Annotated in this window: 97 protein-coding genes and 2 pseudogenes (1 of these 99 running past the window's edge); 45 read left to right on the forward strand and 54 right to left on the reverse strand. The window is 66.5% G+C overall.

Translation table 11 applies throughout. From position 1 onward, the window contains the following. Nucleotides 1–40: 40 nt before the first annotated feature. From E2493_RS02435 to E2493_RS02545, 24 genes are all read right to left on the reverse strand, one after another. Nucleotides 41–1225 carry an MFS transporter gene (locus tag E2493_RS02435; protein WP_135083382.1) on the reverse strand — a complete coding sequence of 395 codons (1185 nt, stop codon included), beginning with the start codon at nt 1223–1225 and terminating at the stop codon, nt 41–43. After that, on the reverse strand, nt 1222–2292 hold the full coding sequence (locus E2493_RS02440; protein WP_135083384.1) for a LacI family DNA-binding transcriptional regulator: 1071 nt from the start codon (nt 2290–2292) through the stop codon (nt 1222–1224). The genes E2493_RS02435 and E2493_RS02440 overlap by 4 nt, the downstream gene beginning before the upstream one ends. Nucleotides 2293–2343: 51 nt before the next feature. Beyond that, nucleotides 2344–3849: a tryptophan halogenase family protein gene (locus E2493_RS02445; RefSeq protein WP_191992952.1), complete on the reverse strand. Its 1506-nt coding sequence runs from the start codon at nt 3847–3849 to the stop codon at nt 2344–2346. After that, nucleotides 3846–4877: a cupin-like domain-containing protein gene (locus tag E2493_RS02450; RefSeq protein ID WP_135083386.1), complete on the reverse strand. Its 1032-nt coding sequence runs from the start codon at nt 4875–4877 to the stop codon at nt 3846–3848. Before E2493_RS02450 ends, E2493_RS02445 begins: the two co-directional genes overlap by 4 nt. After that, nucleotides 4870–5586, reverse strand: coding sequence for a SapC family protein (locus E2493_RS02455; protein WP_135083388.1), 717 nt, complete (start codon nt 5584–5586; stop codon nt 4870–4872). The genes E2493_RS02450 and E2493_RS02455 overlap by 8 nt, the downstream gene beginning before the upstream one ends. Next, nucleotides 5587–7140 (reverse strand): tryptophan halogenase family protein, encoded by a 1554-nt coding sequence (locus E2493_RS02460; RefSeq protein ID WP_225421097.1) that lies wholly within the window; start codon nt 7138–7140, stop codon nt 5587–5589. 152 nt (nt 7141–7292) lie between these two features. Next, nucleotides 7293–10313: a TonB-dependent receptor gene (locus E2493_RS02465; RefSeq protein ID WP_135083390.1), complete on the reverse strand. Its 3021-nt coding sequence runs from the start codon at nt 10311–10313 to the stop codon at nt 7293–7295. Nucleotides 10314–10787: 474 nt separating this feature from the next. After that, nucleotides 10788–10943, reverse strand: coding sequence for a hypothetical protein (locus E2493_RS21000; RefSeq protein ID WP_167737347.1), 156 nt, complete (start codon nt 10941–10943; stop codon nt 10788–10790). Between the two features lie 137 nt (nt 10944–11080). Further along, a complete protein-coding gene (locus E2493_RS02470) occupies nt 11081–12175 on the reverse strand; it encodes an MBL fold metallo-hydrolase (protein ID WP_135083392.1) in 1095 nt (364 codons plus the stop codon). Between the two features lie 11 nt (nt 12176–12186). Next, nucleotides 12187–14493 (reverse strand): S8 family serine peptidase, encoded by a 2307-nt coding sequence (locus E2493_RS02475; protein WP_135083394.1) that lies wholly within the window; start codon nt 14491–14493, stop codon nt 12187–12189. A 289-nt stretch (nt 14494–14782) separates the two neighbouring features. After that, on the reverse strand, nt 14783–15118 hold the full coding sequence (locus E2493_RS02480; protein ID WP_135083396.1) for a hypothetical protein: 336 nt from the start codon (nt 15116–15118) through the stop codon (nt 14783–14785). 66 nt (nt 15119–15184) lie between these two features. Continuing rightward, on the reverse strand, nt 15185–16714 hold the full coding sequence (locus tag E2493_RS02485; protein ID WP_167737348.1) for a S8 family peptidase: 1530 nt from the start codon (nt 16712–16714) through the stop codon (nt 15185–15187). Between the two features lie 523 nt (nt 16715–17237). Further along, on the reverse strand, nt 17238–17777 hold the full coding sequence (locus E2493_RS02490; RefSeq protein ID WP_225421098.1) for a DsrE family protein: 540 nt from the start codon (nt 17775–17777) through the stop codon (nt 17238–17240). Between the two features lie 229 nt (nt 17778–18006). Further along, on the reverse strand, nt 18007–18672 hold the full coding sequence (locus E2493_RS02495; RefSeq protein WP_135083400.1) for an SAM-dependent methyltransferase: 666 nt from the start codon (nt 18670–18672) through the stop codon (nt 18007–18009). A 60-nt stretch (nt 18673–18732) separates the two neighbouring features. Continuing rightward, entirely contained in the window at nt 18733–19986 is a 1254-nt protein-coding gene (locus E2493_RS02500) for an MFS transporter (protein WP_225421099.1), read from the reverse strand. Between the two features lie 119 nt (nt 19987–20105). Next, entirely contained in the window at nt 20106–20444 is a 339-nt protein-coding gene (locus E2493_RS02505; protein WP_167737349.1) for a beta-lactamase hydrolase domain-containing protein, read from the reverse strand. A 56-nt stretch (nt 20445–20500) separates the two neighbouring features. Next, nucleotides 20501–20620: a DUF2474 family protein gene (locus E2493_RS02510; RefSeq protein ID WP_135083404.1), complete on the reverse strand. Its 120-nt coding sequence runs from the start codon at nt 20618–20620 to the stop codon at nt 20501–20503. Then, nucleotides 20620–21627 (reverse strand): cytochrome d ubiquinol oxidase subunit II, encoded by a 1008-nt coding sequence (gene cydB / locus E2493_RS02515; RefSeq protein ID WP_135083665.1) that lies wholly within the window; start codon nt 21625–21627, stop codon nt 20620–20622. Before cydB ends, E2493_RS02510 begins: the two co-directional genes overlap by 1 nt. After that, nucleotides 21627–23060 carry a cytochrome ubiquinol oxidase subunit I gene (locus E2493_RS02520; RefSeq protein WP_135083406.1) on the reverse strand — a complete coding sequence of 478 codons (1434 nt, stop codon included), beginning with the start codon at nt 23058–23060 and terminating at the stop codon, nt 21627–21629. The genes cydB and E2493_RS02520 overlap by 1 nt, the downstream gene beginning before the upstream one ends. 29 nt (nt 23061–23089) lie before the next feature. Continuing rightward, the gene (locus tag E2493_RS02525) at nt 23090–23869 is read right to left on the reverse strand and encodes a sulfite exporter TauE/SafE family protein (protein WP_135083408.1); all 780 of its coding nucleotides are present in this window, start codon (nt 23867–23869) and stop codon (nt 23090–23092) included. A gap of 37 nt (nt 23870–23906) precedes the next feature. Beyond that, nucleotides 23907–24341, reverse strand: coding sequence for a DUF6691 family protein (locus tag E2493_RS02530; protein WP_135083666.1), 435 nt, complete (start codon nt 24339–24341; stop codon nt 23907–23909). A gap of 18 nt (nt 24342–24359) precedes the next feature. Beyond that, on the reverse strand, nt 24360–24788 hold the full coding sequence (locus E2493_RS02535; protein WP_225421101.1) for a YeeE/YedE family protein: 429 nt from the start codon (nt 24786–24788) through the stop codon (nt 24360–24362). A 21-nt stretch (nt 24789–24809) separates the two neighbouring features. Continuing rightward, the gene (locus E2493_RS02540; protein ID WP_135083410.1) at nt 24810–25673 is read right to left on the reverse strand and encodes an MBL fold metallo-hydrolase; all 864 of its coding nucleotides are present in this window, start codon (nt 25671–25673) and stop codon (nt 24810–24812) included. Between the two features lie 108 nt (nt 25674–25781). Continuing rightward, nucleotides 25782–27482, reverse strand: a complete 1701-nt coding sequence (locus tag E2493_RS02545; RefSeq protein ID WP_135083412.1) for a bifunctional protein tyrosine phosphatase family protein/NAD(P)/FAD-dependent oxidoreductase — start codon at nt 27480–27482, stop codon at nt 25782–25784. 562 nt (nt 27483–28044) lie between these two features. Here E2493_RS02545 and E2493_RS02550 point away from each other — a divergent pair. Genes E2493_RS02550 through E2493_RS02560 form a run of 3 tightly spaced genes read left to right on the forward strand, consistent with a single transcriptional unit; the run spans nt 28045 to nt 29703 of the window. Continuing rightward, entirely contained in the window at nt 28045–28542 is a 498-nt protein-coding gene (locus tag E2493_RS02550) for an ArsR/SmtB family transcription factor (protein WP_225421102.1), read from the forward strand. Then, nucleotides 28539–28928, forward strand: a complete 390-nt coding sequence (locus E2493_RS02555; protein WP_135083414.1) for a DUF302 domain-containing protein — start codon at nt 28539–28541, stop codon at nt 28926–28928. The genes E2493_RS02550 and E2493_RS02555 overlap by 4 nt, the downstream gene beginning before the upstream one ends. Before the next feature lie 22 nt (nt 28929–28950). Beyond that, entirely contained in the window at nt 28951–29703 is a 753-nt protein-coding gene (locus E2493_RS02560) for an MBL fold metallo-hydrolase (RefSeq protein WP_135083416.1), read from the forward strand. A 609-nt stretch (nt 29704–30312) separates the two neighbouring features. Here E2493_RS02560 and E2493_RS02565 read toward each other — a convergent pair. Further along, on the reverse strand, nt 30313–31701 hold the full coding sequence (locus E2493_RS02565) for an ATP-binding protein (RefSeq protein WP_135083418.1): 1389 nt from the start codon (nt 31699–31701) through the stop codon (nt 30313–30315). Beyond that, the gene (locus tag E2493_RS02570) at nt 31701–32357 is read right to left on the reverse strand and encodes a response regulator (protein ID WP_135083420.1); all 657 of its coding nucleotides are present in this window, start codon (nt 32355–32357) and stop codon (nt 31701–31703) included. The genes E2493_RS02565 and E2493_RS02570 overlap by 1 nt, the downstream gene beginning before the upstream one ends. Before the next feature lie 202 nt (nt 32358–32559). On the opposite strand from E2493_RS02570, the gene E2493_RS02575 reads away from it, so the two are divergent. Genes E2493_RS02575 through E2493_RS02585 form a run of 3 tightly spaced genes read left to right on the forward strand, consistent with a single transcriptional unit; the run spans nt 32560 to nt 36282 of the window. Next, complete coding sequence (locus E2493_RS02575; RefSeq protein ID WP_135083422.1) at nt 32560–33369, forward strand: TlpA family protein disulfide reductase; 810 nt, start codon at nt 32560–32562, stop codon at nt 33367–33369. A gap of 44 nt (nt 33370–33413) precedes the next feature. After that, nucleotides 33414–34046 (forward strand): DsbA family protein, encoded by a 633-nt coding sequence (locus E2493_RS02580; RefSeq protein WP_225421116.1) that lies wholly within the window; start codon nt 33414–33416, stop codon nt 34044–34046. 16 nt (nt 34047–34062) lie between these two features. Next, nucleotides 34063–36282: a protein-disulfide reductase DsbD family protein gene (locus E2493_RS02585; protein WP_225421103.1), complete on the forward strand. Its 2220-nt coding sequence runs from the start codon at nt 34063–34065 to the stop codon at nt 36280–36282. A gap of 99 nt (nt 36283–36381) precedes the next feature. On the opposite strand, the gene E2493_RS02590 is transcribed toward E2493_RS02585, so the two are convergent. Both E2493_RS02590 and E2493_RS02595 read right to left on the reverse strand, forming a co-directional pair. Next, nucleotides 36382–37770, reverse strand: coding sequence for an MFS transporter (locus E2493_RS02590; protein ID WP_135083426.1), 1389 nt, complete (start codon nt 37768–37770; stop codon nt 36382–36384). Beyond that, nucleotides 37767–38312 carry a cupin domain-containing protein gene (locus E2493_RS02595; protein WP_135083428.1) on the reverse strand — a complete coding sequence of 182 codons (546 nt, stop codon included), beginning with the start codon at nt 38310–38312 and terminating at the stop codon, nt 37767–37769. The genes E2493_RS02590 and E2493_RS02595 overlap by 4 nt, the downstream gene beginning before the upstream one ends. Before the next feature lie 127 nt (nt 38313–38439). On the opposite strand from E2493_RS02595, the gene E2493_RS02600 reads away from it, so the two are divergent. After that, nucleotides 38440–39327, forward strand: coding sequence for a LysR family transcriptional regulator (locus tag E2493_RS02600; protein WP_135083430.1), 888 nt, complete (start codon nt 38440–38442; stop codon nt 39325–39327). Nucleotides 39328–39531: 204 nt separating this feature from the next. On the opposite strand, the gene E2493_RS02605 is transcribed toward E2493_RS02600, so the two are convergent. From E2493_RS02605 to E2493_RS02615, 3 genes are all read right to left on the reverse strand, one after another. Continuing rightward, nucleotides 39532–40938 carry an alkaline phosphatase family protein gene (locus E2493_RS02605; protein WP_225421104.1) on the reverse strand — a complete coding sequence of 469 codons (1407 nt, stop codon included), beginning with the start codon at nt 40936–40938 and terminating at the stop codon, nt 39532–39534. Between the two features lie 146 nt (nt 40939–41084). Beyond that, on the reverse strand, nt 41085–41774 hold the full coding sequence (locus E2493_RS02610; RefSeq protein WP_135083432.1) for a hypothetical protein: 690 nt from the start codon (nt 41772–41774) through the stop codon (nt 41085–41087). Nucleotides 41775–41776: 2 nt separating this feature from the next. Beyond that, nucleotides 41777–42406, reverse strand: a complete 630-nt coding sequence (locus tag E2493_RS02615; RefSeq protein ID WP_167737350.1) for a hypothetical protein — start codon at nt 42404–42406, stop codon at nt 41777–41779. Between the two features lie 289 nt (nt 42407–42695). Here E2493_RS02615 and E2493_RS02620 point away from each other — a divergent pair, with 289 nt between their 5' ends. From E2493_RS02620 to E2493_RS02650, 7 genes are all read left to right on the forward strand, one after another. Next, on the forward strand, nt 42696–43376 hold the full coding sequence (locus E2493_RS02620) for a DUF6946 family protein (protein WP_135083436.1): 681 nt from the start codon (nt 42696–42698) through the stop codon (nt 43374–43376). Nucleotides 43377–43520: 144 nt separating this feature from the next. Continuing rightward, nucleotides 43521–44027 carry a MucR family transcriptional regulator gene (locus E2493_RS02625; RefSeq protein WP_404828287.1) on the forward strand — a complete coding sequence of 169 codons (507 nt, stop codon included), beginning with the start codon at nt 43521–43523 and terminating at the stop codon, nt 44025–44027. A gap of 495 nt (nt 44028–44522) precedes the next feature. Beyond that, entirely contained in the window at nt 44523–44864 is a 342-nt protein-coding gene (locus E2493_RS02630; RefSeq protein WP_135083440.1) for an antitoxin Xre/MbcA/ParS toxin-binding domain-containing protein, read from the forward strand. Next, a complete protein-coding gene (locus E2493_RS02635; RefSeq protein WP_135083442.1) occupies nt 44861–45217 on the forward strand; it encodes an antitoxin Xre/MbcA/ParS toxin-binding domain-containing protein in 357 nt (118 codons plus the stop codon). The genes E2493_RS02630 and E2493_RS02635 overlap by 4 nt, the downstream gene beginning before the upstream one ends. A 326-nt stretch (nt 45218–45543) precedes the next feature. Continuing rightward, a complete protein-coding gene (locus E2493_RS02640; RefSeq protein ID WP_135083444.1) occupies nt 45544–45879 on the forward strand; it encodes a hypothetical protein in 336 nt (111 codons plus the stop codon). A 149-nt stretch (nt 45880–46028) separates the two neighbouring features. Further along, the gene (locus E2493_RS02645; RefSeq protein WP_135083446.1) at nt 46029–48023 is read left to right on the forward strand and encodes a DUF3631 domain-containing protein; all 1995 of its coding nucleotides are present in this window, start codon (nt 46029–46031) and stop codon (nt 48021–48023) included. An 838-nt stretch (nt 48024–48861) separates the two neighbouring features. Continuing rightward, complete coding sequence (locus E2493_RS02650) at nt 48862–51933, forward strand: hypothetical protein (RefSeq protein ID WP_135083448.1); 3072 nt, start codon at nt 48862–48864, stop codon at nt 51931–51933. Nucleotides 51934–52136: 203 nt separating this feature from the next. Here E2493_RS02650 and E2493_RS02655 read toward each other — a convergent pair whose 3' ends face one another. Beyond that, a complete protein-coding gene (locus E2493_RS02655; RefSeq protein ID WP_135083450.1) occupies nt 52137–52655 on the reverse strand; it encodes a hypothetical protein in 519 nt (172 codons plus the stop codon). Nucleotides 52656–53296: 641 nt separating this feature from the next. Between E2493_RS02655 and E2493_RS02660 the strand changes: the two genes are divergently transcribed. Next, complete coding sequence (locus tag E2493_RS02660; protein ID WP_191992953.1) at nt 53297–54544, forward strand: cation:proton antiporter; 1248 nt, start codon at nt 53297–53299, stop codon at nt 54542–54544. Between the two features lie 263 nt (nt 54545–54807). On the opposite strand, the gene E2493_RS02665 is transcribed toward E2493_RS02660, so the two are convergent. Further along, the gene (locus E2493_RS02665) at nt 54808–55032 is read right to left on the reverse strand and encodes a helix-turn-helix domain-containing protein (RefSeq protein WP_225421105.1); all 225 of its coding nucleotides are present in this window, start codon (nt 55030–55032) and stop codon (nt 54808–54810) included. A gap of 319 nt (nt 55033–55351) precedes the next feature. Next, nucleotides 55352–56284 (reverse strand): IS481 family transposase, encoded by a 933-nt coding sequence (locus E2493_RS02675; RefSeq protein ID WP_135083458.1) that lies wholly within the window; start codon nt 56282–56284, stop codon nt 55352–55354. 398 nt (nt 56285–56682) lie between these two features. Between E2493_RS02675 and E2493_RS02680 the strand changes: the two genes are divergently transcribed. The 5 genes from E2493_RS02680 (at nt 56683) to E2493_RS02700 (ending at nt 63456) form a co-directional block, all read left to right on the forward strand. Beyond that, nucleotides 56683–56988, forward strand: a complete 306-nt coding sequence (locus tag E2493_RS02680) for a hypothetical protein (protein ID WP_135083460.1) — start codon at nt 56683–56685, stop codon at nt 56986–56988. Nucleotides 56989–57105: 117 nt separating this feature from the next. Then, a complete protein-coding gene (locus tag E2493_RS02685) occupies nt 57106–57447 on the forward strand; it encodes a copper-binding protein (protein WP_225421106.1) in 342 nt (113 codons plus the stop codon). Between the two features lie 50 nt (nt 57448–57497). Continuing rightward, entirely contained in the window at nt 57498–58754 is a 1257-nt protein-coding gene (locus E2493_RS02690; protein ID WP_135083462.1) for a TolC family protein, read from the forward strand. After that, on the forward strand, nt 58751–60259 hold the full coding sequence (locus tag E2493_RS02695; RefSeq protein WP_135083464.1) for an efflux RND transporter periplasmic adaptor subunit: 1509 nt from the start codon (nt 58751–58753) through the stop codon (nt 60257–60259). Before E2493_RS02690 ends, E2493_RS02695 begins: the two co-directional genes overlap by 4 nt. Further along, nucleotides 60256–63456 carry an efflux RND transporter permease subunit gene (locus tag E2493_RS02700; RefSeq protein WP_135083466.1) on the forward strand — a complete coding sequence of 1067 codons (3201 nt, stop codon included), beginning with the start codon at nt 60256–60258 and terminating at the stop codon, nt 63454–63456. The genes E2493_RS02695 and E2493_RS02700 overlap by 4 nt, the downstream gene beginning before the upstream one ends. A gap of 937 nt (nt 63457–64393) precedes the next feature. On the opposite strand, the gene E2493_RS02710 is transcribed toward E2493_RS02700, so the two are convergent. Both E2493_RS02710 and E2493_RS02715 read right to left on the reverse strand, forming a co-directional pair. After that, entirely contained in the window at nt 64394–64813 is a 420-nt protein-coding gene (locus E2493_RS02710) for a hypothetical protein (RefSeq protein ID WP_135083470.1), read from the reverse strand. Nucleotides 64814–65076: 263 nt separating this feature from the next. Further along, on the reverse strand, nt 65077–65535 hold the full coding sequence (locus E2493_RS02715; RefSeq protein ID WP_450097531.1) for a MerR family transcriptional regulator: 459 nt from the start codon (nt 65533–65535) through the stop codon (nt 65077–65079). A 40-nt stretch (nt 65536–65575) separates the two neighbouring features. On the opposite strand from E2493_RS02715, the gene E2493_RS02720 reads away from it, so the two are divergent. The 3 genes from E2493_RS02720 to E2493_RS02730 all read left to right on the forward strand — a co-directional run bounded on the left by E2493_RS02720 (nt 65576) and on the right by E2493_RS02730 (nt 68860). Then, the gene (locus tag E2493_RS02720; protein WP_135083472.1) at nt 65576–66223 is read left to right on the forward strand and encodes a class I SAM-dependent methyltransferase; all 648 of its coding nucleotides are present in this window, start codon (nt 65576–65578) and stop codon (nt 66221–66223) included. 61 nt (nt 66224–66284) lie between these two features. Continuing rightward, the gene (locus tag E2493_RS02725) at nt 66285–66917 is read left to right on the forward strand and encodes a cation transporter (protein ID WP_135083474.1); all 633 of its coding nucleotides are present in this window, start codon (nt 66285–66287) and stop codon (nt 66915–66917) included. Continuing rightward, complete coding sequence (locus E2493_RS02730; protein WP_135083476.1) at nt 66914–68860, forward strand: FTR1 family protein; 1947 nt, start codon at nt 66914–66916, stop codon at nt 68858–68860. The genes E2493_RS02725 and E2493_RS02730 overlap by 4 nt, the downstream gene beginning before the upstream one ends. A 240-nt stretch (nt 68861–69100) precedes the next feature. On the opposite strand, the gene E2493_RS02735 is transcribed toward E2493_RS02730, so the two are convergent. From E2493_RS02735 to E2493_RS02750, 4 genes are all read right to left on the reverse strand, one after another. Beyond that, nucleotides 69101–70369: a sodium:proton exchanger gene (locus tag E2493_RS02735; protein ID WP_225421107.1), complete on the reverse strand. Its 1269-nt coding sequence runs from the start codon at nt 70367–70369 to the stop codon at nt 69101–69103. 253 nt (nt 70370–70622) lie between these two features. Then, nucleotides 70623–71849 (reverse strand): aspartyl protease family protein, encoded by a 1227-nt coding sequence (locus E2493_RS02740; protein WP_135083478.1) that lies wholly within the window; start codon nt 71847–71849, stop codon nt 70623–70625. A gap of 749 nt (nt 71850–72598) precedes the next feature. Then, nucleotides 72599–72973: a hypothetical protein gene (locus tag E2493_RS02745; protein WP_135083480.1), complete on the reverse strand. Its 375-nt coding sequence runs from the start codon at nt 72971–72973 to the stop codon at nt 72599–72601. After that, the gene (locus E2493_RS02750; RefSeq protein WP_135083481.1) at nt 72966–73295 is read right to left on the reverse strand and encodes a hypothetical protein; all 330 of its coding nucleotides are present in this window, start codon (nt 73293–73295) and stop codon (nt 72966–72968) included. The genes E2493_RS02745 and E2493_RS02750 overlap by 8 nt, the downstream gene beginning before the upstream one ends. A 281-nt stretch (nt 73296–73576) precedes the next feature. On the opposite strand from E2493_RS02750, the gene E2493_RS02755 reads away from it, so the two are divergent. Beyond that, a complete protein-coding gene (locus E2493_RS02755; protein ID WP_135083483.1) occupies nt 73577–73912 on the forward strand; it encodes a hypothetical protein in 336 nt (111 codons plus the stop codon). Nucleotides 73913–73952: 40 nt separating this feature from the next. Here E2493_RS02755 and E2493_RS02760 read toward each other — a convergent pair whose 3' ends face one another. Together E2493_RS02760 and E2493_RS02765 are read right to left on the reverse strand one after the other, a co-directional pair. Beyond that, nucleotides 73953–75332: an efflux transporter outer membrane subunit gene (locus E2493_RS02760; RefSeq protein ID WP_167737352.1), complete on the reverse strand. Its 1380-nt coding sequence runs from the start codon at nt 75330–75332 to the stop codon at nt 73953–73955. Nucleotides 75333–75461: 129 nt separating this feature from the next. Beyond that, nucleotides 75462–77015, reverse strand: a complete 1554-nt coding sequence (locus E2493_RS02765; RefSeq protein ID WP_135083487.1) for a L,D-transpeptidase family protein — start codon at nt 77013–77015, stop codon at nt 75462–75464. Nucleotides 77016–77485: 470 nt separating this feature from the next. Between E2493_RS02765 and E2493_RS02770 the strand changes: the two genes are divergently transcribed. Further along, nucleotides 77486–78628: an aspartyl protease family protein gene (locus E2493_RS02770; RefSeq protein WP_225421108.1), complete on the forward strand. Its 1143-nt coding sequence runs from the start codon at nt 77486–77488 to the stop codon at nt 78626–78628. A gap of 314 nt (nt 78629–78942) precedes the next feature. Here the strand turns inward: E2493_RS02770 and E2493_RS02775 are convergent, their stop codons facing one another. The 7 genes from E2493_RS02775 to E2493_RS02805 form a co-directional block, all read right to left on the reverse strand. After that, nucleotides 78943–79434: an SRPBCC family protein gene (locus E2493_RS02775; RefSeq protein WP_167737354.1), complete on the reverse strand. Its 492-nt coding sequence runs from the start codon at nt 79432–79434 to the stop codon at nt 78943–78945. Between the two features lie 124 nt (nt 79435–79558). Beyond that, nucleotides 79559–80497, reverse strand: a complete 939-nt coding sequence (locus tag E2493_RS02780; RefSeq protein WP_135083493.1) for a cation diffusion facilitator family transporter — start codon at nt 80495–80497, stop codon at nt 79559–79561. A 10-nt stretch (nt 80498–80507) separates the two neighbouring features. Next, on the reverse strand, nt 80508–83051 hold the full coding sequence (locus E2493_RS02785) for a heavy metal translocating P-type ATPase (RefSeq protein ID WP_135083495.1): 2544 nt from the start codon (nt 83049–83051) through the stop codon (nt 80508–80510). Between the two features lie 51 nt (nt 83052–83102). Continuing rightward, nucleotides 83103–86354, reverse strand: coding sequence for an efflux RND transporter permease subunit (locus E2493_RS02790; RefSeq protein WP_135083496.1), 3252 nt, complete (start codon nt 86352–86354; stop codon nt 83103–83105). Beyond that, the gene (locus tag E2493_RS02795) at nt 86351–86749 is read right to left on the reverse strand and encodes a hypothetical protein (RefSeq protein ID WP_135083498.1); all 399 of its coding nucleotides are present in this window, start codon (nt 86747–86749) and stop codon (nt 86351–86353) included. The genes E2493_RS02790 and E2493_RS02795 overlap by 4 nt, the downstream gene beginning before the upstream one ends. Nucleotides 86750–86763: 14 nt before the next feature. Next, the gene (locus E2493_RS02800) at nt 86764–87960 is read right to left on the reverse strand and encodes an efflux RND transporter periplasmic adaptor subunit (RefSeq protein ID WP_135083500.1); all 1197 of its coding nucleotides are present in this window, start codon (nt 87958–87960) and stop codon (nt 86764–86766) included. 12 nt (nt 87961–87972) lie between these two features. After that, a complete protein-coding gene (locus E2493_RS02805) occupies nt 87973–89301 on the reverse strand; it encodes a TolC family protein (protein ID WP_135083502.1) in 1329 nt (442 codons plus the stop codon). A 559-nt stretch (nt 89302–89860) separates the two neighbouring features. Between E2493_RS02805 and E2493_RS02810 the strand changes: the two genes are divergently transcribed. After that, nucleotides 89861–90280, forward strand: a complete 420-nt coding sequence (locus E2493_RS02810) for a hypothetical protein (RefSeq protein ID WP_135083504.1) — start codon at nt 89861–89863, stop codon at nt 90278–90280. Nucleotides 90281–90398: 118 nt separating this feature from the next. On the opposite strand, the gene E2493_RS02815 is transcribed toward E2493_RS02810, so the two are convergent. Together E2493_RS02815 and E2493_RS22205 are read right to left on the reverse strand one after the other, a co-directional pair. Next, nucleotides 90399–90656, reverse strand: a complete 258-nt coding sequence (locus E2493_RS02815) for a MerR family transcriptional regulator (RefSeq protein ID WP_135083506.1) — start codon at nt 90654–90656, stop codon at nt 90399–90401. Further along, a pseudogene (locus tag E2493_RS22205) lies at nt 90565–90879 on the reverse strand (hypothetical protein); the annotation flags it as partial. The pseudogene E2493_RS22205 and the gene E2493_RS02815, both read right to left, overlap by 92 nt. A gap of 20 nt (nt 90880–90899) precedes the next feature. On the opposite strand from E2493_RS22205, the pseudogene E2493_RS02825 reads away from it, so the two are divergent. From E2493_RS02825 to E2493_RS02870, 10 genes and pseudogenes are all read left to right on the forward strand, one after another. Continuing rightward, nucleotides 90900–92563: pseudogene (locus E2493_RS02825) on the forward strand (conjugal transfer protein TraG); the annotation flags it as partial. A gap of 443 nt (nt 92564–93006) precedes the next feature. Beyond that, entirely contained in the window at nt 93007–93384 is a 378-nt protein-coding gene (locus E2493_RS02830; protein ID WP_135083508.1) for a hypothetical protein, read from the forward strand. A 75-nt stretch (nt 93385–93459) separates the two neighbouring features. Beyond that, the gene (locus E2493_RS02835) at nt 93460–94839 is read left to right on the forward strand and encodes a TolC family protein (protein ID WP_135083510.1); all 1380 of its coding nucleotides are present in this window, start codon (nt 93460–93462) and stop codon (nt 94837–94839) included. A 14-nt stretch (nt 94840–94853) separates the two neighbouring features. Further along, a complete protein-coding gene (locus tag E2493_RS02840) occupies nt 94854–96050 on the forward strand; it encodes an efflux RND transporter periplasmic adaptor subunit (RefSeq protein WP_135083512.1) in 1197 nt (398 codons plus the stop codon). A gap of 70 nt (nt 96051–96120) precedes the next feature. Beyond that, complete coding sequence (locus tag E2493_RS02845) at nt 96121–99372, forward strand: efflux RND transporter permease subunit (protein WP_135083514.1); 3252 nt, start codon at nt 96121–96123, stop codon at nt 99370–99372. Nucleotides 99373–99428: 56 nt separating this feature from the next. Then, nucleotides 99429–101996: a heavy metal translocating P-type ATPase gene (locus E2493_RS02850; protein WP_135083516.1), complete on the forward strand. Its 2568-nt coding sequence runs from the start codon at nt 99429–99431 to the stop codon at nt 101994–101996. Between the two features lie 136 nt (nt 101997–102132). Further along, on the forward strand, nt 102133–103026 hold the full coding sequence (locus E2493_RS02855) for a cation diffusion facilitator family transporter (RefSeq protein WP_135083518.1): 894 nt from the start codon (nt 102133–102135) through the stop codon (nt 103024–103026). A 33-nt stretch (nt 103027–103059) separates the two neighbouring features. After that, entirely contained in the window at nt 103060–103566 is a 507-nt protein-coding gene (locus E2493_RS02860; protein ID WP_135083520.1) for an SRPBCC family protein, read from the forward strand. Next, the gene (locus tag E2493_RS02865) at nt 103563–104015 is read left to right on the forward strand and encodes an MgtC/SapB family protein (RefSeq protein ID WP_225421109.1); all 453 of its coding nucleotides are present in this window, start codon (nt 103563–103565) and stop codon (nt 104013–104015) included. The genes E2493_RS02860 and E2493_RS02865 overlap by 4 nt, the downstream gene beginning before the upstream one ends. Continuing rightward, a complete protein-coding gene (locus tag E2493_RS02870; protein WP_135083522.1) occupies nt 104005–104226 on the forward strand; it encodes a hypothetical protein in 222 nt (73 codons plus the stop codon). The genes E2493_RS02865 and E2493_RS02870 overlap by 11 nt, the downstream gene beginning before the upstream one ends. A 718-nt stretch (nt 104227–104944) precedes the next feature. Here E2493_RS02870 and E2493_RS02880 read toward each other — a convergent pair. After that, nucleotides 104945–105421, reverse strand: coding sequence for a hypothetical protein (locus tag E2493_RS02880; RefSeq protein ID WP_135083526.1), 477 nt, complete (start codon nt 105419–105421; stop codon nt 104945–104947). A 190-nt stretch (nt 105422–105611) separates the two neighbouring features. Between E2493_RS02880 and E2493_RS02885 the strand changes: the two genes are divergently transcribed. Continuing rightward, nucleotides 105612–105938 carry a hypothetical protein gene (locus tag E2493_RS02885; protein ID WP_191992954.1) on the forward strand — a complete coding sequence of 109 codons (327 nt, stop codon included), beginning with the start codon at nt 105612–105614 and terminating at the stop codon, nt 105936–105938. Nucleotides 105939–106206: 268 nt separating this feature from the next. On the opposite strand, the gene E2493_RS02890 is transcribed toward E2493_RS02885, so the two are convergent. Further along, complete coding sequence (locus tag E2493_RS02890; RefSeq protein ID WP_135083528.1) at nt 106207–106587, reverse strand: hypothetical protein; 381 nt, start codon at nt 106585–106587, stop codon at nt 106207–106209. 657 nt (nt 106588–107244) lie between these two features. Between E2493_RS02890 and E2493_RS02895 the strand changes: the two genes are divergently transcribed. From E2493_RS02895 to arsH, 6 genes are all read left to right on the forward strand, one after another. Then, nucleotides 107245–107559, forward strand: a complete 315-nt coding sequence (locus E2493_RS02895; RefSeq protein WP_404828285.1) for a VOC family protein — start codon at nt 107245–107247, stop codon at nt 107557–107559. A gap of 93 nt (nt 107560–107652) precedes the next feature. Further along, entirely contained in the window at nt 107653–107985 is a 333-nt protein-coding gene (locus tag E2493_RS02900; protein WP_135083530.1) for an ArsR/SmtB family transcription factor, read from the forward strand. 13 nt (nt 107986–107998) lie between these two features. Further along, nucleotides 107999–108535: an arsenate reductase ArsC gene (locus E2493_RS02905; protein ID WP_135083532.1), complete on the forward strand. Its 537-nt coding sequence runs from the start codon at nt 107999–108001 to the stop codon at nt 108533–108535. After that, entirely contained in the window at nt 108532–108963 is a 432-nt protein-coding gene (gene arsC / locus E2493_RS02910; RefSeq protein WP_135083534.1) for an arsenate reductase (glutaredoxin), read from the forward strand. The genes E2493_RS02905 and arsC overlap by 4 nt, the downstream gene beginning before the upstream one ends. Nucleotides 108964–108972: 9 nt before the next feature. Beyond that, entirely contained in the window at nt 108973–110046 is a 1074-nt protein-coding gene (arsB, locus tag E2493_RS02915) for an ACR3 family arsenite efflux transporter (protein WP_135083536.1), read from the forward strand. After that, a complete protein-coding gene (arsH, locus tag E2493_RS02920; RefSeq protein WP_135083538.1) occupies nt 110043–110786 on the forward strand; it encodes an arsenical resistance protein ArsH in 744 nt (247 codons plus the stop codon). Before arsB ends, arsH begins: the two co-directional genes overlap by 4 nt. Nucleotides 110787–110855: 69 nt before the next feature. Here the strand turns inward: arsH and E2493_RS02925 are convergent, their stop codons facing one another. Beyond that, complete coding sequence (locus tag E2493_RS02925) at nt 110856–111848, reverse strand: helix-turn-helix transcriptional regulator (RefSeq protein ID WP_135083541.1); 993 nt, start codon at nt 111846–111848, stop codon at nt 110856–110858. 61 nt (nt 111849–111909) lie between these two features. Between E2493_RS02925 and E2493_RS02930 the strand changes: the two genes are divergently transcribed. Together E2493_RS02930 and E2493_RS02935 are read left to right on the forward strand one after the other, a co-directional pair. Then, entirely contained in the window at nt 111910–115245 is a 3336-nt protein-coding gene (locus E2493_RS02930; protein WP_135083543.1) for a TM0106 family RecB-like putative nuclease, read from the forward strand. 50 nt (nt 115246–115295) lie between these two features. After that, nucleotides 115296–115343: the start of a hypothetical protein gene (locus E2493_RS02935; protein WP_135083545.1), read on the forward strand. Its footprint extends 213 nt past the window's final position; 48 of the gene's 261 nt are visible here — the first part of the coding sequence; the start codon lies at nt 115296–115298; its stop codon lies beyond the right edge, outside the window.

Raw genomic sequence — 115343 nt, forward strand, 5'->3', positions numbered from 1 at the left:
CTCCCCATGAGGCTTCGCCTCACAGGGAGGATAATGATCCCTACCCCGCCTGCCGGTCTCGCCGCACCAGCAGCACCAGCAGAGCGGCGAGCAGGGTGAGGCCGGCCAGGGCCTCGAACAGCAGGTCGAAGCCGTGTCCCGGCACCAGCGAAACGGCGAGCAAGGGCGCGATGATCGCCGGCAGGGTGTTGGTGAGGTTGAGCAGGCCGAGGTCGCGCCCGCGCCGCGCCGGCGAGGGGAGGAGCTGCATCGCGAAGCTCGAATGGAGCGCCAGGAACACGGCGCCGGCGCAGCCGAACAGCAGATAGCCGGCGGTGCCCGCGGCGACATCCGCGTCCACCCCCATCAGGGCGAGGCCGGCGGCGGCCGCCACCGCCGCCGCGATCAGGAACGGCTTGCGCGGCCCGATCCGATCGGAGAGCCGCCCGGCGCCGAGCGCGACCGGAAAGGCGATCAGCACCGCCAGTGCCGCCAGCCTCGCCACCCCGGCCTGGCCCGGCGGCGCGGGCAGGCTCTGGAAATAATAGAAGAGGAAGCCGAACAGCACGCTGCCCGCCACCTGGATCAGCAGCCGCGCGCACCACAACAAGGCGAAATCGGCGCGGGCCTGAGTCCCGTCGACCGCGGCGGCCTGGGCGACCGGCGCGACTGCCGGCAGCCGCACGAGCAGCAGCGGCGCGGTCAGGGCGAGCACCAGCGCACAGGTGACGCCGAGCTGCATCGCCTCCGAAAGGCCGGGCAGCGTCGCGATCACCCCGGCCAGCGCGCCGATCGGCGGCCCCGCGCCGAGCAGTCCGCCGAGCAGCCCCTTGCGCCGGTCCGGCACCCGGTCCGCCGCCCAGGCCGCGATCGGCGCCAGCATCATGTTGAGCACCGCTTGGTAGCCGACCACGGCAAGCACGATGCCGAGCGGCGAGGACGCGGCGTAGAGCCAGGCGTAGCTGGCGAGGGTCAGGCCGAGGCCCGCCGCCGCCCAGGCGCGGCGGGTGCCGATCACGTCGCTCGCCCAGCCGAAGAGGAGGTTCGAGAGACTGGCGCTGACCGCGCCGGCGAGGGTCGCGGCGGCCAGCCATTCGATCCGGGCCGGCCCGGCGAGCGCCGCCATCTTGGCCGGCAGCAGCAGGGTGAGCAGCGGCGCGTAGGCGACCACTCCGCCGGCGTTGGCGAGGGCGATGAGCAGCAGGAAGCGGCCGTCGCGCTCCGCCGCAAGCCGCGGCGGCGTCACCGCGGCGGCGCGGCGGTGGACTCGCGCACGATCAGCTCGAAGGGCAGGACGTGCGGGCCGTCCTCGATCTCGTCGCCGTTCGCCGCGCGGATCAGCAGCTCGGCGGCAGTCGCGGTCATCGGCGCGATCGGCTGGCGGATCGCGGTCAGCGGCGGCGCGCAGAAGCGGACGATCGGCGTGTCGTCGAAGCTCACCACCGAAAGGTCGCGCGGCACCTCCAGCCCCCGGGCGCGGGCGACGTTCAGCGCCGCCAGCGCCATCTGGTCGCTGCTCGCGAGGATCGCGGTCACCGGCTCGCCGAGGCCGAGCAGCGCCTCGCTGCCCTTCACCCCGGATTCGAAGGTGAAATCGCCCTCGGCGACGAGGTCGCGCGTGTTGATCCCGGCGCCGCGCATCGCCGAGCGGTAGCCGACCAGGCGCTTGACGCTCAGCGAATAGTCCCGGCTGCCGGTGATGAAGCCGATCCGGCGGTGGCCGAGCAGCAGGAGATGCTCGGTCGCGGCCGCCGCGGCCTTGGCATCGTCCATCTGGATGGCGAAGCCGGGCGCCTGGCCGTCCGAGCCGATCCGCGCGAACGGGATGTGGCGCGAGGCGAGCAGCCTGGTGATCAGCGGATTGTCGCCGTGCGGCGGGGTGAGGATGACGCCGTCCGGGTGGAGGGCGGCGAGCGCCGCGGTCAGCTCCCGCTCGACGTGCAGGCTGTGCGTGTCGACCAGCTCGAAGATCATCCGATAGCCGTGCTCGGCGCATTTCAGCATGCCGCCGAGCAGCATCTGATCGACCCAGTCGGTGCCGTCGCCGGATTGCCAGCCGGCGATCGTGCGGTCGCGGTCGTTGAGCGCGAGCAGCAGGTAGGAGCGGGTACCGCCCATCCGCCGCGCCGCGAGGCTCGGGACGTAGCCGAGCTTCTCGATCGCGGCGACGACGCGCTGCTTGATCGCGTCGCGCACGTTGGGGCCGTCGTTGATCACCCGCGAGACGGTCTGCAGCGAGACGCCCGCCTCGGCGGCGACGTGCTTGATGGTGACGGCGCGGGGCCGGCGCGAAACGATCTCATCCCCGGCCATTTGAACGCCCCACCAACACCATCCCCCTCGAACCCCCGCGCCTGCCCGACATCAGGCCGCCTGCGCCCGGCCGGCGCCGCAATAATGCTGGATGTAGGCGGCGTGCTCGGGAAGCGAGGCCACGGTACGCTCGACACTCTCGCGGATGCCGGACAGGAATTGGTCGAGCTCCTCGTCGCTCAGCCGTTCGGCGACCGGATGATGGCGCCGCGGCATGATGCCCTGCCCCATCATCACCTGCACCCAGCTGTTCTCGGCGAACAATTCCTCGTTCTTGCGGAACACCCGCCCCGTCTCGCGGAACAGTTCGATGCGGTGGGCGAGGCTGTCGGGCACCGGCATGTCGGCGCACTGGCGCCAGAACGGGCTGTCGCGCCGGTCGGTGGCCTTGTAGTGCAGGATCAGGAAGTCGCGGATCTGCAGCATGTCGGCGTCCTGCTGCTCGTTGAACTCGGCGACGTCGGCCTCGCTGATCCCGCCTTCCGGGAACAGCCGCAGCAGCCGCAGCACGGCGCGCTGGATCAGGTGGATGCTGGTCGATTCCAGCGGCTCCATGAACCCCGCCGAGAGTCCGATCGCGACGCAGTTGCGATGCCATTGCCGCCGCCGCGCGCCGGCCGCGAAGCGCAGGAAATTGGGCTGGGTGAGCGTCTGTCCCTCGATGTTGCCGAGCAGCCGCTCGAGCGCGGCGTCCCTGTCGAGATAGCGGCTGCAATAGACGATGCCGTTGCCGGTGCGATGCTGGAGCGGGATGCGCCATTGCCAGCCGGCGTCGTGCGCCATCGCCCGCGTGTAGGGGACGGCCGGACGAACGCTCTCGGTCTGCACCGCGATCGCGGAATCGCACGGCAGCCAGTGCGTCCAGTCGTCATGGCCGGCGTGGAGCGCCCCCTCGATCAGCAGCGCCCGAAAACCGGTGCAGTCGACGAACAGATCGCCCTCGATCCGCTCGCCGCTCTCCAGCGAAAGCGCGGCGATATGGCCGCTCGCCCCGTCGAGCTCGACCTGCGCGATCTTGCCTTCGATCCGCCTCGTCCCCTCCTTCTCCGCCAGCGTCCGCAGGAAGCGCGCGTAGAGCGTCGAATCCAGCTGGTAGGCATAGTTCATCCGGTTGTCCGGGAGGTGCGCGAACCGGCCCTGCAGCGCCGCAATCAGCTCCAGGCAATAATCGTCATAGGACTGCGCATGGCCCTTCTCGCGCCCGTAGAGCCAGAAATGCTGGAACCCCGCGGCCCAGTGATCCTTGCCGGTCATGCCGAACGAATGGAAATAGCTGTGGCCGACCTGTTTCCAATGGTCGAACAATATGCCGAGCTTGAAGGTCGCCTGCGTCTCCCGCATGAACTCGGCCTCGCCGATGCCGAGCAGCCGGTTGTAGATCTGGAGCGGGGGGATGGTGGATTCGCCGACCCCGATGGTGCCGATCGCATCCGATTCCACCAGCGTCACCGCGACGGTGCGACCCATCGTCTTGGCGATCGCCGCGGCCGTCATCCACCCCGCCGTGCCGCCCCCGGCGATCACCACCCGCCGCATCGTCTTCCCCTCCAGGCTCATCGGCTGAGCGCCCGCAGCAGGAAGGCGCGGATCCGCCCGGCCGTCTCGGCGGTCAGCGGCGCGAGCACGCTGCGCCCGGACTCGGGGATGTGCGCGGTCACCTGCTCGTCATTCTCGAACACGTAATAATCGAACATGTCCCTCCACAGGCGCTTCTCCGCCTCGGGCAGGTCGCGAATCGCCATCATCGCATGGGTGAGCGCTTCCTGCGGCTGCCCCAGCCAGCGCGGCGTCTCCCGCCACCAGTAATTGACCAGCGCGTTGAACGCGTCGAGCCCCTCGACATGGTGCCACCACATGGACGGGATGTAGATCGCGTCGCCCGGCTCCAGCTCCGCCACCAGGCCGTGGGCGAGCGCTTCGCGGAAGCGCGGGTAGCGGGCGAAATCGGGCGCGTGGAAATCGATCATCGAGATCGCCCGGCCGGCGGGGGTGTTGTCGACCGGCCCCAGATAGAGGTTCCGGAACTGCTCCGGCGGAAACAGGGTGAAGCGCCGCCGCCCGACCGCGACGCAGGCGAGATTGTTCGGGAAGTCATTGTGCGCGGCGATCCGGGTCGGCGTTCCCATCCAGATGCTGGCGAGGGCCGAGCGGGCGCCGAGATCGACATGATTGGCCTCGTGGAGGCCGGCGAAGAACTGGTGCATGTCGATCGAGGCGAGATAGAGCGGCGGCAGCTCCGGCGTGCCCTCCCCCCGGTCGATGCGCCCGAAGATGTCCGGCAGCTTCGCGCTCACCGTCCGGAAGTTCATGCCCATCGCATCGTCGTAGAACATCCGGCCCTCGCTCTCCGGCGCGCCGATCGAGACGACGAAGGGGAGGTCGCGGTGATGCGCGAGCAGATAGTCACGGGCAGCCTTGCCGGAGCGGCGGCCCGCCGCGACCAGCGGCCAGTCGGCGACGAGCCCGCGCACCACGAAGGGCTGGCTGGCATCGCGCAGCGCCGCGTCGAGCGCCGCGGCGTTCGCGACCGTCCTTTCGGCCACTCTCGGGAGTGCCGCGAACAGGTCGCGATCCGCCTCAGCCACCGGCGAGCCGCCGGTTCTTGCGCGCGACCAGCGCGCCAAGATTGGCGAGCGACGCCATCGCCATATGGATCGCCAGCAGATGCCCCTCCGCATGGAGCGCATGCAGCGAGGCGGCGTCGATCTCCGCGAGCCGCTCCTCGTTGATCACGTGGAAGCCGACCAGCCGGTTGGTGCTTCCGTCGTCGAGCGTGACCTCGAGCGACATCGGTTCGAGCAGGTCGTGGCGGCGCAGCGCGTCGAAGAACGAAGCCGAGGCCTGGAAGCCCTCGTCCAGCGCGCCGAGCTTTTCGGTGATGCCGTCGAGATAGGGCGTGGGGCGGCCGAGCTCGTCGAACAGGCGCATTCCTTCCGCGCCCGCGATCCTGGGGCTGGCGAGATCGATATGGACCTGCTTCGGGCCATCCTGGGCTTCGGCGCCGCCGATCAGGAACGGCTGGATGTCGACGGCGAGCGGGAGATAGCGCGCGTCCCAGCGGCCGTTCTCGAGGTACAGATTCTCGCCGGCCTCGAAGCCGAACATCGCCAGCGCGGTGAACCCCTCCCGCTCCGCGTCGCGGCGGAAGAGGATCGCATATTCGTTCTGCACCTGGCGGAACTCGGCAGGCATGACGATCGCGCACATCATCGCATCGCCAAGCTCCTCGGCGCGGTCAGTGCGGACCCTCAGGTCGCGGTGGGCGGCGGTGTCGAGAAGGGCGTGTTCGGACATTCAGCAGATCGTCGCAATCGAAGGGCGGGAGGCGCCCTGATCTCTCAGGGCATCGAGATAGGCGCGATGGGCCGGCAGGCTGGCGGCGAGGGCGCGGCCGCGCTGCTCGACCTGGCGCAGCGCCGCGTCCACCGCCGCACAGGAGACCGAGGCGGCGGCCGGTTCGGCGGGAACGGGGAAGCCCATGCCGTAGAGCACATATCGGTAGCTCGCCGCCGGGAAGACCTCGTCCACCATCGGCAGATCGAAGCGCGATGGCGGCTGGTGCCGCCAGACCTGCAGCAGCTCGGCGAGGCGCGGCGGGATCGAGGCGGCATCGCGATGCGCCCGCCAATAAGGCTCGTCGCGCCGGCTCAGTACATAATGCAGCTTCAGGAACTCGACGATCCGATCCCAGCGGTAGCGGAACAAAGCGTCGAACCGTTTCGCCTGGAGCGCCATCGCGGCCCGCGTCCGCGGGAAGTTGGCGAGCAGGGCGTCGAGCGACAGCTCGATCAGCACGATCGCCGAGGCTTCGAGCGGCTCGAGGAAGCCGGCCGAGAGGCCGATCGCCAGGCAGTTGCGCTCCCAGAAGCGCTCGCGGTGTCCCGACGCAAAGGCAAGGCGGCGGAAGGCGGCGCGATCGACACCCACCGCGGGCACGGCCTTGCGCAAATAGGCCTCGAGCGTTGCCGCCGCCGCTTCGTCGTCGGCATGAAGGGAGGAGTAGACGCAGCCGATGCCGCGGCGGGTCGGCAGGCCGATGTCCCAGATCCAGCCGGCGGAATGCGCCGTGGCATTGGTCTGCGAGGCGATCGGGCTGCCATTGTCGACCGGCACCTGCACGGCGAGGGCACGGTCGTTGAACAATTCGCGGCTGCGGTCGACGAACGGGACGCCGTAATGCTCGCCGATCAGCAGGGCGGCATGGCCGCTGCAGTCGAGGAAGAGATCGGCCGCGACGTCGCCGCTCGAGCGCGTCCGCACCGCCGCGATGTCGCCGTTGGGCGCGGCCTCGACCGCGACGACGTGATCCCGGACGTGCCGGACGCCGAGCCTCTGGGTCGCATGGCCGCGCAGCAGCTCGGCGAGCTTGCCGGCGTCGAGATGGTAAGCGTAGTTCAGCGCGCCGGCATAATCGGGCATTGCCCGCTGCCGGGGCGCGAGATCGAGCGCGCAGGCCCGGGGTTGCGGGCTCACCGCCTCGGCGAAGGCACGCCCGCCGCGTCCTGACCAGGCCTGCACAAGGTCGCGCGGTTCCCCGTCGACGGGCGCGGTGAAGGGGTGGAAATAATGATCCCCCGGCTCGCCGGTCACCCATCCGTCAAAGCGAGAGCCCTGCTTGAACGCGGCGTCGCAGGCCAGCAGGAACTCGGCCTCGCCGATGCCAATCCGCTGCAGCGTCCGCCGCATCGTCGGCCAGGTGCCCTCCCCCACGCCGATCGTCGGTACATCGGGGGATTCGATCAGCGTCACCTCGAGCGGTGCGGCCGCGACCTCGTTGCCGCGTGCCGCGATCAGACCGGCGGCGAGCCAGCCGGCCGTGCCGCCGCCGACGATCGCCACGCGGGTCACGGCATCGGCTTGCGGGGGTTGATCTTGGGCGGGTCGCGTGTGCACCGAGAGCGTCCGAGGGTTGCGTTGTGCCGGCAATCTGCGCCCGCAGGGCAGGAAAAGCCACCCTCCAGCCGGGAGCCGCGCCGCGCGCGGTTCCCGTGCGCGCGAGCTCAGAAGGTGAAGCGCAGTCCCGCCGAGTAGCGTGCGTAGCCCGGCTGCGAGAAGGTGACGAAGTTCTCCGAGCGGCGGTGGCCGCGCCGCCTTTCGCCGGTCAGGTTGATCGCCTCGACGAAGGCGGTCAGGCCGGGAATGAACTCGTAGCTCGCGCTCGCATCGACCTGGCCATAGGCCTCGACATAGGTCGGGTCGAACGTGCCGCCGGCGTAGAATTCATCGCGCCAATTGTAGGCGACGCGCGCCTGCAAACCGCTCTTGTCGTAGAACAAGACCGCGTTGGCGCTGTCGCTGAGGCCGGTGAGCGCGAACTGCCCGATGTCCGGATGGATCGTGTTGTCGTACTTCGCGTCGCCGCGGACGATCGTATAATTGAGGATCGCGCCGAAGCCGGTGTCCCAGAACTGGTGCTGGACCGCGAACTCGAAGCCGTGGATCTTGGCGGTCTGATCGCTGTTGAACGGCAGGCCGATCTGGAAGTTGAACGGATTGTCCCCGGTCACGCCGAAGATGTCTCCGGTCAGGAAGGTCTGGCCGTTGATGATCGTGGAGCCGGTCACCGTCGAGGATTGCGGGAAGTTGCGCAGGATGTAGTCGCGCACCCGGACCGCGTCCGTGGTTCCGAGCGCCGCCACCGCCTGCTGGTAGCGCGGCCCGTCGGCCGGGTTGAGCAAGCCGAAGGCCGTCGTGTCGATCTGGGTCTGTCCGATGAAGTTCTGGACGTTCTTGTGGAAGAAGCCGGCGGAGATGTAGCTCTCCCGGCCGTAATACCATTCCGCCGACAGATCGATGTTCTTCGATTTGTACGGTACGAGCCCCGGGTTGCCCTGGCTGCCGGTGCCGCCGCCGATGCGCGGATTGGAATCGATCGTCCGCCCGCCCTGCAGGCTCGCATAATCGGCGCGGGTGATCGTGTGGCTGTAGGAGGCGCGCAGCTTCACATCCTCCACCGGTTCGATGTCGAAGTCGATCGACGGCAGCCAGTTGCGGTAGTGGCCGCGGAACCGGGTGAAGTCGCTCTGGCCGGAGTAGATGATGCTGAACTCGTTGGCCGAGACCCAGCGCGTGCCGACCGGGATCGGCACGAGCGCGCGGGAATCGATCAGCGTCTCGTCGTAGCGCAGGCCCGCGATGATGTGGGCCGGACGGGTGAAGGCGTCGAACTGCGCATTGAACTGGATATAGGGCGAGATCGTCTTCTCGCGGATCCGGCGGTCGACGGTGAAGTCGGCAAGGCAGGTGCCCGCCTGGGCGGAGCCGGTCTGCGGGTTGCTGCAGACGTGGTACTTGCTCTCCAGCAGGTCTGCCATCGTCTCGAAATTGAAGACGTAGAGCGCCGGGATCATCCCGGACGTGCCGGCGCCGGGGACGCCCTCGAACTTGTCTGGAATGGTGACGAGCTCGAAGAAATCGTCCGGGATGTCGGACGCCGGGCCGATGCCGCCCCAGGTGTCGTTCTGGATGAAGCCGTAGGCCGAGCGCACCTTGTTGTCGACGTAGGAGAAGCCGACGTCGATGCTGTCGAGGAAATCGCCCTCGTGATCGTAGCGGCCCTTCAGCTGGACCTGGTTGATCTCGTCGCGGAAATAGGCGTTGCGGAACGAGTTGCCGGTGGGCGTGATCAGCGAGCGGTCGAGCGGATCGATGCCCGGGAACATGGTGACGGAGAGGACCGGCAGGTCGTTCTCGAAATTGATCGTCTGGCTCTGCACGCCGAAGATCGCGTTGCCGACCGAGGTGCTCGAGCCGTATTCGTTGGTCGGCTTCGATTCCGCGGTCGAATGGTGCGCGTCCAGCGTCACGGTGACGCGCCCGGGCGCATCCCAGGTGAGATTGCCGCCGAGCGACTTGTTCTCGGTCTGGTTGGCGGTCAGCGCACCGCTGTACGAGAGGTCCTTACCGGGACCGAATCGCTCGGTGTAGAAGATCGGGCCGGCGCTCGGACCGTCGGTCCAGGCGCTCGATGTGTCGCCGAAGTTGAACCAGATGCCGACGCTGCTGTCGCGCACCTCCACCTTGTTGCGCGAATAGGTGTAGTCGATCGTCGCCGTAAGATCGTCGGTCGGGCGATATTGCAGCGCCACCTGGCCGTTGATCCGCTCGCGCTTGATGTCGATCAGGTCATAGGCCGCACTCTGCGGGATCTCGTAGACGTCGTTGGGGCCCGGACGATTGGTGATGTTCGGGCTGCTCTGCGGCAGCGTACCCCAGTCGTTCTCGCTGCCGACGAAGCCGTCGCGGAAGCCGACGCTCGCCGAGTTCACGCTCGCCTTGCGCTTCTGATAGGCGCCGGAGAGGAGGATGCCGAAGCGGCCGTCGGCGAAGCTCTTGGAGAAGATCCCGGAGACTTCCGGCGTGATCGGATTTCCCTCGTTGCGCGACGTGTCCATCACGCCCTTGACGGCGATGCTGCCGCGCATGCCGAGCCGGTCGAGCGGGCGCGGGGTGCGGATGTTGATGCTGGAGCCGATGCCGCCGGAGGGAACCGAGGCGCGGCCGGTCTTGTAGACCTCGACCGCGGCGATCCCTTCCGAGGCAAGATTGGCGAAGTCAAACGAGCGCGAGGCGGGCGGGCTGGCGCCGTCGCCGAGCGTCGCCGTCGGCATCTGCCGCCCGTTGAGCAGGACGAGGTTGTATTCGGGACCAAAGCCGCGGACCGTCACGGTCGAGCCTTCGCCGTTCGACCGGTCGATCGAGACGCCGGTGATGCGCTGCAGCGATTCGGCGAGGTTGGTGTCGGGAAACTTGCCGATGTCCTCGGCGGAGATCGCGTCGACGATCCCCTGGGCGTTGCGCTTGATGTCCACCGCCTCGCGAAGGCTGGCGCGAATGCCGGTGACGACGATGTCCTCTTCCGGCTCGTTCGTCGCGGGCTGATCCTGCGTCTCGGAATCGCCGGGCGTGCCGACCGTGGCGACAGCGTCCTGCGCCAGCGCGGCGCCCGGGACGGCCGCGATGGCCAGCGTGGAAGCACCCATCACGAAACGCGAAAGCGAGCGTGCGTTGAAGCCGCGCATCAAAGTCTCCCCTGTCCTCGGTGCGGTCGTCCGCACTTCTTGAGAACGTTCACTTTGGTGCAAATCCGGTGTTGCTGTCAAGCGCCGGCGGAAGGGTGAACGGTTACGCCGAGCGTCGCGGGCTATGCTGCTGGAGCCGCGCCACAAAGGTTCCGGTGGAGAAGTGGCGGAGCGGGAGGGATTCAGAAATCAGGCCCAAGGGCAGGTTTTACGGCCATTTTTGCCAGGACAGCGAAGATAGTACCCCGGTTTATACCCCGAAAATCACATTCGACCGCCAGTCAGCGGTGGCTCGGAAAGGTCTCCGACCGTATATGCCTGATCCTGAAAGATCGGGCGTTTATAGGATGACAGCCTCGACAGCGCAGACGTTTGAGGCGCCAGGTGCGGCTGGGGCGCGCACAGCGCGATTCGACGCCTGCACCGGAACCGGCGGGCGCCCCTGGAGGAGCGCGTCGGCACCGTTCGATGGTATCAGCCCAACCCCTGATCACCATTGCAGGCTGGACGCCGCCGCTGGAATTCGTCGAGGCGCCGAAGCAGCGCCCGCACGATCGGCGCCGGCACGGACCTTCCGCGGTCCACCAGCGAGCGCGCCACTTCGAGCGGCTGATCGGCAGTACCCTTCACCACAACCTCCCTGCGCCTCGGAGCCTTCGAGCTCTCAAACGGCGATCTACGGACATATGTCCATTATGGAGGAAAATCCGGCTGGCGCCTCATTCAGATAGCTATTCGGGACTCCGCGCGCCTCCAGCGGGGCGGCGTCAGGTCAGCTCGACGATCACGGCATGATCGTCGTCGCCCGGCAGCCTCAGCCTGTATCCGAAATCCGCTTCCGGGTGTGTCTGACGGATTCGCTGGATTGAGGGCGCATCGTTCGTCGCCACGATTTCGATCGCTCGCTCGGCTGCATGCGCCTCCTCCACGATCCACACCAGGGTCTCGTAGTCCGGGTTGCCGTGCTTGCCATTCGCGGAAGCGACATAGGCGTCTGCCGTGTTCCTGCGGAAGAACGTCCGAGTTGCGTTCCGGTCGCTCCCGTGATGCTGCAGCTTCATCACGTTAACGTGGAATGTCCCGTCGGGCCGGAGCCCGGCCTGGTCGAGCCCCTGCTCGATGTGATCGCCACGCGCATCTCCCGTGAGCAGCAGGGAGCGCCCGTCCTCTTCCACGAGAAGGACGATGCTGCTCAGGTTCGGAATGCTCTTGTCCGCGTTCGCGAGCTGCTCGGGGCGGGCGGCGGTCCGGTTCCTCCGTATCCACTCCAGCCATTCCTCCTGCAGGGCGCGGAGGTTCGCATCGGTGGGGCCGATGACGGTCATGCGCATGCCGCCGATCTCGAGGGCGGGGTTGGGCAGCAGGTCCGGGCAGATGAGTTCGCCGCCGAAGGTCCGGTTGATGGGGATGTGGAGCAGTCTGGCTTCGCGCCTCAGCCGTTCACCTTCGGCAATCCCGAAGAACGCGATCGGCACATCGGTCATGATCGTTGAAGCAACGCCGGCGTTCGCAAGGACCATCCTCACGCCCTTTGCGATCGTGTCCTCGTCATCGTCGATCGCGTCGGAGAAGGAATTGTGCCAGAGTTCCGCCGGCGAGATGAGCGGATCCTCCCCGTCGATCCGCTGGCGGTTCAGCTCGGCGAAGAGATCCAGCACGCCGACGATGTGATCCCTGTCGACGTGGCTTACGATCACCGCCTCGAGCCTCCCCCCGGGGATGGTCGCCTCGAGATAGGGTTTCAGGTGATCCTCGAAGGTGCCGTCCGGCCCTCCATCCACAAGAACGTACTTCGCCTCGCCGCCGCCGCTCTCGAGGAGCAGGCAGTCGCCTTCGAAGGCACGTATCGCGTGCAGTCGCATGCTCCCCCCAGTTACCCCAGTCGTGCCAGATCGCTTACGGGTCCCGCCACCACCAGAGCGAATCCCTGTGGGCCCGCCAGGAGATTGTCCGCCAATATGCTGACGAAGTACTCGCCCGGCTCGGCGTCATCGACTCGTATCACGTGGACGTTGTTGTTCGGGTCGCGCTTCAGGAGGCCCGGTATCGTGGCGAGCGGATCCGGCACCGGCATCTCCACATGCGCGTACAGGTCCCCGTTCGAGTTCCAGGTGTTGGTCGAGGAGTCCTCAAGCTGCATCAGCAGAGCGTTCTGGAGGGCACGTCCGGGAATGTCGGTCCACACGAGGCACAGCCGGATGTCCCCTTTGGCTTCGACCTGGAACGCGAAGCGGACGTAGTCGCCGGTATCGACGAGCGGAGAACCCGAGGCGTCCTGATCTTGAAACGAGAGGGCGAAGGTCGGAGCTGCGGGATCTGGCACGGTCGAGGAGATGTCGACCCGTCCGAAACCCTGATGGTAGCTCGGCCGGCCGCCGGGATCCGCTATGGCGTCGCGGCCCGAGAGAGGTCTCGTACCGTTGATGATCGCAGCCTTGAGCAGGGCGGCTGACGGGTTCCCATGGCCACGCTCCCGTCGGAAGTACTGTCGGACCAGCACGGCGAGGCCGGTCACGACCGGACACGCCATGCTCGTGCCGCCCATGACGGCGTAGTACGGGTTGTGGGGGTACGGACCCCAGAAGTTCCGCAGCGGAGTGCGCGCGCCCCGCGTGGAGGCCACATCGGTCCCGGGTGCCACTACGTCCGGCTTGACCCGCATGTCGTCGCAAGGTCCCCTTCCGCTGAAACCGGCGAGACACTCGGGATCGCCCGAGACCGGCTCCTCTCCGATGCCTGGGACCTTGAAGCTCTTCGGCCAGGCCTGGGCGTAGGTGAGCTTCGCCAGTCCGAGGTCCGTCCGGGACGACCGGCTCGCCCCGACGGTCAGGCCGTTTTTCGCACTCGCAGGGGCGGACATCGACGGCCAATCGACAAAGCCGGGCTGGTTGATGACGTTGGCGCCCGGATTGCAGCTGGCATCGTTCCCCGCAGCGATCACAGGGAGGAAGTCGGGATGCTCGTGCACGAAGCGGTCCACATCGTAGGACATGCTGGTGTAGCGGCCGTGCAGGAATGCTCCCCAGCTGTTGTTGTGGATGCGAACACCCTCGTCATAAGCCTCTTGGAACAGATCTCCGAGGACGAGCGGAAGACCGCCGAGGCCGCCCTGGGCGTCCATCAGCGACTGGAACACGATCTCCGTTGCGGGAGCGATGCCCGCCAACGCACCGTCCGAGGCCGAACCGTCGCCGGCGACGGTGCCCGTCACATGGGTGCCGTGGCCGTGGAGGTCGGACGGATCTCCGGGGCGGCCCCGAGCGACGACCTTCCTGATGCGCCCGCGGAAGTCGGGGTGCTCCTGGTCGAGACCGCTGTCTGCGATCCCCACCACCTCGCCTTCGCCTTTGTAGGGAACCGACCGGTGTCCGCCCGCTTGATCCGCCAGCCCCACCAGGGGGCGCACGACGTCGTGGAGCAATCCTGCCACGCCGGGAGCCTGGATCTCGGCGATCTCCTCCTTGGCGGCGATGTCCTCCAGCCTAGCGCGTCCGAGGGTGAACCGGATCACCCGGCGGGTCGTCGCCATCACCTCGGCGCCGTCCGCCGACAGCGCCTCCGCGAGGGCATCGCTGTCGAAGCCGGGATGAACTACCGCTTCGAGGACGGAAGCCTCTCCAAGTCCGGCGGCGACCGACGCGGTTGCGAAACTAGCGTTCTGCGTCGGCGCGCGTCCCGCCTCCAGCGTCTGCCGCACGCCGTAGTGCTGGATGTCCTCCACGTCGGGATGATCCCGGAGGCGGCCAAGACCCTCGGCGACGCGGGCCACGTATCGGCCTCCTTCATCGCGCTCCAGCAGCGTCACTCCCGCGTCACTCAGGCGCTCGCGCAGATCACGCGTGACCGAGCCGCGGAGGGTCATCAGGTAATGGCCCGGCTGCTCGCGAGCCGATGCCGGAGCAGCCCCCGGACCCGACGCGCCCGAGAGCCCCGGAGCGCCTCCGGACCGGCCGCCGGAGGGCGTGGCGCTCTTGAAGCCGGTGCCCTCCTCCGGGATGGGGGCCAGAGCTCGCACCGTGAGGCCGCTCTCGGAGAGGCGGCGGATGCCAGCCTCCCCGCATGTCCCCTGCACGAATCCGGACGTGATCTCCGGCTCTTCTATGAGGCCCTCGTCGACGGCCTCGCGGGCGAGCTCCCGCGTCTTGGAGTCGAGCGTGTACGCCTTGATCCTGTAGCGCATGCCTGGCCTCTCAGCGAACAGGTCGTTACACTACCGCGACCGACACGGTCCTCCAAGCCGAGTTCGTGTCAAATCCGTGGTAACTCCGTAATTCGCGTGGGCGCCGCTCAGGACTTCGGATGATCCTCGGCACCGTCGCCGCGTCGGCACCGGCGGAGCCGACCTGGCGGCGTGACCACGAGCAGTCAGGATCCATCACGCTGTCGAGATGAGGGCAGTGCGTGCCGGCCTCACCGCCGAACGCGCGAGATCGCACGCCCCCGCGCGAGGCAGCGCCGGGCGGTTCTTGCTATACGCCCGCGAACTCCGGATCGTTGGGCACCATCCTCCAGCGCGGGTTCTCCATGAGATCGGGCTGCTCCTGAATGACCTTCCGCCAGGTCTTCGCTGGCCCGACGACGACCATTCCCGGCGTCCCCTCGAGATCGGTGACGATCCGCAGCCCCGCGCTCAGATAGCCAGAGAGCTTCTCGACCACGGGCCGCTTCGCCTGTCGGTAGATGGTATCGACCCGCTGCGCCCGAACCTTGGCGTCGGAGATCTTCGCGGCTTCGTTGAGCCTGTTGCCAGCATCAACGTAGACGACCAGGGATACCTTGCGCGCAGGTGTCGCGCGGTCAACCATGTCCTTGGCTTCCGGGCTTAGCATGAGCGCACCTTTTCGAGCATACCATGCATTGTGGGCGTTCCCTCAGATGCTGGCAAGGTCAAGTTGGCCGGAACCGCCGCGACGTGCGTCGTATCCGCTGGCCTGAGCGGGTAGAGGTTTCGTGAGGCCGAGAAGCTGTCTGCTCAGCTCGTCTGGATTTCCGCGTAGGCTCGGATTGCTCTGGATGAGGAGAGCCGCCGCTCCTGCGACCACCGGGCAAGCCATCGAAGTGCCGTCCTTTGCCTCGTATTTCCCGCCGGGAACGGCGCTGATGACCGCCACGCCCGGGGCCATGATATCGGGCTTGAATGTCGAAGTGGTTACTGGATGACTGAAGCACTCACCCCAGTCGCTGAAGCCCGCCACCTGGCTTGCGGCGTCGACTGCACCGACGGCGATGACGCAGTCGAACTTGCCCGGCACCTGATGATGCCCCATCCCCTTCGTCCCGTCGTTCCCGATCGCGGCGACCAGCGTCGATCCGCGCAGCCGGTAGCCGCTGATGGTCTGATAGTAGCCGAGATCGGCCAGGGGCCCTCCCAGCGAGACGTTCACGACGTCGACGCCGGAGGCCAGCTCTCCACCGCCGCGAGCGAGCCAGTTCAGGCCCGCCAGGATCTGGGCGAGACTGCCGACGACACGGCCGTCGTCCCTTCTATTGAGCACGGCGGCGACCACCAGGTTGGCGTCCGGGGCGATCCCGACCGTTCGGCCGGCGGCAATCGCCGCCACATGGGTTCCGTGGGTGCTGTAGTCCTTCGGCCGCTTCAGCGGCCGCACCTCGCCGGTGACCTTGAAGGCCTGGAACTGGATCGTCTTGCCCTTGAACTCGGGATGGCTGGGGTCGATGCCGCTGTCGAGGATGCCGATCGTCACTCCCTTTCCCGTCAGGCCCTTCTCGCGCGCCGCCTCGATCGAGACGCTCTTCAGGTGCCACGGCATCTCGTCCGGCGTGACCTCCTCCCCCTTGGGAGTGTCAACGAGCGCGACCGTCTTGTTCTCCAGGACGATGGCACCTGCATCCTCGAGCAGTGAGACCTCGTCCTCCTCGAGCCGCGGAATGATGGCCGCGCCGAGACTCTCCAAGTAGAGGGCCCTCATCCTGCCCACTCCATCGCTCCGATCCTCGCCCAGCGCCGGAACTCCACGTCTCCGCCTGCGCCGACTGGCGAGTAGTTCGATCCTTCTGCCGTCCCGTTCGAGCTCTACCTGATGGATCAGCCTCCGGATCCTCTTGCGCGCCGAGGGACCTCGTCTCCCGGCAAGTTCGGTGCCGACCTCCAATGCCCCTGCGGCGTCCGCCGGGTCGGGCAGCACGACGATCCGCACGTCCTCCTGATCGGGCTCGAGCCAGCCTGCGCCGCTCTCGAGCGCGACATGGCTTCGCGGTATGCTCTCGAGGTGGTTCACGCTGCGGAACCACTTGATCCTGCGGCGAGCGAGTTCGGTGGCGCGCCTGCGCCCTAAGCCCGGGCGAGCGGCTCCCTCCTGACGGCGCCACCGTGCTCGCCAGGCATCGAGCGCCGACGCGAACACCTCCGGCTCCATCTTCCAGCGCAGCAGTTGGATCATCGCTCCCCCAAGAACCGAGCCCCCGCCGCCCCGCAAAGATTTCGGCATGGGGATTGTCGCTCGCGCGTCAGATCTGTCAATGCTTTTAAGAACGGTTCTCGATGTAACGAGAAGTCATCCTCTCGGCGCCTGCGAGAGCGCCAACGAGGAAACCGGTCGCGGAGCCCGTGAGTTCTGTCCGTCCCTCAATCCTGACGAACAGTCCGTGCGCCAGCCGCCGACCGTCTCTTCGCCCGGCGCAATCGAGTTGATAGGCTCCCGCTGACGCCAGGGAGAAGTCCCGGCGGACATCGTGCAGGTCAGCCGCTTGATCCACCCTTCGACGTAAGCGGCGGCCATTCCAAGATCTCATGCCTGCCCTAGCATCGCTGCGCATCTCCCCTGATTATGCTCCGAAGGACGTTGGACTTCGATGCTGCGAACGGGCTGCAGGATCCGAGCCTGTCGTGGCATTGCGCATCCGCCCTGATCGCAGCACTGCGGAATGATCACTTTGGTGAACCTCGGCCATCCCGGAGGCTCTTCAGTCGGGGATGAGCGCATAGCCTCGAAGCTGAAGGTTGGCGATGGTCACCAGGGCGGCAACGTCGATCTCGACGAGTTCCGCGACCGAGCTGCGCTCGATCTTGTTGCCGGAGAGCGCCTGGCTGCAGACATGCACTTCCGCCCCGGCCCCCCTCAGGCGGCGGATCAGCTCCAGATTGGGGTTTGGCGTGCCGAACCTCGCCCGATATGCCTCGTCCGACATCGTGAGCGGTGTCGCCGGACCGTGGACGATCGCAACGAGGTCGCCCCGGCGCGGGCGGACACCGTCCGCCGCCAGCAGGTTCAGAAAGCGGGCGACCCTGTCGAGCGACGGGTTCACCTTCCCGGGCTCCGTCGCCGCCTTCGTGATGCTGAACACCACGCGGTAGCGCAGTTTCCGGTCCGGCCTTTGGCCAGCGCCCTCGGTCGGGTGCACACCGCCAAAGCCCGCGATGGCCGATGGGGTCGGCCCGGCCGCGGCGGCCTGCCCGGCCGTGAGTGCTGTCACCACGATCAATCCCTTCAACATGTGTTTCATCTGGTCCGGCTCACTCTGGCGGATTGAAGTAGTTGAGCGCGATCCGGAGGAACGAGCGCCTGTGCCTCGCGGTCCGGCATGCGCCCAACCCGAAATTCATTTGCAACGCGGCAAAATCCGCTGCGGAAGGGGTAGCGCCACTTCTGGCTGGCTGCGCAACCGGACGCAGACCTCCTCGCCCACTCTATCTGGCACGTGGATGTCGAGGGCGCGTCCCCGCCGACGGTGCTTACCGCCATGGGTTGGAGCTCATCCCGGATCCGTCCGCGGGCGCGCTGCGCTTTCGGGCGACCAGGTCGACGAGTGCCGAGTTGCCGCGATGGCCGATGCCTTCCCTCAAATCGGAATCGTAGGCGACAAGCCTGATGATCTCGAGGTCCGCGAAGGCCTCGCGCAGCATGTCCAGCGTGTACATGTTGTCCGCCGCGGGCGGCCCTCCTGTCCCAAAGGCGACTTGCTCGGGGCGATAGCCCTCGAGCAGGAGCAGGCCGCCTGGCTTCAGGGTCGACCTGATGCCCTCGAAGATGCGCTCCCGAAGGTCCGGACCGGCGAACTGGATGAAGATTGCAACGACCAGATCGAACCTCTCCGGCGGCCATCTCCAACTCGCTAGGTCGACGAGTTCGAACGAAAGATCGGTGTTACGGTCTGCTGCCAGCCGGCGGGCCTTCTCCTGCGCGCGTGGAGAGATGTCGGTGGAGAGGACATCGAGGCCTTGCTCCGCAAGCCAGACGCCGTTCCGCCCCTCGCCGTCGGCCAGCGCCAGTGCGCGCATCCCCGGCCGCAGGTACCCGGCACAGGATTTCAGAAAGGCATTCGGCTCCCTACCGAAGACGAAGTGCTCAACCGAATAGCGGTCGTCCCAAGCCTGGCGATGATCCATTCTCGTCTCCATCGATACGAACTCGCAAATGGGCGGGCCGCCCTGTGGCGTCTGCTTTCCAGCCGACGGCCGTCACTTCCTGCGGAGCGTCTCCTGCATCCGGAGAGCCACAATGGTCCCAGAGATGAAGGTGAGGGCTGCGACGAGCGCGACGGCCCCGCGCAGGCCGAGGTGATCTGCGACAACGCCTCCCAGGATGGCACCGAAGGCGTAGCCGAGGTCCCGCCAGAGACGGTAGACGCCGACCGCCGATGCTCGCCACGAGGGGTGTGCTACGTCGCCGATCGCCGCGAGGAGCGTCGGGTAGACCATCGCCGTGCCCGCTCCCAGCAGGACGGCTCCGGCCGCGAAACCCGCGCCACCGGTCGCCACCGCCGTCAGAGCAATGCCCGCTGCCTGCACCCACATCCCTGAAGCGATGAGCCACTTGCGTCCTATCTTGTCGGACAGGGCCCCGGTGAGCAGCTGGCCGAGCCCCCAGACGCCCGGATAGAGCGCCGCGAGCGCGCCGATGGCCGCGAGCCCGTGACCCGCGGCCGCGAACAGGAGGGGGAAGAGCCCCCAGGCCATTCCATCGTTCAGGTTGTTGACGAGACCCGCCTGGGTCACCGACGCCAGGTTAGGGTCATTCCAGGTGACCCTGCCGAACACCTCTCGAGCGCCGGGCGTGCCGACTGGGGAGCCATTCGCCTGCCGGTCCTCCGCCTCGAGCGACGCATGCCCGCTCGTCTCCCGGACCGCGATGATCGACAGCAGCAAGCCGGTCATGGCGAATGCCACGCCCAGGTAGAATGGCTCGGGGCGCAGGGCGTAGGTCGCTGCGATCCAGCCGGTCGCCAGGGCCGCGAGAGCAACCGCGAAATAGCCCGCGAACTCGTTGATCCCCATGGCGAGGCCGCGGTTCCGAGCTCCTGCGAGGTCGATCTTCATGATCACGGCTGTGGACCAGGTGAGACCTTGGCTGATGCCGAGGAACACGTTCGCGGCGACTACCCATTCCCAACTCGGCGCCGCCATGATCAGGAACGGCGTCGGAAGGGCTACGAGCCATCCGGCGACCAAGACGGGCTTGCGCCCCCAGCGATCCGAGAATCGCCCCGCGAAATAGTTCGCCACCGCCTTGGTGACACCGAACACCGCGATGAAGGAAAGGATCGCGGTGCGCTCGGCAAGATGGAACTCCTCCTGCGCGAGGGCCGGAAGGATGCTTCGCTCGATGCCCACCATTCCGCCCACGAAGGCATTCACGAGCACGAGCAGGGAGAACTGCGCCAGGTTCTGACGCAGTCCCAGATTCAGCCGACCGGCTTGGGCGAGGTCATGCACGTAGGCAGCCCATTCGGCTCACGAGCACCCGGCGACGGGCGCTCGCACTGGATCGCCGCCGGTATGCGCCGGGTGACGCCGCGTCGCAGTCCGCAGGCCTCGCAATGTGGGATCGGCGCCTATTCACGCTCCGCGGCCGATGCCACGGCTTCCGCCCGCCGGCCGGATGCGCAATGCACGAACACCGGGCCCGGCAGCTGGCCGATCTCGTCCTTGAACCGCTGGATCGTGCCTTCGTCGATGTTAGCGAGGTCGACGGGGATGTGCACATAGCGAAGGCCGTAGCGGGCGGCAGCCTCGCCTTCCTCCTCGGGAGTGAGAGTCTGGTTGGGCTCGCCGGCACGCCTCAGGTTCACGACTGCTGCAAAACCTTCCAGGGCAAGGCTCTTGAGATCGCCCTCCGCAGGCGGCACCTTGCCTACGATCACCTTGTCGCTGATCCTGATCCTGTCCGTCATCTGACTTCTCCGTTTCGAGTATGGTTTCGAGTGAGGAGCTGCGGCCCGCGCGCAGCTCAGGGGACGAGCCACCATCTCAGGACGGCTGCGACCGCGCCGACCACGGCGACGCTCGCTGTCCAGATCAGCGCCATCCAGCCGAGGCGCTGCCACAGCGGTGCGTGCGGGGGCGCCATCAGTGGTAGCCCTCCTCGTCGACCTTTCCTCTGAAGACCCAGTACGCCCAGCCCGTGTACGCCAGGATGAGCGGGATAAGGACCGAGGTGCCGACGAGCATGAACGACTGACTCTCCTCGGGAGCGGCGGCTTCCCAGATGCTCACCCGGCCGGGGATGACGTCCGGCCATATCGAGATGGCGAGGCCGAGCATCGAGAGCCCGAACAGCACCAGCGTCAGGGCAAAGGGCGCACGGTGATGCCCCCTCGCGAGGCTGCGCATCAGGAGGGCGGCGGTGATCGCAACGAGCAGGGGCACCTGCGCCGCGGCCAGTACTCCCGGCCATGCGAACCAGCGTTCGTAGTACTTCCCCTCGAGGAACGGTGTGTAGGCACTGACGGCCGCGATCGCGGCGATGAGGAGGATGGCCAGCCGTCGTGCGAGGCGGAACGCGTCGTCCTGAAGCGGACCTGATGTCTTCCAGATGATCCAGCACGCGCCGAGCAGGGCATAGCCGACGAGAAGACTGGCCCCGGTGAGCAGGCTGAACGGCGTCAGCCAGTCCCACCAGCCGCCCGCATAGGCACGCCCGTCCACGGAGATGCCCTGCAGCAGAGCGCCAACCGTAATGCCCTGCGCAAACGTTGCAACGACCGATCCCGCAAAGAAGGCGGCATCCCAGATCCTTCGGTGTGACGGATCCCGCCAGCGGAACTCGAACGCGACACCCCGGAACACGAGGCCCAGGAGCATGGCGGTGAGCGGCGCGTACAAGGCTGGCAGGATGATCGAGTAGGCCAGCGGGAACGCCGCAAGGAGTCCGCCCCCGCCGAGAACGAGCCATGTCTCGTTGCCGTCCCACACGGGCGCGATGGTGTTCATCGCCTTGTCGCGCTCGGGCCCCACCTTGAACTTCGGGAACAGGATGCCGATCCCGAGGTCGAAGCCGTCCATGACCACGTACGCTGCCACGGCGAAGGCGATGATCGCCGCCCAGATGACCGTCAGATCGACACCGACGCCCATCACCGCTCCCCTCCTCTATGGCTCGCGGACGAATGGGCGCGATCTTCCACGGCGGCAGCGGGCGTGATGCCTGCCGTTCTGATCGGCGCCGCCGCCGGCGTCGGTTCATGCGCCGAGGGCGCGTGGCGCATCAGGCGCAGAATGTACCAGGTGCCCGCGCCGAACACGCTGAAGTAGACGATCACGAATGCAAGGAGCGACGCCGCCACCGCCGGAGCATCGAGCGGTGCGGCGGAATCCGCGGTGCGCAGGAGGCCGTAGACGGTCCAGGGCTGACGGCCGACCTCCGTGGTGATCCATCCGGCGATAACGGCAACGAACCCGGCCGGGCCCATCAGCAGCGCGAACCGCTGAAGCAGATTCCACTCGTAGAGTTTGCCGCGCATACGGCCGAGCAGGCTCAGGGCACCAAGACCGAGCATGAGGAAACCGAGCCCCACCATGATCCTGAAGGACCAGAACACGATCCAGACCGGCGGCTCCTCGTCGTCCGGGATGGTGTCGAGCCCTGCCAAGGGTGCGTCGGGATCATGCTTCAGGATGAGCGATGAGGCTTTCGGAATCTCGAGCGCGTAGTCGATCCGGCGTTCGACCGGGTTGGGCAGCCCGAACAGTATGAGCGGAGCTCCGGCCGGTTGGCTTTGATAGTGACCTTCCATCGCCATCACCTTGGCGGGCTGGTGCTCCAGGGTGTTGAGGCCGTGCAGGTCTCCCACGAAGATCTGAACCGGAGCGACGAGCGCCACCATCCACATCGCCATCGAGAACATCTTGCGAGCGCCGAGGTTCGCTCGGTCCCGCAGCAGGTGCCAGGCGCCGACCGCACCCACGACGAGCGCCGTCGTGAGGTACGCCGCGATCACGGTGTGGACCAGCCGATAGGGGAAGCTGGGATTGAAGATGATCTCGAGCCACCCCTCGGCCGGAACGAACTGCCCCACCGCGTTGGTCGTCCACCCTGTCGGGGTCTGCATCCAGCTGTTCACGGACAGGATCCAGAAGGCCGAGATGAATGTGCCCAGCGCCACCATCAGCGTCGCGGCGAAGTGAAGCCCCTTGCCCACCTTGTTGATCCCGAAGAGCATGACTCCGAGGAACCCGGCCTCGAGGAAGAACGCGGTCAGCACTTCATAGGCCATGAGCGGACCGATCACGGGACCGGCGCGGTCCGAGAAGACCGACCAGTTCGTGCCGAACTGGTAGGACATCACGATCCCGGAGACGACGCCCATCGCGAACGCGATCGCGAAGATCTTCAGCCAGTAGCGGTAGAGGTTCGCATAGAGCCCCTTGCCCGTCTTCAGCCACAGGGCTTCCAGGACGGCGAGGTAGGATGCCAGGCCGATCGAGAAAGCCGGAAAAATGAAGTGGAAGCTGATCGTGAAGGCGAACTGCGCTCGCGCCAGGATCAGCGCCGTCTCAGAGGATTCCATCGGTGGGCTCCGGCCTGGAAGTAGGGGCGTCAGAGCGCACCGGCGCTCTTCCACAGCATGTAGGCCGCGACCACGAAGATGAGGCCCGCGAAGATGGTGGTCAGCCGCCCGTTGGTAGCGGAGAGGCGCTTCGCTAACGTCGCGCCGGCGAAGCCGCCCAGCACGCCGCCGCCGATGAATACGAACGCGAGGGGCCAATCCACCAGGCCCGACAGAGCGTAGTTGAAGGCGGTGGTGAGGCCGAAGGCGGTGACCGCCACCAGCGAGGATCCGATCGCATTGATGATCGGCATCCCTGTCGAGGCAACGAGTCCGGGAACGATGAGAAAGCCGCCGCCGATGCCGAAGAATCCCGAGAAGGCGCCGGTCCCGAGGCCGTACCCGAGGACCTTGGGCGCATTCTCGCGGTTGCACTGGGCGCCCGGGTTGCCGGTATTCCGCCGGCCGCGCAGCATCATGATGCCCACGATGACCATGACGATGGCGAACAGAAACAGCAGGCGCTGCCCGTCCACCGATTTTCCGAGTGTGGAGCCGGCCAGGGCCCCCGCCACGCCGGCACCGGCATACATGGCGGCACAGCGCCACTTAACCGTCCCGGCCCTCGCGTGATTGAGCAGGCCGGTGAGGGCATTGGCCGCGACGGCGAATGCGCTCGTTCCGATGGCCACGTGCGGGCTTGGAACGCCCACGAGATAGACCATCAAGGGCACAGCCAGGATCGACCCGCCCCCCCCGACCAGGCCCAGGACGAAGCCGACGAGCGCGCCTGATCCCCCGCCGAGGACATATTGGATGGGCTCAAGCATCTGATTTCCTACTCGCTTGTGGCTGTCCGTGCGGCATTCAGCGGGATGTCGCCTTGGCGCCGGCGCTGCCGACGCCGCGCGTGGCAAGGAGCCGATGGAGGAGCATGCCCGCGATCAGAGCCAAGACGAACACGGCGACGCTGCCGGGAGCGATGGCAAGAGAAGCGATCGCGGGCCCCGGGCAGAGGCCGACGAGGCCCCACCCGATCCCGAACAGGACGGCCCCGCCGACAAGCGGCGTGTCGATGTCCTTGGCGGTGGGGAGCTGGAAGCGATCTGCAAACAGCGGAGCCGCCCGCCGGCCAGCCAGCCTGAAGCCGATCGCCGCGGTGATGGTCGCGCCGCCCAGCACGAACGCGAGGCTCGGATCCCACGTGCCTGCGAAGTCCAGGAAGTTGAGCACCTTCTGCGGATTGACCATCTGAGCGAGGGTCAATCCGAAGCCGAAAAGCAGGCCTGCGACCAGGGACATGATCTTGTTACCCACGGCTCAGACTCCCACCACGTGACGCGAAACGAAGACGGTCACGACCGCCACCGCGAAGAAGATGCCTGTCGCTGCGAGCGACCTCGGCGAAAACCGGGCAAGGCCGCAGACGCCATGGCCGCTGGTGCAGCCGCTCCCCAGGCGGGTCCCGAAGCCGACCACCAGGCCGGCGACGACGAGCAGCGGCAGGGAGTCGTCGATAGTCACATCGGGCAGCCCGCCGACCATCAGGGCGTAGAGCAGCGGCCCGGTGAGCAGTCCTGCGATGAAGAGGATGCGCCAGGAGACGTCACCGTGACGCGGTGCAAGCACCCCGCCGAGAATTCCGCTGATGCCGGCAATGCGGCCGCTGGTGAGCAGCAGCAAGACTGCCGACAGTCCGATCATTATGCCTCCGGCGAGCGCGGAGATCGGTGTGAACTGCGTGATCATGGTCGTCTCCGCTCTCCGTCGTTACAGAGCATCCAGGGGGATCTTGAGGTACCGGACGCCGTTGGCCTCCTCGGGCGGCAGTTCGCCTCCGCGGATGTTCACCTGAACGGAGGGAAGTAGGAGCATCGGCATTGCCAGCTTCGCATCACGCGCGGTGCGCATCGCGACGAACTCCTCCTCCGAGATCCCGTCGCGAACGTGGACATTGCGGGCTCGTTGGTCCGCTACGGTCGTCTCCCAGACGTACTCGTCGCGACCTGGAGCCTTGTAGTCGTGGCAAAGGTAGAGGCGCGTCTCGGGGGGAAGCGCCAACACCTTCTTGGTCGAGCGGTAGAGCTGCGCCGCATCACCACCCGGGAAGTCGGTTCGCGCGGTGCCGAAGTCGGGCATGAAGATCGTATCGCCCACGAAGGCGGCGTCCCCTATCACGTATGTGAGGTCGGCCGGCGTATGGCCCGGCGTATGCAGGACCCGCCCTGGGAGCGCGCCGATGCTGAAGCGCTCGCCATCCTTGAAAAGGTGGTCGAATTGGGCGCCATCGGTGTTGAACGTGCTCTCCAGATTGAAGACGTCCTTGAAGATCCTCTGCACCTGCTTGATGTGCTCGCCGATGCCGATCCGACCGCCGAGCGCCTTCCGCAGGTATGGTGCTCCCGACAGGTGATCGGCATGGGCATGCGTCTCGAGGATCCAGTCGACGATGAGGCCCTTCGTGCGAACATCGGTGATGATCCTGTCGGCCGAGACCGTGGACGTGCGCCCCGACTTCGGATCGAAGTCGAGCACCGGATCCACGATCGCGCAGTGCGTGCCGCCGGGCTCGCACACAAGGTAGGAGACGGTGAAGGTCGCCTCATCGAAATAGGCTTGGACTTCCGGGTTCATGTCGGTGCTCCTGGGTCGACCGGCGAGACGTCGCTCACGGTCACTTCGTTGAGATGCATGTAGGGATTCTTCTTATATGCGCAAGTATGCAGATATGGTGCCGCGGGATCAGGGCTGCGCCTCGGCTTTCATCTTCACCTGCTCGACGGGCTGCGGGTGAGCGAGCCACTCGTGACCTTTGAGCATCCCTTTCCAGTAGATCGGGGGGAGCATCCTCTCCTTGAGGATCCAGGACAGGCGCGACGGCTTGGCGCCATTCACAACCCATTGCGGAAAGGACGGGAGCAGCCTGCCGCCGTAGCCGAATTCGGCCAGGATCACCTTTCCCTTCTCCACTGTCAGCGGGCACGAACCGTATCCATCGTACCCGGCGCTGGGGGCTCTCCCCTCCAGCACGTCCAGCACGTTGACGGCCACCACCGGCGCCTGCTTGCGCACTGCCGCTGCCGTCTTGGCGTTGGGCGCCGAGCAGACGTCGCCCAGGCTGAAGATGTTCGCGAAGCGCGCGTGCTGAAGCGTCCACTGGTCGACATCCACCCAGCCCGACGCTGCCGCGAGCGGGCTCTCGCGCACGAAGTCGGGCGCAGTCTGGGGAGGGCAGACGTGGAGCATGTCGAAGCTCTCGTGAGCGACGCTCGTCTGGCCGTCCGGCCGCTTGCGCTCGAACGTGGCGACACGGCGGGGGCCGTCCACGGCAATCAGCTTCGACTCGAAGCGTAGATCGATGCCGTACCGATCGACGTAGCCCATCAGGGGCGGGACGTAGGTTGGGACTCCGAACAGGACCGCCCCGGCGTTGTGGAACTCGACCTTGACGTCGTCCAGCCTGCCGCTGCGCAGCCATTCGTCGCAGCTGAGGTACATCGCCTTCTGCGGTGCCCCCGCGCACTTGATCGGCATCGGCGGCTGCGTGAACAGGGCGCGCCCCTGCTTCAGGTTCTGCACGAGCTCCCACGTGTAGGGCGCAAGGTCGTAGCGGTAGTTTGAGGTGACGCGGTTCTTGCCGAGAGTCTCGCTCAGGCCCGGGATCGCGCCCCAGTCGAGCTTCAGGCCGGGCGCCACCACAAGCACGTCGTACTGGACCCGCCTGCCGTTCTCGAGAACGATCGAATTATCGTCCGGGAGAAAGCCGATCGATGACATCCGGATCCACGTTGCGCGGCGCGGCAGCACATCCGCCATGCGGCGCTTCGTCTGCTCGGCGGAAAACACGCCCCGGCCGACGAGGGTCCAGCCCGGCTGGTAGTAATGGTATTCCGCCGGCTCGACGATCGCGACCTTGAGGTCGGCCCGCCGGGAGAGCAGACTCGTCGCGGTGGCGATGCCGGCAGCTCCGCCGCCGATCACGACGACGTCGTAGACCGAGGCCTTCCCTACTGCGCCGTTCCTGCCGCTATTGCGGGTGATCAGCTTGTTGCGGATCGATCCCAGATCATACCCGGCCAGCCGTCCGATCTCGAGTATCTGTTCTGGGTCACGCTCCTTGGTTGCAGACAGCGCCCATAGCATCGCTGAGCGGGTGCCGGAGCGGCAGTATGCGAGAACAGGGCCGTTCATCGCGTTCAGCGCCGTCTCCATCGCGGTCACGTCCTCGTCCGTGATCTTGCCCGATGTGACGGGGATGTGCGTGAACTGGAGGCCGAGTGCCGTGGCCGCAGCTCCAATCGCCTTCGCGTTCGGCTGCGCCGTCTCCTCGCCGTCCGGACGGTTGCAGATGATCGAGCGATAGCCTTCGTCCGCGGCCTTGCGAACGTCTTCCAGGGTCAGCTGCGACGACACGGCCAGAGTAGGCGTCAGGTGCTTGGGCATTCCAGCACTCCTTTGTAGTTGATGACGGTTGCGCCGCGTCCCGCCGACATCGGGGGTGGCCAGGCGCTGATCCGCTTCGAGCGATGCACATAGTCATCTCTGCGAATATGCGCAAGTATGATTATATCCGGTTGCCAGGCGTGGGCGGAGGTCCCGTTCTGGACTATCGATCGGCCTCAGCGCGCTCCCGCCGAGCCCCGGTAGTTGAACGTGAAGGCGGGGCAGGATGTAGCCGGCGTCCATTTGCTCGATCTGGAGCCCGCCGGCGGTGATTGGCGCGGGCAGGTCCCGGTTGAGGCGGCACCCGCCCGCAACGCGCTTCCAGGTCGGCGCGATGCCGTCCTGCCAGCCCTGCACTGCAGCCGATGCCTTCGCTGCATCGGCTCCGAGGGCTCGAGCCCCCACAGATCCACAAGCTCACGATCGTAGTATCGGAAGTGCCCGAACCCGCCCCCACCAGCACAAGGCGCGGGCGTGCGGTACGAGCATGGCTCTTTGACGGCCGATCACCGCCATCTCGAACGCGCAGTCGAGCAGGCGTGGAAGCACGGAGCGCTCGTAGATGCGCATGCGTGCTCCAGGCGGATCGCTGCCGGGCGGCAACGCCGCACGACCACCGTCATTTTCCACCTTGATACCAGCGCAGATCCTTCATATCTACGAACGTATGAATATAGAAGAGATGATGCACGCGGTGGAGCAGGCAACGGAGCTGCTCAAGTCGCTCGCCAGTCGGAACCGGCTCCTCCTTCTGTGCCACCTGGTGGAGGGGGAACGGTCCGTCGGTGAGCTCGCGCGCCTGATCGACGCGAGGGAGACGGCCGTTTCCCAACAGCTAGCGCTTCTGCGGAAGGACGGCCTCGTCCGCACTCGGCGCAATGGTCAGACGATCTACTACAGCCTTGCAAGCGCGGAGGCGGCGAAGGTCATAGAGACTCTTCATGGCATCTACTGCGGCCCCCTCGATGAAGCCGCCGCCGTCGCTGGAGCCGCAGTGTCCGGCGAGGCGGAGGAGCAGGGCGGCGCCGGCGACGCGGATCGCGAGGACGACGGCCGATGAGCTACTACATCGCAAGAACCGTCCCGCTCGATTTCGAGGCCGCTGTGTCCCGTACCGAGGAGGCGCTGAAGGGCGAGGGCTTCGGGATCATCAGCCGCATCGACATCCAGGAGGCGTTGAGATCGAAGATCGGCGCCAAGTTCCGGCCGTACACCATCCTTGGTGCATGCAATCCGACGCTGGCTCACCAGGCGCTGCAGCTTGAGGACAAGGTCGGGACCATGCTGCCGTGCAATGTCGTCGTCCAGCAGACCGTCTCCGGCGAGACCGAGGTCGCGGCCGTGGATCCGGTCGCTTCCATGACGGCAATAGACAACCCCGCGCTGAAGCAAGCCGCTGAACATGTTCGCGAGAAGCTCGAGAAAGCGATCTCCAGCCTCGCCTGAACCCCATGGACGGGAGTTACCCATGATCTTTCGCCAGCTCTTCGAGCCGGAATCCTCGACCTACACCTACCTCTTCGGCTGTCCTGACACCGGCGAGGCGGTCCTGCTGGACCCGGTGATGGAGACGGTGGAGCGGGACCTCTCCGTTCTGCAAGAGCTTGGGCTGAGGCTCAGCTACACGCTGGAGACCCACATTCATGCCGATCATGTGACCTCGGCTTGCCGCTTGCGCAGCCTCACCGGATGCAAGGTCGCGTATCCGGAGATGGATGGGCTTCCGTGCGCGGACGTCGGCGTCAGTGAGGTGAACGCGCTCTCCATCGGAGGCATCACGTTCCACCCGCTGTTCACCCCCGGCCATACCGAGAGCCACCACAGCTACCTCCTGTCGCTTCCGGGAACCTCGCGTGTGTTCACCGGGGACGCCCTGCTCATTGACGGTTGCGGGCGCACAGACTTTCAGGGCGGCGACGCCGCCGCGCTGTATGATTCCATCCACGAGAAGATCTTCAAGCTTCCTGGCGACACGCTTGTCTTCCCGGCGCACGACTATCAGCACCGCCATGTCAGCACGGTCGCGCAGGAGCGGGAACGAAACCCGCGCCTGGGCGCAGGGAGAACGTTGGATGAGTTCGTCGAGATCATGGCGAACCTCAACCTTCCGTACCCGAAGCGGATCGACATAGCGGTTCCCGCGAACCGCCTATGCGGCGACTGCCCGGACGAGGAAGCCTTGATGGCGATCGAGCCGGAAGGGCCGTCGAGGCAGGGCTGAGAGAAAGGTATCACCGCCTCTGGGGAGACTACCATTGGACCCAATATCGTGCCACCGTGCAGCCCGCCCGCCGCGGACCGCTATTACGGGAGCTTCTGCCTGAGCTGCTGCGCGCCTTCCGAGAGATGGTGGGTCCGCTGGGTTTTGCCGGCACAGCCGGTGATCGCGCTCCTCATCTACCTCTACCAAGGCATGAGCGGCAACTGAGACTCACCAGGCGCTTCCAAAGGATCAGGCGGTACAGTCCCCCTCTCAGGCTGTGCTGACCTGGAGCGCCCCGGTCCTCGCCCGGGGCGCTCACCCCCGTCTACCGCTCTGCCCTCTCGGACCATCAATGCGGCGCGGATATTGCCCATGCGGTCTCCGACTGGAGGACGACCGCAAGGCGAGCGGAATCGCTTCTCGTTTTGCGGCTGGTCGGATCGTGTGGAGCAGCAAGGGCCGCACTCCCGCCGAGATCCTTCCGATCGTGCGGGGGCCCACGGATCTACCGGGACACGGGCATCGCGTTGCAGGCATCGAGCTGGCGGTCGCTGTTCCACAGCGCCTGAGCCTCCGGACTGCTGCCTGCGAAGTGCAGTTTAGACCCTCCTCACACAGGCTCTCCCCTCAGACGTCCTGATGAAAGCGGACCTGCGGTCTGGGAAATTCGATCGCCGCCCTGAGCCCGCCGCCGCTCCGGTTTCGAAGGACGAGGCGAGCTCCGCTTTGCGAGAGCGTCAGGTCGACGATGGAGAGACCAAGGCCGCTTCCGACGCCCTGCTCCCGCCGGCCCCTGACGAAGCGCTGCCGGACCGTCTCCATGTCCTCTTCGGGGATGCCGGGTCCTCCGTCGTCGACGAAGATCGATACGACCTCCTTCCCATCGACAAGGCCGCACGAGACGGTTCCGCTGCGAGGGGAGTGCTGCACGGCGTTCTCCACGAGGTTCCGGAGCGCGAGCAGCAGCGATTCCTCGTTCACGAAGATCTCGGAGGCCAGCAGGGCAGCGTCGGCTTCGATGGTGACGTCCGCCTTCTCCAGGGTCAGCTGCAGCTCGGCTTCGATGATGTCGAAGGCCCTCTTCAGCGGCAGCCAGCGGGGCGCGGGCGCTTCCGCCTGGGCCTCATGCCGGGCGAGATCGAGCAGCTGTCGAACCAGTCGTGCGGCGCGGTCGACTGACGAGATGATCTGCCTCTCCGCACGAGCCCGCATATCCGGATCGTCCGCCGCGAGCGCGATTTGCGCATGCATGCGAATACCTGCGAGCGGCGTCTGGAGCTCGTGGGCGGCGCTCGCGATCAGGTGGCGCTCGGCATCCCGGACCGCCGCGAGGCGGCCGAACAGATCATTGAGCGCATCGACCACGGGGGTTAGTTCCCGCGCAACCGGGGCGACCTGCAACGCTGTGAAATCGTCGGCTTTCCGGCGCTCCAGCGCCTCGGCGATCCGCCGCAGCGGGAGCAGTCCCTTGCCTACCCCGCTCCAGATGAGCCCCGCGAGGACGAGGATGCCCAGAACGGCCGGCAGCAGCAGCCCGGTGGTCACGTCACGAACCAGATGGTGCCGGACCGCGAGGCTGTCGCCGACCATCACCCGCACGCCGGAGGCCGGATCGTCAAGGGTGTAGACCCGCCAGAGCTGGCCGCCGACCGATCGCTCCGAGAACCCGGTGCTCCCCGTCGCGAGTGGCTGCGAGGGCGCTCCGGCAGAGCGGCCGATGAGCCGACCGTCGAGTGACCAGATCTGGCAAGACAGCTGTCGATCATAGCGTCGTGGAGGAGTCTTGAAGCCGCCCGCCGGGAGTTCGGAAGGCACCGCCAGCTGACCTGCGGCACTCGGCGCCCCTTGGCTCTGGGCGAGCGAGCCCACCATCCGGGCCGCTTCGACGAGGCGCCGATCGAGGACGCGCTCCACTTCGCTGCTGGTGTGCACATTGGTCCAGACTGCCGCCGCTCCCCAGACCCCGACCGTCATGAGGACGAGGATCAAGAAGATGCGGAAGCCGAGTGAACCCATCAGCCCGTTACCTTGTACCCGACACCTCGGATGGTCTCGATGGCCTCGCGGCCTAGCTTTGCGCGCAGGTTGTGGATGTGAACTTCGACGGCGTTGCTTCCAACCTCTTCCTGCCAGCCATAGATCCTCTCCTCGAGCTGGCTGCGCGACAGCACGAAGCCCGGGCGTTCGATCAGGGCGCGTAGGATGGCGAACTCCCGTCGGGAGACGGGGCGCAGTTCCCCGCCGACCTCCAGGGAATGGCGGTTCAGGTCCAGAACTATGTTCCTCCACTTGAGGATCGAGGCGGGCTGACCGGCTGCGCGCCTGGAAAGCGCCCGGAGACGAGCGGCGAGTTCCTCCAGGTCGAAGGGCTTCCCGAGGTAATCGTCCGCTCCGAGATTGAGGCCGTCGATCCGATCGGACACCGAATTGCGGGCGGTCAGCAGGAGAATGGGTGTGCGGTCGCCGTCCGCCCTCCACCGCCTCAGCACCTCAAGCCCGGAGCCGTCAGGCAGGGCCACGTCGAGCACCACCAGTTCGTAGTCGATGGCCTTGAGGGCAAGCCGCGCATCCTCGGCGGAGTCGACGCCATCGACGCAGAACCCGTACAGGGGCAGCCCCACCTCCAGCCCCTCCCTGAGCACTTCGTCATCCTCGACTACAAGTATCCGCAACAGGCTCACTCCTCGGCAGCGCCGCGTGCCGATCCCGCCTTAAGGCAGACTTAAGCACCGTCGGCATCAGCAGTTCCGCGATCCGTCCACGCCTAAGTCTCCCTTAAGCTTGAGCCGCTCTGGGGCCGCGGATGGCAGAGTTTCCAATCCTTTTCCCCGGCACGTGGCGCGGCACCGGACGCGGCCCCCGGCGCGTCGGCCCGTGACCGGCGTCATCCAGTTCGGTCCGCTCGCGCTCGCGACCGATCGCATCCTCGCCGTCGCAGCGATCTGGGCGTTCGCGGCGCTCGTGCCATGGCTCCTTGGAGCGAACGAGGAGCGCCGCAACGCCATCACCTGGCTTTCCCTGGGAGTGGGAATCCTTGCTGCAAGGATCGGCTATGTCGCGTCGCACTGGAGCGCCTTCGCGGCGGAGCCTGCGACGATGCTTTATGTGTGGCAGGGCGGCTTCTCTGCCATCGCAGGCATAGCGGCCGCCGTCGTAGTGCTGGCGGTTGCGCTCAGGACCGTCAGACCCAGGGCGAGGGCGCTTGCGGCCACAGCTGCCGTTGCCGGAATGTGGTTCGCCACCACCATCGCAGTTGCCGCCGGGGACCCACCGCTCCTGCCGCAGGGTCTCTCCACTCGACAGATGGACGGACGCACGGTTGCGCTGGATGACCTGCGCGGCAGACCTTTCGTCCTCAATCTCTGGGCGACCTGGTGTCCTCCCTGTCAGCGCGAGATGCCGATGCTGGCTTCGGTCGCCAGGAGCAGGCCCAATCCGCCGATCCTCTTCGTCAACCAGGGGGCGGACGCCGCCACCGTCGCGCGCGTCCTCCAGGAGAACGACCTCCGGTTGCCTGCGTCACTCCTCGACCGGAGCGGAAGCTTCGGACGCGCTCTTGGAGGGGGGGCTCTCCCGGCCACCATCTTCGTCGATGCCGCCGGCCGGATCCGGCTCTCCCACTTCGGCGAGATATCCAGAGCGGGCCTCGAGGAGGGCCTCGACCAAATTTCCACGAAGGACTGAAAACGATGAAGAAGCTTCTTATCGCCGCCGCACTCTTGTCCACCGTGGGCGGGGGAGCCCTGCTCCTCAACGCGGGCCCCTCCGGGGCGCAGACGGCGGAGCCTCCGCTCACGCGAGACGCCGTCACGAGTGATGTGCTCGCGCCCACCCGTTCCCCGAAGGACCAGAACATCACGATCGTCGTCTTCCAGGACTACCAGTGCCCGGTCTGTCGCAAGGTTCATCCCGACATCGAACGCCTCCTGGCCTCGGACAAGCGGATCCGCGTGGTCTACCGCGACTGGCCGATCTTCGGCGGGGCCTCGATCGAAGCGGCGAAGGCGGCGATCGCGAGCAACTACCAGGGCAGGCATGCCGCGTTCAACGACGCCCTGATGCGGATGCCCGGGCGGCTCTCCTCGGAGACGATACGAGCTGCTGCAGCCAAGGCGGGGGTGGACTGGGCGCGGCTCCAGTCGGACCTCGACAAGCACAAGGGGGAGATCGACGCGCTGATCAGCCGAAACAATCGGATGGCTCCTGCCATCGGCCTCCAGGGCACCCCGGCGTTCATCATCGGCTCCTACCTGATCCCGGGCGGCATGGATCTCGCGAACCTGAAGGAGACGGTCAAGATGGCTCGCGAGAACCCCGGCGAGCCCGAGATGCCCGAGGCCGCCGAGGCGAGCGGCATGTGATGCTGGGAGCGGGAACGTGAAGCTTACCCTGCCGCGGCAGATCTGGGCTCCTATCGCCTTGCTGGGGGCCGTCGGGGCCGGTGCGCTGTCCCTTGCGCCGGCCACCGCCCCCGCTGAGCCGCTGGGCGCCTCGCGTCATATCGAGGCGAGGCTCGAAAGCGAGACGGCCACGCCCGCGCCGGGGCAGCGTGTCCGGCTGGCCTTCATGCTCCGCGCGGAGCCGGGCTGGCATGGCTACTGGCTGAATCCGGGGGAGAGCGGTGCGCCCCCCTCGGTAGGGTGGAATCTCCCGCAAGGGGTGTCTGGGGGAGATCTGCGTCACCCCGCGCCGGAGACGCTCACCCTTGGCGGTCTCGTCAGCTACGTTCATGAAGGCTCCTACGCCCTGATGAGCGAGCTGCGCGTACCGCGCGACGCGCAGCCGGGGACGGCACTTCCCGTTACGGCCACCCTCAATCTGCTCGCCTGCTCGGATCAAGCTTGCGTACCCGAGACGAAGACGCTCAACCTCGAACTGACCATCAGTGACGGCAAGGTGCCGCCGCCGACGAGGCGCCGGTTCGACAGCCTCTCCGCGCGCATCCCGCGGCCCATTGCGGAGGAGGCGGAGGCGCGCGTGGCCGACGGTCAGCTGTTCGTGTCTCTGAAGCCGCCCCGGGGCATCGACCCGACCACGGTCCGGCTCTACGCACTGTCGAATGACCACTTCGAGCCGAGCGCCACGCAGACCGCCCGGGTTGAAGATGGCCAACTGGTCATCAGGGTTCCCACCAGGCTGAAGGATCCACCTGCCTCGTTGAAGGCGGTGCTCAGCAGCGGAGCGTCCAGCTTCGCCGTGAGCGCACGGCCTGGCTCCAGCCGTGCGCGTGCCGGGGCGGAGTCTCTTCCGGGCGGCCCCGCACCCTTTGCAGCCGTGGCCGACCCGGCGGCGGCCGATGCCCCGCCGTCCGGCCGACCTGCGGCAGCGTCGCCCGATCGGCGACGAGTTGCGCCGGTCTCAAGCGCTGAGGGGCCGGCTTCTCCCACCCTCCTCATGGCCTTTCTCGGAGCGCTTCTCGGAGGTCTGATCCTCAACCTGATGCCATGCGTCTTTCCGATCCTCAGCCTCAAGGCACTCTCGATGGTACGGTCCGGACGTACGGAGTCTGCGGCACGGACCGAGGCGCTCGCCTATGGCGCGGGTGCGGTTCTTGTGTGTCTCGCCCTGGGTGCAGGCCTGATCGCCCTAAGGGCGGCGGGGTCGCAGGTCGGCTGGGCTTTCCAGCTCCAGGATCCGCGCGTGATACTCGTGCTCGTCCTGCTCACCTTCGCCATCGGCCTCAACCTTGCCGGAATGTTCGAGCTGCGCAGCTTCGGCTTCGGGGAGCGACTTGCCGGGCGGAACGGTGCCGGCGGCGCCTTCTGGACCGGCGCCCTCGCCGCCTTCGTCGCAACGCCTTGCACGGGCCCCTTCATGGGTGCGGCCCTCGGCGCGGCGCTCATGCTGCCGGCTGCAGGCGCCATGCTCGTGTTTGCGGGGCTCGGGATCGGTCTGGCGCTCCCGTTCCTTTTGGTTGGCTTCGTTCCGGCTGCCCGCAGGAGACTGCCTAAGCCAGGCGCCTGGATGAACACCTTCCGCCGGATTCTCGCTCTGCCGATGTTCCTCACAGCCCTCGCGCTTGCATGGGTGCTGGGACGCCAGAGCGGCGTCGAAGGCATGACCGTCGGCCTCGCTGCCACCCTGCTCCTCACCCTCGGTCTATGGTGGCTCGGCCACCGGCAGACGCTCGGAGTTCGAAGGTCGTGGGCGCCCGCGCTTCCGCTGATGCTGGCCGCGTTCGCTGCCATCCTCGTAGTCCCCGCGGACCCGCCGGCGAGAGCTTCGTCGGGCAGCCGCGAGATCGGTCTGAAGGAGCCGTTCTCGCCGGCTCGTCTTGCGGAATTGCGCGCCCGAAGGGTGCCCGTCTTCGTCGACTTCACCGCCGACTGGTGCCTCTCGTGCAAGGTGAACGAGAGGCTCGCAATCGATACGGAGCGTGTCCGAGGCGCATTCCAGCAGGCCGGAGTCGTGATCCTGGTCGGGGACTGGACCAACGGTGACCCGGCGATCACGCGCTTCCTGGCGGAGCACGGTCGAAACGGCATCCCCTACTACCTCTTCTTCGCGCCGGGGGAGCCCGGGAAGGAGCTGCCGCAGATCCTGACCCCGTCGCTCCTGGAGGAGGCGGCGCGGCGGGCCGGCGGAGCGGACAGCTGACCGAAAGGCGGCAATCCACCTGGGCCATAGCGGCGAGCGTCGGAATGAGGTGAGCAGCTCGCCCCATGCTCGCTTGCATCACGGGCGGGCTCGACGGCACTACCGGCATGACGCGGTCGGAACCGCGGCAGTGTCTTCGCGAAGGGGCGCGCTCCGACCTGCGGTACCGGCTTCCCAAAGGTTGAGCAGCGCAGCAGCTAAGGCGAACACCGCTCCGGCGGCGAGCCCAATCGTCGTTGGAGCTGCGCTCGGCGAGGCTGTGAAGATGGCGGACATCATCAGCGTGCCCGAGATCTGGCCGGTCAGCCGTGCGGTGCTCTGCAGGCCACCGGCTGCGGCCGAACGCTCAGGTGGCGCCGCGAAGAACATTGCGCGGTTGTTCGCCAGTTGGAACAGCCCGAACCCTATGCCGCAGATTGACGCGCCGGCTACGAGATGCGCCACCCTACCGTGCGTCGGCAGGACTGCGGACAACAACAGGCCGCCAGCCAGGATGGCCCCTCCGATCCCGCATTGCACCGAGTTTCCGAGGCCGCGCAGCAGCCGAGTGGCCACCGTGCTCGTCACCGCCACGGAGACTGGCCAAGTGGTGAGGACGAGACCGGTGACAAGGGGTCCCCGGGTCAATTGCATCTGCAGATAGAAGGGAAGCGCCACCATACCGATCGACTGCGCCGTGAAGCAGCAGATCGAAGCAGCCACCGAAACGCGGAAACGGTGCACGGCCAACAGGTCGAGCGGCACCAGCGGTGCTTCCTGGCGAGCACCGCGACGGGCGAGTAGCACGAAGCAGGCACCCGCGGCGATGCCGGCGGCGACGGATGCGACGAGGTGCGTCGCGGCCGAGCTCGCTACCACGACCAGGAGCGTCACCGCCAACCCGTAGAGTGCGATGCTAGCCGGATCGGCGGAGTGCTTCGTCGGCGCCACCGGCGGCAAGGCTCGGCTCGCGAGCAGGGCCACTGCACCTACCGGCAGGCTGGCGAGGAAAAGCCAGTGCCAGGAAGCCACCGAGAGTATGAGGCCACCAATCAGCGGCCCGGCGGCGGAGCACAGCGCCACCGTCAGCGCGTTCCACGAGATGGAGGCGCCCAACCGCCCGGTTCCAAGGGCAGCCCGCAGCAGCGCAATCCCCAGCGCCATGATCGCGGCCCCCCCGAGCCCCTGGAGGAAACGGGCCGCGATCAACAGCGGCAACGAGGGTGCGAGCGCGCAAAGGAGGGAGGCGCCGCAGAACAGCACGATGCCGCCTACAAACAGCCTGCGGAAGCCAAAGCGTTCCGCCAGGTGGGCGCTGGGGAGAAGACCCATGACCAGCGCGAGCTGATAGGCGGTGACGACGAGGATCGTGTCAGCTGGCGACGAATCGAAGCGCGCGGCGAGAAGCGGGAGCGCGACATTGACGATCCCGGCATCGAGCACGGCCGCCGCCATCGCGGTCAGCACCGCGAGTGCAGATAGGCGCTCCCGCACACCCAGGCCCTTCATCTTGCGGGCTCCATCCACCCACCGTCCCGCTCGACGAAACGTGTCAGTTTGTGCTCCACCTGATCCTCGTGGCGCAGATCGCGCTCCGTGAAGCGGAATAGGGTCGCCGTTTCGCTGGTGCAGCGCGTGTCGTGAATGTCACCGGGCAAGTATGCCCGTGCTTCCCCGGGGCGCAGCACGTGCGTGCCGCGGCGGACCAGTCGAGCAGCTCCCTGCTCGTTCATCACCTTGCCATAGCTGCCGACCTCGAGCTCGCCCGACTGCACCGCGTAGACGACCCAGGCGCGGCCATGATCGTGCGGCGGGCGGTACAGGCCCCGCTGCTCGGTGTGAGCGAGCAGCATGAAGCCGTTCGAGGTATCACGATGGAGTTCTCGCGACGCTGGCTGCTCTGCGCGCAGAGCCGACAGCCAGTCCTCAGCGGGGTCCGCGAGCGTAAGTTCGGCCAGCAGCTGCCGACAACTCGCCACCAAGTCGGTGCTGATCGGCCCCCATTCGGTTTGCACGGCAGAGATGAACCTGTGGACCGCAGTCGTAGCCATGTTCGGTTCTCCAGATCGTTGGAGTCCGGGATACGCATGCTCCGGGAATGGCGGAAGACGCAGCGATCGCAAGGTATCATTGCGTTTGACGCTAGGTCACGGGCATGCTGTGCGCTAAAGTGGCGACATGTCCGTCCCGGATCTCAATCTCCTGCACACGCTGGACGTCCTGCTATCCGAGGGCAGCGTCGTGAGCGCCGCCCGCAAGCTCAGGCTCAGCCCTTCAGCCATGAGTCGGGCCTTGGCGCGCCTCAGGATTGTGACCGGCGATGAACTGCTGGTGCGCGCGGGGCGCGGGCTCGTTCCTACGCCTCGAGCGAGCGAGATGCGGGAGAAGGTGCGCCTGTTGGTCGAGGATGCCCAAGCCCTGCTGCGTCCGTCCAGCGGACTGAACCTGTCGGCGTTGGCGCGAGCCTTCACCCTGCGCACGAGCGACGGGATCATCGAGACGTTCGGCCCTTCGCTGGTAAGGCGCGTGCACGAGGAGGCACCGGGCGTGGAACTACGGTTCGTCCGAAAGCTCGACAAGAACAGCCGGGGGCTGCGCGACGGCACCATCGACCTGGAGACGGGCGTTGTGGACGAAGCCATCGGCCCCGAGATCCGGAGCCGAGCGCTCTTCGTCGACCGGTATGTCGGAGTGGTCCACGCCGATCATCCGCTGTCGCGCGCGCCGGTGACAGCGGTCGATTATGCGAGCTGGAGCCATGTCGTCGCGTGGCGCGAGGGGATGAATCTTGGAGACATTGACCGAATTCTTGGCGAGTTGAGCTTGTCTCGGACGATCATGACGACGGTCGATGGGTTTTCGGCCGCTTTGGCACTTGCTCGCGGATCGGACCTGATAGCGACCGTGCCCGAGAAGCACACCCGTGCCCTTCGAGGGGGAATGCACACCTTTTCCATTCCGTTTCCCCTTCGGGAGTTCACCGTATCGCTGCTTTGGCATCCCCGGCTCGATGGCGATCAGGGGCATCGCTGGCTTCGCGAGGTCGTCCGTGATGCATGCGCCTGATGAACGCTGCCCGGACCAGCAGCTTGCGTATTACGTGTGCAGGCTCGCCATGCAGCCTTGATCGGCGCGGTGGTTCGCTCCCCAAGGCTCGGGCCCGTGCCCCGCCTTGAGGCCTGATGATCAGACCTGCGGCAATGCAGCGGTGTGAATGCGAAGCGGCCAAGGCGTGCGGCGGCGCGCTGAGACGCCTCTGCGACGATGCCGTCAGAGATCGTCCGCGTCGCCGAGGTTGTCTCTATGCTCCGGGACCGGCGGCTCGTTGGTTTCGAGGTACGCGCGCATCTCTTCCCAGCCGGGCTGGTTGATGAGTTCGGGATGTTCCTTCGCGAGATCGCGCATGATCGCGTCGACGCCGGCGGCGTTCGGCGTATCGGGCGCCGTCGGCCTCGCAACCGTCCGCATGGCGGGCCCGACCCTTGGGGGCTTCGGAGGCATCGAAGGAGCCTTTCCCGTCCTTGCCTCCTCGAGAAGCGCATTCCTGATCCGTCCGAGCGAAGCTTGTCGAGCGGCGACCGCCGGCGAGTACGCTCCTCCGCTGCCGAACCGCTCCGCGAGCAGCTCGAGGAAGGAGGTGTGGTCGAGCGGCTCGCTGAATACCTGGCCCTCTCCCACATGGGGCGAGACCAGCAGGGCGGGCACCCGCGGACCCATCGTCGCAAGGGTCACGTCGCCGATCGTGGTAGGGAGCGCCGGGGGAGGGACGTGGTCGAAGAAGCCCCCATGCTCATCGTAGGTAACGATCATGAGCGTCTTCTGCCACCGGGCGGGATTGCTCGTGATGATCCCGTAGATCTCTCGAAGGAAATCCTGCCCCTTGAAGATCGGAGCCGGCGGATGGTCATCGTTAGGGTCGGACATCGGGGCGTCCGCGTATTCCGGTTCGATGAAGATCACCGACGGCATCTCCGCCGCGTTCTTCCAGTTATCCCTGAACTTGGAGAAACGCCGGAACGGGCCGTTACCCAGGCCGAGGGACTTGACGACGCGCAGAGACCAGCGCCGCATCATGATGAAGAATGGGGCGTAGCCACCTGACACGTAGACGCGCCAGGACACGTTCCTCTCCTCCAGCCAGTCGTACACCAGCTTCTGTGAGGGCAGCCCGGTCACATTGTCCACGACGAGGCTCTCGCCGGCCATCGCCATCAGGCGATTGGCCTGCGTCCCGAGCGGCAGCGAGGTGAACCACCGATCGCACACGCAGAAGTTGCGCGCGAGAAAGTCGTACGATGGCACGTCCTTGGCGTCGTAGTAGCCCATGACGAGCCCCGGATCGGGCGCCTTCGGATGCGCCTTCAGGTAGGTCTCGACGAAGCCGCCCATCTTCGGAGGGCCGGGCCCGGCCGGCGCCGTGTTGATCTGCCGATCGATGGTTTCGCGGCCATGCGGAGGATCGTGCCGGATTTCCTGAGCCCCCGAGATCTTCTTGATGGGATACTGCCTCCCGCCCACCACGTTGGTGTAGGAGGCCTTCCAGCTCTCATCGGAGCGCAGGCCGTCCACGGGTAGCTTCCCCGCCGTCTCGTCCAGGCTGAGGTAGCCGAGCATGTGGTCGAAGGACCGGTTCTCGAGCATGACGAAGACAATATGGTCGATGTCCTTCAGCGCCACAGAACCCCCTTACCGAACGTTGTCGTTCGACTCTGCCCACCAGCCGCGATCGGCGATTTGCGCCCCCGCGACGTGCGGGCAGCCGGCTGCTCGACGGTAGTAGAATTGCCTGCCTGGATCGGCAAGTGGTGCAAGTTGCGTCTTCCTTAGAAGCCGAGCAGGTTCTTCGCCGCCGCCATGTTCGGAGCGAAGGACATGTTCACTCGGGTGAAATCGGAGGCGATGTCCGCCTTCAGGACCCTTCGTTCACTCAGATACTCCTTCGTGTTCGACGACAGCATCACCGCTGTGGCGGGCATCCCCGCTGCGCGGACTTTCGTGATAGCCTCGAGGTAGGTCTCGAACACGACGCAGTCCTTGACCTCTCTGCCCTGCCTTGCCGGAGTGATGTTCCGGTTCACCCGGTCCATTGCCCGTGCCAGAGCGTCGCCCGACCCGGGGGCCGAGGTGGCAGCCGCGAGCCAGCGGCCGACAACCGCGCGGGCGGGAGCCACCTGCATGTCGAGATGAACCAGGCTGATCGGGACCGCCGGCAGAAAGAGGTTGTGGATCTCGTTCACGCGCTCGACCTGCTCTCGTAGGGCCTTCAGGGCGTTCACCGCCTGGGTCTGGATGGTCAGATCAAGCGTCCCGAATTCGAGTCTCACCTGCTCGGCCACGAGGCAGACCAGGTCTCCCGCCTCGATGCGCGCGACGAGATCGATGGAGGCCCTCCGCTCGTTCGGGCGGGCGTCCTCGCGGGTAGGGTCCCGCATGATGTCGAGCAGAGAGCAGGTGTCGATGCAGAGCACCGGAACCCCACGCGCGGCGATCTCGGCGGCGTCGAAGGAGCGCACGTTCAGCGGGTCTCTTCTTCCCGGGACAGGAGCGCGAGGCCTCGCTCGAACTGGGCTACGAGGTGATGCGACGAATCCTCGTCCCAACCCTCCACCTCGTGAAGCCAGCGGCCGAGCCGATCGGATCCGATCTGCCCACGGCAGCGATGCACGGCGATGATGAAGTCGAACCAGCGCCGCTCATCGAGCGGGTGACTTGCTCCGCTGGACTTGTTTGCCGCGGCCGAGAAGCGGCGGAGCGCGGCGGCTGCCTCGGGCGGGAGCCAGTCGTCCAGGCTCTGGATCGCGGCTGTGAGGCCGACGCCGAAACCGAACCTGCGTGCAACCGGTCGGGCTACAGCGTTCGCGAAGTCGTCGAGAACGGCATTGTACTGGGAGATCGTAAATTGGCCCATGGCCACTGGCGTCACGTTTGGAACGTAGTATCCGCCGTCCTGAGGCCACAGGACGAGCCGCGCAGCCGGAACTCTCTCATCCGCGGCCCGCTGGAATATGAGGACTCCGCGCTGGCCCAGCGCGTTCTGCCCGGCCTTCTCCGAGCCGACTGGATCGAAGCTCCAGGGCGGCTCGGCACCGTGAACCATTGCGGCGGCGAATGCCTCCCGCTGGGCGGGATCTCCGCTCAGCACCATGTCCCTGAAGACCTCTATCCCACTCATCTCACGCATCTCCTCGTGGACGCATTGCGCACCGAGCTGGGTTCGAGGCAACAGGGAAGGAGGGAAAGCGAGCCTCGAACGGCGGGACCGACCGAGCAATGCGCGGCGCCCAGCGGATCTGCCGGAGCTCCGCATCCCCCTTGGTCGGCGTCAGACCATGTTCCCGAGCTCTGCGCCCACGAGCCCGAGGATGGCAACGTCGTTGCAGTCGATCCCCCGATGTGTATCGGCCCCGGTTCGGGCGTCCTGTGCGGAGCATAATGTGAAGCGATCGATACGTCGGATCCATGTCCCACTTCTCGCGCCGGAGGCGATCAAGCCCCATCTGGTCAGCCCCAAACAATATGCTCCCGGTCGCTCGACGGCGCTGGTCACGCAGAGCTGGTTTTCGGCAAACGGCCTTCCGCCGAGGCTTCGTGCGATTCTCGAGCAGGCCCCCGAATGGTCGGGAGTGCAGATGCTGGACGCATGGCTCGAGCGCCAGGTGGATCTCGAGGACGGAATGGCGTCACCGAGCCGTTGCGACGCGCTGGCTATCTGCTCGTTGCGCGAGGAACTCGGGGTGCTGACGGTCGAGGCGAAGCTCCATGAGAGTTTCGACTGGACGATCAACGCGCGCCTGGCTCGAGGGTTGAGCGTCGGCGAGACCACCCGTACGCGCCGCCTCCTGGAGCGCCTGCGCCTGCCTCCCGAGGGCTCCGGCCACCTGCGCTACCAGCTTCTTCATCGAGTTCTGTGCGCCGTGCTGGAGGCGAAGCGCTACCGCGCCCGTCATGCTGCGATGCTGGTCCAGAGCTTCAGTGCGAAGGCCAGCAGGTTCTCCGAATTCCACGACCTCGCGGTCGCGATGGGCTACGGCACCGTCAATCAGGATCGGATCAGCGGTCCGATCGTCATCGAGGGTGTCGGGCTGCGCATCGGCTGGGTCTCCGACCCGGCCTGATGGGTCCGGGGCCGTGCCGGGGCCGTCGGCAACTGACACACAGCGTCGTTTCACAATGGACGTTGGAGACATGCTTTGCGGCGGCACTGGAATTGATCTTCCGGTGTTGTTACGGCCGCCAATCTCTCAAGATCGGCGGAGCGCATAGTGACTGACGAAAAGAACCTGAACGCCGTTGAACTTGCCACCGAGCTCACGATCGCCTGGCTCGGCAATCAGAACAACCGGTTCGCAGCTGATGAGGTGCCCGAGTTCCTGCGCAAGATGCACGCCACGGTGACGGAACTCGCCGGAGGCGCTCCTGCTGCCGCTCAGGAGAACACAGGCGAGGAGCAGAGCTTCACGCCGGCTGTTTCCGCGCGCAAGTCACTCGCCTCGCCGGATCACATCATCTCGATGATCGACGGCAAGCCCTACAAGACCCTGCGGCGCCACCTGTCGACGCACGGCCTCACTCCGGACGAATACCGTCGGCGCTACAATCTCAAGGCCGACTACCCGATGGTGGCACAGAACTATTCCGAGACCCGCCGTGCGATGGCCAAGAAGATCGGCCTCGGCTCGAAGGGCCGCGCCGCCAAGAGCGGCGCCGCTCCCAAGACCGCTCCCGCCGAGCAGCCGAAGCGGCGCGGGCGCCCCAAGCAGTCCTGAGACCAGGCGGGCGACCCGGGCAGCGGCCCGCGCGCCCGCCGTCTTCTCCTCCGGCACGGGGTCACTCCGTGTCGACCGCAGGACCATTGAACCCGAGCCCTCTGCCTCAAGCGGGTCCTGCGCCCCAGTTGAATCCGCCATGCCCCCAGGTGAGCTGCGTCCGCCGCTGATCGCCCCCGCGCGGACCTGATCGCCTGTCCTCGTGGATCACCCTCGCCCCAGCCCGACGACGCGCCTGGAATGGGCGGCTGCGCCAACGCAGCGGAGGATTGACACCTTCGCAGGCTGCGCTTATGGGTGTTATAGCACCACGTTCTAAAGTACTCATGCATGTTCGTACTCCAAGGAGACGCCCATGAAGCAGCTGACGGTTCCGCCTGCCGCGCCTCGGACTTTCGAGGAGCCCGACTCGGCCCCTGGAAGGCTACCCGACTACGCGAGGCGTGACGCGGGCGCCCGTAGCATCTTCTCGTCCCTTCCCCAGGAGCACCGCTGGTGACCGGGCGCCTCGAGGAACTTCATGAGCTCAGGACCGTGAGGAGCGATTGGCAGGCGCTCTCAAGCCGCTGGGCGCTCACGGAGGGGGAGCGGGTTGCTCTCCTCCAGGACGCGAGCGAGGAACGGCCATTCCCGGCGGCGGCCACAGAGAAGCGGATGCGTCTCATCCTCGCTGTGGACCGCAGTCTGCCGATCGCATCCCACGACCGTGAGGTTCTGACCTGGCTGCGTCGGCCGGCGAGCCTCCTGGGCGCCCGTACACCGCTGGACGTCATGGCAGGCGCACCTTGTGAGATCCGCGCAGTTCGCGACCTTGCCGAGAGGATATTCAGGCAATGAGCACGCGGCAGGCGTCGGATGGCGAGGACATCTCCTTCGAACTCGTTCTGGAACTTTGGGATCAGGTCGTGGAGGACTGGGCGCTTGACGCGGGAGAGTGTCTGCGCCTCCTCGGGTACGTCGGCGACGAGGAGGGTCCCACGGGCAGCGAGATCGCCGGTGTCGCCGTACGGCTCAAGCTACTCGTCGAATTGGCGTCGATCCTGAGCACGGTGCTGGGGAGCGATGCGATGGTCAGGGGCTGGCTCCGGACTCCCAACGCGCACCTGGCCATGGCCACGCCGCTCGACCGCATGGTAAGCTCGTCCGACTGGGTGCGCTGGTTCATTCGCAGTCTCTCGGTGGTGGCGTGATGCAGGCGGAGCTGACCGCCCGGATGAGAGAGCTGCGCTGCCTCCAGGGCGACATCCGCCTGTTCCTCGAGCGTGAGCACGACTCCCGACTGGAGCTGTTTCGACGCTACCTCCAATGGTCGGTCCAGGATGCGAGTCCCCTGCTGGCCGAGGCCGTAGGCGCGCCCGTCCTCGCGCGCGCTCTCCGGGGGCTGAGACCGCCGGATCGGTGGCCAGCCGTCCCGATCGCGCCCGTACCGGTTCGAAGTCTTCCCCTTCGGCCTTCGTGGAAGCCGCTGGCGCCGCTGCGCCACCAGGACCGCAGCTTCGAGCGCAGGTTCCGAGTGATGGGCGTCATCCTTAGACCGCCGTCCGATCCCGCGGGCGCCCTTGGTGTCCGCGTCCAGGGTGCTGGACTGGAGATCGGGGTCATCGGGGACGGCTATGCGATGGTCAGCTGCCGAGACAAGCTTCGCATCGACCTGAGGACGCAGATCCCCGACACGATCCGACTCAGCCTCGTCGGCAGACCGGTCAGCCGCGTGATCGGACACGATCTCCTCAAGCCGATCCACTACACGATCCTCAGGGCCACGACGACGGCTTCCGGAGCGACGTTGTTCGTCCACACGGGGCGCAGCCCGTACGACATGCCCTGGCCGCAGCTGGCCAGGTTCACATGACCTGCACCCGCGTTCATCCGGTCGGGTGGAAGCCGCCATAGGCGCGCCGCCAGTCTCGCTCCGTCAACGGCCGCGGGAGCGGTGCCGAGAAGCCCCCTCCTGCCGTCGATCGAGAGCATGCGGATGTCGCCTCGACGCCTCCGCCGCATTTGGATGAACTGATTTCCCTCGGGGCCGGGCTCGCTGCCCCGGAAGAGTTGCGCGGCGTGCTCGGCGGCCGCGGATGGAGATTGATCAGCAACAGCACGGAGGACGCGAATGTTCGTGTGCGCACCAGCTTTTCACGTCGTTTTTCACGGCGGCGGCATATGACCACGCTGGACGAAGCCGGCGGCGAGAACCTCGGTCGGCTGAAGAGCAGGCTGAGACGCAGCCCCCAGGCGTTGAATGCGCTTCGCACGCTCGGCATCAATGCTGCGACGGCGGATCGCCTTCATCTCGGCCTCAAGGAGCCCTACCGCAGTCGCGTCGACGGCTTGGAGGTCGCGGACGCATTGTGCTTTCCGCTCTTGGGCGAAGGACTGAGGGCCCTTGGGCGCTACGCCTACCTGAATCTCGCAGGCGTCACATCCAATCCTCCGCGGCCGACCAGCTGGGGTCCCGGTTCCCCGCAAGTCTATCGGCTGGGTTCTTTCGCACCGAACTGCGATGTCCTCGTAGCCGCCGAGCCGCTCGACTGCTGGCTCGCCTGGCAGCTGGCGGCGGGGGCCCATCCGGGCCTAGCGTTCATGTCCCGCTCGCACGCGGAAGGATGGCCCGCGGAATGGAGGAGCAAGGAGTTCTGGTCCGGCTTCCGCAGGATCATTCTCGTCCCCGGGACCGGATGCCGGGAACTGGAGCAGCAGCTCGCCCCCCATGTCGGACGCGCCGTCGAGAGCCTCCAACTGCCGGCTCCATTCGGCTCGTTGACGGAGATGCTGGCGAGCCCTTCCCCACCTTCGCTGGAGGACGTGCTGGCGGGCGCTCAGCAGCAAGTGCTCAATCTGCCCCGACCGGCGGCCGAGATTCCGCCTGGCGCCCTTGGACGGTTCGAGGCTGCTCCGGTCAGGATCACCGGCGCGTTCGTGGGTGGCCACAGCTACTACCCCTTCCCGGTCGAGAGCAGGGAGTTGGAGGAGTCGGAGCGTGCCCGGGCGAGCAGGATCGTGCATGTCTACTCGACCATGATCCTCCGCTCGGACGGCCACCTTCTGACCACAGAGGTGCTTCCGGCGCCCAGGGGCACCCCGACCGATCAGCGAATCCTTGCGCTCAGCGACGGAACAAGGATCCTGTCAGAGCCGATGGTAAGCAGAACGGGAACATGGTCGTTCGCGTCGATCCAGAGATTCGTGCGGTGGCGTCAGAAGGGGGGCTCGGCGCCGTTTCGGTCCCTCGAGGAGATCATCGAGGACGTTGAGGCGCACATGGCCGACAGGGTCTGGCTCCCGGTAAAGGGCCAGACGCTCCTCGCCGCGCTCTACGTCGTGCTCTCACACGTATATCAGGTGTTCGACGCCATCCCCTTGCTGCTTGTCAAAGGCCCGCGCGGCACGGGCAAGTCGGAGCTGGGGGAGGCGATCGCCAGGCTCTCCTTCAATGCGACGATTGCCGGACAGCTCCGGGCGGCCGGGATGATCAGGCTTCTTGACGAGACGCGTGGCCTGATCGTGCTCGACGACATGGATGGAGATGGCCCGACCGCGGTCACCGGAAACGGGGAGCTCGCTCAGGCCCTGAAGACCTCGTACAAACGCTCGACCTCGCTCAAGCCTGTCGCCGATCGCGGCGGCCGGGTCCGGATGGTGGACTTTTACGGGCCCAAGGTGATTGGCAACACGCGTGGCGTTGACGCGGTCATGGGGTCGCGGATGGTTGCCATTCTGACTGCCAAGCGACCCTCGCGCGGCCAGGATCCGGCTGCCCTCAGGAACGAGAGTGCGCTCGACGAGCTTCGTGATGAGTTGCACTCCTGGGCCATGGCGAATTCAGGGGGCCTGCACCGCGTCTACTGCGCGCTGCCCCGCCTGCGGGTGGACCGGCGCGGCGAGATCACCGCGCCCCTGATCGCGATCGCGAGCATGGCGGGCAAGGCCTTGCCGGCAAGACTGTCCGCCATCTTGGCCGATCCGCGCACCTATCCCGAACGGCGCACAGCAGACTGACCCCTTTGGCCCAGCTTAGTGGGGCTCCGCTCGGCTCCAGCCCGCAGGTCGACACCCATTGCACAAGGCCGGCTACGACACGCCAACTAAAACCAATGCTCTATCAATAACTTAGCATCGTTGACCGCGACAGCCGTTAGTGGACTCGCTACACGTTATCTATAAAGGTGTTGGCATAGATCTCCCATGGCACCTTTCCTTAAGATGCTGTTTTGTTTCGTATTTTCGCCTATTCGGCGCCGCATACACTAAGAGTGCGTAGGGAGCGCCGGAAATCGGCCCACTAAGCTGCAGCGGCCGCCTGCGCCGGGGGTCTAATAGCGCTTCCAGACCCCGCCCGCGGTCCCGCGGTCCCCAAGGCCTTGCGGACGAAAGGTGCCGATCGGAGCCTACGGTGCCGAGCGGCCGAGGCGGAGCCGGTCAGCAGGTGCCACGCGCGGCGGCCCTTCGCCGGCGCTTGCGCCTCCGCATTCGCCACCGCCTCGCCAGACGCCTCCGCTGAACCCCAGCCCCCGCTTCAGCCTGCCCATCGAATCGGCACTGGGACGGGCACCCGATTCGGCAATACACTAGCAATTTCCCCATCCTTAAAACGATACACGTTTTCAGGATAGCGAATCCGCACGTCGGCGAAATAACCGTAGCTCCTTCTCAAAATTGGCTTTCCGTTTTCAGGATGATCCATTTGAAATTAGTTGTTGCCTCTTGGGAATGTTACTTCATCATTTAGGCAGCAGGAACATTCATTAGAGCACGTGACCTGCCGCACGACGAATGACCAGGAATAGAGGCTTAGAACATCGCTTCGAGATCTGGTCGAACGCAGAGGAGACACGACATGAAGATGACCAGGACGAGCGCTGCTGAAGCCCAGGATAATCCGCTCGAGCACGTGATAGTGGCGAACGATGATGACCAGCCGCGCGGACGTCCTCGGCCGCGCCCCGTGGTCGACATCCCTGCAAACGACAATGTTTCGGCGCGGCTGCCGGAGCCCCCTTCCGGCGGGGAGGCGTCACCGCCGGAGGTCTGGGTCGAACAGGATCCTCACGTCGCGAAGCTGGTCGCCGAACTCGACCTCGAGTTGGAGAGCCATCTTCTGCCCGGCCGGCGGAAGCTTCTCGGGTACTTGCGCGACCGGGCCCGGGCGGACGGCGTCCTTCCGTCAGCGTACGGCCACCACTCGTATCGCGCGATCGGAAAGGCGGCTGGATTGAAGGACATCCAGCTGCGTCGGGGGTCGCCTCTTCGCTCGTACCTGGACCCATATCTCCCGCGGGTCCGGGTGGCGCCGGTGAGTACGTTTCACGGAACGGGCGAGCCGACGCGCCGGCCGATCACGCTTGCGGACAAGGTCCGGCAGTACGTGGACGATTGCATCCTGAACAACCATCCGATTCCGTCGGACGGGAAAGGGCGGGTTAGTCGTGAGGGCATCGCTCACGAGATGGGTGTCAGCTGGAACAAGACCAGCCGGACCCCGTACATCCGGATCATCCACGAGGCGCTGGCGGATGGTCGGCTTAGCCTCGGGGAGCGATGGCGCCCCGCGGACGCGATGACCGTGCTGCAGCGTCGTGCCCGGCTTGCGGAGCTGAAAGCGGTGGCCGACTCCTTCGACGTTCCGGGCGGCAAGATTCCCGAAAGCAAGGCCCGGATTGGTGCGGTGGACTATGAGCATCTTGCATCGCTGACCGGGCGAATTCACCCGACGCTGGAGCATTCCAAGGGCTACCGCGACTATGTCCTCGCGATCGCCAGGCGTCGCGGTACGCAGCTTCCGGGCATGACTGCCCACGACAACTCGGTCGCCGCAATGCGGGCCCATATCGTTGCGCGTGTCGAGGAGGAGCAGCGGGCGCGCGGCACGTCAGCGATCTCGAACGCAGTGGCGGGCCACCGCAATGCGTTCGCGCGCCTCGTCGACGAAGCCGGCCTGGAGGCTGAGGATGACGTCTCACCCGCGTTCGGCGAGCGTTTCGAGGAGCTAAGCGCAGCCGTCCTGGCAAAGATCGAGAACCCGGCTACGGCTGGAAACGTCCGGCGCTTCCTAAATCATGTGCGACGGCTGTACCTGGCGAAGGTGGGCGCCGCCGAGCTTCCCGGTGATCTCGCGAAGAGCCTGCAGCACCTGATCGCGATCAACAAGATCACGCGGTCGGCGCTCGCGCGGGAGGTCGGCTGCGAACGCCACCTTGTCGTCTATTGGGAGACCGGCATCTGCGGGGTGAGCTCGGAGAATCTGCCGATCATCCGCCGCATGGAGGCCTTCTTCAAGCTGCCGGCCGGGACGCTCGTCGAGAAGGCGGGGCGGACCCTCGGCCGGGTGCACAGGTACAAGGGCGGTTCGGAGGAGTGGCGGCAGCTCCCCTCTGATCTTCGCTCCTTGCTGCCGGCTGAGGCTTCGGAATGGCCGCCGCAGCGTCTGGCTGAGGCGGCGGCGCTGGTGAGGCCGCTGCTCGCCTGCGGGACGGAGTACGGGAAGCTGTGCGCCCAGGCACGCCGGGCCGATCGCCAGCTTCCACCCTTCGAGGCGGGGCCGCAGCTTCGAGCTCAGCTGGAGGCTTTCAAGGACTACAAGATGGCCCCCGTCACCTACCCGCTCCAGCGCACTGCGCGAGGACGGTGGAAGTCCGAGGCTTCGGCGCGGATGCGGATGGGCAGCATCGACAGCTTCTTCCGCATCATGGAGGCCCCGGTCGGTGAAAGCGCGATCTCCGGTCTGGGGATCGCTCCGCAGTACGAGACCATCGCCTGGCTCGCTCATGCTCCGCTGGTACTCATGGCCATCGCGCAGCGTGCGAGGCGCTTCGCCGACATGCAGTGGAAGGGCGAGGAGCGGGGCACCTTCTACACGGTTGGTGAACTGTCCCAGCTCCAGCTCGTCATCTCGATGATCAATCCGGTCACCGGCTGGCTCGCGCAGAAGCCCGAGCTCGCCCAGACGCTCGTGCCGCTGGACGCGAGGCTTCCCAGCCAGTTCAAGGACCTTCTGCGACTGCTGGGGATGGGTGAGGACTCGCTTCTCCTGACCGAAGCGGATGTGCGGTTCGCCCGTGCGGACTGGATCGGTTTCTGCTCGAGAACCCATCAGTCGCTCCGGCAGGCCATGTACTTCCTGGAGGACGAGATCGAAGTCTCCCGCAGCCCGATGGAGAACATCGACGGACTGATCCGCGCAGATGAACCCCTAGCCGAGTTCCTCGCGCTCGCCCTGGCGGCGGAACGGCGGTGGGCGGACCCACGGCTTCACCCGTTCGGCTACAAGCTCGACGTCCGGGACTCGACGCTCGCGCGCATCCATCCCATCACGGGATTCCGGCCTGAGAACCTGGCCGGCCTCACCTTCACCGGTGACCACCGGGGCGAGATACGAAAGGTGGATGGCGTCTGGCAGCTCGAGCTGCATTACAAGAAGTTCAAGAACTACCGGAACTGCAGACTCTTCGGGCCAAAATCCGCGCGACAGAACTACCGCCTGGACCTCGTCGACCAGGCCGGTCTGTACGATCTGCTCGATCTCTATTTCTTCGAGGTGCTTCCCGGTCTTCGAGACGGCAACGAGGGCAATGCGGCGTTCCGGACCAAATCCGGGCGACCCATGGGAGCGGCTGAATACCGCGTCTCCTTCACCCGGTACGGAGCTCGGCACATCGCGTACAACCCCGTGCAGGGAACCGGCTTTCCCGGCGTGGTCTCCATCAATCCGTATTCGATCCGCCACATCCGCGCGACCGACACCCTGAAGAACGGCCTCTCGATCAACAGGGTCGAGGAGGCGAGTTTCGCAATCCAGACGTCCGAGGAAATGGTCCGGCAGCACTATGGCTTCATGCTCCCCGAGGCAGCCCTGCTGACGAGCTATCAGACGTTCGGACGTGCAGTGGACCGGGCGTGCGGGCGAAATTGAAGCGGTTCGCTCGCAGCTGACCAGATGCGACGTAGTGGCACGAGATCCGGCGCCCCACCTCGGCGGGGCGTCGGATCTCGGGCTCCTCACCCGTTCTCGATCGGCGTCGTCGAGGACTGCTTCGTGAACGAGCAGGGCGCCGGACCGCACACATTCGAGATCGCGTGACGATCGCCCGTCCCGTCGGACGGGCGATCCTCGCATCAGGCGGCCGCGTCCGCCGGAACGCCGGCATAGTCGTTGGCGGCCTCGATGCGCCCCAGCTGCTCGGCCGCGAGTTGGCGCAGCTTCGCCGTGCCCCGCGCGAGGCCCTTGCCGACCGATGTCTTGGGCCGCCCCGGCCGGAAGTCCAGTCCGTCCGGATCGAAGCTGATCAGGCCCATCTTGCCGGACGTGCGGAGAAGGAAGGGCCGGCCGCGCGGATCGACCCAGACGGCGCATCTTGGGCCAACGTGGACGATGCCATCGCGGACCATTGCGGTCAGGATGTTGCGCGGACCCTCGGACTCGGCGCCGATCTCGAACTCGAGATGGATCAGGTCCGCGTCAATGCCGTCCGACGCCTTCGCAAGTGCGATGAGCGAATGCGGGTCTAGCGGCGTTCCGCCGGTCACGAGGACGCAGGGGCGCACGTCCGCCATGATCGCGCGGTTCGGATCGGCCACGTGGTTCATCGCCGCCAGGAAAGCCTGAACATGACGCTTACCATTCTCGGTGAACATTTCTCAACTCCTCTGCCCGCACATAAGCGGAGCGCTTTTCCCCTCCCCTTGAGGGGCCACTCTCCAAGCCATTGGATGGTGATGAGCACTGGCACCGGCGGCTGGAGCCGCCTCTCTCCTGGGTGATCGTGCGACGCGACCCGTCACGGGGCTCGCGCGCATCTCCGCACCTTCAGCATGCCCGATCATCCCGCGGCGGGTTCAGGCGCAGGGGCCAGCCTTGGCTCGCCGTTTCCGCGGAGTGCGGGAGCCTCCCATGTCTCTGATCGCGATCTCACGGGCTGGTTGCGTCACGGAGGGGCCGTCTACGCAAACTTTCCGGGGGCCTTCTGGAGGCAGGACGTGGATCGCTCTCAGAAAGGCGCCGGTACCGCCGCGAAGCCGCCACCGGTCCATTTGCGCCTGCAGCATCGAGCACAAGTTCTCCGCCGGCGAGGGGTGACTGCTGCGTCTCCTGCTCCTATGCAGACGCGCCGTTCCCGCCGATTCAGGAGCGCCGCCCGCGGGCTTGCCCGTCGATTCTCCCGCTGAGGCCGAGTCCGCCCGTGCGGGCGGTGCGGCGTCTGGACGCTGACTCCCGCTGAGGCTCGTCGGCGACTGCACCAGTCTCAACCGCCTGGGGGCCGATATCCGTGCACGCAATGACGACCACCGAAGTGTTCCTGATCGCCATGGTGATCATCTTCACAGCGCCGTACGTGGTGTGGCGGCTCGGCCGGACGGACTACTATGCGCCGCTGGTCGTCATCCAGATCATCGGCGGGATCCTCCTCGGGCCGGGCGTGCTCGGAGCGGCATTCCCCGCCTACCACACCTTCGTGTTCAACCCGCAGGTCGTGACTGCACTGAACGGCATCGCCTGGTGGGCGGTGATGATCTTCGTCTGGATCGCTGGCATCGAGCTTGATCTGAAGCAGGCATGGCGGCGCCGCCGTGACACCGGCATCACCGCAGGTCTCGCGCTGATCGTACCGCTCGTGCTTGGAAGCGCTGCAGCCGCCTTCATGCTGAACTGGGATGGCTGGGCCGGGCCTGACGCTCAGCAGTGGCAGGTGGTGCTTGGCATCGGGATGGCCTGCGCGGTCACCGCCCTGCCCATCCTGGTCCTGCTCATGGAGAAGCTGGAGATCCTCCGGCACCCCCTTGGCCAACGCTGTCTGCGATACGCCAGCATGGATGATGTCGCGATCTGGGGAGTGTTGGCGCTGATCCTTCTGGACTGGACCCGCGTTGGCCGCCAAGCCGCGTTCCTCGGCGCCTTCGCCCTCGCCAGCTATCTGGTCCGGAAGTTGATGGTGACGATCCCGGAGCGCGATCGCTGGTATGTCGGATTGATTTGGCTTGGCGTGTGCGGCTTCGCAGCGGACTCGGCGGGCCTCCACTACATGGTCGGAGCCTTCCTCGCGGGTGCGGTGCTCGAGTTCGATTGGTTCGACGAAGCCCAGATGGATGCCTTTCGGCACCACATCCTCCTCGCCGTGATGCCCGTCTTCTTCCTCAGCACCGGCCTCAGGACGCAGTGGGACGTCGGCGGGGTCGCCGTGTTCGGCGCAGCGGCTCTACTTCTCGCGGCCTCCGTGGTCGGCAAGCTGGCCGGGGTGCATCTGGCTGGCAGGATCCTCAAGTGGAAGGAGGGCGAGGCTTCGCTGTTCGGCTGGCTCCTGCAGACGAAGGCGCTCATCATGATCATCTTCGTCAACATCCTCCTCGACAAGAGGATCATCACCAACGGGACCTTCACAGCTCTCCTCTTGGTCGCGGTGGCCAGCACGATGCTGACCATCCCCATCGTGACGCCGAAGCTGCGAAGGCTACTCGCACCTGCACAGGCGCAGAATGCCCCCGATGAGGCAGGGACGAGGCTCGCGACCGAGCAATCAGTCACCTGAAGCGCTGAAGGCGAACTCTGGCTCCGATCGAACAACTGCGTCGCGCGCGCCCGGCGATCGCAGGGGGGGGCCGCGGAGCGGGGCGATCTTGGCGTGTGGTCGCCCCTCCGCCACCCGCCGGCAGGGTGTGTGCGAGACACTCGTGCCTTCGGGTGGCTATGAGGGATCGAGACGACGAGGCGATCCCGTCGCGTAGATGCACTTCGCCGCGTGCGCAGGCTTTGCTCCTGTAGGTCAAAGACGCTCCGAAGCCACCGCCGACGTCATCCTCGACGGCAGATCTCCTCGGTGACGTCGATCACGAGTTCGGGAAGGCCGACGGCGAGCGCCGCGGCGATCCGCAGAAGCAATTCGATGCCGATGTTTGCCTTCCCGCGTTCGATGCGGCCGTAGTAGCTGCGCTCGATACCGCACAGCCGGGCCATGTTCTCCTGTGAGATACCCTGCTCCTCGCGGAGCTTGCGCACGCGACTCCCGATCAGTTCCAACGCTTGCTCCGGCATGGGTGGCAGCGATGGGCGAAGAGTCGAGGCTCGTCCATATCTTTGCGACGGCCGCGGGAGAGTTTTGTGGATGGCGGCCGCGATGTCGCTCCTGTCACCGCCCCGGAGCCCGGCGGGGACTCGCGGTCCTGATCGGATCGGCTTCCCCGCCTATCGCATCGAGTGTTACTGGGCAGGCATGACCGTTCTGAAAGATGTCGAGAACCTGGTGACGAGGATCTCCCCCTCCGCGATATGTGACGACTGCATCACCGAGAGGCTGGACCTTACGGTGCGTCAGCATCCGAACCACAAGACACGCGAGCTAGCTGTCATTTCCAAGAAGGTTGTTCACCCGCTGCCATGGGGTGAGGCCGGCCATGCCGGTGTGGGGTCGCTCACGGTTATAGGCGTCGGTCCAGGGGCCGATCGTCTGTGATCGCTCGAGCGACGAGTGGTAGAGATGGCCGTAGGCCCACTCGCGCAGGCTGGTCTGCATGAAGCGCTCTGCCTTTCCGTTCATGCGAGGGGTGTACGGTCGGGTGCGCACGTGACGCACATTGGCGTCACGCAGTGCCTGGGCGAAGCATTTCGAGCGGTAGGCGGAGCCATTATCGGTCATCCCGCGCTCGACCTGGATTCCCTGCCTGCCCAGCCAATTGAGCGCCCTCTCGAGAAAGGCAGTGGTGTCGTCCTGACCTTCGCTTGGCAGGATTTCGGTGTAAGCGAGGCGCGAGGCGTCATCGACGCAGACGTGGAGGAAATCCCATCCGGCATGGCGTGAACGGCCGGCGCGGCGGTCTCTGGTTGCGCGGTGCCCTGGATGGGTGAAGCGACCGAGCTTCTTGATGTCGAGGTGGATCATCTCGCCCGGCCTGGCGCGCTCGTAGCGGATCACCGCCGGCTTGGGATCGAGGCTGGAGAGCTTTCCGAGGCCAAGCCGTCTGAGCACGGCGCCCACCGTCGATCGGGCGAGGCGGAGCATGCTCGCAATGGCAGGTCCCGTCATTCGCATGCGCCGCAGGCGCTCGATCTCGGCCATACTGCTGCCTGGCAGGCGATGCGGGCAGCGTCGCGGTGCCGAGCTGCGATCGACCAGGCGCTCGCCCCTTCGATGCCGCGCCAGCCAGCGGTAGGCGGTTCGCCCCGATACGCCGGCAGCTTCCGCGGCCGCCGAAACACGCCAACCACTCTCGATCCGTCCCACCATGAGCTCTCGACCACGCAACGTCAGTCGGGCATTCTTGTGCACGTTCATCCGGGGTCTCCCGGCTTCAGGGTTGGAGCTTCGCAACCCCAGCCTGTCAGCCCAGACCCGGATGAACAACCTTCATAGCTTCGACAGCTAGCCTCCCCAGAGGGCACAAGTCCGCCCGGCCCGTCACCCCCGGGGCCGGGCGGAACTGGTCCGTCGGCGGAGCAGGCACGAGCGCGAAGAATCCACCTGCGATCGAGAGGACCGCGCCCGGTGCGATCGAACCGCGGCGCATGTCCGAGTTGGCCTTAAGCGGACTGACAGCTTCCAAACAAAGATCGGGCGAAAGCGGACGCTTTCGCGGACACCTCTGAGCGGGTGCTGGACACAAGACGTACCTCCTGAAGCGCAGCCGCTATGAGATTGATCACTCGGTAACGAAGAGCTAGGTAGAGAGAAGCATGCGGCTTCTGCTCGCCATCCTTGTCGCCCTCTCCCTGATCGGGAGCCCGAGCGTTGCCGTCGCGGCAGCGCCGCTGACCCCGTGCACGATGCCGATGGATCAGCAGGATGGCGGGAGCCATCACGACAAGATGGATTGCTGCACGCCCAATTGCGCGGCGCCCGCGGCGCCCGCCTTGCTGCCGCCGGAGACCGCCGGCGACGCGCCTGTCGCGTTCGCGCGGGCCGACCTCTGGCATAAAGATGCGCCGGGTCTCCCGTCCTTCAATCCGCCGTCGATCGATCATCCTCCACGACGCTCCTGAATCGATGACCCCGGCCCGTCCGGGTCAGGGCAAGTCGCCACCCAGGAATGACTTTGCGCCGGCAATTGCCGCGCCTCGCGCGCATGGCTGCCGGCCGATCGACGACAGGAATTCAACGTGAACAGGACTGCTCTCATCGCAGCCGGCGTGCTGCTGCTCGCCGCTTGCAACAATTCGAACCAGGACACGCCCGAGGCGAACGCGCAGGGCGCTCCCGCAGCCACCTCCGCGACCGCTGATCAGACCTTCGCCGGCTCGGGTACCGTCACCCGCGTCGAGGGGAAGGACGTCACCATCTCGCATGGGGCGGTAGAAGCGGCTGGCTGGCCAGCGATGACGATGACGTTCACCGCCGAGCGGCCGGAACTCGCCACGTCGGTGAAGGCCGGCGACCGGGTCTCCTTTGAATTCAGGAAGAGCGGCGGCGGCGCGACGCTGACGTCGATCTCAAAGCCCTGACCGGGAGGCCGCGCACGAGCGCGGCCTCCCTTCTCTTCGGAGGAAGACCGATGAACATCATGACGCGGCGCCTCTCGGCGTCGCTGCTTCCGCTGGCAATGATCCTGGCCCTGCCGGGCACAGCCGGCGCGGCCCCTATCCTGTCGCTGGAAGACGCCGTCGCGCTCGCTGCGAAGGACCAGCCGGTCGCCGGCGCCTTCCTCGCCGAGGCCCGAGCCTCCGAGGAAGCGGCGACCGCAGCCCGGGCGCTCCCCGATCCCCAGGTCACGGCCGGAATTCAGAACCTGCCGGTGACCGGGAATTCCGCGCTCAGCCCCACCCGGGATGAGATGACCATGTACACGATCGGGGTGATGCGCGAGCAGGTTCGCCGTACCCAGCGCGACGCGCAGGCAGCGCAGTATCGGGCCGAAGCTGGGCTCCGCCGCGCGCAAGCCACGGCCGAGGAACGCCGGATCGAACGTGACGTGACCGTCGCCTGGATCAACGTGGTCGAAGCGAAGGCGAAGCAGAGACTCCTCGACCGGCTGATCGCGGATTTGGGGACGGGGCGCCAGGTCATCGAAGCCGGCATCCCGACCGGCTCCTCAAGCCCGGCGCTTGCCTTGGAGGCGCAAGCGGAGATCGCGCTCGCGGAGGCGCAGCGGGCGGACGCGCACGGACAGGAGGCGCGTGCGCGTGGCGAGCTCAGCCGCTGGATCGGAGAGGCGGCCACGCGACCGCTCCCCGAGACGATCCCGGCCCTCGCGGTGCCGCATGTGATGACGGCGGGCCACCTTACCGATCACCCGCACGTCCGGATGGCCCAGGCCGAGCAGCAAGCCGCCGAGCGCCAGATCGACGTCGCCCGCGCCGCGCGCCGACCGAACCTCACCTGGTCGGTAATGTACGGCTATCGCCCGAGCTATGGCGACATGGTCACGGCGCAGGTCAGCATTCCCCTGCCAATCAACCGGCGCAAGCTCCAGGACCGCCGCATTGCCGAGGCGTCCGCGCGCGCCGACGGCGCCCGGCTGCGCGTCGAGGACGCCCATCGCGAACTGGCCGGTGCCTATCAGGTCGCACTCGCCGATTATGAGAGCGCCGACGCACAGCTGCGGGTCGTCCTCGACCGGGCGATCCCGTCGCTCGAGGCGTCCTTCCAGGCGGCCGAGGCGCGTTACGCCTCCGGCCAGGGCGGTCTCGATGTGCCGCTGAACATCGTCGAGCGCTACGTCCAGGCCACGCTTCAATCGGTGGAGCTGCAGGCGAAGCGCGCCCGCGCGGCGGCCGAGCTCATCTACCTCAGCGAAGGCGACGTCCGATGACACCCACGAACAGGAAGCTCGCCGCCGGCGGCGCCGCGATCGCGATCCTCGCCGCCGCCGCCGGAGGCTATTGGGCGCTCTCCGATCGCGAGCCCGGCGGCGCCGCCAAGGGCGCGCTGGTCAACGGCGTCGTCCAGGACGGCTCGGGCCGCACCGTGCTCTACTGGTACGATCCGATGGTGCCGCTGGAGCGCTACAACGGGCCCGGCAAGTCCTCGATGAACATGGACCTGCAGCCGAAATACGCCGAAGGCGCCGCCGGCGGCGGGGTACGGATCTCGCCCGCCGTCCAGCAGAACCTCGGCATCCGTACCGCCCGCGTCGTCTTCGACAATCTCGCGCCGTCGCTCAGCGCGGTAGGACGTGTCGAGACCGACGAGCGGCGGATCGTCGAGGTCCAGACGCTCACGCCCGGCTTCGTCGAGCAGCTCACGGTCCGCGCGGTGGGAGAGCCGGTCGCACGCGGCAGCCGAGTGGCGACCGTCTATTCCCCCGACCTGTTCGGGGCGCAGCAGGAATATGCGGCCCTGCTCAAGATCCGCCGCTCGACGATCACGCCCGGGCTGCGCCAGGCCGCGCGCCAGCGCCTGCAGCTGCTCGGTCTCCCTGAGGGGGTGATCCGGAGCCTCGACCGAGGCGGCCGGCCGCAGCGCGACTATGCATTGGTCGCGCCCCGCTCCGGGGTGGTGACGGCGATCGGGGCCCGGCCGGGCGCGCGCGTGGAACCGGGACAGTCGATCCTGACCCTCGCCGATTTGTCCCAGGTCCTCGTCGTCGCGGAGATCCCCGAGGCGGCGCTGGGGCAGGTGCGCATCGGGCAGCCGGTCGAGATTACGGTCCCCGCTTATGGAGAAACCCGCTCGGGCCGGATCGACTACGTCTTCCCCTCGCTCGATGCGGCGGCCCGGACGGCGCGGGTGCGGATCACCCTCGCCAACCCCGGCGGGCGCCTGAAGATCGGCATGTTCGCCAATTTGACGATCGCGAGCGCGGCAACCGGCGGCCTCGTCGTGCCGGGCGAGGCGGTTATCTCGACCGGAACCCGCGACGTGGTCATCGTCCAGCGCCAAGGCGGTTTCGTGCCCGTCGAGGTCGAGCTCGGCCGGTCGGTGGGTGAGCGGACCGAGATCCGCCGGGGCCTCGCGCTCGGCGACGTCGTGGTGGCGTCCGGCCAGTTCCTGATCGACTCCGAAGCCTCGCTCACGGGTGTCATCGAACGTCTGTCGCGGGGCCAGTCGCCGGCCGCGCAACAGCAGCGGCGCGAGGCGCTTCTCCAAGGGGTCGGCGTGATCAAGTCGCTCGAGCCCGCCGCGCGAAGGGTGACGATCACCCACGGCCCGATGCCCGCGATCGGCTGGCCGGCAATGACGATGACCTTCCCGGTCGCCGATGTCTCAGTGCTGAGGGGCCACAAGGCGGGAGAGCGGGTGCGCTTTGCCTTTCAGCGACCGGCACAGGGCGCGACGCCGGTGATCGAGCAGATCCAGCCGGAGGGCGGCCGATGATCGCCAGGGTCATCCGCTGGTCCGCCGCCAACCGCTTCATCGTGCTGCTCGCCGCAGCATTCCTCTCGGCGGCGGGGCTGTACGCGGTCAGCCGCACGCCGCTGGATGCGCTTCCGGACCTTTCCGACGTCCAGGTGATCATCCGCACGCCCTATCCCGGCCAGGCGCCGGAGATCGTCGAGAGCCAGGTCACCTACCCGTTGGCGACGACGATGCTCTCGGCACCAGGCGTGAAGGCCGTGCGCGCCTTCTCGCTGTTCGGCGATTCGTTCGTCACCATCATCTTCGAGGACGGCACCGACCTCTACTGGGCGCGCTCGCGAACGCTCGAATATCTCAGCCAGGCGGCGGGGTTGCTGCCGAAGGGTGTCTCGCCGGCGCTCGGCCCAGACGCGACCGGCGTTGGCTGGGCCTATCAATACGCGTTGGTCGACCGCACCGGACGCAATGATCTCGGCCAGCTGCGGGCGCTGCAGGACTGGTTCCTGAAATACCAGCTGAAGGAGGTGCCCGGAGTCGCCGAGGTGGCGAGCGTCGGCGGCATGGTGCGCGCCTTCCAGGTGCAGGTCGATCCCGAGAAGCTCCAGCTCTACCGGGTCTCGGTCGGCGAGGTCATGGACGCGCTCACCGCCGCGAATAGCGAGACCGGCGGCTCGGTCATCGAGCGCGCCGAGGCCGAGTACATGATCCGCGTCGGCGGCTATCTGAAGACGCTCGACGACTTCCGCAACATCCCCCTGAAGGCGAGCGAGGCCGGCGTCCCCATCACGATAGGCGACGTCGCCCGGGTGCAGATCGTCCCCGACTTCCGCCGCGGCATTGCCGAGCTGAACGGCGAGGGCGAGGTCGCCGGCGGCATCATCGTCGTGCGGGCGGGCGCCGACACGCGCGGCGTGATCGACGCGGTCAAGGCGAAGCTCGAGACGCTGAAGCCCTCCCTGCCGCCCGGCGTCGAGGTCGTGCCCGTTTACGACCGCTCGGGGATCATCGACCGGGCGATCGACAATCTCACCGGGAAGCTGGTCGAGGAGTTCATCGTCGTCGCGATCGTCTGCGCGCTCTTCCTCCTCCACCTGCGCTCCGCGCTGGTCGCGATCCTGACGCTGCCGCTCGGGGTGCTGATCGCCTTCATCGTCATGCGGTTCCAGGGCATCAACGCCAACATCCTCTCGCTCGGCGGCATCGCGCTCGCCATCGGCGCGATGGTCGACGCCGCCGTCGTCATGATCGAGAACGCGCACAAGAAGCTCGAGCACGCCTCGGCGGACGGCCGCCCCATCGAGGAGATGGTGCGGCGGCGCGTGCTGGTCGAGGCGGCGGTGGAGGTCGGGCCGGCCTTGTTCTTCTCGCTGCTGATCATCACCCTCTCCTTCCTGCCGGTCTTCTCGCTCGAAGCGCAGGAAGGACGGCTGTTCAGGCCGCTCGCGCTCACCAAGACCTATTCGATGGCCGCCGCGGCTGGGCTCTCGGTCACCTTGATCCCGGTGCTGATGGTGATGTTCATCAAGGGCAGGATCCGTCCGGAGGCCGACAATCCGGTCAATCGCGCCCTGATTCGCGGCTATCGCCCCGGCCTCGCCTGGGTGCTGCGGCGACCGAAGCTCGTCCTCGGCCTTGCCGTCGCCGCTTTGCTCGTGACCGTCTGGCCGGCATCGCGGCTCGGCGGCGAGTTCATGCCGCCGATCGCCGAGGGCGATCTCCTGTACATGCCGACGGCGCTGCCCGGCCTCTCGGCGTCGAAGGCTTCGGAGCTGCTCCAGATCACCAACCGGATGATCAGGACGGTCCCCGAGGTGCAGACGGTATTCGGCAAGGCGGGGCGCGCCGAGACCGCCACCGATCCCGCGCCAATCGAGATGTTCGAGACGACGATCCAGCTCAAGCCCAAGGCCGAATGGCGGGCCGGAATGACGATGGACAAGATCATCGCCGAGCTCGACCAGCGGGTCAGAGTCCCCGGCCTCGCCAACGTCTTCGTCCAGCCGATCCGCAACCGGATCGACATGCTCGCTACGGGGATCAAGAGCCCGGTCGGCATCAAGGTCTCGGGCGCCGATCTCGCGACGCTGGATCGGCTGGGCGCGCAGATCGCCGGCGTCGTGAAATCGGTCCCCGGGGCGAGCTCCGCGATCTCGGACCGGATCCTGGGCGGACGCTACGTCAACATCGAGATCGATCGGCTTGCGGCGGCCCGCTACGGCCTGTCAATCAAGGACGTCCAGAGCACCGCCGCGGCCGCGATCGGCGGAATGCCCATCGACGAGAAACTGGAGGGGCTGGCGCGCTTCCCGATCAACGTCCGCTTCCCGCGCGAGCGGCGGGACAGCGTCGAGACGATCCGCGCGCTGCCGATCGTCACCACGACCGGCGCGATCGTCCCGCTCGGCATGGTCGCGCGGGTCGAAGTCGCGAGCGGCCCCACGATGGTGAAGAGCGAGAATGCGAGGCCCTCCGTCTGGGTCTATGTCGACGTCCGCGACCGCGATCTCGTCGGCTTCGTCCACGCGGCACGCGCGAAGGTCGCCGGCCAGGTGCAGCTGCCGCCCGGATATTCGGTGTCCTGGGCCGGGCAGTTCGAATATGCCGAGCGGGCGAAGCAACGGCTCGCGTGGATCGTGCCGGCGACAATCGGCATCATCTTCCTGCTGCTGTTCCTGGCGTTCGGCCGCGCGCGCGAGGCGATGATCGTGCTCCTCACCCTGCCGTTCGCGCTCGTTGGTGGCGTCTGGCTGGTCTATTTGCTCGGCCACGCTTTCTCGGTCGCGACGGCGGTCGGCTTTCTCGCGCTCGCCGGCCTAGCCGCCGAGTTCGGCGTCATCATGCTCGTCTATCTCGACCGCGCCATCGAGGAGCGGGTGAAAGACGGCCGATTGGCCGGGGCGGGGGATCTCGACGACGCCCTCGTGGACGGGGCCGTCCTGCGCGTCCGGCCGAAGGCCATGACCGTCGCCGTCATCCTCGCCGGCCTGGTCCCGCTGCTGGTCGGCGGCGGCACCGGCTCGGAGGTGATGCAGCGCCTCGCCGCGCCGATGATCGGGGGGATGATCACCGCACCTTTGCTGTCGCTGTTCGTGCTGCCGGCCATCTACAGGCTGCTCGGCCCCGAACGGCTTGCGAGGCCGGCGCGAAGGCAACTCCGGAGCGAGCAGGACGTTGAAGTCGAGCCGGCCCCGCCGGCCTCGGTGAAGCCGACATGAGACGTGCCCGAACCCTTCTGATCGTGCTGGCCGCGCTGCTTGGGCTGCTGATCCAGCCGACCGGCGGCGTGGTGGCCTCCGCGCTCGGGGCCAACCCTGCGGCCGAGGCATCCATGCCGTGTCACCCGACGCGCAATGATCTGCTCGATAACTGTTGCGGGTCCTGCGCTGCCACTATGCCGATCTGCGCGGCGAGTTCCGCCTGCGCATCAGTCACCGCCTTGCCTCTGCCGATGCGCCTCCAGGATGTGGATGGCCGAGCAGCGGGGGACCGGATGCAGCATGCGGTGAGAGCGTTGCACGGGCGCTCGATCGCACCCCCGTTACATCCTCCCAGCGGTTCGGATCAGATCGTCTGAGAGCGCTATCCACCGCGGCCGGAGGACCGACCCTCCTGTGCGGCGACCGGATGGGCATTCGAACTCCTGCTCAAGGAAATTAGTCATGACTAACCTGAGAATCGCCGCGTGCATCGCGGCTACCGTCGCTGCTGTCAGCGGCGCAAACAGTGACGCCGCCTCGCCCAGGGGCGCCGCGGCTCCTGCCGCAATTCAAAATAGACACTGCGCCTGGCAAGCACCTCAACAGTTTGGCCCCCGGGCGTCGGTGACCACGCCGGCGCGGACATGTGGGAAACCGAGTCCCCACGCGGAACCCGAATCGGCAATGCCAATGCGCAGCCGCCAAGCACATTGCAGCCGCACGACTTGGTATTGGCCCCATCGGTATGCCGAGCGCGCCCTGCCACCGGTCCGGATGCGAGTCCGAGAGCGCTGCTAGATCCTCAAGCAGTGGACGCCGCCCCTCCGGCGGCGTCCGCTTCAGGGTCACGGGCTCCGGATCGGCTTGCGACGGCGTGCCCGGCAAGAGCTCGCCGCCATGTTGAACCTCGACAAGCGGCTCGAGATCGAACCTGATACCGATGGATGGTCAGCGTTCAGGCGCCTTGGAGATGCCGCCTCGCCAGCCAGACCACCAGAGGCGGGAGGATCAACCACTGCAGGACCGGCGACAGACCGGCTCCGATCAGTGGCACCAGAGGCATCATGCTCGAGTATCGCCAACCCCAGGACGCTGAGGTGGAGCTCGTTGCGAGATGCTCGATGACGACCGTGATCACCAGCCCGACGCCCATGAACACGATGATGCCGCGACGATTCGGCTGCATCGGCCACGACGGTGTTCGTGCCGCGAGACACGCGGTGCAAAATGCGATGAAGGCGATGACGGCGTCGCCGACGGCCGCCCTGCTGCAGACGAGCACGCTGGTCCAGTGAGGCGCCGACGCCATTCCCTGGTACAGCGGCGCCTGAATCAGCTCCCAGGGGTAGTTGAGCAGAAACGCGAACATCATCACCGTTGCGCCCACTCGAGTGAATTGTCGCAGGGCTCGCGCGTCCGTTTTCAATTGCTCGCCCGTTTGATGGCAGTGCGGTTTCGCGCCACAGTGATACACTCCATCAGCGAGGGGAAGTTCGGCCCGGCCGTTGATATCCGCGCGAGCTGCGAAATCTGCCCTCGAGCCAGCGACGTGCCGCGCGGAGCATAGTGCCGCTGGTCGTCATCCGACGAACCGTCCGGCATTTCCGGCGTCTGCGCAATCCGAATCCTGACACGCGGCTATGCCCCGGCATCGGTGATCGCCTCGATGACCCGACAGTCCGCCATCCGACCCCCAGAACAGGTCGTGGCAATCTGCTGCAGTTCGTCTCGCAGAGACGTCAATCTCGAGATCCGAGCCTCGACCTCTGCCAGATGACGCCGCGCGATCTCTTCTGCTTCGGCGCAATCGCGATCGGGCTGGTCCGACAAGGAGATCAAGGACCGCAGCTCGTCGATCGAGAAGCCGAGCTCGCGTCCGTGACGGATGAACGCCAGGCGCCGAACCTCGCCTTCCTCATAGGTCCGCCGGCCTGACTCGGTCCGCGCCGCCCGCGGCATCAAGCCGATATCCTCGTAGAAACGGATCGTGTTGACCTTCGTGCCGGTCCGGCGCGCGAGATCCCCGATCATTAGCCGCGACATCGCTCTTGCTCCTCCAGTGACTGGAGCATCTAGAACCTCGTGGGTGCGATTCATAGCACCGGCGGGATAAGGGCAGAATGTCGAGGACCGTAATTTGCCGTTCACTCCGGCTCTGGGCCGGCCGGAGCTCACCGGATGGTACGATGCGGCCATTCGCGTGCTGGCACGGGAGCGCGCCTGGCGATACGCACTGCTCAAGCAGGTCGCGCCGCGCGACGGAGAAATCATTCTCGACGTCGGCTGTGGAACCGGGACGTTCGCGATCATGCTGAAGAAGGCGGCACCGGGCGCACATATCATTGGCCTCGATCCTGACCATCATGTCCTGGCCATCGCCGCTGACAAGGCAGCGCGCGCTGGGGCCACCATCGATTGGCGCCACGGATCTGCGAGCGACGCGGCGCAGCTCGAAGGAACGGTCGACAAAGCCGTCTCCAGCCTCGTCTTCCACCAGGTCCCCGTTTCCGCGAAATGCGCCGGAATTGCCGCCATGTTCGAGGCCGTACGCTCTGGAGGTGAGGTTCATATCGCCGACTACGCGACACAGCCGACGGGCCTGATGCGGATGCTGTTTCGAATGACCGTTCAGATGCTCGATGGAATCGCCGACACGGGCGCAAATGCCAACGGAGCGCTGGAGCGAATCCTTCGCGAGCACCAAGGGGCGGATGCGCGGTCGGCTCAGGTCTTTCGCGCCGCGACGGGTGCGATCAGCCTGTTCCAAGCGGACAAGCGGCCCTAGTTGAGACCAGTTCGCAATACCGTTTGATCCTCCAGTAGGTGGAGGTTGTAAGGGCCGGCGAATGGAGAACGAATCAGGCGGCTGCGGCTGCACCGGCGACACCAAGCGCGCCGAAACAGACCCGGCCTATCGGCGCGCGCTGTGGTGGGTAGTCATCCTCAACGTGGGCTTCGGCCTTTGCGAGATCGTGGGCGGCTTCCTCGCCAACAGTCAGGCTCTGAAGGCCGACGCGCTCGACTTTCTCGGCGACGGTTCGATCACCTTCGTCGGCCTGCTCGCGCTGGGATGGGCGGCGAGCACGCGTGCGAAGGTCGCGATGACCCAAGGCCTTTTCCTCGGAGCGCTCGGCCTGTGGGTGCTTGGCATGGCTCTCTGGCGCGCCCTCACCGCGACCCCGCCGGAGGCAGAGCTGATGGGCGGCATCGGGATCGTGGCGCTCGCCGTCAACGTCACCGCGGCGCTTATCCTTGCACGCTTTCGTCACGGCGGCGACGCCCAAGCCCGGGCCATCTGGCTTTTCTCGAGGAACGACGCCCTCGCCAACATCGCCGTCATCTCCGCGGCGGCGCTGGTGTTCGCCCTGGACAGCGCATGGCCAGACATCGTCGTCGCGGCCGGCATCGCCATCCTCTTCCTGCAGTCCGCCTGGGAGATCCTCCACGACGCCCGCAAAGAGCTCCGGGAGCAACCATGATTATCATCCGTTTCGTCCGGACGCTCGTCTTGTCGCTCCTTCTCCTCGGCATGTTCGCCGCACCGGCACAGGCAGAGACCGCACCCGCGCAGACGATCTGGCGGCTCCTCGACTATATCGCGGTCGACTATCCCGGCGCGGTCACCGGCGGCCGCGTCGTCAACGAAGCCGAGTATGTGGAGATGGTGGAATTCTCCGCCAGCGTTCGCGAGCGCCTCGGCCAGCTGCCTCCGCATCAGGCCCGTGCTGGCCTGCTCCGGGATGCTGCCGCTCTCCAGGCCGCCATCTCGGCGAAGGCCGAGCCCGCCGCAATCGCCGCGTCTTCCCGGCGCCTCGGTCGCGCGTTGCTGTCCGCCTACCCGGTACCGCTCGCGCCCAGCAGCATCCCCGATCTCGGCCGAGGCGCGACTCTCTACGCGCAGAATTGCGCGAGCTGCCATGGTGCGCAGGGCGACGGCAGAGGCCCGGCAGCCGTTCGCATGGACCCGCCGCCGATCGACTTCACCGACGAAAGCCGGGCGCGAGAGCGCAGCCTGTTCGGCCTCTACCAGGTCATTGAGCAAGGTCTTGAAGGCACGGCGATGCCATCCTTTGCACATCTCTCGCCCGAGGATCGTTGGGCGCTTGCGTTTCACGTGGGCCGCTACGCCTATCCGGAAGGTCTGGCGTCGGGAGGTAGCGAGATATTCCTTGAGGTCGGCGTCAGCAGCAAGGTTCCCGATCTGGCGGCGCTCGTTGCAATAACCCCGGCACAGCTCGAACAGGCCGTCGGAGCGGAGAAGGCGAAGGCAGTCACGGCATATCTGCGCGGTCATCCGGAAGAACTCTCCACCGGTTCCGCCGGTTCGCTCACTCTGGCCAAGGAGCGGCTCACCCAGGCGCTTTCCGCCTATGAGGCCGGAGATCGGACCGGGGCCACGGACCTGGCGCTTTCCGCCTACCTCGACGGCTTCGAACCAGTGGAACCCCTCCTCAGCGCGCGAGACGCCTCTCTGATGGGCGAGATCGAGGGCGCCATGGCGGAGCTCCGCTCCCGGATCGACCGCGGAATGCCCGCGGAGCAGGTCCGCGCACAGGTCGGCGAGGTCCGGAGCCTCTTCACCCAGGCTGAAGCTCAGCTCGGTCCGGAGAGCGCCAGCACCAGTTCCAGCTTCGTCGGAGCCTTCACGATCCTGCTGCGCGAAGGACTCGAGGCGCTTCTCATCGTCATCGCCATGGTCGCCTTCCTCCGCAAGGCGGAGCGCACCGACGTGATGGGCTATGTCCACTGCGGCTGGATCGCAGCGCTGGTCGCCGGAGCCGCCACCTGGGCTGCCGCCACCTACGTGATAGGAGTCAGCGGCGCGAGCCGCGAGCTCACCGAAGGCTTCGGATCGATATTCGCAGCCGTGGTTCTCCTGTCCGTCGGCATCTGGATGCACGGCAAGGCGCAGGCGGGCGCGTGGCAGCGCTACATTGCCGAGCGAATGTCCCACGCGTTGACGAAGCGGTCGGCGTGGTTCCTGTTCGGGCTGACCTTCGTCGTCGTCTACCGAGAGGTCTTCGAAACGATCCTGTTCTACGCGACACTGTGGAGCCAGGGCAACGGCGGCGCCGTGCTGGCCGGAGCCGCGGTCGCGCTCGTCGTGCTCGCCATGGTGGCTGCGGCCATGCTGAAATACAGCCGAACCCTCCCGATTGCGAAGTTCTTCTCGTACAGCTCGGCACTGATCGCGGTTCTGGCGGTCGTGCTCGCCGGCAAGGGCGTAGCTGCCCTTCAGGAAGCAGGGCTGATCGACATCAGGCCGATGGCCTGGATCCCGCGTATTGGCATCCTGGGCCTGAGCCCGACCCGCGAGGCGGTCCTTGCCCAGGTCCTGACGCTCGCGCTTGTCCTGTTCGGCTTCTGGTATAACCGACGGTCATCGGCCGGGCAGAATGACCATGCGGCAGTGAGTTCTTGATCGCACGTGTAGTCTTCCTCGGGGGGAACTAGATCCGCGGTGCTTCAGCGCCTATGTGGCCTTTCGCCAGCCTGACGGCCCGATGTCGCCGATGAGGCCTGGTCTGGCTGATAGACGGTGCTCACCGGATTTGGGCTAGATCTCGGAGACCTTGTTCGTCACCGCGAGCCACGTCCGGAATCAGCCACAGGTCGGCAGGCGCTGCAACAGCGGCCCCCGGTACGACGTCGCGGCTTCGCCTCACGATATCCGATCCAAAGATGTGGGTATCGTGGAATGCACGTTGCCGAACAGCCCAGCCCAAAACATTCGCAAGCGCTTGGCATTAAGCAGCGCAATGGCAACCGACAGGGCGATGTAGCCCCAGCCCAAGGCGGTAAGCGTAGCAATCGTTCGCGCTTCGTCAGTTCGGAAGCTGAAGGCGAGAACCACTTGCAGGCTGAACAGGATGACGAGCGCCACGGCGCCACCGACGCCAAGTCTGAGGCGGAGAAGAAGTGACAGACCGAACAGCGACTGCGCAGCAGTCAGGAAGAACTCCTCGTGCTGCCGGGAGTCCAGCGGAAGCGAGGACAGTGTTCCGGCGCCGACACTAAACGCGAGCGGCAGCATGCCGACGAGCAGCGTCCACTGGTTGATCTTGTCCGATATCATGGTCGTCATGCCCGCCGCGGCTCGTGCCGAAAGCACGAACAGCACCGCGACAGTGACTGCCGGAGCCTCGCTGGCGAGGGGCGCAAGCCACTGGATGAGCAGGAACTCGTCGATTCCGATCACGCGCCCCGCCTCAACCATCGATTCGGCGAACGGCTCGGCCGAGACGAAGATGACCGCGGCGGCGACGAGGGTAAGCAAGGCCATCAACGTCCACTGCGATCGGATCGGAAGGGCTTCGATCGCCGCTGCAAGCCCGGGCTCCGCAGCTTCTCGCTCCTCATCCTCGCCCTCCACCTTGGGAAGCGTGCTTACCCGCCAGATGTAGGCCGCGAAGATGCCGATCAGAACAAAGGCATCGAAGGGACCGATCCTGTCTCGCAGGAGGATGATGAACGCGTAGACCGTGGGCAGGAGAAGGAACGCGATTTCGACGCGATTCACTGGTGCCAGAGAGATCGCCTGTTCGCGCGTCCGCCACCAGTTCAACAGCACCAGCAGTGGCCAGGCGAGACCCACGAGCAGCCGGTTCGCGCCTGTCATGTTGGCAGCGGCGTAGTGGACGTACGGGGATTGGGGATTCTGGCCGGCTCTCCACGCATAGTAGATGTCGACCGCGTATTCCGGGAGGACGGTGATAAGAGCAACAACTGCGAGAATCAGCCCCGATGATATCTGCCCCTCCGCCGATTCCGCTCCCCAGGAGAGCATGAATCCCGCCGCAAGTATGGCAGTGCCGAAAAGGGCTGCATCGAGAACGGGATCCGGGCGGCTTCCCGTGAAGCGAAGATAGAGAGCGGGAAAGGTAGCGAGAAGCGCGACCGCGATCGAGATCCAAAGCTTCCGCAGATGCACCAACTTCCTCCTCTTCAATCGCTTGGCCGACTCCAGTTCACCAAGACCCTGCACAGCCTACGTGGTCAGCCGGACCAGGCTGCCAAGCCTGCCGGGAACGCCGTAACGCACGACCGCCATGAGGAGCCGCATCGCCCGACATGAGAGGCATGGTCAGCTGCTCGCCAAGCCTTTCTCGCAAAGGCGGTGCGTGGCGACCGACTAGGGCACGGGCCAACTATCACGACGTCAAAGGCCGAGAACAGATCGCAAATCAATAATAGTCCTCCAGTATCATCTCTCGAGGACGCGAGGATTCCACGCTCAAGCTTACTCGTGTTCCTGCAGGATCATAACGCCAATGCCACAAGGATCCTCGCGTGTACGTTGCGTCTATTGCTTTTCCATTCACTCGCCTGATCCGATCGCCTACGGACCACCCGCCTCGGGCGGCAGGGCTCCCTTTCGCGAGATGCACGACCGTCAGAGCATCGCCGGACACTGCTAGCCCGAGGCCGCTGCGATCCTTCAGCATCTCCACCGCCGATCGCGACGAGGGTGGTCGAAGCCACAACTCGTTTGCCGCCATGTCCAGCACCATCTCATATTGGGCGAGCAGGGGCAGACCGATATTCCCCACGGCGCTTACAGATAGCCAGTTGTCGACGATGAGGGTCGGAATTGAGCCAACCGGCAGGCCACCAATCTCAGCGCGCCTCGTCATCACCGTCGCCGCTGTTTGCACGCCCTCGATGCCGGCCAGGATCGCCGTGGACTGACGGGTTCCGACCAGCAGACGATGTTCGTCGGCATATTTCTTCGACAGCATGAGTGGTGTCGAGCTTCCGAGATCGAGGATGAACGGCGCAGGAGGCAACCCCGCCACCGAGCCCGGAATCAGCAACTCGCGATTGGCGCCGGAGGTGACCGGTACGGACACCCACCGTTTTCCTCCGTGAAAGTTGACACCGAGACCGTTCCGGCGTCGCAAAAAGTCCATTGCGAGCACGCGTCCTGCAAGCACATCGTGCCCCAGGACCAGGTCGATTTGTCGGCCATACGCCAGCGATACGGTTCGAAGATCACTGATGACGGCTATGGGCAGACGAAGCGGTGCTCCACCCCAGAGGATGTCAACATCACGAATGATCCCGACGGCAGCGCGACCGCTATTCCCGCGAACCGTACGTTGCTCCACGCTCTTCAGGCCGGCCCTCGTCGCGAATGAGTGGTCGATGATCGAGGCTGCGCTGCCCGTATCAAGAATAGCGTTGACGGAGATTCCGATCGCCTCCGCGTCCACCACCAGCGTATCGCCCGTGACGAGCTCGAAAGGGGTCCAGCCGAAGACGTTCACAGCCCCGACCCCGTGGGGGGACGCGGCCGTTGTCAAGGCGGAAGAGCGAGTTCCAGCTCCAGTCGCGAGCATGGCGAGTTCCAGCAAAGCGCCTTTCAGAACCAGGCGGCGATCAAGTGAGGCGGCCAGGTCAAAGCTCTTCATTCCACGGAATACCTATGATGGTTCGCTGCACCGCCGCCTCGAGCTTGGCGGGCAAGCGATTGGTGTATCAACCCGTCGATCACATGCTTCGGCCTGGACGCATTCGCAAGGAACCGCGCCATAGGTGCGCCTCCGCTGCCTCCTCCTTTGCCCCCAAGGTGAACTCGGCCCGTTCGAATGCCCCGATGCATAGCAGGGCCTTGGTCGGAACGCGCGCTTGGAAACCGCGTTGGATGAGCATGAGACGGCGAGCGACTCCTGACCGAGGTGTAGAGGAAAGCGAATATCGCGACGCTGAGGCTCTACCTTCAGGTGGCTTGAGCCATGCGGATGAGCAGGAGGCAAAGGCGCCGAATACGTCGGGATCGGAGGCTGTGGGCGGTCGCCTAGGGGGGGTCGCGCCGCGCAAGATCACCTGATCACGTTAGCTGCCTGGAGGCGTTGAGGTGGTTTGCTCGATGCGCACTCGGGACGGTCGATACGTCGGATCGACAGGGACGACGCTTCCAGTGCGCGACAACTCTTCGGATCGGCGCCCGCTGCGGAAGGCGTGACTAGACCAACCCAAGGCGGCGCGCCAGAATAGCCCGCTTCCATCAAGCTGTATCAAAGGATTGAGCAGCGAGTAGCCATCGGGCCCGGAACACCCGCGCTGCGAGGCCGAGGCAGGTTCAGAAGCTTTCGTTGAATATCGGACCTACAATGCTTCCGACATGCCTGCGAAGCGCACCAGTGCGTATTGGCACGCGCTACCGCAGCATCTTCAAGATGCCCAGCCGTTCCGAGGGAGCCATGCTCTCGGCGAGCAGCCCGAGGAAATGCTCCTGGATCGATCGCTTCTGTTGCGTGACCCGCATGAACGCAACGACGTTCAAGCCGACGAGCGCCACGACGACTGCCGTCAGAGCGGTGATCTCCGCCGTGTCGACCCGGGCCAGGGTTGTCCCGAAACGATCAGCGGCTTCAACGTTCCAGCTCTGGAGCTTCGCGGTCCCGAACAAGAGGATGCCGAGGCCGAACAGACCCGATGTCGCGTTCGCAAACCAGAGCGTTGGAACCAAGACCGAGCGCAGGAGCGATCGAGAGGCCGTGGCGATCGCCAGCGGGGCGGGCTCCTCAATCACGGTCGCTCTCCTCCTGAGCGAAACTGGCCTGGAGAAAAGCCACTGCCATCGAATGGGTGTTCCTCGAACGACGATGCGCCGCCGCGGATCGGACAAGGAGGAGGATCGCCAGGCCCAGCGCAATAAGATGCGCCATTCCGAATTCGAGACGCGATGTTCCTCCGGCCGCCTGCGAGAACAGGAGAAGAAGAAGCTGAGCCGCCAACCCCGAAGCGACGATTTCGGCCATGACGAGTTTATGCATCTGGGCGTCGAGCGCGGCCTCGGCTCCTACCCGACTGGCGTCCTCCTGCGCGCTGCAAGAGGTCCCGTCGAACGGCACAGACCTCGCCTGCTTCCCGGTCGACCCAGGCTCCGTTCCCCCGCACTGGCCTGCCGCTGTCATGCCTTGCTCCCCCGCGCGCATGAGTTCCTCGGCATTATGAGCCGCCCATGTTCCGAGGACAAGCCAAGCGCGAGCGGGCACAGTCTGCTCACGCCCGCGGGACCAAGTCCGGGCCTCCGGTGCCGTAGAGCCAGTCTCCAGCCGACGGCGGTTCGACAGGCAGGATTCCCAGAGGGTCTTCGTCGCGGTAGGGACTGCCTGTGCCAAGGAGGATCAGGATGAAGGGGAAGGTCGTTTCCGCGCTCGTGCTGTCTTCCGCGCTCGCGGGATGTTCCGCAGCGAAGGACACATCGGCGCCCAGCACGGAGATCCTGTGTGCCGCCGAGGCGCTCAAGGCGTCGCGCGGCGCCTCCTCCGCGGCCGCGCAGGACCTGCTGCTCAACAAGGCGACGATCTTCGAACAGAAGCTTCCGGCCAGCCAGCACGACAGCGCGCACAGGGCTGCCGAGGCGCTCGCCGATCGAAGAGGCACCACGCCGCTCGTCGAGCCTGCCGCGTGTGACGCCCTCCTCTCTCCCGCAGACCGGCAAAGGCTACGCGACGAACAAAGCTGAAACCGTCGGCCTCTCCCGCGGCTCGTGGCGCGCTCCCGATCTAGCGCGATCCAACGACAGGCGACGGCACGATCAGGGGTGAACCGCCGATGGCGCGATACAGCGCTATCACGGCCTCGAGGCGCTCCTGCACCACCTGGGCGTGCGCATCCTCCGCCGAAAGACGGCTCCGGCGGATCACGAGCACGGTCTGAAACGATTCGTACCCCTCGGAGTAGCGCTGCGTCGCGAGGGTCGCCGCCCGCTCGGCCTCGGCCGCCGCGGTTCGCAGTGCCGCCTCTCTTCTCATCGAGGCGTCGATCGTGGCGAGCGCATCCTCGGTCTCCTGCAGCGCGGCGAGGATCGCCTTCCTGTAGAGCTCGACGCTTTCGACCTGCGCTGCCTCTGCCTGCCGGAGATCTCCCCGGAGCCGCCCTCCGGAGAAGATCGGAGCGAGGATGCTGCTCGCCAGCGAGACGGTTGTGGTGAGGGGATCGAACAGCCCCACCCCACTGGCGAGCAGACCGGGGCTGACGGATAGCGAAGGCAAGAACGCGGCGCGTGCCGAATCGATGTCTCCGTGGGCAGCGACGATCCTTGCCTCGGCCGCGAGCAGGTCAGGGCGGCGTGCGAGGAGAGTGGAAGGCTGACCCGGTGAAAGGGCGGGAAGCCGGAATTCCGCGAGACTCGCCTCACCGAGCCGGAAGCCGGGCGCCTCGGCGCCGGTGAGGACGGCGAGCGCATCCTGGGTGAGCCTGCGGGCGAGCTTCAACGACTCCATCTCGGCATCCAGCGTGGCGACCTCCGTCCTCTGCTGGGCCTGCTCGAGCTGCGAGACCTCGCCTTCGCGAAGCTGAATGTCGATGATGCGCTGAAGGTCGAGCGCGATCGCCTTGCTGCGCTCCGCCACCCGGATTCGATCGCTGAGCGCCGCAAATTGGAGATAGGCTCGGGCGACCTGGACGGCGACGTCGAGCGCAACGGCGCGGTGATCGAACCCGCTCGCCCGAACCCGCGCCGCCGCCGAACCGCCGGCGGCCCGAGCGCCGCCGGACAGGTCGACAGTATAGCTTGCGCTGAGCCCCGCCCGCAGGCTGCTGCTCGCCGCTCCGGTACTCGCCGCCCTGGTAGCGCCTGCCGTGGCCGAGACAGACGGCAGGGCCAAGGATCGGGCGGCGTCCAACTGGCCGGCGGCTTGCTCGATCCGGCTCGCCGCGACAGCTATGTCAGGGTTCCGCGCCAGCGCCTCCCCGATGAGACGCTCCAACTCAGGCGAGCCGAGCGCTCTCCAGAGATCCTCAACCGCAACCTCCTCCCCCGATCCAGTAACCTCGGAGCCCCACTCGGTCGCATCGACGATCGGGAGCGGCCGGAATGCCGCCGCGGGGGCGCAGGCCGCCGCCACCGGGCAAAGAAGGATGACGGGGAGCAGGCGGTCCATGCGCATTCCCCGGTCATGGCCGAATTCGGTTGAGGTCCCGTTAAGCACGCCGGCCGAGATGAGCTCGCGCGGATAGCCGCCCGGCGGATCTTCAGGCTACGCTTCCCTCGTTCTGCCGTCGTTCCCGGCTCAGGGCCCGACATCGGTGGGGTACGCCTTGGCGTGGCGCCGCAACTCGCCGCGGATGCCGAGGCTCTTCGCAACCTTGTCGTCCCAGCCATAGTCGTCGTGCAGGAACACCACACGCGATCCGTCGAAATAGGCGGTATGGTAGAGGAACCGCACCGGGATCGCGCGGGAGAGCGGAACGCCGGTCTCCTCTCCAGTCGCGAGAGCCTTGTTGAACGCGTCGAGCTTGCCGTCATACTGAGCCAGAAGACGCGCGAACCCGATCGCATTCTCCACACGTGCGCAGCCGTGACTCGCATGCCGCTCCTGCCTCGCGAACAGCGCCTTGGCCGGCGTGTCGTGCAGATAGATTGCGTGCGGATTGTCCATGTCGAACTTGACGAGGCCGAGCGCCGAGTTAGGCCCGGGCGCCTGCACGATCCTGCGGTCCTTCATGGTCATGTTCTCGCGTCGCATGTAGGCGGCGCCCTTCGGCAGCACCTCCTTCTGTGCGATCGATTCCGGCACCGTCCATGGCGGATTGGCGACGAGCCGCGTGATCGGGGAACCGAGCTGGGGCGTCTCCCATCCCGGCTGGCCCACGACCACCTTCGCGCGATGGCCGTGCTCGCCGTCCCGCCAGTAATCGAGGACCGTCGCGGCGGTATTCACGTCGATCCGGGTCGCGGGCGGCTGCCGCTGGAGCCAGCGGCGGCGCTCAAGGTTCACGGCCAGGATTCGCGCCCGCTGCACGGGCCCGGTGTTCAGCGCTTCCAGGGCCTCGTCTCCTATCACGCCGTCGGGCTTGATCCCGTACTCCGCCTGGAGTCGCTTCACTCCCTCCGCAATCTCCCGCGTGTAGACAGCGGAGCCGCCCACGCTCGCGGGTCGGCTCCGATCTCCCTGCTCAGCGGGCTTCGCCGCGAGGTAGCCGTTGCTACGGAGGGCGTCGACGATCTGGAGCACACGAGGATCGGTGCTGCCGATTTCGATCTTCTTGCCGGACGGGATCGGCGCGCGTGCCTCCTCGCCGGCCCGCTGCTTATAGGAGACGTACGCCTCGGACAGCGCCTTGTACTCGGCATCCTGCGAGGCGAGGGCGGCAAGCCAGGCCGATACGGTTCCCTGCGCTGCGGCTTGCTGAAGTCCCTCCACCACGTCGACCCTGTTCATCGGAACGGTGTAGACCTCCCACAGGTTTCGGGGGTCGGTGGCGCCAGTGGCGAGCGCCGAGGCATATTCGATTGCAGCGAGCGTAAGCCGCGCCTCCCGCTCGGCAGGGCTGCCGGCCTGGCTCGCGGCGTATGTGAAAGAGCTCACATCGATCGCATGCCGCCCGGCGTCGCCCAGGGCGGCGGTCAGATCCTGCGCTGATTCGTCGGTCCAAGCCGGTTGCCACTGCCGAAGCTCGTAAAAGCGCCTCACCCGCTCGTCAGTCACTGCCGCCTGGAGCTCAGCCGCTGTCACCTGCTTCGGTTCGACGGCGACGCTCTGGCTGCCGTTTCCCCCCTGATTGTCGCCACAACCGCTTGCCGCCAGCGCGACAAGTGAAACACCCATAATGAACCCGCGCATCGACGCTCCGCTTGCTGATGACCATCGGGGCAACGACCCGCCCCCGGTTTACGATCCACGTCCCCTGTACGACGCCCTCTCGTCCGGTCCTGCCTGCGCTCTCTGCGAAGAGAACGAGGCGGTCCGCCGCCCGGCACGACCTTCAGCGGGGCGCTACCCGCTCCCGCTCGGAATGGGGGTCTCCGCAACCTCGGGCCGTTGCCCCGCTGCTGCAATCAGCAGGGTCGTCCGTTTCATCGCGAGCCCCCCTGAATGGGGCTGGCACCACGCGGGAATCGACAAGGCCAGAATTACCATTAAGCTCCTCTTTGGTCGGTGCCGCGACACGGGGGCAGAGTTTGACGATGCGACGAACCTTCCAGGCCGCGCGACGACAAGGGGGCTCGAAACGTTGGCGTAGAGGCCGTCTCCATCTCGGCTCCATCCTCGCGCTCTGGTGCATCATGGGATTGCATGGCATGCCACCTGCCATGGCCGCTGATCCAGAAACGCAGATACGGTTCGAAAGCGGCCAGCGCACGACCGGGTGGCAGCCCTTCACCTTCAGTCGCAGGAGCCGGGTCGTTCTGCAGGGCCAGGCCAACGGGGCGCGAGTCGAGATCCTCCTCGACAGCGGCGCCGAAAAGACGGTGATCGATCGGCGGCTGGGAGAAGCACTGAAGCTTGCCAGAGTCGGTGCCGCGTCATTGGACGATCGTCGAGCCGTCGCCTCGGCGGAGCTCGTCAGCGGCCTCGAACTGACCATCGGCGCCCTGCACGCGAGCGGATTGACCGCAGTCGTCACCGACCTCGCGGCCGTCAGGTCGCAGACCGGGCTGGATGTCGACGTGATCCTGGGCCGGGAGATTTTCGAGCAGACGGTCATCGACATCGATTTCCCTGGGCAGCGCATATCCTTCTCTCATCCGGAAGGCTTTTCGCCGCCGCCAAGCGCGACGAGCACGGCGCTGCGGCCTTTTCCCTCCGGACACGGCCGTGTCATCGAAGTTGGCGTGGAGGACCGGACCGTCGGTCCCCTCGAGTTCGATCTCGGGTCGGGGAGCGCAGTCGTGCTTCAGCAGCCTTTCTGGACATCGGCCCGCCTCACGGAGGGCCGCGTCGTATCCAGTTCGCTCATCGGAACCATCGGAGGCATTCGCGAGACCGGCCTGATCAGCCTTCGCTCGATCGAGCTGGCGGGCATTCGGCTGACGAACGTCGAGACCGTGCTGGCACCATCCCGAGGGACGCTGGAAAGCCGGATGGGTAGCGGCACGATCGGAATGCCGGTCCTCTCGCAGTTTCGTCTCATCACCGACTATACTCGCCAGCGGCTCTACCTCGTCCCGGATCTTGCGGCGAAGCCCGGGCAACTCCCCCGCAACAGGTCGGGACTGCGTGTCTTGCAGGAGGGCGGCAGCCTGCGCGTCCTGCTCGTCGCCCGCCACTCGCCCGCGGAGCAGGCCGGCTGGCGTGCAGGCGAAAGGATTGTGGCGATCGATGGACGCCCCGTCGACCAGACTTACTGGTCCTCGGATCTATGGCGATGGTCGGAGGGCACCGCCGGCACGAAGGTCTCTCTCACTCTCGCCGACGGCACCCGACGCGAGATCGTTCTGCAGGATTATTTCTGAGACGTTTTCAAAGGCTACAATCTTCCCGCCATAGCGCCCATGCTTCAACGACGCATCTTCCAGAGGCGAGACGAACGCCTGCTCGCGTCGGGCCGTGTCTCTCGGCGCCCCGCTCCGTTCAGGCCGAAACGCCATCTTCGCAAAACGGCTAAGTTCAGGGATCTGCCAGGCCGCGTTGTAGCGAACGAACATCCGAGGTTCGCTATGCTCTGCCAGGAAGAGGGCCTGGATCTCGCCGCTCCTTCGAGGTCGTGTGACCCTGCCTCGAGCGAGCCAGGCTAGGATCGACGAAATGCCTCGGGAAGCCTTGCCGGCTAGCGCAGCTTCCTCGGCGGCGAACGCTTGCCCTTAGCGGCCGAACCCGTGCCGCGGGCGCGCGGTCTCTCCAAGCGAAGATGCCGCTGGAGCCTGTCCAGGGGGTGCACGATGTAGCCGCGATCCATCCTGCGCGCGATGGCCCCTGCAACGAACGTGAGCAGACCCGAGAAGCGGAGCCCATGGGTCACGCGCGCCCCCTCCGGCGCCGCCTCGACCGCATACCAGTTCGTAGCCTGGACCAGGCCCGGCACCCCGATGTCGAACTCCAGCCGCTTCGGCGCGTCGGAGATCAGGATCAGCGCATCGGTGACGATCGCCCGCCGTCCCGGCGCGCGGCTGAAGCTGTAGCGCACGCGCGTTCCGGCGACAGCTTGTCCCTCGACGCGGACGTAAGGGTTCCACAACCCGTAGGCAGCGAAGTCGGTGAGCGCCCGCCACACTTTCTCAGGAGAGGCAGCCATCTCGCGTGTCTCGCTTATCTCGAACATCGATGCGCCTCCGCTCGCGGTCTGACGATGAAAGAGTGTTCGCTCCAGCTTCCGCCATCGGCACTTGCGAACCTGCTCCGCCGGGGCTCGATCCCGCGCCCGCTCAACCCGCGCGAGGGAGGTCTCATCTCCCCTGCCCTGCCGCCGCGGAGCCGGATTCGGCAGGAACGATCCCGGTCTCGTGCACACGCGCATCTGCGAAGCAGGCTTCGAGCGTCGCATGTTCGATGCGAAAGCGCGAAGCGAGCATCCGCCGCACATCTTCCTTGATCTCCTCGATCTCGCGGAGGGTGCCGTCACCAACCTCCAGATGCGCCTCGAGCGCGCGTCGATGCTCGTCGAGGCTCCAGACGTGGACGTGGTGAACGCCCCGGACACCTTCTGCTGCCTGGAGCGCGGAGACGAGGGAATGGAACTCCACATCGTCGGGAACGGCGCCCATCAGCAGCCGCACCGTCCGCGGCATGAGGGAGAGGCCCTGGTGGAGCACATAGGCTGCGATCAGCACGGTCACGGCCAGATCGGCGACGTAGAGGTCGTAGAGGATGATCAGCGTGCCGGCGACGATCACCCCGAGGGACGCCAGCGCATCGGACACGTTGTGGAGGAACGCCGCCTTGATGTTGAGACTGTTCCTGGCGCCGCTGCGAACCAGCAGAGCCGTGACCACGTCGATGGCCAGCGCGACACCGGCGACGATGACGACCGTCCATCCGGCGATCGGCTCCGGGCTGAGATAGCGGCTTACCGCCTCGCCGAGCAGGTACAGTCCGACGATGATCAGGGTGGTGAGGTTGATCAGGGCAGCGACCAGCTCGGCCCGGCCGTAGCCGAAGGTCATCAGCTTGTCCGCCGGCCGCCGGGAAATACGCCGCGCGAACAGGGCCAGCGCGAGCGACGCCGCATCGTTCAGGTTGTGCAGCGCATCGGCGATTAGCGACAATGATCCCGAGACGACACCGCCGGCGATCTGAGCCACCGTCAGGAGAACGTTGACGATGACCGCCCAGATCAGCCTCGCGTCGCTCATCCCCTCGGTGCCATGGTCATGTCCTGCCCCCATCGATCCTTCCTCAGGCCGGGTCGGCGGCAAGACTGCGCTCACCTTGCCTCGGGTGTCGATCGCCCGCGCGTGCCGCGGACTCGTCGCGCTCGCGGAAGGCGAGCAGCCGAAGCGCGTTGAACACGACCAGCAAGGTCGATCCCTCGTGGGCGAGGACGGCAGGGCCGATCCCGAGGCCGAGGATCGTGGCCGGCACCAGCACCGCCACAACCCCGAGGCTGACGAACACGTTCTGCCGTATGATCCGACGGGTCTGCCGGCTGAGCGCCAGGGCGAGCGGGAGCTTGGACAGGTCGTCGGCCATCAGCGCGACATCTGCGGTCTCCAGAGCGACGTCGGAACCCGCCGCGCCCATGGCGATGCCGACGGTGGCGTGGGCCAGCGCCGGAGCATCGTTGACCCCGTCGCCGACCATCGCGACCTTCTCCTGGGCCTTGAGGGTCTTGATGGCTTCGACCTTGTCGTCCGGCATCAGGTCGCCCCAGGCGTCGTCGATGCCGACCTGCGCCGCAACCGCTTTGGCCACCCGCTCGTTATCGCCCGACAGCATGATCATCCGCCGGATTCCTAGCTCCCGGAGACGCTGGGTCGCTCGTCTCGCGGCCTCGCGTGGCGTGTCCATCAGGCCGATCGTGCCGAGGTAGCGCTCGCCCCGGCGGACGATCATGATCGTCCGCCCCTCGCCTCGCAGCCGGTCCGCATCGGCCTGAACTGCCTCGGGCAGCGAGCTTCCGCCGACCTCCGCGAAGAGCTCGTCCCGGCCGATATGGACCAGCTCTCCCTCGACCACGGCCTCCACCCCGCGCCCGACGACTGCCCGTACGTCGGAGGCAGCGGGCGGCGTGACGCCCAAGCGGCGTCCTCCGTCTCGAATGATCGCGCTGGCCAGCGGATGATCGCTCAGCGCTTCGACCGCCACCGCCGTCCTGAGCAATTCCTCCTCGGTCGTTCCGGCTGCCGAAACGACATCCGTGACCCGCGGCTTGCCCTCCGTCAGCGTGCCGGTCTTGTCGAACGCGATCGCGCCGAGCACCCCGAGATCCTCGAGCGGCGCGCCACCCTTCACCAGGACGCCGCTCCTCGCGGCCCGCGCCACGCCGGAGAGGACCGCGCTTGGGGTCGCGATCGCCAGCGCACAGGGGCTCGCCGCGACCAGCACGGCCATCGCCCGGTAGAAGCTGACGCGGAACGGCTCGTCGATCACGACCCAGGCAAAGAGCAGCAGCACGACCAGGGCGAGGACGCTGGGCACGAAGATCCGTTCGAAACGGTCGGTGAAGCGCTGGGTGGGCGATTTCTGCGTCTCCGCCTCGCCGACCAGGGCCACGACCCTGGCGAGGGTCGACTGGGAGGACAGCCTCGTGACCTGCACCTCGAGCGCCCCGGCGCCGTTGATGGTGCCAGCGAAGATGCGCGACTGTGACCCGACCTGGTCGGGCGTCTTCGCTGCGGCGGCCGGGTCTCCCACCGGCGCCTTGTCCACCGGCACGCTTTCCCCGGTCACGGGCGCCTGGTTGACGCTGCTCGTGCCCGCGATCACGAAGCCGTCGGCCGGAAGGCGCTCGTTCGGCCTCACCACGACGACATCGCCGATCCTGAGAGCCGCTACCGCCACGTCTTCGGTCGTGCCGCCGCGCCGTACCGTGGCCGTCTCCGGCGCCAGTTCCGCCAGCGCCTCGATCGCACGTTTGGCGCGGCCCATCGCGTAATGCTCGAGCGCATGGCCGAGGCTGAAGAGGAAGAGGAGGAGCGCTCCTTCGGCGAGCTCGCCGAGCGCCGCCGCCCCCGCCGCCGCGACCAGCATGAGCGTATCGATCTCGAAGCGTCGCAGCTTCAGCGAATCCACGGCTTCCCTGAGCGTATAGAAGCCACCGAAAAAATAGGCTGCGACGTAGAGAATGGTCGGCGCAACAGACGGGCCGCTGCTGGTCCGCGAGAGCAGGAAGCCGATCCCGAGCAGCACGCCCGACAGAAGCGCGAAGATGAGTTCGGAGTTGGCGCCAAAGGCTCCCCCATGGGCATGGCCGCCCTCATGGTCGTGCCCTTCGTGGCCGCGGCCCCCGCCCCTGTGAGCGTCGGAGACCGGCGGCGCCTCCACCGCCATGGAGATCCTGCGGGAAACGCCCATGCTTGTGAGCACCTCCACGATCTGCCGTTCTTCGACAGCCTCGCGATCGAACTCGATCCGCACGGTTCCGCTCGCGCTCGCATTCGCCTCGAGGACGCCGTTGACGGCGCACAGCCGCTCCGCGACAGTCCTGGCGCGCCGCTGGTCGTTGATGCCCTCGACCTGCCAGACGGCGTGTCCGAATCGCGAAGTCAGCGACGCACCCGCGCGGCGGGCGGCGTCACGGATCCGCGCGACGCTGATCACCTCACGGTCGTAATGCACGCAGAGCTGCGCCGGGGACGAGGCCGACGCCGCGACGACGTGTGCCTCCGAGACGCCGTCCTGCCCGCGCAGGTCGGCCAACAGGCGCGCGACACAGCTGTCGGCGTCGTCCGGGACCTCCGGGAGCAGGAGCGGCAGGTCGAGGCGTTCTCGCTCGGTCACGTCTTGGTCTCCTGAAACATCGGCGGCAGCCGCAAGGCTGCCGCCGGATCGTCATTGCGCGGGCAGCGGTCCGCCGAGCGCGTTCACATCGTCATAGTCCCCCACATGATGCCGCACCCTCCGCCCTTTGAGCAGGAGGTGGCTGATCGCCGGCAGGACGTAGAGCGTCATGATCGTCGCGACGATGAGACCGCCGATGACGACGATCGCCAGCGGCTTCTGGACCTCGGCGCCGCGTCCCGTAGCGATCGCCATCGGCACGAAGCCGATCGCCGGGACGATGCCGGTCATCAGCACCGCGCGCACCCGTTCCATCGTCCCCTCGACCACCGCGTCGTCGACAGCAGCGCCTGCGTCGATGCGCTCCCGGATGCTGGTCATGACGACCAGGCCGTTGAGCACGGTCACGCCCGAAAGGACGATGAAGCCGACCGCTGCGGAGATCGAGAAGGGCAGCCCCGCAAGCGCCAGGCCGAAGGCACCGCCGGCGATGCCGAGCGGCACGGCCGAGTAGACGGCGAGCGAGTAGCGCACCCCGCCGAGCGCAAGGAAGAGCAGCCCGAAGATCAAGGCGAAGACGATCGGCACGATCAGCGAGATACGTTGCGAGGCCGCCTGTAGGTTCTCGAACTGTCCGCCCCAGGTGATCGTCACGCCGGGCGGCAGCTTGATCGCCGCCACCCGCGTCTGGGCGTCCGCGACGTAGGAGCCGAGATCCCGGCCGCGAACGTTCGCCTGGACCACGACGCGTCGCTGGCCGTTCTCGCGACTGACCTGGTTGAGGCCTTCGGAGAAGCCGAAGCTCGCCAGTTCGCGCAACGGTATCGACGAGCGCACGCCACCCTCGCCCGGCAGCAGCACCGGCAGGGCGCCCACTGCGTCGAGGTTGTCGCGAAGGTCGTTCGGCAGGCGCACGATGATGTCGAACCGCCGATCCCCTTCGAAGACGAGCCCGGCCTCGCGCCCGCCCAGCGCCGCCGCGACGGTGTCGGTCACATCCTGCACCGAGAGCCCGTAGCGCGCGATCGCATCGCGGTCGAACTGCACCTCGAGCGTGGGAAAGCCCGCGGTCTGCTCGACCCGCAGATCGGCCGTACCCTGCACGCCGCTCATGGCCTTCGACACCTGTGCCGCCACCTGCTCGAGTTGGTCGAGATCCTCTCCGAACACCTTGACGGCAATGTCGCCGCGGACGCCGGCAATCAGCTCGTTGAAGCGCAGCTCGATCGGCTGGCTGGTCTCGTAGGCGTTGCCCGCCAGCGTCTTGAGCTTCTCCTCGATCCGCTCGACGACGTCCTCCTTGCTTTCGACGCCATCGGGCCATTGATCCGTGGGCTTCAGCATGATGAACGCATCGGACGCATTCTGCGGCATCGGGTCGCTGGCCACCTCGGCCGTGCCGGTCCTCGAGAACACGTAGGCAACTTCGGGAAGCGACGAGACCGCCTGTTCGACCTTCAGCTGCATGTCCATCGACTGGGTGAGCGAGGTCGACGGCACGCGCAGCGACTGCATCGCAAGATCACCCTCGTCGAGCGTCGGGATGAACTCGCGTCCAAGGCTCGTGAAGAGCAGGCCGGCGAGCGCGAAGGTCGCGACGCCGCCGCCGATCCACGGCCAGGGACGCGCCACGAGCCGGCGGAGCACCGGCTCGTAGCCCCGCTTGAACCAGGCGATGGCGCGCACGTCCTTCTCCGCCACCTTGCCCCTGATCAGGATCGCCACCATCGCCGGGACGAAGGTCAGCGACAATATGAAGGCGCCGACCAGCGCAAGCATCACCGTGATCGCCATTGGCGAGAAGGTCTTGCCCTCGACCCCGGTGAAGGTGAGCAGCGGCGCGAAGACGAGCAGGATGATCGCCTGGCCGAAGATGGTCGGGCGGATCATCTCCTTGGTCGCGACATAGACCTCGTGCAGGCGCTCTGGGAGCGTGAGCAGCCGATCCTCGTGATGCTGGCGCTCCGCCAGCCTCCGCAGGCAGTTCTCGATGATGATGATCGAGCCGTCGACGATCAGCCCGAAGTCGAGAGCCCCAAGGCTCATCAGATTGCCCGACACCCCGAACCGGTTCATGCCAATCGCCATCAGCAGGAACGAGAGCGGGATGATAAGCGTGGCGATGACCGCTGCGCGGATGTTGCCGAGGAGCAGGAACAGGGCCACCGCGACTAGCAGGGCGCCCTCCGTGAGATTTTTCTCGACCGTTCCGATCGTAGCCTCGACGAGCTTGGACCGGTCGTAGAGCACCCTGACGACCACGCCCGGCGGGAGCGAGCGCGTCACTTCCTCCAGCCGTGCGCGCGCAGCCTCGGCAACGATCCGACTGTTCTCGCCGACCAGCATCAGGGCGGTGCCGATCACGGCCTCGCGGCCGTTCACGGAGGCGGCGCCGGTGCGAAGATCGCCGCCGACCTTCACCTGCGCGACGTCGGCGACGGTGATGGGCACGCCGCCGCGGGTGCCGACCGCGGTCCGCTCGATCTCGTCGAGGTCGCGCACCCGGGCATCGGCGCGCACCAGGAACGCCTCGCCGGCCCGCTGCACGAAATTGGCGCCGACCGAGATGTTGCCCCGCTCGAGCGCCTCCGCGAGCTCGGAGAAGGACACGCCGAGCGACGCGAGCCGACCGGGATCCGGCTGCACCACATATTGCTTTTCGTACCCGCCGATCGAATCCACGCCGGCAAGGCCTTCCACCGAACGCAGCTGCGGCCGGATCACCCAGTCCTGGATCGTCCGCAGATAGCCGCCCTTGGCGACGTCGTCGGTGAGACGCTCGCCTTGAGGCGTCAGGAAGGATCCGTCGGGCTGAAAGCCGGGACGTCCCGGGATCTTGGGGGCGCGCGCCGTCGCCGTGCGGTCGTATTCGACGCTGTACATCAGCACCTCGCCGAGGCCGGTCGAGAGCGGGCCCATCTGCGGCTGAACGCCTTCGGGAAGGCTCTCGCCGGCCTGGTTCAGCCTCTCGGCCACCTGTTGCCGGGCGAAATAGATGTCGACGTCGTCATCGAACACGACCGTGACCTGGCTGAAGCCGTTGCGCGAGATCGAGCGAGTCGAGTCCAGCCCGGGTATGCCCGCCATGGCGGTCTCGACCGGGAAGGTGACAAGCCGCTCCATGTCGAGCGGACCGAAGGCCGGCGCCTGGGTGTTGATCTGCACCTGCTTGTTGGTGATGTCGGGAACCGCGTCGATCGGCACGCGCAGCAGCTGATAGGCGCCGTACGCCGCGACCAGCAGGGTGAACGCGACGACCGCCCAGCGAAAGCGGACGGATGCGTCGATAAGACGGTCGATCATGCACAAATTCCTGATTGGTGTTCGCGGCGCTCGGCGGCGGGGACGTGCGAGATCCTGATCTCGTTTACGTCCTCGGGCGCGACCTCAAGCTTCGTCCTGAACCAAGAGGTCGGAAGCCGACTCTTGCGCAGCAGCGTCCAGCGCGTATCCGCGCATTTCAGCAGACCCCGCTCGCCCCACGCCTCGACGTGGAGATGGCCCCAGACCGAGGTACGGGTCGCCGGGCGGCGCCCGACGCGGCCCGTAACAAGGATCGAGGACGGCCGCCGCTCGGCCTGCACGTTCGTGATCTTGAGCTGGCGGCTGGGGCTCACCACGATCCGCGCGCCGGCGGGCGCCGGAGGGGTGGTTGCACAGCCGGCGAGAAGCGCGACCGCTGCGACCGCGAAAAACATCCTGTACCCCATGATCAATGCTCCGCCTCGCTGGCACCAAGTTCCGATTTGAGGACGAAGGCGCCGGTGGTGACGACGACCGCGCCGGGACGCAGTCCGCTCAGGATCTCGATACGGCCGCCGGCGCGCTGTCCGACACTCACCGGCACGGCCTGGAAGCCTTTCCCCTGTCGGACGAACACCACGTCCCTGCCCTCGACCGACTGGACGGCGCCTTCCGGAAGCACGATCCGGCCGTCTGTGGCCGAACCCCGCGGCGTGATGCGGGCGCGCACGCCCTGCCCCTGAACCAGCCCCGCCGGTGTTCCCTGCGGCTGCAGCACGATCGTCGCCGTCCGGCTCTCCGGGTTAAGCGACGGCGTCGTCGAACGCACCGTCGCCGCCAGCGTGGCCCCGCCGGGAAGCTCGATGACCGCCGGATCGCCGCTGCGGATGCGCTGCGCCTCGGCGGCAGGCACCGCCGCCTCGATCTGGACGCTGCGGGGGTTCGCCACCTCGAACAGCTCCGTCCCCGCCGATACATAGGCGCCGAGCTCCGCATCGACCTTGGTGATCCGGCCACCGATGAGGCTTCTCACCGCAATGTGCCGGCCGTCCGAGGTCACGCCGGCCGCCGTCACCGCCGCCTGGGTCCGCCGAAGCTCGGCCTGCGCTTGGGCGGCCTCGGCCTGGGCCGCCTCGAGGTCCTGCCGCGCCGTGATTTTGGCGTTGAACAGGCGACGCTCGCGGTTGAGCGCCGCGCCCGTCGCGGTCGCGCGCGCCGCTGCCGACGCGCGCTCGGCCATGATCGCCGCCGCGTCGCGGCTCTCGAGAAGGGCGACGGTCTCTCCTGCCCCCACGGAATCGCCGAGGCGCTTGAAGATGCGGGTGACTGCGCCGTCCGCCCGCGCGGTCAACGACGACCGACCCTCGGGCGGAGCCGTCACCGTCGCCTGCGCGAGGATCTCGGCGCCCAGTGCGCCCGGCGAGACGGTCTCCCTCTGGATGCCGACGGCAGCGATCCGGGCGGGCGTCATCTCGACGAAACCTTCGGGTCCGTGCGCTTCCTCGGCTTCCTCGCCTTCTTCGGCAGGCGCCTCGGTGGCTTGCGTCTCGGCTGCGGGCTCTCCCGATCTGCCGACCATTAGGCCTCCCAGGGCCGCCACGATCGCTATGGCCGCTGCGCCGCCGATCAACTTGGTCCGGTCGCTGGTGATTGCTGATATGTCCATGTCAAATGATCCTTATTCGGCAACGACGCGGCCGAGCTCGGCCGTTGCCAGCGCCTGCGCGAGGCGCGCGTCGATGAGGGAGGTCTGGGCGGCGCGATAGGCGCTCTGCGCGTCGAGCAGCTCGAGCAGGGTCGCTCGCCCTTCCCGATATGAGATCTCGGCGAGACGCACGGCCTCGGCCGCTTCGGGTATGGCGGCGTTCTCGAGTGCCGCCACACGTGCTGCAGCCGCGTCGACGTTCGTGATCGCGTTCTGCGCGCGAACCCTCGCCGAGGCCGTCACGCTGGCGAGATTGGCCTCTGCCGCCCGGACTCCTGCCTGCGCCGCCGCGATATTGCCCTGGTTGCGATTGAACACTGGCAGAGGCATCGAAACGCCGCCGACGAGCGCGAAATCGCCATTCTCGCGTACGTGCCGGACGCCGAGCCCGACCGCCGGATCGAGGCGAGCCTCGGAACGCTCCCGCCCCACTTCGGCCTCAGCGCGCAGCCGCTCGGCCTCGGCCAGCCGGACTTCCAGGCTGTTCTCGGGAGTCAGCGTCCTTGGCTGCAGGTCGAGCAAGGCCCCAACGACCTCGGCAGGCGGCTCGGTCACGCCGAACAGCGATGCTAGGGTGCTTCGGGACGCCCGCTCTTCGGCGCGCGCGGCCTCGAGATCGGCCAGCGCCTGCGCGGCTGCCGATCGAGCACGAATCGCGCGCAGCGGCGGCTCGCGCCCCTCCTGCACCAGGATCCCCGCAACTCGGGCGAGGTCACGGGCGCGAGCCTCGCTATCCGAGGCGATGCGCAATCGCTCCCTTGCCGTCACCGCCCTTGCGAATTGCTCGCGAACCGCCTGGGCGAGGTCGGCTCTCGCGATGGAGAGGCGCAGCTGTTCGGCGGCCAGCTCGGCCTGCGCGGCAGCGACCCGCGTACGCCGCCTACCGCCGAGATCGAGCCGCTGGTTCAGTGCGACCGTGGTCTCGGTGCCGCGGAAGCCCGAGAGATCGCCGGTTCCCGCAAAATTCTCGACCTCGACGCTGAGCTCCGGGTTCGATCGAAAGCCGGCCTGCCGGATGCGCGCCTCCGCTGCTTCTACGCGGGCCCGGGCTGCGAGGATTGCCGGTGAGCGGGCTTCAGCCTCCTCCAGCGCCTGCTGAAGCGTCAGCGAAGCTGCAAGCGGCCCCTCGCGGGGGGCCAGGAGCGGGAGGTTGGCCGCGCGCGACGGAGCCGGCGGCCCTGCCAACGGGGGCGTGCTCGGTGTCCCGACGCGCGGCGTGGCAGGCGTGCCGACCTGCGCATCCGCACTGGCTCCAAAAGGGAGCATGGCCGCGACCGACGCCGCAGCGAATAGACGATACATGAAATTGTGACTCCTGACGACGCGGATCGGCCGGCGGGAGCGAGCTCCGCCGGCGTACGAGCACGATCGTCAGGCGATTGGAGGTCTGAGAGCCGGGTGAGCTGCCATCTGTCCGCCAGGGGCGGACGGCGGCAGAACACGAATTGCGGCTGCCCGGTCGGATCGGACAATCATGCCCGCCTCCGAAGCAACGCCGATACAATGGCCGTGACAGGCGCTGTGGTGGTGAGGCGCAGCCTTCCCGTCATCGCCGGGAACCTGGTCGTCATCACCCTCGAAATGCCCTGCCGAGCTGGCCGATACTTCCGAGCAGCCCAGAATCTCTGCGGCGCGCGATGCCGTGCCCGTCCAGAGCATGATGCCGAGGAGGAGAGCGCAGAAAAGAGGGAGGAGCCGCCGCATTGCAACGCGCCGTAGCAGCGACGGGTTAAAAATGGGAGAAATTGTTTTGGTGCGAGCATGCACCGTTCGCTCCTTCGGGTCGGGTCCTTTTTGCGCGGCTATTGCGCTGACGCCGTCGGGTGCATCAGATGACCTCTGTACCTCGCAGGAGATCCCAATGAGCAGTGACCGACCCTGGATCGTCCTCGCCGCGATGGGACTGGTCCTGCTTGTCATGCTCGGCCTCATCGCGAGCATGGACCCCCGTTTGCGGAACAAGGCGCAGGACTTTCTCGGCTATGGCGGCCCGCATTCCGACGAGGAGATCGGAAGCCGCGACCTCTTCCACAGTGGCGCCGATATAGGAGGCGAAAAGGAAGGCGAGAGCTACGCTGCATACGACGCCCGTCGCAATCGCACCGCCACTGCCGGCTTCGAAGGGTTTGGATGCCCGAACACGTGCAGCGAGCACGAGGCTGGATCGCGGTGGGCCCAGGCGATGCGCATCACCAGTCCAGACCGGTGCCGGGGGGCGACGTGGCCGCTTCTCGAGGGCTGCGTGGCATATGTCACGAAGGAGACAATCATACTTCCTTAGCTTCCGCCCTAGGAGCGGTACCGCGTGGCCGCCGGACCATGCGGAATATTCGATCACACACTTTCAGAAATGCCCCGCATCGAAGCCTGTGGCGTGAATGATTGGACTTCCTCGTGGCTCAGCACGCCAAGCTCTCGATGATCGAACAATCGGGACGACCGTCCCGATAACAGCGGTTGGCCGAATCAAGCAGCGTCGCCTTCATCCCTCGAGCGCCCGAGCATTGCGGCCCCAGATCGTCGGCACGCGCGAGCGCCAGCGCCTTCACCTCGGCGCTCGACCTGTCACGATCCTGCCAGTGACTGAGGTTCAACCTCAATGGCACCGGGCCGAGCCCCGCGGCAATCCAGAATGGCTTCGGTACCGGCCCGCTCATATATCGGCTGCAACCCGGCGATCGTAGCTTCGAGCCTTTCGAATTTCGTCCTCATCCCACCAGCCGAAATCGACATCGACGTCAGATTGGCAACCCGCGCCCAAGGGTCGACGCGCGCGGCGGGATGGAGCAGGACCAGGTTACGGCGAGCGCCGCCGGCCTGCACCGAGCGATAGCGCATGCCGTCGAGCTTGAGGCGCTGCGCAACATAATCGGCGACTACCTGGGTGGGCGGACAGCCAAATGTTCGCTATCGTGTTGCTGGGGCTGTGGGCCTCGACGCAGTGGGCGGCGGCGATGCTCGCGTACCAGCCGGAGCTCGGAGCTCCGTGGTTCATGCTCGGCGGGCTGCCGGTGTACCGGCCTTGGTCGCTGTTCCCTTAGTGGTATCACTACGAGGCCTATGCGCCAGAGGTGTTCGACAAGGCCGGCACGCTCGCCGCGGCAAGCGGGTTTTTGGGCTGCGCCGCGGCGGTGATCAGATCGCTGTGGCGCGCACGACAGACCGGACTGGTGACCACCTACGGCTCGGCGCGCTGGGCTTTGGACCGGGAGGTGCGCGCCGCCGGCCTTTTCGGCGACCGCGGCGTATTCCTGGGAAGGCTCGATCGCAACTATCTCCGCCACCAGGGACCGGAGCATGTGATGGCGTTCGCGCCCACGCGGAGCGGCAAGGGCGTCGGCCTGGTCGTGCCGACGTTGCTCAGCTGGACGGACTCTGTGGTCGTGCACGACATCAAGGGTGAGAATTGGGATCTCACCGCCGGTTGGCGCTCGAAATTCTCGCACTGCCTGCTCTTCAACCCGACCGATGCGCGCTCCGCGCGCTGGAACCCGCTGCTCGAGGTGCGACGCGGCGCGCATGAAGTGCGGGACGTCCAGAATATCGCCGACATCCTCGTGGACCCGGAAGGGGCGCTGGAGCGGCGCAACCATTGGGAGAAGACCTCGTACTCGCTGCTGGTGGGGACAATCCTCCACGTCCTCTATGCCGAGGAGGAGAAGACGCTGGCGCGGGTCGCCTCTTTCCTGTCCGACCCGAGGCAGGAGTTCGTCGAAACCCTGAAGCTGATGATGGCGACAAACCATCTCGGGACGGCCGAGGCCCCGAAGGTGCATCCGGTGGTGGTCGCGTCGGCGCGGGATCTTCTCAACAAGTCGGCGAACGAGCGGTCAGGGGTTCTGTCGACGGCGCTGTCATTCCTAAGTCTCTACCGCGACCCCACGGTAGCCGCAGTGACCTCGGAGTGCGACTGGCGGATTGCAGACCTGCTGGAGGGGGAGCGGCCGGTGTCGCTTTACCTGGTCGTGCCGCCCTCCGATCTCTCGCGCACCAAGCCGCTGGTCCGCCTGATCCTGAACCAGGTCGGCCGTCGGCTGACCGAGCAGCTGCCGTTCGGCCCGGAGAAGGACCGGCGCCAGCTGCTGCTGATGCTCGATGAGTTTCCGGCGCTGGGGCGGCTCGACTTTTTCGAGACGGCGCTGGCGTTCCGCGCCGGCTACGGCGTCCGCGCCTTCCTCATCGCGCAGAGCCTGAACCAGATCGTGAAGGCCTATGGCGAGAACAACTCCGTCCTCGATAACTGCCATGTCCGGGTCGCGTTCGCGACCAACGACGAGCGAACGGCGAAGCGGATCTCGGACGCGCTCGGGACCGCGACCGAGCAGCGGGCGATGCGCAACTATGCGGGGCACCGCTCTCCCCATGGCTCGGGCATGTCATGGTCAGCCGGCAGGAGACTTCGCGGCCGCTGCTGACGCCGGGCGAGGTGATGCAGCTGCCGCCGACTGACGAGTTGGTGCTCATATCCGGCCTACCGCCGGTGCGGGCGAAGAAGCTGCGCTTCTTTGAGGACAGCAACTTTTCGTCGCGGGTGCTGCCGGCCCCAATGCTCTCTGCCAATGGCTATGTCGACTGAGCATCCCACGATCAGCACTGCCGCAGACGCGGCGATCCCGGACAGGATCGTGCGTCTCGCCACAAGATCATTCTCCGTGTTCATACTCCTGTTCGCTCCTCCAGCGGATTCGCGTGAGCGCGAGAGTGGATGAAATCGCCTCCGCGGAGGCATGGCACGGCACGGCACGGCACGGCACGGCACGGCAATCCTCGGCCGTCCGCAAGGATCCGTGTGGCCCGCTGAATCAGACGGAGGATGATCGCTCGTTGCCCGGTCTGAAGCGGCATGAACCGCGTTCCGGCCGGGACGCGCATGGTCGCGGCGCGGACTCAGGCGAAGATGGATGGTATATCAATACGAAAGCGCCGAAAAGCCTCGTCGATAGGCGCTTGTAATCGACGTTGTTGGCTGTATTTAAGGCGCACTCGGCGAGAGAGTTCTCCCTTATTATGTTCGGTCTGGATCGTGTGACGAGAATGTTGGTCGGGGTGGTCGTCACCGCCCTGATGATGCTCGTCGCCGCCACGCCGGCTCTTGCCGAGCTTGGCTGTTTCGAGGCGACGGTGAACAAGGCGGCTTACGTGTCCGTCCTGGCGTCCGTCACGCCAGTCGCCGCTCCTCAGGACGAACAGGATCAGCGGAAATCCAAGCCGGGAGGCGCTCCGGTGCATTCCGCGTTCGGCCATTGTGCGCACGGCGTGCTTGCCCCGAGCGCGGTGCCCGAGCAAGCGCAGATGGGCTATTCGTCCACGGCTTACATCAGACGGGTCGAGCCATGTCTGATCGACGCCGACGTCGTCGGTCCCGAGCACCCTCCGAAGTTCTGAAGCACTCTGTCCAGCAGCTGCCCGGCTGCGCCTTAGAGACTGCTTTAGGAAAAACATTCAATGTCATCATCAAAGATGCCGACGCGCCTGGCGCGTGCGGCGGCTGCCGCAGGCGTGCTCCGGTCGGGAGGTGTCTCGCTGCTCGCGCTCGGCGCTTTTGCACTCTCGGCTCCGGCGACGGTGCAAGCACAGGTCAGCACGCCTGCGACACCGCGCGTCGGGTCGCCGACCACGCCTCAGCTGGCAGGCCCACCGGCCCCGCTTCCGTCGAATGAAGCACTTCCCGTCCTTGTGCCACGCGAAGGTCCGCTGCCCTCCAACCTGACCCTCGAGCAGGCGCTGGAGGAGGCGGAAGCACGGTCTCCCGCTATCCTGGCGGCGCGGGCCGCCGTCGACGCCGCTCGAGGTCGCCTCAGGCAGGCCGGTTTTCGCACCAACCCCGAGCTCAGCGTGGAGGTCGAGAATTTTGCGGGGACCGGGGACCTCTCCGGTGTTCGTGGCCTCGAGACCACGGTTGCGCTGAATCAGAGACTGGATCTTGGCGGTCGCCGTCAGGCTCGGCAGGCCGTCGCCCAGGCCGAGCTGACGGCCACCCAGCTGCGTCTTGACGTGGCGCGCGCCGATCTCGCCCAGTCCGTCCGCCAGCAGTTCGCGACCGCGGTCACAGCACGCGAGCGGCTCCGGCTTGCCCAGGCCAATGAGAAGCGCGCGCAGGAACTAGCGCGCATCTCCAACACCCTTGTCGACGCCGGGCGGGAGCCGCCGCTCCGCGGATTGCGGGCGCGCTCGGCGGCCGCTCAGGCCGTCGCGGAGCTCTTGTCGGCAGAGGCCGCGGAGACCGCGTCCCGCGCGACCCTGTCCTCGCTCTTCGGCGTCAGCACGCCGCCGGAATCGGTGACCGGGCAACTTCTCGACCTGGTGCCCCGCTCGATCGACGCGGAGCAAAGTCTCGAGGTTCGACTTGCCGAGGCCGAGCGGCTGGGCGCCGAGGCCGCGCTTCGCCAGGAGATTGTCGCCCGGAAGCTCGATCCAGCCGTCGGCCTGGGCGTCCGGCATGTCCGCGAACGCGGGGATTTCGCACTCGTGGCGGGTCTTTCGCTGCCGCTCCCGGTGTTCGACAAGAACCGGGGCAACATCGAGGCGGCGCAGGCGAACGTGCGGGCCGCCGAAGCGAGGCGCGCCGCGGCCGTGGCGACGGCAACGGTGCGTGTCCGCAACGCGATCACCAATGTCGAAGCGGCAGCAGTCCGCGTGGAAGCTCTGGAGCGAGCAGCTGTTCCGGAGGCCGCTGAGGCGCTGAGGCTGGCCCAGCTGTCCTACCAGTCCGGTAAGACATCGCTGCTCGAGCTGCTCGACGCACAGAACGCCTTTTCCTCGGCCCAGGCCGCTCTCATCGATGCGCGTCTCGCGCAGGCGCTCGCGACGGCCGAACTCGGCCGCGTGGCCGCACAGTAACAGGACCAGAAGACATGGAAATCACACGTGACAGGAAGAAGATGCTCACCCTTGGGGGGGCTGCCCTTGCTGCGGTCCTGGTGGGCGGCGTGCTGCTCACGCACAGTCCTGATGGATCGGACGAGAAGGCAGCAGTCAGCGCCGAGGCGCCTGAAGGCGAAGAGGCCGCCGAGAAGGGAGGCGAGCAGCACGCTGAGGGGCTGGTGGAAATGACCCCCGAGCGGATCCAGACCGCCGGGATCCGCACCGAGAAGGTCACGGAAGGCACGCTCGGGGCCGAGATCCTGGCGCAGGCCACGGTGACGGCGCCTCCGGAAGGCAGGTCGTCGCTTGCCGCCCGGGCGGACGGAGCGGTCACGCGGATCTTCAAGCGCCTCGGAGACAATGTCGCGGCGGGTGAGACCATCGCCATCCTCGAAAGCCGGGAAGCCGCCGGCATCGTCGCGGAACGCAGCTCTGCGCAGGCCCGTGCCCAGGCGGCGCGATCTGCGCTTGCCCGCGAGCAGCGCTTGTTCAACGCGAAGATCACCGCCCGCCAGGATCTGGAAGCGGCACAGTCGGCGAATGCGCAGGCCCAGGCGGAATTGAGGCGTACGCAGGCGGCCGTCGCCGCCGCCGGAGTGAGCGGCGACGGCCGGAGCATTGCGGTCCGCAGCCTGATCAGCGGTCGCATCACCAAGGTGGACGCGGAGCTCGGCGCCTTCGTTTCGGCAGGCACGGAGCTGTTCGAGGTCGCGAACCCGCGCAGCGTGCAGATCGAAGCGGCCGTGCCCGCGCCCGACGCGCAGCGCATCCGTCCCGGCGACCCGGGCGTGATCGAGCTGCCGGGCGGCGGAACCCTCGACGCGGTCGTCCGCTCGTCGACGCCCGCCGTCAACGTCGAGAGCAGAGCGGCTACCATCGTCCTCTCGCCGATCGGAACGCCTGCCGGACTGGTTCAGGGACAGAGCCTTCGTGCCCGGATCTCGCCGCGTGGCGCCGCCACCAACGGTCGCATCGTGCTCCCCGAAGAGGCGGTTCAGTCGGTGGAAGGCCGCGACGTCGTCTTCGTGCGGGTAGCGAAAGGCTTCCAAGCGACGCCCGTCACCGTCGGGTCGCGAAGCGGCGGCCGGGTCGAGATCCTTTCCGGCCTTCGCGCCGGCAGCGAGGTCGTGACCACCGGAGCCTTCGTGATGAAGTCCGAGCTCGGCGCGAGCGAGGCGGAGCATTGATCGCGTGCTCCGCTCTCACCGCCTTCCAATTCACCGCATGCCCTCGGCATGGGTTCAGGACATCCGCTAGATGATTGACCGCCTCATAGACGCCGCCGTCCGCTTTCGCTGGGCGGTGATCGCGTTCACCCTCCTGGTCGCCGCTTACGGCGCTTTCCAGCTCCTGCGCCTGCCGATCGACGCGGTGCCGGACATCACCAACAAGCAGGTGCAGATCAACACCCAGGCGCCTGCCTTCGGGCCACTCGACATGGAGCGGCTCGTGACCTTTCCGGTCGAGACCGCAATGGCGGGCATCCCCGGACTCGAGTCGACCCGGTCGATCTCGCGCAACGGGTTCAGCCAGGTGACGGTCGTCTTCGACGACGCCGTCGATATCTATTTCGCGCGCCAGCAGGTCGCGGAGCGCCTGAACGCCGCAGGCGAGAGCCTGCCTGCCGGCGTGCAGCCCCAGATGGGTCCGCTGTCGACCGGCCTTGGCGAAGTGCTGATGTACAGCGTCGACTTCGACCGGACTGCCACTGCAAGGTCGCCGAAGATCCCGGGCCGGCCCGGTTTCCAACCCGACGGCTCGTTCCTCACGCCGCAGGGCGAACGCCTGACCGACGATGTCGCGAAGGCGGGCTATCTCAGGACGATTCAGGACTGGGTCATCCGGCCGCAACTGCGGAGCGTGCCGGGGCTTGCGGGCGTGGACTCGATCGGCGGCTACGAGAAGCAGTTCGTTGTCGAGCCGGATCCGAGCCGGCTGGCCGCATTCGGGGTTTCCTTCTCTGAGCTGGCCGAGGCGCTGGAGCGCGGCAACATCTCCGTTGGCGCCAACTTCGTTCAGCGCGCCGGGGAAGCGTTCCTCGTGCGGGCCGACGCCCGCGTCCGTGACATGGACGAGGTCGAACGCACGGCGATCGGAACAAGGAACGGCGTCTCCGTCCGCGTCGGCGACGTGGCGAACGTCCGCGTCGGCGGCGACCTGCGCACCGGCGCCGCCAGCATGAACGGGCGCGAGGTCGTGATCGGCACGGCCCTGATGCTCGTGGGGGAGAACAGCCGCATCGTCGCGCAGGCCGTGGCCGAGAGGCTGGAGCAGGTGAAGAAGTCGCTTCCGCCGGGGGTGGTGGTGAATGTGGTCTACGACCGCTCCAAGCTCGTCGACGCCACCATCGGCACGGTCGAGAAGAACCTCACCGAGGGCGCGATCCTCGTTGCCGTCGCCCTGTTCCTGCTGCTCGGCAACATTCGTGCGGCGATCATCGCCACGCTGATCATCCCTCTCTCGTTCCTGCTGATGGCGATCGGCATGAACCGGGTCGGCGTCTCCGGAAACCTCATGAGCCTCGGTGCGCTCGACTTCGGCCTGATCGTCGACGGTTCGATCATCATCATCGAGAACTGCCTGCTGCGGCTCGCCGAGCGGCAGCACAAGGAGAACAGGCTGCTCGCGCTTCCGGAGCGCCTGCACGAGGTCTACATCGCGACCAAGGAGATGATCCGGCCGACCATCTTCGGACAGGCGATCATCCTTCTGGTGTTCTCGCCACTGCTGACCTTCACCGGGGTCGAGGGCAAGACGTTCTCGCCCATGGCGATCACGGTCATGCTCGCGCTGGTGGGAGCGTTCATCCTGTCGCTGACCTTCGTGCCGGCGATGGTGGCCGTCCTCATCCGCGGGAAGGTCGCCGAGAAGGACGTGCGCGCCATCGCGTGGTTCAAGCGCGTGTACGAACCCACTCTCAGGGGCCTCGTCGCGAGGCCTTGGAAGTGGGTTGCCGGAGGTATCGCGACCCTGGTCCTCGCCGGTCTGGTCTTCACCACCCTCGGCCGGGAGTTCATCCCGACCCTGGACGAGGGCGATCTCGCCATGCAGTCGCTGCGCATCCCATCCACCTCGCTGGAGCAGTCCAAGGAACTCCAATTGCAGGTCGAACGGGCTGTCTCCACGCTTCCGGAGGTCGCCTTCATCTATTCGAAGACCGGCACCGCCGAAGTCGCGAGCGATCCCATGCCGCAGAACGCCTCCGACTCGTTCATCATCCTGAAGCCTAAGGAACAATGGCCGGAGGGAGTCGAAAGCAAGGACGAGGTCGTCGAGCGGATCCAGGGCAAGCTCAAGGGCCTGATCGGCAACGCCTACGAGGTCAGCCAGCCGATCGAGATGCGTTTCAACGAGCTCATCGCCGGCGTCCGCGGCGACATCGCCGTCAAGGTCTTCGGCGACGACATGGATCAGCTCGCCCAGGTCGCCGGGCAGATCTCCCAGGCGATGAGCGGCGTGCAAGGGACGGCCGACCTCAAGGTCGAGCAGACCGCCGGCTTCCCGACGCTGGAGGTCCAGTTCAACCGGGATGCGATCGCACGCTACGGCCTGTCGGTGCAGGACGTGACCGACACCGTCGCTGCCGCGCTCGGCGGGCGTGAGGCGGGTCTCGTGTTCGAAGGTGACCGGCGCTACGACATCGTCGTCCGTCTGGCGAATTCCACTCGCAACGACCTCGATGCGGTCGGCGCGCTGCCGGTGCTCCTGCGTGGCGAGGGTGGCATCCGGCAGTCGGTGCCCCTGCGCGAGCTCGCCAGCTTCGGCTTCTCTGAAGGCCTGAACCAGGTCAGCCGGGAGAACGGTCAGCGCCGTGTCGTCGTCCAGGCAAACGTCCGCGGCCGGGATCTCGGCTCGTACGTCGCCGAGGCGCAGGCACGTGTGGACAAGCTGAAGCTCCCGCCAGGAGTGACCATCACCTGGGGCGGCCAGTTCGAGAATCTGCAGGCGGCCTCCGCCCGCATCGCGATCATCGTGCCGATCGTGTTCGCATTGATCTTCGGGCTGCTCTTCCTGGCGCTTGGCGGCGTGATGCCGTCCCTTGCCGTCTACTCGGCGGTGCCGCTCGGCCTCGCCGGCGGCGCCTTCGGCCTGGCGCTTGCAGGGCTGCCCTTCTCGATCTCGGCGGCGGTGGGCTTCATCGTCCTCTCCGGCGTGACGGTGCTCAATGGGCTGGTGGTGATGACCAGCGTCCGTCAGCGCATCGACGAAGGGCGGGCGGTCGACGACGCGGTCGTCGAGGGTACCATGGAGCGGGTGAGGGCGGTGCTGATGACGGGCATCGTGCCTGCCATCGGCTTCGTCCCGATGGCGCTTGCGCATGGACGTGGCGCCGAGGTCCAGAAGCCGCTCGCGATCGTCGTGATCGGCGGTCTTATCGTGGCAACCATCATGACCCTCTACGTCCTTCCGGCGATCAGCCACCTGCTGCTGAAGGGACGCGGCAAGAGGCATGTCACCGGAGAATATGACGATGTGAACCTGCTCGGCGGACCTCTGCCCGCCGAGTGACCAACCGGGCCGGCAGCCGCAGCGCGCTGCCGGCCCAGCTTGCTGGAGAGATACAGGTGACGAAGCGCGAACGGCTCGATCTCCCGCTCCTTCTCCCCGACGTTCCGAACGAAGCGGATAGCTGCGTCGTGCGGCTTCTCACGGATCTTCGCGGAACCGATGGAATCTCCGAGGCGCACGTTGTCGGTGCCTCCGGCGCGGCTCCTCCCCAGTTGTGCGTGCATTATGATCCCGGGACGACGAGCATTACCCGTATTCGCGACGCCGCCCGGCGCGCGGGAGCTTCACTGACGTCCCGCTACGGACATCTGGTCTGGGACGTGACCGGGATCAATGATCAACGGCGGGCTCGCACGGTCGCGGAGCATCTGTGCACCCTGAACGGCATCATCGAAGCCAATGCGACCGCAAGCGGAACGGTGCGGGCCGAGTTCGACCGCGAGCGGATCGACGAGCTCGAGATCCTTGGCGCCCTGACCCTCGTCGGCGTTGGACGCAGGAGCACGATCATCGCGGCCCCGCCTCGACGGCATCCACGGACCGCCGCAGCGAAGGCGCAAGCTGGAAGTCGACATGGAGATCACATCCATGAACAGCACGGGCGCGCGCACGAGCACGCGGGCGAGCACAGCCACGGCGGCCCCTTCGGTGCCAACACCGAGCTGATCTTCGCATTGATCTCCGGCGGCCTCCTGGCGGCAGGCTTCATCCTCTCCCGGACCGGTGCGGTAGCTGAGATCGTGCCGACCGGCCTGTATCTCGGCGCCTACCTGTTCGGTGGCTTCTACACGCTTCGCGAAGCGATCGATTCGCTGAAGCTCCGGCGCTTCGAGATCGATACGCTGATGCTGGTTGCGGCAGCGGGCGCTGCCGCCCTCGGGGCGTTTGCGGAGGGCGCACTGCTTCTCTTCCTGTTCAGCCTTGGCCATGCTCTCGAGCATTATGCCATGGGCCGGGCGAAGCGTGCGATCGAGGCCTTGGCAAAACTCGCGCCGCAGACCGCCGTGGTCCGGCGCGGCCACTCCACGGAAGAGGTTCCTGTGGAAGCTCTGGCCGTCGGGGACATCGTTCTGGTCAAGCCCAATGAACGCCTTCCCGCCGACGGCTTCGTGGTAGAGGGGGCGAGCAGCGTGAACCAGGCGCCGGTCACCGGCGAGAGCGTTCCGGTCGAGAAGCGGCCCGTGGACGATGCTGCGGCAGCCGCTGCGGCTCCGGACCAGGTGGGCTCGGAATCGCGGGTGTTCGCCGGCACGATCAACGGGGCGGGGGCGCTCGCGCTTCGGGTCACCAGGCTCTCCTCCGAGTCGACACTGGCCAAGGTGGTCCAGATGGTCAGCGAGGCGGAGACGCAGAAATCGCCCACCCAGCGCCTCACCGACCGGTTCGAGCGGATCTTCGTGCCGGCCGTTCTGGGCCTCGTAGTCCTGCTGCTTTTCGCCTGGGTGGTTGTGGATGAGCCGTTCCGCGACAGCTTCTACCGCGCGATGGCCGTGCTCGTCGCCGCGAGCCCCTGCGCCCTCGCCATTGCCACCCCGAGCGCGGTGCTCTCGGGCGTGGCGCGTGCTGCACGAGGCGGAGTCCTGATCAAGGGCGGCGCTGCGCTGGAGGATCTCGGCGCCCTGGGCGCGATCGCCTTCGACAAGACCGGCACCCTCACTGAAGGCCGGCCTCGAGTCACGGATGTCGTCCCTGCCGAAGGAAGCACGGAAGAGGAGCTCCTCAGGATGGCGGTCGCCGTGGAGGCCCGGAGCGACCATCCGCTGGCAAGTGCGATCGTTCGAGATGGAGGGCAGCGCCTTCGGTCGCCGACGGCGGTCGCTTCTTCCGTTCGGTCGGTCATCGGGCGCGGCGTGGAGGCATCGGTAGAAGGGGAGACCGTGCACATCGGACGCGACGAGTTGTTCTCGGAGGTTGCAGGTCCCGGCTTGCCGCCCGCGGTCAAGGCCGCTGCGGATCGTCTTCGGGCCAGGGGTCGAACGATCATGATCGTCCGGCGCGGATCACACTATCTGGGGACGATCGGTCTGATGGACACGCCGCGGGCGAACGCCCGCCTTACGACGCTTCAGCTTCGGGGGCTCGGCATCGATCGAATGATCATGTTGTCGGGTGACAATCAGCGAGTGGCGCAAGCCGTCGCCGGCACCGTGGGGATCCAGGAAGCCTGGGGCGACCTCATGCCGGAGGACAAGGTCGACGCGATCAAGAAGCTCAAGGCTCAGGCAAAGGTCGCAATGGTCGGTGACGGCGTCAACGACGCTCCAGCGATGGCGAACGCGACTGTTGGAATTTCGATGGGGGCCGCAGGATCGGATGTCGCGCTGGAGACCGCCGACGTGGCGCTGATGGCGGACGACCTCGCCAAGCTCCCGTTCGCGGTAGGGCTCAGCCGGCAGGCACGCGGCATCATCCGCCAGAACGTGTTCGTCAGCCTGGGCGTGGTCGCCGTCCTGCTGCCTGCGACGATCCTCGGGCTCGGGATTGGGCCGGCCGTGTTGGCCCACGAGGGCTCCACCCTCGTCGTCGTGTTCAACGCACTGCGTCTGCTCGCCTTCCGCGAGCCTTATGGAGAAGCGAAGCATGCTATCGAGAACCCGCCAGCACGGCCGGTCCGGGCAAGTTGAGGCGGCGGGCACGCGAGCGTCGGGGAGCTGGTTGCTTGCCTGTATCGGCGGAGACCGATGGCTGCCGCGCGGCTCGCGAGCACTGATGTGGTCGGCCAGGCGCCCTGCGAGGCCATGTTCATGAGGAGGGACACGCATGGAAAAGGCTAGTCACGGCCACTCCGCCAGCGGGAGCGCGCGTCAGCTGACGATCGCCCTGTGCCTGACCGGTGGGTTTCTCCTTGCCGAGGTCGCGGGCGCGATCATCTTCAAGAGCCTGGCGTTGCTCTCCGATGCGGCGCACATGTTCACGGACGCCTCGGCCTTGGCGGTGGCGCTGGCCGCCATCCGCATCGGACAGCGACCTGCGGACGACGTGAGGACCTACGGCTATCGCCGCTTCGAGATCCTTGCGGCCGCCTTCAACGCGCTGCTGCTCTTTGCCGTTGCCGGGTACATTCTTTTCGAAGGCGTTCAGCGGCTCCGTAACCCTGAGCCGGTCCAGTCGACCGGCATGCTGGTGGTCGCCGGCATCGGCCTGATCGTGAACCTCGTCGCGATGCGGATCCTGGCCTCCGGCAAGGATGCCAGCCTCAACATCAAGGGTGCCTATCTCGAGGTCTGGGCCGATCTCCTCGGTTCCGCCGGGGTCATTGTCGGCGCGGTCGTCATCATGCTGACAGGTTGGCTGTGGGTCGATCCGGTCATTGCGATCATCATTGGCCTCTGGGTGTTGCCGCGGACGTGGACCCTGCTCAAGGACACCACCAGAATCCTCCTCGAAGGCGTGCCCGAAGGCATCACGCTGGCCGAGATCCGCTCCGCGATCGAGCAGATTCCCGGCGCCAGCGCAGTTCACGATCTGCACGTCTGGTCTGTCACGAGCGATGAAGTCAGTGCCTCGGCGCACATCGTGATCGCCGGGGAGAAGGAGCCTGAGGAGGTGCGGCTGGCCGCTGCAGCCGTGCTCAAGGAGCGATTCAATATCGGCCACGTCACCCTCCAGGCGGAGCGAGTCAGTTGCAGGCCGGAAGACGGCGCTCACGCTTGAGGTGACTGTGGACCGTGAGATGCGGGATTATCGATGATGATTGACGTTGTGGAGGAGATCGACATTCCGGCGAGCCAGCATAAGGTCTGGACCGCGCTCACTGACTTCTCATCTTACAAAAAATGGCACCCGTACGTGAGGATTGATGGTTCCTCGCTGACTGGTGAGAAGGTCCGCTACACCTTCGTCAGGAACAGCCGTGGGAAGCTTGCGACAACGGAGGCTACGCTGTCCGTCTGTAGTGCCCCACGGGAAATCGACATTGAAATCGGATGGGAAAGGGTGCTGCTTGTAACAGAGTGGTATCTGCTCGAGCCTGTTAGGAATGGCGTTCGCCTGAAGCACGGGCTGCGCTTCTCAGGTTTGCTCGCCTCCCTCGCAGGTCCGATATTGCGCCGTTGTCATCCCGATTGGTTCTATCTCAGACGGCCGATCGTTTCTCTGAGGAAGTATCTGGCGCGATCCAGGGGCGATGGCGACGCTCGTCGGAGACGACAATCCGCCGCACGAACCTCATCCTCACAAAGGCCCTTGCCGTGACCAGCTTCGAAGACATTTTGCTCCGCCTGGGCTGTGCGACGGTCGTTGGGCTCTTGCTCGGGCTCGATCGCGAGATCAGGGGTGTTTCAGCGGGTCTTCGCACGCACGCTCTGGTTGGCCTCAGCGCCGCGGCGATAACCCTCTCGGCGCTCGTTCTCCATGATACGCTCGATGCCGATGGGCAGACCCGGACGGACCCCTTGCGGGTCGTACAGGGGCTGGCGCAGGCGATCGGTTTCATCGCTGCCGGGCTTATCTTCGTCTCCAGAGACCAGGTCCGCAACGTCACGTCGGCGGCGAACATCTGGCTGACCACTGCGGTCGGCATCGCTGCCGGAGCCGGTCAGTTCGCCATCGTCCTGGCCACGACCGTCTTCGGCATCGTGATCGTGACCGTCGTCCGGCTGGGGGAGCGCTATTTGCCGAGGGTGGACGCCGATGCCGATTGATCCAGACGCCCCGAAGGACCAGGCCGGCGGCGCTTCGCCCGAGGACGAGATCGAGTATTTCCAGGCCCGTGCCGAACAGGAGCTGGAACTTGCTCAGAAGGCGAATGCGCCTGAAGTGGTTGCCGCTCACTTCGAGATGGCCAGCGAATACCTGGAGCGCGTCGCGGCCCTGCAGCGTGCGATCGACGACGACCATAGCCAGCACTCGTAGGAGAAGCGCCAGAGCTGCCGTCCGCCGTTTGTCCTGCTCCCCGGGGTCCGGTCGATCGTCCAGAGTTTGCGGTTGCTGAGGCCCGTCTGGAAGCGCAATGCTGTCGACTTGGCAGGCGCCAGGAGGATGGAATGATCGGGAAGACGACAGTCGGGGCCGTGTTGACGGCTATTCCGCTCGCTGCACTGGGCGGTTGCGCGACCTACCCGCAAGAACCGCCCCCCATGGTCTATTACGAAGTGCCGTGCGACGCTCCAGGGGCATTCCGGGCAGACCTATACCCGGCGGGGCCAACGCCCCCGTCGGCGGCCAAGGATGCCGCATCCGAGCCACTCCCGAGTTCAACTCCCGAGGCCGACCGGATCCCGGCAGATCAGGGAGCTCAGGCACCGCTTTGCCTGGCCAGGGTGGAAAGCCTGCCGCGGGGTTACTCTCGGCGAGCCTATGCTTACTACGGCAACGGTTGGCGGCCCTATCGAAGCCACGTCTATTTCGGGTTCGGCTTGGGAGGGGGTCACTTCGGAGGCGGTCACTTCGGAGGCCGCGGCGGACATCATGGCGGCGGGCACCATGGCGGCGGGCACCATGGCGGAAGCCATCACTGACCCGACAGGGCTACTGCCATAGGGCATCGGCAAGCCGGGTGCGGGATGGCTCCCACAGCAGATCCACTCGCTACACCTCCTGATGTAGGTGGCCCGCGCCTGGGTCGCCTGAGCTATCGTACAAACCACGAAACCATCGCGATGAGCAGCACTCCTGCCACGCCCCCGGTCAGCGCAAGGCGGAAGATCATTCGTTCCGATCGCTTGTCGGCGACGTTGCGCACCCTGTGAGCCACGTCTCGCGCGGTTCGCGATCGGACGGTGCGTTTCAGACCGAAGATCCGCGCCGCATCCATTTCGGACAGCTCGAAGAACGCAATTGCGTCTTGAACCCGTTCGCTCCGCAAGCCCCAGATCCGCAGGATGGAATCCGCGTGCGCGATGCTCAACGGCGAATTCTCCACCATCATCGTGGCGCGTTCGACCGCGCTGGCGCCCATCAAGGGAACGAGGGCGCAGATCCGGTCCGGATCGCAGTCCAGCACCTCCGCCCAGCGGAGAAGGCGCTCTTGCCTCGTAGTGCTTACTGGTGGTGGCTCCACGGTGGCCGCCGCCCGCCGGCGGTGGAAGGGGTTCATCGTCGTCGGCATCGGGACGACAATATCAGCTGCAGTCCAGCGGTTCCATCAGCAGCCGGGGCTTCGTGATGGGCTAGGCGGTCCTTTCGTTTGCATCTCTTCACGTGTCGAAATTCCAGTCCGGTTCAGCGCAAATTCACACCTGCAGCGACAATTATCCTTTATTCTCCGAGCTGTAGGCATGCGTGACGGGAGAGGATACATGAACAGGAAATTTGTTCTCGGCTTGGTGGCTGCGGCAGTGGCCGCTCTTACGGCGAGCCCGGCGCTCGCACGAGGCGGGCATGGCGGCGGGCACCATCGTGGCGGGCACGGCGGCATCAGCATCCACCTTGGCGGCGGCTATGGCGGCCCGCTCTATCGCAGCCGCAGCTATGCGCGCCCGGCCTATTACGATCCCTATTACGGCGATCCTTATGGCTACTACGATCGCCGTTCTTATTACGGGTCCCGCTCATACTACGGAAATGATCGCCACCACCGCAGGGGGCACTCGCGGCACGGTCGCCACCATCGTCGCTGGCACTGAAATAGGTCGATGCGGGCGGTGATCGGCACCGTCCGGACGTACTCGGATGCGCGACCCGCCGTATGATCCAGATCGGCAAGGGGTTCCGCGCAGTCAGACTGTCACGACCACGGCGTGCTTATTGGAGCAGATCTCTTCATCGCGTTCGTCGATCGGTGACGCGAGGCGAGTCCAAGGTCGCCGGTCGGTTGGCGCCTGCTCTTCAACCCTTCCTGAGGGTTCGATCGCGCTGGGCTGAGTTCTTCAGCCGCTGCGTTGCACCCGGGGATCAGTCCCTGCCGGGCGCGTGCGTGACCCGGATCTCGTCGACCATCTCGGGGGGAACGTCGAGTTTCGCGCGGAATGTCGATCCGGGCAAACGGTACCTGCCCATCACCGACCAATGGCTGTCTTTCACGCCGCGCAGCTTCCCACCTCCCCATGCTTCAAGATGGAGGTGCCCCCAGACGGGGCGCTGCTGCTGCGAGCGGCGTTCAACACGGCCTCGCACCAGGATTGCGTTCCCACGGCTTTCGATGTGGGCTTCGGTGATCTTGAGCAGACGGCTGGACGTGGTCGAGACGGTCGCGCCGACTTGTGGCGCCGTCGCGGCGGCGCAGCCGGGCAGGGCAAGACCAAGCAACAGAATGCGAACTGGCCATTTACGCATTGGTACATCCTTCTCGGCTGGAGGTGCGGTCAGAATTGGCTGAGCCGCCGCTCGTCTTGTCGGCGTCCGCCACTGCGGTCTTCAAGCGGCTCGACCGCGGCCCGCCGCAGGCTGGAACGCAGGAGGATGAGCGTCGCCATGACGGCCTCCGCCATCGCTGTCGCAGTCCCGGATCGATGTCCCGCTGGTCTCCTGAAGCAGTCATGAGCATTGTCCTATCATAGCATCTGCGGCGCAGCTTGCTCGCCAATCGCTTGCCAGAATGGTGAAATTGTTCTGAACCCCCTTTTCGATGCTAGCCCATGGCTGCGCGTTGGGCCGCCATGCCGGAGCTGGTCGTTGCTCCTGACCTCAACTCCCGGATGTGCCGGGCGCCGGCATTCCCGCATTGCCCGCAGAACACCGCGTCGTTCTCTTGCCTTTCGTAAGGCGTCCTGGACCGTCATCCGAGCAGCCGTGCCGAAGCTCCACGCGGTGGACTCTGGATAGGTCCCCGCCGCCTGCCAAGCGGCGGGGACCGATCACCTCGGCGAGGGGGGTGCCAAGGCGATCTCCTGCAGAACGCATGAGGCCGGCGCTTCAAACGGCTGCTAGCTGCGCGGGGAGCGCGTCTATGCACCTACGCAGGGCCGCCTGTCATCCCTCACATTAACTGATTTGGCAATCGGATCGCGCAGGCGGACTCAAGCCGCTGGCTCCAGCTCCGAGCTTTGGGATCACCGGATCGTCAGCGCCTTCGACGGGCAGCTGAAGGCCGCCGACCGCCCGGTCCTCGAAGAGGGCGCCACCACCTGCTGCTACGCTAAGTCGGAGAAGAGCTGGATCGCCGATCCCGACGGCATTGTCTGGGAGGCCTTCTTCACGAGCGGCGAGGCCACGGTGTACGGCGACAGCCCCGCGCCGACCAGGATCAACCCGAACGCCGCCACAGAGACTTGCTGTGCGCCGGCCGGCGCGGCAGCGCCCGCCTGAAGCACGGGCTGCGGCGCCTGAACCCCACGCAAGCACCGGATCGAGGCCATTGTCACTGCTTGCAGAACTGAAAGTATCTGCTATTCTCGATAAATGGATATTGATTCGGCGCTCGCCGGCCTTGCGGCTCTGTCCCAAAGAACACGGCTCGAGACGTACCGGCTGTTGGTCAAGCACCAGCCGGACGGCCTCCCGGCCGGCGAGATCGCGCGGCTCATGGACGTGCCGCAAAACACGATGTCCACCCACCTCGCGACCCTCGCGCGGGCCGGGCTGGTCGCGTCCGAACGGCAGAGCCGTTCGATCATCTACCGGGCCGATCTCCGTCGCCTCCGTGCGCTCACCCTGTTCCTGGTGAAGGACTGCTGCGGCGGTGAGGCCGAGCTTTGCGAGAATCTGATCTCCGAACTCGTCCCCTGCTGCTGACGGAGGCAACTCAATGCCTGAAGAGAATGCCGCGCAAGTCTACAACGTGCTGTTCCTGTGCACAGGGAACACCTCACGCTCGATCATCGCCGAGGCGCTTCTGAACAAGCTCGGAAACGGCCGCTTCCACGCTTATTCGGCCGGCAGCAGCCCCAAGGGCCACGTTCACCCGATGGCGCTCGAGGTTCTCGGCTCGCTGGGGTTCCCGACGGACGGCGTGCGCTCGAAGAGCTGGGACGAGTTCGCGCCGCGCACCGCCCCGGCGATGGATTTCGTCTTCACCGTCTGTGACAACGCGGCGGGAGAGGTCTGCCCGATTTGGCCGGGCCACCCGTTCACCGCCAACTGGGGCATAGAGGATCCGGCCGCTGTCGAGGGAGAGGGCCAGCGCGACGCGTTCGTCCAGGCCCTGCACCATCTCAGGAGTCGCATCGCGCTTTTCATGGCGCTCCCGATTGAAAGTCTCGATGCCCTGGCGCTTCGAGCGAAGATCCGGGAGATCGGGGAGCTCGAGGGCGCAACCGACACCACGAAGGAGTGGGCGCAGTGAGTTCCGTCGACGTCGTCATCTATCACAACCCGGAGTGCGGCACGTCCCGCAACACGCTGGCGATGATCCGCAATGCCGGCATCGAGCCCCGCGTGGTCGAATATCTGAAGACGCCGCCCACCCGCGCCATGCTCGAGCAGCTGATCGCGCGCGCCCGCATCTCGCCCCGTGATCTGCTACGGCAGAAGAACACGCCCTTCGCGGAGCTCGGCCTCGGCGACGAGAGCCTGACCGACGGCCAACTCGTCGACGCGATGATGGCGCACCCGATCCTGATCAACCGGCCGCTGGTCGTTTCGCCGCTCGGCGTGAAGCTCTGCCGGCCGTCGGAGGCGGTGCTCGACATCCTGCCGGCGGCGCAGCAGGGCGCGTTCGCCAAGGAAGATGGCGAGCTGGTCGTCGGCGCCGACGGCCAGCGGCTCGCCTGAGGAATGCACATGAGCACAGCAGCCACGGCAGCCGGCCCGAGCAAGCCGGCGATCACCTTCTTCGAACGCTATCTCACTTTGTGGGTGGCGCTCTGCATCGCAGTCGGCATCGGCCTCGGCCACGCCTTCCCGGATCTGTTCGCCCTGATCGCCTCGGCCGAGGTGGCCCGCGTCAATCTACCGGTGGCAGTCCTCATCTGGCTGATGATCATCCCGATGCTGCTGAAGATCGATTTCGGTGCGCTCGGCTCGGTTCGCCAGCATTGGAAAGGCGTCGGCGTCACCCTCTTCATCAACTGGGCGGTGAAGCCCTTCTCGATGGCGGCGCTCGGCACCCTGTTCGTCGGCTGGCTATTCGCGCCTTCGCTCCCTCAGGCCGAGATTCCCTCCTACATCGCCGGCCTGATCATCCTCGCCGCGGCCCCATGCACCGCGATGGTGTTCGTCTGGTCGAATCTCTGCGACGGGGAGCCCAATTACACGTTGAGCCAGGTCGCGCTGAACGACATCATCATGGTGTTCGCGTTCGCGCCGATCGTCGGCCTGCTGCTCGGCGTGGCGGCGATCACCGTCCCCTGGGACACTTTGCTCCTGTCGGTCGTGCTCTACATCGTCATCCCGGTGGTCATCGCCCAGCTTCTGCGGCGCATGGTGATTGGCAGTGGTGGCCAGCCCGCCCTCGACCGCCTGCTGGCGGCGCTCAGCCCGGTGTCCCTCGTCTCGCTGCTCACCACGCTGGTCCTCCTGTTCGGTTTCCAGGGCGAACAGATCCTGGAGCAGCCGCTGGTGATCGCACTGCTGGCGGTGCCGATCCTCATCCAGGTCTACTTCAATGCCGCGCTTGCCTATTGGCTCAGCCGCCGTTTCGGGGTCGCCTGGTGCGTGGCTGCTCCAGCCGCCCTCATCGGCGCATCAAACTTCTTCGAACTCGCCGTGGCCGCCGCGATCTCACTGTTCGGCATCAACTCGGGCGCGGCGCTCGCCACCGTGGTTGGCGTGCTCGTCGAGGTGCCGGTGATGCTCTCGGTAGTCAGCATCGTGAAGAGGAGCCGGGGCTGGTACGAGCGGGGCGCGCCGGCATGAGGCTCCGTACGCTGACCGAACCGGACCATCTGCCAGCGCTCGACCCCGCCTACGTCATTCGCCGCCCGGCCCTCGGACTTGGCGACGTCGAGAGTCCGCCGCGCTTTCTTCTCCTCTACGGCTCTCTCCGTGAGCGGTCCTACTCACGTCTCTGCGTCGAGGAGGCCGCCAGGTTGCTGCAGCTCTTCGGCGCTGAAACGCGGATCTTCGATCCTTCCGACTTGCCGCTACCGGACCAGGTCAACGGCGATGATCACCCGGCCGTCCACGAGCTGCGCGAGCTCTCGACCTGGTCCGAGGGCCACGTCTGGTGCAGCCCCGAGCGGCACGGGCAGATCACCGGCATCATGAAGGCCCAGATTGACCATCTGCCGCTGAGCTACGGTGGCGTTCGGCCGACGCAGGGGCGCACGCTGGCGGTGATGCAGGTCTCGGCCGGATCCCAGTCGTTCAACAGCGTCAACACCCTGCGCACCCTTGGGCGATGGATGCGCATGTTCACCATTCCGAATCAGTCCAGCGTGGCCAAAGCGTTCAACGAGTTCGACGCGGAGGGTCGTATGAAGCCGTCGAGCTACTACGACCGAATCGTTGACGTGATGGAGGAACTCGTCCGCTTCACCGTCTTGATACGTCCCCACGCTCAGCAGCTCGTTGATCGCTACTCTGAGCGAAAGGAGGCGGGGCCGCCGGCGGATCCCGGAAGGGATCTCTCAAGAATCGTTATCTCAGAGTCCTAGAACACGACGTCGATCTGGTGCTCCCGAGGACAAGGTCGGCTCGTCGACCAAGACCGTCGCCTCGCGCGCTCAAGGCAGAGCTTCGAATGTCCTCTGATGCCCGTGCACCATTTCCCGCAACCGCGCCGGCTGCAGCACCTCGACGGACCTGCCCCAAGCGTAGAGGTGCCAGCACATCTCGAGGTGGCCCGACGCCTTGAAGCGCACCAGAAGCGAACCGTCCGCCTCCTCCTCGATGGTCTGCGTCGGATGGAATACGAAGCGGCGTGCGTGCGGAGCTGCTTCAGGGGAGAAGCGCCAGACGACGTCACCCTGCTCCCTAGAGTTCTCGAAGGAGCCGAAACCCTTCTCCGCATGGCGACGGATGTCAAAGTCCGCATCGAGTTCGAAGCTCTGCGGGAGGACTTCCGCTTCGGCGATCTCCTCGACCCGGTAGTGTTGGAGAGGCGCCGAAGCTGGCTTGGCGGCGTCCCGTGCAATCAGGTACCGCCGGACGCCGAGGAGCAGTCCATGGGGAGCGACAATCCGGTCGGTCGGCCTCGGACGCGTCCGCGTCCTGTATGGAAAGCGCAGCAGGAACGGTCCCTTTAGCGCCTCGTAGATGGCCATGTCGACCGCGCTGTTCACCGCAGGCCTGGGGCCCGGGCGCGCGGCGTGCCCGAGGGCCTCCAGCAGCGCCTCCTCGTCGACGGCCAGCCTCGTTCCGGCCTCCGGCGGTACCAGCGCACGGACCTTCTGCTTCAACTGCCGTATCGTGGAGGCCTCGGAGATCAGCCCTGCGGCCTCCAGTTCGTTGATCGCGGTCGTCAGCGCTGCGAGTTCCTCGGCCGACGGTGTGAGCAGGGGAGCCACTGCCCGTGCCGGGATGCGCCATCGCCGCTTCCGATCGTCGCCATCCTCGGCTTGGGTCTGAGGGAACGCCGATTCCAGGGCGTCGGTCATCCGCTGCGCGGAGCGGTGCACGCAGCCGAACTCCTCGATGATCTCCTCGAGCGACACCCCGCTGCGCCGGGTGGCCATCATTGCGAGCTTCAGGAGCTCCTGCGCCTTCGCGAACGACATCGGACCTCCATGACAGCTTTTGTCGTCCTGATCTGCTATAGCGAACGAAAGGGGATTGTGCATGCGCTTGATTGGCGACGCGTGGCGGCTGAGTGCGTCGGATCTGATGCGGTTCAAGGGGTGTCGGCATGCGACGACCTTGGACCTGAGGCTGATCGAAGTCGGGGACGTTCAGCCCCGCGCGGACGCTGCGGAGACCGAGCTGCTTCAGCGACAGGGTGACGAGCATGAGCTCGCGTTCCTCGAGGGGCTGAAGGCGGAAGGCCGCACGGTCGTCGAGATCGCGAAGGAGGGCATCGCGCTTGAGGAGTCGGTGCGCCTGACGCGGGAAGCCATGGCATTGGGACCTGACGTGATCTTCCAGGGCGCGCTGCTCGATGGCGCCTGGGGCGGCTACTCGGATTTCCTCGAGCGGGTGGAGCGCCCCTCCAACCTCGGGGGGTGGTCGTACGAGGTCGTCGACACGAAGCTGAAGCGCAAGCCGGACCCCAAGCACGTCCTCCAGCTCTGTCTCTACAGCGACCTGCTCGCCAAGGTTCAGGGCGTCGCGCCGGAAGCGGCCCATCTGCAACTGGGTGACGGCAGCCGCTTCACCGTGCGGCTGTCCGAGGTGTCCTCCTACGCGCGGCACGCGCGGCGCATGCTGGAGGCCTTCCTGATCGAACGTCCCGGCACGCGGCCGGAGCCGGTGTCCGGCTGCGGGCTGTGCCGCTGGTCGGCCAGCTGCGCGGAGCAATGGGAGCGAGAGGACAGCCTTGCGCTGGTGGCTGGCATCAGTAGGTCCCAGCGGCAGAAGCTCGAGGCGGCCGGCGTCACGACGATGGCTGGACTGGCCGCCCGGAGCGAGCGCGTTCCCAGGATGGCTTCGGAGACGCAGCGGCGACTGGTGGCGCAGGCGCGCTTGCAATCGGCCCGCCGTGCGGGCGCTCCCCCGTCGTTCGAGCTGCGCGACGAGGAGGCCGGCAAGGGCTTCGGCCTGCTTCCTGCGCCCGACGAGGGCGATATCTTCTACGACATCGAAGGCGATCCCTACTTCCCCGGTGGCCTCGAATACCTCCACGGCCTGTGGTATCGTGACGCCGGCGAATGGACCTTCCGGGCTTTCTGGGCCCACACCCGCGAGGATGAAGGTCGCGCCACCTCGGAACTGCTCGACTTCCTCGTCGATCGCATGCGACGCTATCCGGCCGCGCGCATCTACCACTATGCCAACTACGAGATCGCCGCGCTGCGCCGCCTGACCGCGCAGCATCGAACAGGCGAGGCCGCGATGGACCAGCTCCAGCGCGAGCGCCGCTTCGTGGATCTTTTCAAGGTCGTCTCCGGTGGATTGATCGCGTCGGAGAAGGGGTACTCGATCAAGGACCTCGAAGCCTTCTACATGGAGAAGCGTGCCGCCGACGTGGCGACCGCGGGAGCGAGCGTCGTGTTCTACGAGGACTGGCGTCATACGGGAGAGCAGCGCCTCCTCGACGAGATCCAGGACTACAACCGCACGGACTGCATCTCGACGCAGCTGCTTCGCGACTGGCTCGTTCAGGAGGTCCGCCCCGTGGAAATGCCGTGGCCCGTTATTGGTGAGGTACCGGAAGGCGGATCACTCTCGAACGTCGAAGCCGAGGACGAAGAGATCGCCAGGCTGCGCGCCAGGCTCGAGCCGGTGCGCGAGCGGCTGGGCGACGGCGTGGCTGACCTGCTCCTCGATCTCAGCGAGTTCCACAGGCGAGAGGACAAGCCCGCCTACTGGGCCATCTTCGACCGCCTCGCCCAGGACAGCGAGGAGCTGCTTGATGACCTGGAGTGCATCCAGGGGCTCGAGGCCGTGGCTCCTCCCGTGCAGGTAACCAGGCAGTCCTTCGAACGCACCTACCGCTTCCCGCCGCAGGAGACGAAGCTCCGCGCAGGCAAGACCCCTTGCGTGAAGCCGGCGGCGATGCCGGAGGACGTCAATCTCCGCTCCATCGATCAGGACTCGAGCACGCTCGTGCTGCGCCGCTCGACGGCGAAGGGCCCCCTGCCGGACCGGCTCGATCTTCTTCCGCCAAGGCCCCTTCGAAACGACATTCTGCGAAACGCGGTGGTCGCTGTTACCGACGAGATCATCGCCGACACCGGTCGGATGGCCGCGGTCGAGCACCTGCTTACGAGATCTCCGCCTGTCTTCACTGACGGGGTGCGGCCCGACGGCATCATTCCCGTGGATGGCGATCTACCAGCCGACACGAGCCGCGCCATCTCGGCCATGACCGGGACGACGCTGGCGATCCAGGGGCCACCGGGGACGGGCAAGACCTACGTCAGCGCGCTTTCGATCGTCGATCTGGTGCGCGCCGGAAAACGCATCGGGGTCTCGTCCAACAGTCACAAGGCGATTGGGAACCTGCTGGAGGCGGTCGCAGAGCGCGCTCGCTTCGAACGCGTGAACTGCCGCGTAGTCCAGAAGGCGTCCGACGACGGTGATGACGAGCCGCATCCGGGTATCGTCTTCGTCAGCGACAACGAAGCCCCGGAGATCGCCGCCGCTCACGTCGTCGGTGCCACGGCCTGGCACTTTGCAAGATACGATGCCCCCGCCTTCGACTATCTGGTTGTGGACGAGGCCGGACAGGTGTCGATCGCCAACATTCTCGCGATGTCGCGCTGTGCGCTCAACATCGTGCTGGTTGGCGATCCGATGCAGCTTCCTCAGCCTCTGCAGGGCAGTCATCCCGGCGAGAGCGGGCGATCATGCCTGGAGTACCTTATCGACGGCCACCGCGTCGTTCCCGCCGATCGCGGCATCTTCATTCCCGTAAGCCGTCGCATGCATCCGCGCGTCTGCGGCTACATCTCGACGGCCGTCTACGAAGGGCGCCTCGGAAGCGACGAGGCTTCGGGACGTCAGACGCTCGTCTCACGCGGTGGCGCTGATCTTGCCGGAGCGGGGTTGCGGTCGATCGTCCACTTCGGACGATCGCAGGTGAGCCCGGAGGAGATCGAGGCCATCTCGTTTCGCATCTCCGAGATCGTGGGCGCCAGGTACTGCTGCCGGGAGGGGCGGGAACGCGAGGTCGCCCACTCTGACATCCTGGTCGTCGCCCCCTACAACGCCCAGGTGAATGCGCTTCGGGCCGCGCTCCCAAGGGATGTGCGCGTCGGGACCGTCGATCGCTTCCAGGGCCAGGAGGCGCCGGTCTGCCTGGTCTCCATGACGACCTCGAGCGGCGAGGAGCTCCCGCGCGACATCGCATTCCTCTTCTCGCTGAACCGGATCAACGTGGCCGTCTCCCGCGCCCAGGTTGCGGCCATTGTCTTTGCTAGCCCCCTTCTGCTCGAGACGCCGTGCCGTACGGTCGAGGAGATGTCACTGGTCAACGCGCTGTGCATGCTGCACGAATACGGGGGTGACAGCTTCTGACGCCCCCGCGTGCGAATCCTGCTGGACCGAACCAATGGAGATTCGCTGAGATGGCTTACTGGGATATCGGCCTGCGCCACATCGTTGACGTCGACGGA

The organism is Sphingomonas parva (ex Maeng et al. 2020) (genome assembly GCF_004564275.1).
In the GTDB taxonomy this organism is placed as follows: domain Bacteria; phylum Pseudomonadota; class Alphaproteobacteria; order Sphingomonadales; family Sphingomonadaceae; genus Allosphingosinicella; species Allosphingosinicella parva.

Excerpts from the sequence above, each read along its gene's own strand:
- E2493_RS02440 (WP_135083384.1), bottom strand. The coding sequence starts at position 2,292 with ATGGCCGGGGATGAGATCGTTTCGCGCCGGCCCCGCGCCGTCACCATC.
- E2493_RS02445 (WP_191992952.1), bottom strand. The coding sequence starts at position 3,849 with ATGAGCCTGGAGGGGAAGACGATGCGGCGGGTGGTGATCGCCGGGGGC.
- E2493_RS02455 (WP_135083388.1), bottom strand. The coding sequence starts at position 5,586 with ATGTCCGAACACGCCCTTCTCGACACCGCCGCCCACCGCGACCTGAGG.
- E2493_RS02465 (WP_135083390.1), bottom strand. The coding sequence starts at position 10,313 with ATGCGCGGCTTCAACGCACGCTCGCTTTCGCGTTTCGTGATGGGTGCT.
- E2493_RS02470 (WP_135083392.1), bottom strand. The coding sequence starts at position 12,175 with ATGCGACTGCACGCGATACGTGCCTTCGAAGGCGACTGCCTGCTCCTC.
- E2493_RS02475 (WP_135083394.1), bottom strand. The coding sequence starts at position 14,493 with ATGCGCTACAGGATCAAGGCGTACACGCTCGACTCCAAGACGCGGGAG.
- E2493_RS02480 (WP_135083396.1), bottom strand. The coding sequence starts at position 15,118 with ATGGTTGACCGCGCGACACCTGCGCGCAAGGTATCCCTGGTCGTCTAC.
- E2493_RS02485 (WP_167737348.1), bottom strand. The coding sequence starts at position 16,714 with ATGATCCAACTGCTGCGCTGGAAGATGGAGCCGGAGGTGTTCGCGTCG.
- E2493_RS02490 (WP_225421098.1), bottom strand. The coding sequence starts at position 17,777 with ATGAAACACATGTTGAAGGGATTGATCGTGGTGACAGCACTCACGGCC.
- E2493_RS02495 (WP_135083400.1), bottom strand. The coding sequence starts at position 18,672 with ATGGAGACGAGAATGGATCATCGCCAGGCTTGGGACGACCGCTATTCG.
- E2493_RS02505 (WP_167737349.1), bottom strand. The coding sequence starts at position 20,444 with ATGACGGACAGGATCAGGATCAGCGACAAGGTGATCGTAGGCAAGGTG.
- E2493_RS02510 (WP_135083404.1), bottom strand. The coding sequence starts at position 20,620 with ATGGCGCCCCCGCACGCACCGCTGTGGCAGCGCCTCGGCTGGATGGCG.
- cydB (WP_135083665.1), bottom strand. The coding sequence starts at position 21,627 with ATGGGCGTCGGTGTCGATCTGACGGTCATCTGGGCGGCGATCATCGCC.
- E2493_RS02520 (WP_135083406.1), bottom strand. The coding sequence starts at position 23,060 with ATGGAATCCTCTGAGACGGCGCTGATCCTGGCGCGAGCGCAGTTCGCC.
- E2493_RS02525 (WP_135083408.1), bottom strand. The coding sequence starts at position 23,869 with ATGCTTGAGCCCATCCAATATGTCCTCGGCGGGGGATCAGGCGCGCTC.
- E2493_RS02530 (WP_135083666.1), bottom strand. The coding sequence starts at position 24,341 with ATGTCCCTGGTCGCAGGCCTGCTTTTCGGCTTCGGATTGACCCTCGCT.
- E2493_RS02535 (WP_225421101.1), bottom strand. The coding sequence starts at position 24,788 with ATGATCACGCAGTTCACACCGATCTCCGCGCTCGCCGGAGGCATAATG.
- E2493_RS02540 (WP_135083410.1), bottom strand. The coding sequence starts at position 25,673 with ATGAACCCGGAAGTCCAAGCCTATTTCGATGAGGCGACCTTCACCGTC.
- E2493_RS02545 (WP_135083412.1), bottom strand. The coding sequence starts at position 27,482 with ATGCCCAAGCACCTGACGCCTACTCTGGCCGTGTCGTCGCAGCTGACC.
- E2493_RS02550 (WP_225421102.1), top strand. The coding sequence starts at position 28,045 with ATGCGCATGCGTGCTCCAGGCGGATCGCTGCCGGGCGGCAACGCCGCA.
- E2493_RS02555 (WP_135083414.1), top strand. The coding sequence starts at position 28,539 with ATGAGCTACTACATCGCAAGAACCGTCCCGCTCGATTTCGAGGCCGCT.
- E2493_RS02560 (WP_135083416.1), top strand. The coding sequence starts at position 28,951 with ATGATCTTTCGCCAGCTCTTCGAGCCGGAATCCTCGACCTACACCTAC.
- E2493_RS02565 (WP_135083418.1), bottom strand. The coding sequence starts at position 31,701 with ATGGGTTCACTCGGCTTCCGCATCTTCTTGATCCTCGTCCTCATGACG.
- E2493_RS02590 (WP_135083426.1), bottom strand. The coding sequence starts at position 37,770 with ATGAAGGGCCTGGGTGTGCGGGAGCGCCTATCTGCACTCGCGGTGCTG.
- E2493_RS02595 (WP_135083428.1), bottom strand. The coding sequence starts at position 38,312 with ATGGCTACGACTGCGGTCCACAGGTTCATCTCTGCCGTGCAAACCGAA.
- E2493_RS02600 (WP_135083430.1), top strand. The coding sequence starts at position 38,440 with ATGTCCGTCCCGGATCTCAATCTCCTGCACACGCTGGACGTCCTGCTA.
- E2493_RS02615 (WP_167737350.1), bottom strand. The coding sequence starts at position 42,406 with ATGGTGCTGAGCGGAGATCCCGCCCAGCGGGAGGCATTCGCCGCCGCA.
- E2493_RS02635 (WP_135083442.1), top strand. The coding sequence starts at position 44,861 with ATGAGCACGCGGCAGGCGTCGGATGGCGAGGACATCTCCTTCGAACTC.
- E2493_RS02640 (WP_135083444.1), top strand. The coding sequence starts at position 45,544 with ATGGGCGTCATCCTTAGACCGCCGTCCGATCCCGCGGGCGCCCTTGGT.
- E2493_RS02650 (WP_135083448.1), top strand. The coding sequence starts at position 48,862 with ATGAAGATGACCAGGACGAGCGCTGCTGAAGCCCAGGATAATCCGCTC.
- E2493_RS02655 (WP_135083450.1), bottom strand. The coding sequence starts at position 52,655 with ATGTTCACCGAGAATGGTAAGCGTCATGTTCAGGCTTTCCTGGCGGCG.
- E2493_RS02660 (WP_191992953.1), top strand. The coding sequence starts at position 53,297 with ATGACGACCACCGAAGTGTTCCTGATCGCCATGGTGATCATCTTCACA.
- E2493_RS02675 (WP_135083458.1), bottom strand. The coding sequence starts at position 56,284 with ATGAACGTGCACAAGAATGCCCGACTGACGTTGCGTGGTCGAGAGCTC.
- E2493_RS02680 (WP_135083460.1), top strand. The coding sequence starts at position 56,683 with ATGCGGCTTCTGCTCGCCATCCTTGTCGCCCTCTCCCTGATCGGGAGC.
- E2493_RS02690 (WP_135083462.1), top strand. The coding sequence starts at position 57,498 with ATGAACATCATGACGCGGCGCCTCTCGGCGTCGCTGCTTCCGCTGGCA.
- E2493_RS02695 (WP_135083464.1), top strand. The coding sequence starts at position 58,751 with ATGACACCCACGAACAGGAAGCTCGCCGCCGGCGGCGCCGCGATCGCG.
- E2493_RS02700 (WP_135083466.1), top strand. The coding sequence starts at position 60,256 with ATGATCGCCAGGGTCATCCGCTGGTCCGCCGCCAACCGCTTCATCGTG.
- E2493_RS02715 (WP_450097531.1), bottom strand. The coding sequence starts at position 65,535 with ATGAATCGCACCCACGAGGTTCTAGATGCTCCAGTCACTGGAGGAGCA.
- E2493_RS02725 (WP_135083474.1), top strand. The coding sequence starts at position 66,285 with ATGGAGAACGAATCAGGCGGCTGCGGCTGCACCGGCGACACCAAGCGC.
- E2493_RS02730 (WP_135083476.1), top strand. The coding sequence starts at position 66,914 with ATGATTATCATCCGTTTCGTCCGGACGCTCGTCTTGTCGCTCCTTCTC.
- E2493_RS02740 (WP_135083478.1), bottom strand. The coding sequence starts at position 71,849 with ATGAAGAGCTTTGACCTGGCCGCCTCACTTGATCGCCGCCTGGTTCTG.
- E2493_RS02755 (WP_135083483.1), top strand. The coding sequence starts at position 73,577 with ATGAAGGGGAAGGTCGTTTCCGCGCTCGTGCTGTCTTCCGCGCTCGCG.
- E2493_RS02760 (WP_167737352.1), bottom strand. The coding sequence starts at position 75,332 with ATGGACCGCCTGCTCCCCGTCATCCTTCTTTGCCCGGTGGCGGCGGCC.
- E2493_RS02765 (WP_135083487.1), bottom strand. The coding sequence starts at position 77,015 with ATGCGCGGGTTCATTATGGGTGTTTCACTTGTCGCGCTGGCGGCAAGC.
- E2493_RS02770 (WP_225421108.1), top strand. The coding sequence starts at position 77,486 with ATGGCCGCTGATCCAGAAACGCAGATACGGTTCGAAAGCGGCCAGCGC.
- E2493_RS02775 (WP_167737354.1), bottom strand. The coding sequence starts at position 79,434 with ATGTTCGAGATAAGCGAGACACGCGAGATGGCTGCCTCTCCTGAGAAA.
- E2493_RS02780 (WP_135083493.1), bottom strand. The coding sequence starts at position 80,497 with ATGGGGGCAGGACATGACCATGGCACCGAGGGGATGAGCGACGCGAGG.
- E2493_RS02790 (WP_135083496.1), bottom strand. The coding sequence starts at position 86,354 with ATGATCGACCGTCTTATCGACGCATCCGTCCGCTTTCGCTGGGCGGTC.
- E2493_RS02795 (WP_135083498.1), bottom strand. The coding sequence starts at position 86,749 with ATGTTTTTCGCGGTCGCAGCGGTCGCGCTTCTCGCCGGCTGTGCAACC.
- E2493_RS02800 (WP_135083500.1), bottom strand. The coding sequence starts at position 87,960 with ATGGACATATCAGCAATCACCAGCGACCGGACCAAGTTGATCGGCGGC.
- E2493_RS02805 (WP_135083502.1), bottom strand. The coding sequence starts at position 89,301 with ATGTATCGTCTATTCGCTGCGGCGTCGGTCGCGGCCATGCTCCCTTTT.
- E2493_RS02810 (WP_135083504.1), top strand. The coding sequence starts at position 89,861 with ATGAGCAGTGACCGACCCTGGATCGTCCTCGCCGCGATGGGACTGGTC.
- E2493_RS02815 (WP_135083506.1), bottom strand. The coding sequence starts at position 90,656 with ATGAGCGGGCCGGTACCGAAGCCATTCTGGATTGCCGCGGGGCTCGGC.
- E2493_RS02830 (WP_135083508.1), top strand. The coding sequence starts at position 93,007 with ATGTTCGGTCTGGATCGTGTGACGAGAATGTTGGTCGGGGTGGTCGTC.
- E2493_RS02835 (WP_135083510.1), top strand. The coding sequence starts at position 93,460 with ATGCCGACGCGCCTGGCGCGTGCGGCGGCTGCCGCAGGCGTGCTCCGG.
- E2493_RS02840 (WP_135083512.1), top strand. The coding sequence starts at position 94,854 with ATGGAAATCACACGTGACAGGAAGAAGATGCTCACCCTTGGGGGGGCT.
- E2493_RS02845 (WP_135083514.1), top strand. The coding sequence starts at position 96,121 with ATGATTGACCGCCTCATAGACGCCGCCGTCCGCTTTCGCTGGGCGGTG.
- E2493_RS02855 (WP_135083518.1), top strand. The coding sequence starts at position 102,133 with ATGGAAAAGGCTAGTCACGGCCACTCCGCCAGCGGGAGCGCGCGTCAG.
- E2493_RS02860 (WP_135083520.1), top strand. The coding sequence starts at position 103,060 with ATGATGATTGACGTTGTGGAGGAGATCGACATTCCGGCGAGCCAGCAT.
- E2493_RS02870 (WP_135083522.1), top strand. The coding sequence starts at position 104,005 with ATGCCGATTGATCCAGACGCCCCGAAGGACCAGGCCGGCGGCGCTTCG.
- E2493_RS02880 (WP_135083526.1), bottom strand. The coding sequence starts at position 105,421 with ATGCCGACGACGATGAACCCCTTCCACCGCCGGCGGGCGGCGGCCACC.
- E2493_RS02885 (WP_191992954.1), top strand. The coding sequence starts at position 105,612 with ATGAACAGGAAATTTGTTCTCGGCTTGGTGGCTGCGGCAGTGGCCGCT.
- E2493_RS02890 (WP_135083528.1), bottom strand. The coding sequence starts at position 106,587 with ATGCGTAAATGGCCAGTTCGCATTCTGTTGCTTGGTCTTGCCCTGCCC.
- E2493_RS02900 (WP_135083530.1), top strand. The coding sequence starts at position 107,653 with ATGGATATTGATTCGGCGCTCGCCGGCCTTGCGGCTCTGTCCCAAAGA.
- E2493_RS02905 (WP_135083532.1), top strand. The coding sequence starts at position 107,999 with ATGCCTGAAGAGAATGCCGCGCAAGTCTACAACGTGCTGTTCCTGTGC.
- arsB (WP_135083536.1), top strand. The coding sequence starts at position 108,973 with ATGAGCACAGCAGCCACGGCAGCCGGCCCGAGCAAGCCGGCGATCACC.
- arsH (WP_135083538.1), top strand. The coding sequence starts at position 110,043 with ATGAGGCTCCGTACGCTGACCGAACCGGACCATCTGCCAGCGCTCGAC.
- E2493_RS02925 (WP_135083541.1), bottom strand. The coding sequence starts at position 111,848 with ATGTCGTTCGCGAAGGCGCAGGAGCTCCTGAAGCTCGCAATGATGGCC.
- E2493_RS02930 (WP_135083543.1), top strand. The coding sequence starts at position 111,910 with ATGCGCTTGATTGGCGACGCGTGGCGGCTGAGTGCGTCGGATCTGATG.